Genomic DNA, 115,343 nt, shown 5'->3' with positions numbered 1-115,343 from the left:
TACAACATGAACGCTTACACACCACAGAAAGCTGTTTTTTTTGACTTAGATGACACTCTTTATGATCACTTGATTCCTTTTCGCCTCGCGCTGCAAAGCGTACTATCGACAGGGATAGACTTCCCTTATGAACCCGCATATCATCGTTTGCGCTATTTCAGTGATAAATTATCTGCAGAGCGCGGAGGGACTCCGACACAGGGTCATGATCTCGAAGAAATGCGTACCAGCCGATTCCAACTTGCTCTAGCCGAATTCGATATTATCCTAACTACGGAGCAAGCCGCTGCGGTACAGGCTCAGTATCTCAACAAACAATTTCAAATTGAAATGTTTGAGGGCGCGCGGGAACTGATACAGAAGTTACAAGCCCATGGTTACCTCGTTGGGGTTATTACGAACGGTCCGCCAGAACACCAAATGAACAAAATCCAGGCTCTAAATCTGGAAGAGTTCATTCCGAGCGAACTTTTCTTCATCTCGGGAGCTGTCGGCATCACTAAGCCTGATCGCAAGCTGTTCGAGCATGTAACCGATAAATTCGAACTCTTACCTGAGAATTGCTATTATATCGGGGATTCCTGGCGCAATGACGTAGTTGGTGCTTCATCTGCCGGCTGGAACGTGATCTGGTTCAATCACCGAGGTGTAGAGCCGGAATCAGCACATCGTCCCCATCAACTTGCAAAGAGTTATGCTGATTTGACAGCGTATCTGCTGGGCGACAACTAATTTAAAAAAACAGGGTAACTCAAAAGTAAATTTACTTTTGAGCTACCCCTTTTTCTATCCTTGCAATGCCTTTCGTACACTTAGAATATACTCCAGACATGATGTCCTCTAGTAGTACGGACTGATATCTAAACACTCTCCAGAGGCTTCAGGGTACTATGTAACCTGAAGCCTCTGGAGAGGGATATCATTTAACTGGAAAACTGGACCTCTGTCAAAAAAGTGGACACTACCTTAAGGGAATTAAGCAGATTTCTTCTGAAACTGTGCAGCAAAGCGAATCGGTGACAAGTATCCGAGCGCACCATGAATTCGCTTGCGATTGTAAAAAAACTCGATATATCGAAACAACTCGTCTTTGGCTTGTTGTTTGGTTCTAAACCTTCTGCAATAAACGAGTTCCTTCTTTAGGATGCTATGAAATGATTCAATACAAGCATTGTCGTAGCAATTTCCCTTGCGACTCATGCTAGAGATCATGTTGTAGCTCTTAAGCAGTTCACGGTATTCTGTGGATGCGTACTGTGCTCCACGATCAGAATGGTGAATGAGACCTTCCTTAGGCTTCTTGGCTGCGTAGGCGTCCTTTAACGCCTCAAGGACTAATTCAGTTGTCATACGATCAGCCAGTCGCCACCCCACAATCTCACGTGTGCACAAATCCAGAACGCTTGCAAGGTATAACCGGCCCTCTCTGCACGGAATGTAGGTAATATCTGTGACCCACACCTTGCTAGGCTCCGTACTTTGAAACTGTTGGGTTCAGGATGTTGGGTGCAATGGCCATATCATGATTAGAATCGGTAGTTTGTACTTTGTACTTTCGTGAAACACAAGAACGTAAACCAAGTTCTTGCATATATAGGCCTACCGTTCGTTCCGTCACGTTACACCCTTCTTTATTCAGCAAAAATGTGATCTTTGGTGCACCATAGCGCTCTTCTGAGTCACTGAAGTGGTAGTGGATCCGCTCTAGCACTTGGTTTTTCCGCAGCTCTTGTTGGCTAGTCTCATGGTTTCTCCATTTATAATAACCGCTCCGGGAAACGCTAAGTACATCGCACATCTTCTCCAATCGAAACTCGGAGCGACTATTCTCGATGAACTGAAATCTCAGTTCTTTGGTTTGCTGAAGATGTGCACTGCTTTTTTTACAATCGCTAGCTCTTCTTCTACATCCGCAATCCGACGTTCTCGTTCCTGTAACACTTGTTCCTTTTCTTTCAGTAACTGTTCAAGCTCCCGAACTCGCTCCATGTTTGCGATAGGTTCATTTTTAAATTCGCGGTACTTAGCCTTCCAGGCATGTAAGGTCTTCGCTGGGATATCTAATTCAAGAGCCATATCCTCCATCGACTTCGTCTGCTCCTGAAGGTACTTGACCGTTTCTTTCCTAAATTCTTCGTTATACCGTTTCCGTTGTTCACCCATGTGAGCACCTCCTGATAGATTCATTATCGAATTCTCTTATCGAGGTGTCCACTTTTTATTCTAGTTCTAAACCTCCAGTTAATTTGAATGTAAAACCTCCGCTCCCCTATCTAACTGGAATTTCTCCAGTTATTTCATCCGATATTCTATCATTACTCTTGAAATCGTCAAATTAGCTGGAGATATTCCTTTTAAGATATCCCATGTAAAAGTACACATCTTATTAGGTGGAGTATTTCCCGTTATTATATAATCTTTGGGCTCTATTAGCTTAATTACTCCGTATCTCTCAGGTACCAACTCATAAAAGCATCAGATATTGCTTTACCCGCCAAGCCATTTGGATGTGGATCATAAACTGAGCTCATATATTCCGGCTTAAGTAGATGGTCATTGGGCGCGGCCTGAGAGAGAACATGAGTAACATCAAATACTCGGCTCACTCCCACAGGAGGATGAGTAAGGATCGTGTGATTCACCTTGCGCCATACATTTTCCTGCTCACCGCCAAAATTAAACGTCGGCACAGTGAAAAGAATAACTTCAGTTGACGGAGAATTCTCTTTTATTTTGGATACAATCGTCGTCAGATCAGTTAATAGTTGTTCCGCACTTCGTTTGCCGATATCAATGTCATTTACACCAAGTGCAATAATGACCTTATTCCCTTGCTTGGCTTTATATAGCCATGATCCATCTGTTGCTGTATCGTAGGCTCTTCCCCAGCCAGAACCAATGTTCCACACTCCAACATTTGATCCCATTTCTGCTGCGATCCTTGCGACCCAATATTCATAAGCATCCTTGGTAGTTCGCACTCCCTGTGTAATGGAATCGCCCAAGAATACAATATGCTCCCCCACATCCTTCTTGTAACCTATGTAACTAGGAAATACCAACATATTCTCGGACTCCGTAAATGAAGTAGCCGACTCCTGATGTGCCAAATTCCCTGGAGCATCATAGGCCGTAACAAGCATCTGCTCTACGTTGTATGGATACGTTTTGCCGGGTGAACATGTCGTAATCGTCCAAGTAAAGGATAGATAATGCCCCTCAGGCAAATGAATACTCACTTCATCGCTGTAGAACTTCTCGCCTGGTGTTACTTTTTTTGAATCTTTGCCTGCAAAAGTGACCGGAATTTGAGATCCTTCTACAACTTTACCATCCGGAGTCTTCCCTCCATCAGCCACAAAAGCTGCCTCAATCAGCCACTCTCCGCCTAATTGACTTCCGACAGCAACCTGCCCCATATCCCAAGTGGAATCAATTGCGTTACTATGCCAAAATTTAAGATTCACTGATCCATTCTCTCTAAGTTGAATATAGGATCGATAGGTATGTGTGAATACGTTGCCCTTGTCCATAATATAATTTGTGGCCGTAGAAACAACTGTTGCCGAAGTATAGTCCCCCCGCATTATGCATTCATCGTTTTGTTGTATACTGTATGTATCCATAGCAAGCCCTCCATATATCGAGTGAAAAAATATAGACTTGATTCCATAATAGATATATAACACTTTTTCATATAGATGGTTACATAAAATAAATCAAAAAAGCGACGCCAATAGGCGCCACCATGTATCTTTTCTGACATTGATCACTTATCCAATAGTCCACCCGTTATATCTTTTCCACCGTACCATTTCTCCATAATATAATCCGTATTATGCTCAAACAAGTCCTTTAAAAACTCAACTTCTAGTTTCAAATCCTCGCCGATATTATAATCGAATGTATGCTTCGGCCATTCATACTCTGCTTTTGCTGCAATCGGAGCAGCCAATAGCAAGGCATCTACTAATCTCTTGCGATTTATTTTCTTAACTCTCATTATGAATTCCTCCCTACATTATTATATCGACAGAAAGGGAGATATCCTTTATAAGTTATAATATTCGGTTCAAAAATGCTTTCGTCCGTTCATGTCTAGGATTACCAAATAGCTCTTTAGGTGTGCCAGACTCAATAAATTGGCCATCCGCCATAAATACGACTCGGTCAGCAACCTCCTTGGCGAATCCCATCTCATGAGTCACAATGACCATTGTCATCCGCTCCTCAGCGAGTCGCTTCATAACCTCTAACACCTCACCCGTCAATTCGGGGTCGAGAGCCGATGTAGGTTCATCAAACAATAATATTTCTGGGTCCATCATCAATGCCCGAGCAATCGCCACGCGCTGTTTCTGTCCACCGGAAAGGTGCTGTGGATAAACATCCATTTTGTCTGTCAATCCGACTTTTTCCAATAAAGCAGTACTTTTGCTACGTATATCGGCGGTATGTTGTCCTTTCACCAGCTTGGGTGCTAGCTCCAAGTTACCTTGTACTGTTAAATGAGAGAACAGGTTGAAGTGTTGAAATACCATCCCCATGCGGGCAGTAATCTCCTTGATCTGGTGTCCCCCAGAATATCGACCCTCTTTGACAACGTAATCATTACCGATCTTAATACTACCACCGTTCACCTCTTCCAAATGGACCAGACTGCGCAGCATCGTACTTTTACCTGATCCAGACGGACCGATAACAGCCACAACCTCGCTTTGTTTGACTTCAAAAGAGACATTCTTCAATACTTCAAGACTCCCGAAGGATTTCTTGAGATTTGTTACTTCGATGATCGCCATATTTAGCCAGTCCTTTTATTGAAATTTGAACTTTCTCTCAAGCCATTTGAAGAATAAAGTTAATACAAGAGTCATTAGCAAATATATAATTCCGGCAATAAAAAACGGCATGATCGTAAAATCACGGTTCACCGCGGTCTGGGCAAAATGTAGCAACTCCGGTACCGCCACCGCGTAGAGTAAAGCTGTATCTTTGATCATCGTAATCGATTCGTTCGACACGGCAGGCAAGGCCACTCGGAACATTTGCGGTAGAACAATTCGAGTCAGTGTATGCCAGCGACCAAGCCCAAGCACCTGCGCTGCTTCATACTGTCCTTTATCCACCGCCAACAATCCACCGCGGAAAATTTCAGCAAAATAAGCTGCATAATTCAATGTAAAGGCCAAGCAGGCTGCAGCAAAGCGATCCATTACTAGATATTCGCCAATGACAGGAATCACGGGTAGACCGAAACAGAAGAATGCCATCTGCAACAGAAGTGGTGTTCCTCGCATGACGTAAATATACCCATGTGCAAGCCAAGCTAATGGCTTTATTGCACTCTTAACGATCAACGTAATAACAAAACCAAGTGGAATCGACAGTATGATAGTGATGAAGAACATAAGTACCGTCGTTCGTGCACCCTCCAGCATTGGCCCTGTAATTCTTATTAAATAATCCAAACTCATATCTTCGTCTCCCCAATAACAAAAACCGGATCCCTTTACTCATCCGGTTCCCATAAGATAATACAACAATCGTAATCTCTACCCTAGTACCAACGACTTTACTCTGGTTCTACTTCAATACTTTATCTTCGCCAAACCATTTCTGAGATATAGTGGATGCAGTTCCGTCCTGATTCAGTTCATCGAGTGCCTTTTGCAACTTATCCAGCAATTTCTCGTTCCCCTTCTTCACACCAACTCCATACTCTTCTGGGGCTAGCGATTCATCAAGCAATTTAAACGTTCCTTCTTCTTGGGACATGTAGTATCTTGCAACCACTTCATCAATAACGACTGCATCCAGTCGCCCCGTCTTCAAATCGCTTAATGCGAGTACGTTATCTGGAAATTCAGAAATTGTCTTGATCTCGGATTTGATTGGACTTGCATCCAGTGCATCCGCTGCCGAAGACAAAGATTGAAGTCCTACGACTTTACCAGCCAGATCAGATACCGAAACAATACTAGAATCGGCCAGTGTAGCGACGACTTGGCTATTAGCTAAATATGGCTTAGTGAATAACACTTTGCCTTTACGTTCATCAGTAATTGTATAACCGTTCCAAATGAGATCAATTCGTCCACTGTTCAACTCTGATTCTTTCGACTTCCAATCAATCGGTTGAAAGGTTACTTCCATCCCCATCTTCTCTGCAGCCGCTTTTGCATAATCGATGTCAAATCCGACAATTTCATTATTATCATCTCTAAATCCAAGTGGAGCGAACTTATCATCAATCCCGATCACTAGTTTGTTGTCGCTATTACCGGAGCCGGAACAACCAACTACCGCAAGTAACATCATACCTAGTACCAAACTTAATAGAGTTATTTTCTTCATATAGACTCTCTCCCTCTTATCTACAAACTATTAATATACTTTAGTCCGGTAATACGTTATCAGAGTCATATGATACCATATTACCTTAGAAGAGTCGAGAGTTATAAGGGAGTATAAGCGTGGTAAATCCTGCGTATCACACAAATTTAACAAATGTCTTTGGCCGTAAATTGGCTTAATTGTCTATAGATGTCTACAATCTCATCCATTTTCATTCGTACGAGTCCACTCGAAGAAGGAGCCACAAATTCGTGAACTCCTTCAATAATTGATTCCTGTTGAAATCCCCAATCAACACGGGGTTTACGACTAAACTGACTGTATACACCTTTGCCCACAAAACAAGCAACCTGTGGCCGGTACTCACTCAGCTTTGCATGTAAAATTTCTCTACCCTCTGCGTACTCCTCCCGGGTAATATCCTCAATCCCACGTGTGGGACGTGCGACGATATTCGTGAACCCATATCCTAGTTTCAGCAGTTCCCCATCCTCAGAGGCATCATATAACCGGGGTGTCAGTCCGGAGGAATAGAGTATTCGCCAGAAGTTATTACGTGGGTTAGCATAATGATGCCGGGTCTCGCCCGATCTTAGACTGGGGTTGAATCCAATGAATAAGATCGTTAATCCATAATCTAGATGATCCGGTATTCCTTCCACGGTGTCCTCTCCTTCCACTTCATCGATTTCAAAGGTTGATGAGATCGATTCTACAGAAAGAGGGACCGCTTTTCAAACAACGCCATAACGTAACAATAACTTTCGTCCAACTTCAACCCCATATAGCAGAGAGAGATCGTTCCCTTTTGTTACTCATGAACCCCTCGATCCGCTCCAGTGCTTCTGTCAGTTTCCGGGTTGAAGTTGCATAAGAGCAGCGGATGTAGCCTTCCCCACCTGTTCCGAAGATATGACCAGGCACAACGGCAACTCCCGCTTCCTTCAGCAGCTGCATGGCAAATTCCGCCGATGTCAGCCCCGTATGTTCAATGGATGGAAAAGCATATAAAGCTCCATTCGGCTCGTGGCACGATAATCCAATGCTTCTGAGTCCGGCAACAAGCAACTGTCTACGCTGGTCAAAACAGTCTTTCATCATATCCTTATCCCCAAGCGCATTCCGCAAAGACTCGATAGCGGCGATTTGTCCGAGCACAGGTGCACACATTGCGGTGTATTGGTGAATCTTCAGCATAGCTGCGATCAACTCAGGGTTGCCGCATGCATACCCTACTCTCCAGCCAGTCATGGCAAATGCCTTGGAGAAGCCGCTGATTACAATTGTCTTCTCCTTCATTCCGGGAAGAGCGGCAATGCTGGTATGTTGACCCGTATACGTCAATTCTGCATATACTTCATCCGATAGGACAATCAAGTTGTTCGCCTTGACGATCTGTGCAATTGGCAGCCAATCCTCGTAGGACATTACAGCTCCGGTAGGATTGTTAGGAAAATTAACCACCAATAGTTTAGAGCGCGGCGTGATAACCTTTTGCAAAGCTTCGGCTGTGAGCTTGAACCCCTGCTCTGCTGCTGCCGGAACCTCTACCAGCACGCCCCCGTTCAGATGGGCGATCGGAGAATAGGCAATATAGCCGGGGGACGGAATAATCACTTCATCCCCAGGAGCAATTAAAGCCCGCAGCGCCAAATCCACCGCCTCACTGCTTCCCACTGTAACCAGGATCTCATTGGCTGGATCATAGCGGAGCCCAAACCCATTATGCAGATATCCGGCGATTTCTTCCCTCAATTCCGGTAGCCCGGCGTTCGGAGTATACATTGTCTCTCCCCTGTTCAAGGCGCGGATGCAAGCGGCTCTGACATGCTCCGGTGTGACGAAATCCGGCTCTCCCACTCCAAGGGATATAATATCTTTGTTAGCTGCACTCAGATCAAAAAAAGCCCGGATGCCCGATGGTGCAATCTCCCTGACACGCGGGGCAATAAGTTCATTCAACATGAACAAGCCCCCCATTCCGACTGCTTCGTTCCACCAGTGAGACAGCAATAATCCGGTCTAGCAAGGCGCTGAAAGTCATCCCTGCCGCATGAGCGCTTTTGGGCAACAGACTGGTCTTCGTCATTCCCGGTAGCGTGTTCACTTCCAGCACATACGGAATACCATCCAGTAGCAGTATATCAATCCGTGCATACACACTGCATTTAAGTGCTTTATAACTAGCCCATGCCGCGGTGCGCACCTGCTCCTGAATCTCCAATGGCAAGGCTATCACCTGTTCATCCGCCCCACCTGCCTCGTATTTGGCACTATAGTCGAACCATTCTCCCTTCACCGCTTCAATCCCCAGGATGGGCAACAGTTCATCTTCTACAATGGAACAGGTTATTTCCTGTCCTTTAATGTAGCGTTCGATCATGACGGAAGAATCCTCGGCAAAAGCTTTCTGCACAGCATTCCACAGTTCCTGGCTCCCGTTCACCTTCTCCACCCCAATGCTAGATCCGCCAGAAACCGGCTTCACCATCACCGGATAACCCAGCCGCTCTACAGCCTCCGCTGAGAATTCTGCCATGCTGCTCCAGCACAGCCAATCGGGTGTCTGTACACCTTCGCTGCGCAGAATTACTTTGGACAAATCCTTATCCATGCACAGGCTGCTAGACAACACCCCGATTCCTGAATACGGAATACCTAGCGTCTCCAGTGTCCCTTGAACCGTACCATCCTCGCCGTATGACCCATGAAGAGCCAGTAGCGCAAAATCAAGCCCCTTCACCGCATCAACCAGTTCTTCCCGCTGCGTAATTACAATGGGGATGACTTCATATTTGTTCGAGTCGAGCTGCTTCACCATTTCTCTACCCGTCATCAACGACACCTCATATTCAGATGAAACTCCGCCCATAATGACGCCTACTTTCATCTTCCTCACCTCTTATCCCATTAGTTGTCGTGCCACATTGCCGATAATTGCGATACCTTTGCGAATATCCTCATCACTTACCCTGGAGAAACCTAGTCGCAACGTATTCTGTCCTGTGCCATCTGTGAAGAAGATATCCCCCGCTGTAAAAATAACACCACGCTCATGGCAAGCAGCCAGGAGCTCACGGGTATTAAAACCCTCCTCAAACGTTACAAATAGATGCAACCCACCATCCCCCGATACCGTTGCATAAGGAATCAGCTCTTTGCAGCACTCCAGGGTTAATTCGTATTTTCGTTTATATTCTGATTTTGCCCGCTTCAAATATTTCTCGAGATGGCCTCCCAGTAGATATTGATACAAGATGGACTGATCCAGCGTAGAGGTATGAATGCTACGTGCCCGTTTCGTGCTCTCTAGAACCGAGATTAACTCCCGATCGGCAAGAACCCAACCCACCCGCAGCCCTGGGAACAGCACCTTGGAGAAGCTTCCCAGATAGACCACACTGTTCCCACTGCCCGCCGTAGCGATAAGTGGCGCCACATGCGCCCCTGAATAACGCAATTCCTCGTTAAACCCATCTTCGATCACCGGGATTTCATACTGTGTCATCAGCTTCATCAAGCTCTGTCTTTTCTCAGGGGACATGACAATGCCTGTGGGATTATGATAAGAGGGCACAAAGTAGGCGCAGTCGTAGACCCCTTCCGCCAATGCCTTTTTCAGTTCTTCCAGGTGAATGCCGTCTCGCTCCATCGAAATCCCTTTTAGCTCAAAACCATGCAGCTTCAGATTCTTGATTGCCGTGTGATGTGTTGGATTCTCACAGATTACAGCCCCACCTTTCTTGCTTAGAGCCGACAATACAATATCGAATCCTTCCGTAAAGCCATTGGTAATCAAAATATCCTTTCCGTGCATGTCTACACCTTTGTGCTCCATATACTGCCGCAAATAATCTATTAATGGCTTATAGCCTTTGGCGTATCCATAATTAAGCAGTACGTTCCCCTCTACCGACATCCGCTCCATAAAGGCTCTTTTCACATGATTCAGATCGAACAGATTTTCATCCGGAGCTATGCTGGTAAAAGAAATCGTCCCTTTCTCCGCGCGTATTCCACGCTTCATAATATCTAGGTCCTCGGCCATTCGCGCATGCCCATTCAACCGAGTCTTCCAGTCCAGCGTCCATGTAGGGACACTAATACTGCCGGCTGCAGCAGGGGCTACATAGCTCCCTTGACCTTGCACCGCATAAGTAAACCCGTCATCCTCTAGACTCTCATAGGCGGAGATCACGGAGTTGCGGCTGACCTGAAGTAACAAGCTGAGCTCCCGAGTAGAGGGCAGCTTCTGGTTGCCCTGCAAGGCACCCTTTATAATCAAATGCTTCATATAATCCTTGACTTGGATATATACCGGACGTCCGGCAATGAGCTTGAAATCCTTAAACATTCTTCAATCGCCCCCATAGCTATCATGGCACAGACCGTACTTAATAAAAAGAACCACCGTCCTGGATTTTTCATCCGGCTGTGGTTCTTGAGTGGTTGCTATACGATCACTTTATTATTAATACACTCGATGGATAACATCCTCGAAATCCGGTTCTTCCATATCGATATCGTCAATTTCACCCCAACCCTCTAACTCGCGAAGAATGTCCATCGTACTCCATTCCTGACGGTTAGCTTCCACCGTAACAATATTGTCCTGTACCTTGGTAACGTGTATTGGCATGTTGATCAGGGAGGCGCTAGTTATAGGGTTATTGCTTTCAGACAAACTCGCCTGGAAATGCTCTGGGATGTGAAAAGCTCCCCTGAATGCAACCCGAAACAACGTAGGTAATCCAATACTATCACGGAGCCCCTGTGTTGTTCCATCATAGGACAGCTGACCTTCGTTGATGACCATAACCCGTTTGCATAATTGCTCAATATCATCCATATCATGTGTGGTTAGCAAGATGGTTTTGCCAAATTGCTCATTAAGTATTTTCAAAAACTGACGGATATTCCGTTTGGCGTTCACATCAAGACCAATGGTTGGCTCATCTAGAAATAGTAAGTCGGGATCATGTAGCATTGCCGCCGCCAAATCAGCGCGCATCCGTTGCCCCAGTGAAAGCTTACGTACCGGAGTAGCCCAAAATTCATGCAAGTCAAGCAACTCAGCGAACTGGTCCAGACGCCGTTTTTTGTCCGCTGGAGTAACGCCGTACATTTCGGTCAAAATATCATAGGAATCCTTAACAGGCAAATCCCACCAAAGTCCGCTACGTTGACCGAATACGACCCCAAGTCGCCTTACAGTTTGGCGTCGTTCCTTATGTGGGTCCATACCGCCTAGCAGCACCTTACCCGAAGTTGGGTGCAGTATGCCCGTGAGCATTTTGATCGTTGTTGATTTTCCTGCTCCATTTGGACCGATATAACCAATAAACTCCCCACTGTCTACTTGGAACGAAATGCCCCGTACCGCTTCCTTAACGATATAATCCCGCGAGAATAGTGTACGTAATCCGGCGAATCGCCCCTCACGAGTAACCGGAGTTTTAAACTGCTTTCGGATCTCAGTTACCTCAATGTTCATGTAAATCCCTCCCTTTTATCTGAAATTCACCTAGCTCCCTGTACTTTGATATTTAGTAATACCAAACTGCCAGAAACGTAGACTGCCGTACAGACAGATCCCTGCAGCCACCGCCACTACTCCTGGAACCCAAGGTCCAAGCTCACCACGCAAAATATATAAAGCCGGTACATAGTTTACTAATCCCACCGGAATCACTATTAACAATAAAGAAGACAACCATTTAGGATAGAGACTGAGTGGGTATTGAGCTGCGGTTCGAGCCGCGTCTTCCGTAATGTTCTGCAACTCAGTGATCCGCGTTGTCCAAAAACCAATCGTTGCGGTAGCTAATCCGATCGAGAACATAATAACGGCTCCGGTACAAATCGCCAGTAAAGTCAAAGGTACGGATACCCAGTTCACCTGCCCACGGCTCATCATCGCCCCAAGTGACCAACAAAGCAGAAAACCACCCTGCAGAACCTCACCTAACATAATTCTAAAGCTCTGTGGCATCAGCGTTAGCAGCACGGGAAGTGGTCGTGTCAGTAACTGATCTAGTTCACCACCTACCAAATACTTCTCTAGATGATGAACTTCATCAGCAAACGTGCGGTACAACGTCTTTGACAAGGTGATCACTGCGAAGAGGTAACCAATCTCATATAGTGACCACCCTTGAATAGCTCCAAACTTATACAACACAATGGCCACCATCAAAAATTCAGAGATTTGAATAACGGCAGCAAGCACAGAGGCCAGCACAAAATTAAACTTGTACTGCATCCGGCTTCGGATACTTGTTCGAATCAACAAACGATACAAAGAAAACCACGATTTTGCGTTCATCCTCCTTGCACCTCCACTTTTCGCCTAAGCCACTGTGTCGCTAGCAGACAACCACTTGTCATAAGAGCACACCAAAACAACGTTCCCCATAACAACGAAACGTCACCAAACCCAAGAAAAATACGCGTAGGTACATACAGAAGATACGGATACGGGGTCAGCCAAGCGAAGCGCTCCAGCCAATCCGGCAACCATTCCAGTGGAATAAAAAATCCAGCGAGCAAATTAATCATTGCATGATTCCCCCAATGCAGCCACGAAGATTCCGTAGTCCACATCGCACTTACACCAATTAAATAATTCATACAGATAGCTAAATATGCCGCTCCAAATAGCCCCACACCTACATATATCAGAGTGAGCCAACTACCGGAAAACTGTAAGCGAAAGACAACAACATACAACAAATAAATTGGGAGGGACTTATAAAGAAACTGGTAGGCGATCTGCCCCCATTCCCGGGCCATCAAATGCGTAAACAAATGGACGGGACGTAGCAAATCAAGTGAAATGAGACCGGTTCGCACCGCTTGCGGGATACCAAGACCATTCGTAATAAATCCGGAAATCCACAACGACGATTGAGTGAAGGCAATATAGCTTACCATCCCCTGCGTTCCGTAATCTCCAAGAACGTGGTCTTTGCCGAGCCCGATCCATATACAGGCATACATGTAGCCGAACATCGCACTTGCGATATTATGCACCATGTGTGCACCGCGATACTGAAGATTGCGGGCATAGGCTTTAGAAGCCAAAGTGAAATAAAGCATGCAGCACCTCCGATAAGTGTGTGTGACAGCCTCTGCTGTCTACTTCAGACAAGGTAAATTTTGAGAGAAGGTGTATATCATAGCAAACGTATACATATTAAGCAACACTTTATTTGCACAACCCCTGAATCAGTCTATAGCGTATTCAGACACCAATCTAACGGAACTGACAGCCCTTATTTTGAGTTTTGAGGGTCGAGAAAATTTCTAACGGAACTGAAAGACCTTATTCCTTCCAAATGATGCTCTATGCATGAACAATGCTGAAATAACGTCTCCTGGTTCCGTTACAATCCAGAACAGTGGGATAAACCGCAAATAAGGTCGCTGAGTTCCGTTACAGCCAGCGATTTGCACTCATGTCCTGCGACTGGCAATCATTTTACAGCCAGCGACTCGCAATCATCTTCGATTTATGGTCAAACGCTAGTGCTGGTTTTGTGCCCTTTTATGCTTAGAACGCATGGGTTCTCAAACCATTTGCTCTCTATAAAAAAAAAAGCCTCGGATTAATCGAGGCTTCGCTAAGTTATTCAATAGGTTTTCGCAACACATCTGTCTGCTATATCGATCTTATGAAAACACCTTATCAAATCCTATTTTTGACCGTTGCAGCAATTGGTCCGGACTTTCAGTTGCATCTAACGGTGTAATCACTTCTTGAGATACCACACCACGGTACCCAATATCACCTAGACTCTTCACAAAACCTTGTAAATCTATAACACCTTCACCCGGATATAGTCTATCATTATCTAGTAATTGCTCTACGGGAAGGTCATAAGCATCGTTTATATGAACGTGAACAATTTGCTCCGATCGCAACTGCTTGCGGAGGTCATCCGCCGTAAATCCTGTCGTGTAGCAATGGTAGGAGTCTACCAAGAGCCCCACATTAGGCAATCCAATGGCATCGATTAACGCGAGAGTATCATTCACAGTCCATATGAAGGGATTTTTCCAAGCGGTGCGGAGATGATGAGGACCCACAAACTCCAAACCAAGCTTAACACCATAAGCCCCTAGTACCTCTGCTATAATCCGCAAGCGGCGAACCGCCTGCGCCATAAACAAGGCTGGACTCTGATCGGTAGCTGGCAAAATGTATGTACAACAGCTTCTGCAGCCTAGTGCAGCAGCCGTTGCTGCTGATTGAGCTAATCCCTTCAACCCCTCGAGAAACTCATCCTCTGTACGGCGCCATTCCACGTTCAAACCGATAGAACCAATCAACATCTTATGTTGCCCTAGCAGTTCTATGGCTCCTTCTAACCCAACGCAAGCAATTAACGCCTCCGCTTCAAGATCTACTGCACCAAAGCCGTATTCCGCCGCTAAGAGGATAAACTCTTCATCACGGACCTGACCAATACCTGCCTTACTTAAGCCTTTAATCAATGTTGAACTCTCCCCATTTTTTAAAATATATTCCCCTAAACTTATCATCAGCAAATTTTCATTTTCAGATAGGTAATTCTATTTCTCGGTTAGATATTTTAGCTAAATACAATCTCCTTCACTATACCTCCATCAAAATCTTTAACAGCGAAAGTATTTCCTTCTAACACTCCATAAGAGGAAGCGTAGTTACCTTTGGGCAATGCAATAGATCCTGGATTAAGCACATAAATCTCTTCCCGCTTCTCGGCTACAGGAATATGGGTATGTCCTTGAATAAATACATCCCCTGCGGTCAGCGGAGGCAATTGCTCCATATGGAATCCATGCCCGTGTGTGACAAAGATCCGGCGCCCTTCGTGGAACAGGATAGAATAATCGCCCATCATTGGGAACTCAAGCAACATCTGATCTACTTCAGCATCACAATTGCCACGAATTGCGATAACACGCTCTTTCTGATCATTAAGTAGAGTGGCGGTCTTCTGAGGATCATAACCTTCAGGCAGTGGGTTCCGTGGACCGTGATACAAATAATCCCCGAGCAGGATTATGTAATCGGCCTGTTCTTCTTTTACCTTTTCCAAAGCTCGCTCTAGCCAATATGCAGACCCGTGAATATCCGAGATAAACATGAATTTCATTATGAATCGACTCCTTTTGAATTATATATTGACTCCGAAGCTAGCCTATTCTTACGCTTAGCTGGAAGTATAAAGAATAACGTATACATACCTACGAAAAAAAGCAGCGCTACACCTTCCTCGGCCAGTAGATAATATGGATAGGGTCCCAATAGATCCAGTGCAGACGCCGTATCCGGTTTATGATTAAGGAACATGTAATTCGAACCGAGGAGATAATTCACAGTACCAACCACTAATGCCAGAGCATTCAGAAACAACAGACTCCAACCGATTGATTTCCACGTCGGCCGATGTTGCTCAATCCACGTCATGTAGAGCGGAGATAGAACAATAGCACCATGGGCGATGAAGTACTCGAAGTAACGAAAATGTGGATAACCGTATGCTAAGGCAGGTGTAATTAAAGCTTGGAATGCCCCGGCTATTCCGGCAAAATACAGAATCTGATATAGCTTGTTACTTCGGGTTAGTAGCATAATGATCGAAAGAATAAGTGTCACACTACATAACTCAAGCGGCAGCGTATATCGAACATCCCATAAATCATTCGCGAAGTACCATGTGTTTAGTCCAATCTCCGTCAGAGCTAGAACAACAACCAGTCCATATCGAATCGCCGATGCGACAATTCGGTTCCTCCTGATCCTATGCCTTCCTACATACAAACCCAATACGAATAAAATGATTACCCCAATTACGATCCCATGTTGTACAGAGAACATAATGAATTCCGGCGAATTCTCTTGGGAGAAGAAGGATAATAACGTCATAAGCGCTTCCTTTCTATCGGGAGACTTGGACTTTGCTCAGTGACTGAATTTCACAAAAAAACGTGCTACCGCCGTATCCATAAATACAGGGTAACACGCTTCTGAATTGTTTAAAAGTATCCGTATACCAACCTGAAATCTAAGCAATAGATCCATTCGATTAAAAACTGGGTCTTTATTTCTGAATGGAAGCTGTACCTGCTCCTTCGTCTTTGCCTTGTCCCTGTCTAGATATAACGAACAACGCTCCCCAGATCAGAATAAAGCCAACAATTTGTGGACGAGTGATCACCTCTTGGAACACGATCCAGTTAATAAGCACCCCTACCATCGGGAAGCTGAGTTCAGCTAGTGTCGCGACCGAAGCCTTCGTCGTAGTCAGTCCTTTATAATACACTAACAAACTGAGTAATCCTGGCAACAATGCCTGCCCGAGTAAATTAAGCGAAACGCCGGCAATAGCGGATGTACCTGATGGTATATTCCATGCTGCTCCTTCACTCCAAGTGAAAGCGAGCAATATCGGCAAAGCGAGAATAAAACGTAACGATGTCACAGTCTCATATTTCATTTGGCCTACCATCATACGTCCCATAACCGTTGATCCACCCCAGAGAGCGGCTGCTCCTAGCGACAACAAGCTACCTACTTGTACAAAGTCCTTCCAATGACCTATAGGTAAAGTAAAACCGAAGGTTAACAAGTACGTACCACCCAATGCGATCAAGGCCAGTGGGAAGAAATAGCGAGGCAAAGATTCCTTCAGTAACAATCTAGCTAGAATAATTGCGAATAGTGGCTGTAGCTTTTGTAACAAAAGAACGGCATTGAGATTGCCGTTAGTCAGTCCCATGGTAAAGAGCACCGTCGCTATAGCTGATCCACCCCACGAAATGAAGAGCAACGCCCCAACCTGTTTCCATCCCAGACCACGTAATTCACTACGGTTCTTCCACATTAACGGAAACATCACTAAGGCAATAATGACATGTTCGAGTAGTACAATTTGCGCCGAGGTGAGCGTATCGAGCAGAAGGATCCTAAATAGAGGATCAACTCCCCATAGTGCTGCTCCTAATACGACTAACCAAAATCCACCTCTTGCTGAATCTCTTTTCATCAATGCTGGTTTAACATTTGCGCTTACGTTCTCCATTTGTCTGTCCCCTTCTTGAATATGGGGTCTACAGCAGAAAGCCCCTGTTATCGACAAATCATCGACAGTAACAGGGGCTGATCAAATAAGCTTGCACAGGAAATAAAGCTGCCGCATGCTATATCTTTGATCTTCTCCCATCCGGACTTTACCGTCGGCCTTGGAATTACACCAAGTCAGTCGTCATCGTTATCCAATGACGAGTCGCGGGCTATAGTTCATTCACCAGGAACGAACCTCACCGCCGGTCAGGAATTTCACCTTACCCCGAAGATCCATATTCAATTGAATTGTAGTTGTATTTAATGATATGAACTGTATTCATTGTACTGCGACAAATGTCCACTCTCTGTTAAGTAAGTCACATTGAATTGAAAAATGCTTTAGTTTCATGAAATACATATTCACTTACATTAATATAGCATCATTTTACCCATTTGTAATCCACCAATCTGTGGAGAGCGAAAAAAATCTACAGAAAACTTCAATTATTTAAACGCAGGTACGGCAATCTCGTCGTAATTTTCCTCTAAAAACTTTTTCACTTCTGGACCAGACATCACTTTAGCAAGCTTCTGAATGATCTCAGAATCCTGATTATCTGCACGAGCCACTAGCGTAATCACGAACTCCGAATCATCGGTTTCTGTAAGTAGTGCATCTTTCTTAGGCGTCAATCCAAGTGGGCTGGCATAAGCAGGTGTCATGAGAACCAAATCGGCATCATCCAGCATACGAGCAAGCATCAGTAGGTCGACCTCTTCGAATTTAAATTTTTTCTTATTTTCGATAATGTCGCCTTGTGTAGCCTGAATACCAACGCCTTCCTTCAGCTTAATTATTCCGGCTTTATCGAGCATGACGAGCGAACGGCCGATATTGGTAGGATCATTCGCAATCGCGATGGTTGCCCCCTCAGGTAACTCTTCCATTGATTTGTAACGTTTAGAATAAGCACCATAGATCGCATTATAAATCGGCTGAATCGGAACGAGTTCTGTATTTTTATTTTCATTGTATTGATTCATATAAGGGACATGCTGGAAGAAGTTTGCATCCACTTCTTTATTAGCAAGCGCATCGTTCGGCTGAACGTTATCGGATAGAACAACAACCTCAAGGTTAATCCCTTCTTCCTTAAGCAGTGGCTTCACCACATCTAGAATTTCCGTCATGGGTGGAATCAAGGTCGCAACTTTCAGGGTTGTTTCTGTTTGTGCAGGTGTATTGTTCTTGTCCTGCTCCGGTTGATTCTCTTTCGCTTGATTGTTACCACAACCAGCTATAACAACCATTAGCAGCACTAGCATCGACATCATTTTTTTGTTCATGATTAAATTTACCCCCTATGTGTATTAAATACCATTTTCTGTCGATAGGTGACTGCTCCTTGGACAAACGATCCATTCGGTCGCTGCTACCTAACGCTTACCTTCTATCCAACTTTCTAGCAATAAAACCTCCAATGAATTGGATGCTTTGGACCAAAATGATCATCAAGATGATCATAGCTGCCATGAGTTCCGTCTCAAAACGTTGGTACCCGTAGCGGATCGCAAAGTCGCCAACTCCCCCGCCCCCCACTACTCCCACTACAGTCGAGTAAGAAATAAAACTAATCGTGGAGGTTGTAAGGCCTAGTACTAAGCCAGAGCGTGACTCTACGTACAAAAACTTAATGATTATTTCCAGTTTGGATGCCCCCATGGATTGCGCCGCCTCGATAACTCCACGCGGAACCTCTAACAACGATTGCTCCACTAACCTGGAATAAACAGCAATCGCTACTATTGCCAAGGGAACGGAAGCCGCAAGTGTTCCAATCGCCGTTCCAATTAGAAGACGAGTTAGCGGAATCATAAAGACAACAAGTAATAAGAATGGAAATGAGCGAATGATATTAACTAGGTTATTCAGCACAAGAGATACAGAACGGTTCTCGTAAAGTTGTCCCTTCCGGCACAGATACAGCAAAGTACCTATAGGAAGCCCGAGCAGGATTGCCGCACCAATGGAAATCCCCACCATCACGAATGTTTCTCCGATCGCCTCGACAATCTCGGATCGATATTTGACCACTTGATCCAGCATGACAGACAAGTCAAACACTATGCATCCCCCGCTTCACCTAACAGTTGTTCCCGAAACGATGGCGGAAGAGGAAGCGCCGAATCCCTGCTACGCCCTTGCAAAGCAAAGGTATCGGTGATTGAACCATTCTCCATGACGGACACGGTGTGGCAGATCCTTTTGACCACATCCATCTCATGTGTGACAATGGCTATCGTAACGCCCAATGTCTCATTAATATGTCTCAGCACTTCCAATATTTCCACCGTGGTCTTGGGGTCAAGTGAAGACGTGGGTTCGTCGCATAGGAGCACCCGAGGATGATTAGCGAGTGCTCTAGCAATCGCCACCCTTTGCTTCTGCCCTCCACTTAACTGAGCAGGATACTGATCCGCCTTATCTAACAAACCAACAAATCGTAAGCACTCGGCAACACGCAGTGCCCGCTCTTTCTTGGGAATGCCCGCTAGCTCGAGTGGAGTGGCAACATTCCCACTCACTGTCCGATTATGTAGTAAATTAAATTGCTGAAAAATCATACCGATCGATCTGCGCGCCTCACGAAGCTGTATCTCTGACATTTGAGTCAAGTCAGCCCCATTAACCATAACCTTGCCTTCGTCTGGAGGTTCCAGAACGTTCATCATTCGTAGAAGTGTGGATTTGCCTGCACCACTTTCACCAATGATCCCGTGAATCTCTCTTTCTGCAATGTCGAGAGTGACAGATTTAACGGCTTCAAAGTCCCCCTCCCGCAGAGCATACCTTTTGCTTACCTGTTGCAGCGAAATGATAAGGAATTCCCCCTTATTTTCGACTTGAAAAACTGTACTAATTATTTGTGTTAGCTGTTTATACGGATAATTGGCTTAATTATAGACTATACGCATTGCTGTGTCACTAATAATATTACACTATTTAATTCTGGATCAATAGTACAATCAGTTCAAGAAAATATGTATAACGTAGATTAATGACCGCTACGCGGACGGATTATCCTTACGATCGCTGTTTCCTCCAAATTTGTTTGTATATATCGCAGCACTGATTGCTGTTTAGAGCCTGATGCAACATTCCTATAATATCCACGTCAGAATGAATATAACTATCCATCCAACTAGAAGAGGTGATTTCATGTCATTCCAACGCAAGCTATTAACCGCAACTATTTCCTCCGTTGCCGTACTGTCCCTGTCATTTGCAGGATCAAGCTTCGCTGCCACGAAATCTTTTGCTGATATAAGCAGTACTGCAGCCAAAGACAGCATTATATTGTTGCAAGAAAAGGGAATCCTACATGGGACAAGTAGCAATAAATTTTCACCGGAAGCTACGTTGACTGGTGCTCAATGCGTGCAGCTCATAGTCAATGCCCTTGACCTAAACTTGAATGCCATCTCATTTGTTAAAATGCCTGAGGTCACCGATTATTTTACAATAGCTAAGAACGATGCTTGGTATGCCCAAGCCTTGATCATTGCATCCGTTCATGGATTCGATTTGCCTGCTGACTTCGATCCAGTTCATAAAATGACCCGTGAGGAGTTCACACACCAATTAATTTTGGCAATGGAACATCAGGGTCAACTGCCTAAGATTAAGATAGTTCCTATGACATTCGGAGATGACACCGAACTGGAAGTCGCTTATCAAGGAACTGTTCAACGTTCACTTGTACTTGGCATTACCAAGCTTGATGCAGACGGTAAATTCCACCCTAAAGCTGAAATTTCTCGTGCAGATGCCGCTATACTTATTAATCAGGCACTAGAATACCTGGCAGCTCATCCGACTCCGTCAACAGAATAGGTTATACCTATAAAAAGGGATACAGACATTCAAATGAATGTACTGTATCCCCATTTTTTATATTATATAAATAGATTATGCCCGGATTGATCGGCTTGGCCTAGATAATAGCCAACTCCACCAATTTTGACGCCGTCGATCAGTTCTTCCTTTACAATTCCCATGACATCCATGGACATCTGGCAGGCAACCATCTCAACGCCTTGGTCTACCGCAGATTGAATGAGTTCTTCAAGTGAAGCAATATTACGGGACTGCATCACCTTACGAATCATGATGGAACCGGCACCCAGCATATTCATATTGGACAGGCCCAATTTGCGACTTCCCCGTGGCATCATAGCTCCAAACATGCGGCCGATGAAGCTTTTAGAGACGTTTACTTTGTCAGGTCTGCGCAAGACATTAAGTCCCCAGAAGGTGAAGAACATCGTAACTTTTTTACCACTAGCTGCAGCCCCGTTTGCAATAATAAATGAGGCAATCGCTTTATCCAACTCGCCACTAAAAACAACCATCGTACTTCCTTCGCGCGAAGTCGAACTTTGTACAGTTGCTGTTGCTGTATTCTCCGCTGGAACAGGGGCTGCTTTTTTTCGCAAATAAGCCTCGATCATACCTTCTGGCTTTCTCTCGATTTGCAGTACTTCAGCACCAGCCATTCTCGCCCAGGCCTTAATATCTTCATAGAATCCAGGGTCGGAGGCTGTGACCTTTAGAACGTTCCCATCCTGCATTTGGTCCATCTGCTTCTTGACGCCAATTAAGGGTCCAGGACAACTAAGTCCGCAGGCATCAAGCGTAACATTTGCTTCGAATGTCTCCACCTCTAGTGCTGTTGCCACTTCCTCTTCCGCTGTTTTATTAGGTAAAATACTCGGCTGAGCATTAGCAGCAGCTCCTGCTCCTGTATCTCCCGTAATGCTCGCCGGTTGATATTGGCTCATTAAATAGGTACTGTAACCTCCGGTCAAATTTCTGACCTTAAACCCATGTTGGCTTAGAATCCGCGAGGCTGTATAACCACGTAGACCCACTTGGCAATATACCCAGATTTCCTTATTCTTATCCAGTTCACCCAGACGGCTGCGCAACTCATCGACTGGAATTAACAGCGAGTCAGGAATATGACCGTTTGCATGCTCTATTGCCGACCGCACATCAACTAGCACCGTATTTGAAGTATCACGTGACTCCAGATCTTTTGGCAAATAGACCGCAGTCCTACCACTCACCACGTTCTCAGCTGTATACCCTGCCATATTAACGGGGTCCTTAGCGGAAGAGTATGGCGGAGCATAAGCCAGTTCCAGTTCAGCAAGATCACTCACATTACCTTTAAAATGGATAACTGTTGCAATATCATCAATTCGCTTATCCACTCCAATATAACCAACAGCTTGAGCGCCGAGTATCGTTCCACTCTCATTAAACAATAGCTTGATGGTCATAGGCATGGCACCCGGATAATAAGAAGCATGTGAATTGGGATGAACATAAGTGACATGATAAGGAATACCTAGCCGGGTTAAAGTCTTTTCGTTGTTACCTGTTGTAGCCCCGGTAAGCCCGAATACCTTGATGATCGAGGTGCCTTGAGTTCCGCGATACGCGGTAGGTAATCCTGCGACGTTATCTGCAGCAATCCGCCCCTGTTTATTAGCTGGACCAGCCAGTGGAACTGCGGTTTTGAACCCACTCACGTAATCAGTTACCTCAATAGCATCTCCCACCGCATACACATGTTCAAGATTGGTTTCCATACGTTCGTTGACGACAATATGCCCTCTAGGCCCAAGTTCCAGCCCACTTTCTGACAGGAATCCAGTATCCGGAGCAACCCCGATCGCTAGCACTACGATATCAGCTATAAGCGCTGTCCCACTTACCAAATTAACTAAGGTTTGTGTACCTTGCTCAGCAAAAGATGCAACACCGTCATTTAAAACAAGGTTAACTCCATGCTGTTCAAGTTCCTTAGACAACTTACCTGACATTTCATAATCAAAAGGTGCTAGTAATTGTGGACCCCCTTCGACCAATGTCACCTCTAGACCCAATTCCCGCAAATTCTCGGCCATCTCGACCCCAATGAATCCCCCGCCGATCACAACAGCTGTACGGCATGATTGTTCCGTGACCAGCTTCTTAATTCGATCCGTATCCGGAATATTGCGCAGTGTATGAATCCCTGACCCGTTTATGCCTGGTAGCGGCGGCTTAATCGGACGAGCACCAGGTGAGAGAATTACCGCATCGTAGGTTTCATCATATTCGCCACGTTCTTTACTTCTAACACGGACGGTCTTTGAGTTTGGATCAAGCGAGATCACTTCACTTTCAATCCGTACGTCAATGTTGAATCGTTTGTACATGGCTTCTGGAGTCTGAATCAACAGTTTGCTGCGTTCTTTAATCGAGTCTCCTATATAATATGGCAAGCCACAATTAGCAAATGAAATATAATGATCCCGCTCGAACATGACGATATGTGCATCCTCATCCAAACGGCGTAACCTTGCAGCTGCCGAAGCTCCTCCAGCAACTCCGCCGACAATTAATACTTTTTTACTCATTTATAGTTCCTCCCCAAAAATAGCCTCAATTAGTTTAATCACGGTGTCATTCTTGATCATATAGTTGATCTCCAAACCACTGCGCTCAGCCACAACAATCCCTGCATTCCGTAGCTTCTGCAGATGCTGCGACACGGTAGATTGCGGAATATCGAGACATTCCTGCATATGGGATACATTACAGCGTCCCTTCTCCAGCAAGCCTTTGACGATGCATAAACGCACCGGGTGAGCTAAAGCTTTGAGCAGTTCAGAGGCTTCATCATAAGCTTTGAAATTATTGTCCAAGTGATGCCAACTCCTCATACCTAATATTTATATATCACTATATTACGATATAACGATATATAAAGCAAATTTCATTGACTATTCCATTTCCAGTAATTTATTATTTAGGGATTAGAGAGGGAGTATGATCATGACAATAAAACCATTAGAAGATCAATTGATACAATTCCGTCACAACCTACATACTTATCCTGAATTATCAAATCAAGAGTTTGAAACGACACTTAAAATACGCACAGTACTCGAGCAATACGGGATTTCAATTTGTGATTTACCATTAACTACGGGCCTAGTTGCTGAAATCAAAGGAGATCTCCCCGGTCCAATCATAGCTTTACGTGGAGATATTGATGCACTCCCAATTCTGGAACAATCAGATGTGGATTTCCCCTCCCTACATAAAGGCGTTATGCATGCCTGCGGTCATGATTTTCATACCGCGGTGATGCTCGGTGCAGCGATCCTACTGAATGAACAGAAGATGATTTTACCTGGGACGGTACGTATTCTGTTCCAACCTGCTGAGGAAACTGGACATGGTGCCATAAACATTCTGAACACGGGGATTCTGGATCATGTATCGGCTATATTTGGTCTGCATAACGATCCTACCCTCAAGGTGGGGGAGTTCGGAACAAAGACTGGAGCTCTAACTGCTGGGGTAGATCGTTTTGAAATTCATGTGACAGGAATTGGTGCGCATGCTGCCAAGCCACATGAAGGTAATGATCCTATTCTTATTACCGGAGCGATTATTGGGGCACTTCAAAGTATTATCAGCCGGAATGTGTCCTCTTCTGATAATGCCGTGCTCAGTATTACACAAATTCACAGTGGGACAACATGGAATGTGATTCCAGAGAGTGCCTATTTGGAGGGAACCGTTCGCACGTTTAATAGCGAGACTCGTTCCTATATTCGCAAGCGTATGGAGCAAATACTGCGGGGAATCGGTGAATCGTTTGATGCAAAAGTCACGTTAAACTGGCATCCAGGGCCGCCTTCTGTTATGAACACGGCCGAATGGGCTGACTTATCGCTAGAGATTGCTACACAACATGGCTATGATGCGAAGACGATCCCGGTCACTTCAGTTGGTGAAGACTTTGCCTACTACCAAGAGAAGCTCCCGGGTGCTTTTGTAATGATTGGCTCTGGTGGTCCTTACGATCTACATCATCCGAAGTTTAAAGTCGCTGATGCTGCACTTTATCCCGCATCCACCTATTTTGTAAAATTGGCGTTTGCCGCATTGGAGAAATTACAGGATAGAGAATCATAATCTGCGAGAAAATAGATTCCGGCATAAAGCTGATGGGGCTCCTTGTGTTATCCCATCCCCATATGATTGTTGGCCTCACAAGATAGTTCCCAGGTTCGTAACTCGTAGGTTTCAACACCTGCCCGCACATACGGATCAGCTTCCGCAATTTGCTTGGCCTCTTCAAATGAGTCTGCCTTAATGATGACCATTCCACCACGGTAACCAATAAATGGTCCGCAGAGTTCAAGCTTGCCTTGACCGTCCAGCTGCTTCAGATGCTGGACGTGAGCGCGGATCAATTCCTCAGTCATCTCTTTGCCAGGTACCTTAGACAATAAAATCACATAACGTAAGTCCTCTTCATTTGTCACGTACATTAAGATCACTCCCTCTACTAAGTTACCCTACTCTCTCCTTAACCCAATCGACTACTTCATGTCCTGGAATCGGTCTACTGATGAAATATCCCTGGATTTTATCACATTTTGTACGTTCAAGGAAGGCCAATTGCTCTGCCGTTTCAACCCCTTCAGCAGTGACATACAACCCCATATCATGACCCATCGTTATAATCGAACTGGCAAGTGATCTATTGTCTGCTGCATCGATACCATCGATAAACGACTTATCAATTTTCAAAGTGGTAATTGGTAGCTGCGTCAAATAGCTTAAGGAAGAATATCCCGTTCCAAAGTCATCCAATGCAATCCCGATCCCTTTATGCTTCAAGAACTCTAGCTTCTTACTAATCTCCTCGAAAGACTCCATAAAGATAGACTCCGTAATTTCGAGTTCCAAATATTGTGGAGAAAGTCCCGTATCTCGCAGAATCTTAAGCACCATATCCGTGAAGTCATCCATCATTAATTGAACAACTGAAATATTGACTGAGATATGATAATTTTTGTAGCCTTGTTCCTGGAGCCCTTTAATAAACCCGCAAGACTCACGCAACACCCATTCTCCAATAGGTACAATTAATCGAGAATCCTCTGCTATTTTTATAAAAGATAACGGCGATACAAAACCAAGCACAGGGCTGTTCCAGCGTATTAAAGCCTCAAATCCCCAATTCTCACCTGTACCAAGATCTATCAATGGCTGGTAATGTAGAGAAAGCTCATCATTCGCTATTACATTTCGTAATTGGTTCTCAATGATCATCCGTTCATCGAAATGCTGCTGCAGGGCTTCCCCGAAAATAACAAAGGTTCCTTTCCCCGTCTCTTTCGCTTTATACATGGCGATATCCGCATTTTTCATCAACTCTTCCGCATTCAAGCCGTTCTTAGGATACCTAGCAATTCCTATACTTGCTGAAATATAAACAAGACTTTCATTTAACAGGAAAGGCTCCTTGAAGTATTCAACGATAGACTCTGCATAAGCCATAACCTCCGCAAACATGGTGGTTTCCTGTAGCAGAATAACAAATTCATCCCCACCGAGTCTGAAAATACTACTACTTCCATCCGCTAGACCCTGCAACCGCTCCCCAACTTTAACTAACAATTGGTCACCAAAGGGGTGCCCCTTCGTATCATTAATATATTTGAAATCATCGATATCCAAAAAGAACAATGCCGCCTGATCATCTGAACGTTGCTCAATGAACGTCCTTAATTCCTCCGTTAAAGACAGTCGGTTCGGTAGACCGCTTAACACATCGTTATAGGCTAGATGTCGGTATTTCTCCTCACTAGTCTGTAGCAGCACCTGATTGTTTACTAACTTGTTGTATTGTTCCTGCAGTTCATCTTGCAGAGCTGTAAGCTCTTCGTAAGTAATCTCCAATTCCTCGTAACTCACTTGTAGCTTCCGTCTCATCCGTTTATCTCGTATCACATAGAACACTAGAACAGCGATAAACGCTAGTAATACAACAAATACTCCAATGATACTAAGGACAAGACCTCGATAGGTTTCGTAGAAAGAGAACGGTTTGTTAATAATCTCGCTGTCACTCGGTAACTTATTTATTGAAATATGAAACCGCTGCAGCTCATTGAAGTCAAACACCCTGCGGTTCAAATTGTTCGAAGCTATCGGTATGTCTTCGGGAGCTGTTCCTTGCAAAATTTGCAGTGCCATATCCCCAGCAGTATGTCCTTGATTGATCCCGCTAACGAGATCCCCGCCAATCACTCCATGGTTCAATGCATACTCGTAAAGTCCATATACAGGAACACTGCTTGTCGAGCTTATTTCACTTGCAAAGCCATCAAATTCAATAATTTGTCCCGTGGAATCGCTATAATAGGTAGTCAATAAAATAATGCTGTCCGAGCCAAGCTGGGATACCTTCTGCATGATTTCTTCATTAGAGAGAGCATTCATAGGGATAAAATTCAACCCAGGATCTAACGACGAGATCTTTTCAGCAACTAATTTCCCTGTGGAAATACCGCTCTCTGTATTATCATAAACAACATATATATTCTTAATCGATGGATTTATTTCTAAACTCATCCGTATGGTTTCTGTTGGATCAATCTCTTCAATTACGCCAGTAATATCCTTCTGGTCTATTATACTTTCCAGGCCAACCCGATTAATCCCGCTAAATACAATGGGAGCTTCATTCAGAATCTCCTTGCGATACCTCATTGCAAAATTAAGCGCGCTATCGTCTGTGACTATAATTACATCAATATGTATTTTTGCATACTTTACTTTAATCATCTCATAAAAATTCTGAATGTTAGCGTCTGTCGGATATCGTTTCCAATCCATATACTCACTAAAAATAACTGGAGTTGTTTCCGCCCCTTTTAGCTTCGCTTCAATACTGTTATTCTGATCATCTGTCCAAGTATAGCCCTTATGGTAGGAATTCAGGATCAATACATTCTGAGTTGAGGTCTGCTTCGCATTAGCAGCTTCTGGAAGATATATTGTTAAGCTGAGACCTATCACAATCAACAATACAGCAATCCAAACCTTCGATATCCTGAGATAAATTCTCTCTTGACCCATCTGTGCACTCTCCCATTCATCTACGCTCTTAAGCTATACCTAAATTTTTAAAATGGGGAAATTCGACAAATTACTCACTTCTACCTTAATTCGTTGGGCTTATTACTTATTCCTTCTTTTAACAAAAATATGCTTTAATTTTAAAGCTATTGCAGAGGCTTTAAGCATATAAATCCGCGCCTGATGGGGCTTTCAGGAGGAAATTAGCATGGCTTGAAGATAGAGCTAAGAATTGGTTGAGGATGCGAGAGGAGTGTGTGGGGAGTTCGAAGATGGGTCGAGAATAGTTCGAGATGGAGTGCTAGAATAGTTCGACGGCGGATCGAGAATAGTTCGGATGGAGTGCTAGAATAGTTCGAGAAGTAGCTCTAGGACCGAATTTAGAAATGAACTAACTGGAATTTCTCCCGCTAATGTGACTAGTATCTGCCGAGAGAAAAACTAACTGGAATTTCTCCTTATAATTCGTGGATTTTACCAACAATGATGATCAATCGATTGAAATAACTGGAGAATTTCCAGTTACATAGTGGAATATTAGTTTTCCGAAGCATTTACCTGGAGGTTTTCCAGTTAATTTGGATCAGGCATCAGATACCTCCGACTTTTTCTCCATAATTAAAAATAGTACTACTGAAATCATGATTTCAGCAGTACTTCAGTAATGAGGTTACTTTACAAACGGAACTCTAACCGGGGCTTGCGGGGATAACAACAGCGGATGATCTCTATGTTTGATTTCTAATCCATCACCTTCTAATAGAGTATAAACAACTCCTTGCCCATCGACGAAGATGTCTACTAGTTGCCCACGATTCAGAATTTTGAAGCGATAGCTTTCCCATTGTCGTGGTAGCGCTGGACTGAAGCACAAGACACCATCATACAAGCGCATTCCGCCAAAGCCATTCACGATAGACATCCATGAACCTGCCATGGCAGCCATATGCAGTCCATCTTTAGCATTACGATTGATATCTTCAAGATCCATACGAACCGTACGATCAAAATAGGAGTAGGCTCCCTCCAAGTCTCCGATCTCCGCAGATATAATACTATGAATGCATGGAGAAAGTGAGGAATCATGCGTAGTAAGTGGTTCATAATAATTGTAATTTCTAACTTTATCCTCTAGCGTGAACCATTCTCCAAGTAAGAACAAGGCCATGACGAGATCAGCCTGCTTGAGTACTTGATGACGGTAAATGACCAGCGGATGGAAGTTTAATAGCAGCGGATATTTATCCGCTGGAGTGTTGTCGAAGTCCCACTTCTGCTTGCTGAGAAATGTATCGTCCTGCGCATAAATACCTAGCTTCTCATCAAAGGGAACAAACATTTTATTTGCAGCGTCTAACCAGACACTTATTTCCCTTTCCGTCAAACCAATCTCCTGTTGTAGGCGTTCATAATGATGCGGATATTGCTGCTGAAGTAGCCTCGCAGTCTCATACGAATAACATAGCTGATCCTGCACCATCAAATTGGTATAGGCATTATTGTTGACGATGGCTGTATATTCATCAGGACCCGTAACGGCATCAATGCAGAAGGACCCGCCTTTCGCAGGATTGAAATGTCCCATATCAGCCCAGAAGCGCGATGTCTCGAACAAAATTTCCGCACCCTTCGTCACGAGAAAATCATAATCACCAGTTGCTTGCACATATTGCTTAATTCCATAGGCAATATCGGCATTTATATGTGCCTGAGCCGTGCCTGCAGGGAAATAGGCAGAGTTCTCCTCCCCATCAATAGTACGCCATGGATAAAGCGCCCCCTTCTGTGACATCACCTGGGCCCTCTCCCGCGCTTTGCCAAGTGTGGCATAACGGAACTCTAGTAACGCCTTACTGACCTCCGGCTGTGTATACGTAAAGAAAGGCAGAATGTACATTTCGGTATCCCAAAAATAGTGGCCCTCATACCCTTCCCCAGTCAATCCTTTAGCACCAATATTTGTCACACCATCACGCCCTGCGGATTGCAGCAGTTGATAAGCATTGAAGCGAATCCCTTGCTGAAGCGCCGGATCTCCGCCAATTTCTATGTCCACACGATTCCAGAATTTATGCAGAAATGCCTGTTGCTCAGAGGCAAGCTCCTCGAATCCTCTTTGTTCCGCCATCCGCAGCACTTCTGCTGCTCCGCTTAGCAGTTCATCTTCTGCACAATCCTTGGAAGTATGATAAGAGATATATTTAGTAAATGATATCGTTTCCCCATTCCGCATCGAGAGAGTAAACCCTGCTGAAATGCGCTCTCCATCCAAAGTTTCCGAAATTTGCGCGTCAGATACCGACTGTATCGTATGACTCATAGCTGTCAGTAGCGTAAACTGAGTATGCCGGGTCCTTTGTTTCATCCAAATGAAGTGTTCCTCATGCCTAGCATCTTCCAGCAATAAGTTAGGCTCAGCATTTCCACCTCCTAACCGTGGATCATCTGTTGCCTCCTGCGTAGCAACTTCACCGTTCATTATGGATGTAAAAGTAATCTCTCCCTCAAAGTTCAGCGCCGTCAACTCATAATCGATAACCGCTAAGTGTTTGTGCTGTAAGGAAACCATACGCCGAATCCGTATCCGTACACGATGACCAGCCGGTGATTCCCATTCTACCAGTCGGTGCAGAATCCCCTTTCTCATATCCAGTTCCCGCTTATAATCATGAATTTGTCCGCTATTCAAATGAAAGGCATGACCTTCAACAGTTAGCTCGATTATTTTGGCATCGGTCACATTGAGCATGGCCTGATTACGTGTGGGATTTCCATATGAACCTTCTGGGTATACAATCGGCTCTGAGTCGTAAAATCCGTTCAAATAATTTCCGATAACCGAAGTACCCCTTGTACCGTGATAACCTTCCTCAAAGTTACCACGCATGCCAATATATCCATTACCTAATGCGAATACACTCTCACTTCTTTGGTTGTTCTCTTCATCATAACGATCCTCACTGAGGTTCCACTCATGGTACGGATATAACGCTGCTGGATGCTCGTATGGTTTCATCTTCATCTCTGTATAAATCCTCCTTATAGCAGACTTCATCTGCTGTAGCACTATGATTACTTCATAACTATCCTTTGATCGATCCACCCATAAGACCTCTGACGAAATACTTTTGCAATAAGAAGAAAATAGCTAATGGCATCAACATTGAAATAAATGCGGCTGAGGTAAGTAGATGCCAATCGTTCCCACGTGAGCCGACCAAATCGGCAATTTTCATCGACATGACCTGTACACCTGGTTGATTACCAATAAATATGAGTGAGACGAGATAGTCGTTCCATACCCATAAGAACTGGAAGATCCCAATGGACGCCAGAGCGGGTACAGACAACGGAAGAATAAGTTTGGCAAAGATCGTAAAGTGACTCGCTCCATCCATAAATGCGGATTCGAACAAATCCTTAGGTAATTGGCTTATAAAGTTATACATAAAATACGTGACAAGTGGGAGACCAAAGGCGGTATGTGCTAGCCAGATTCCCAAATAACTGCCGTTCAATCCAAGCGATGTGTAGTCTTTTAACACTGGTATCAGTGCGACCTGAAGTGGAATGACCAGCATGGCGATAATCATGACGAATAAGGTTTTGCGACCCGGGAATCGTAGCCAGGCGAAGGCATAAGCAGCAAAAGAAGCAATCAACACCGGAATTACCGTTGCCGGAACTGCGATCGTAAGTGTGTTCCAGAAAGCTTGGGATAACCCGGATCCTTTCTGCACAGTTTCGCTACCATCCGCTTCTTTGAGCTTATATTCCTTGCCGGACAACACATTTTTATAATTTTCTAATGTAAGAGTAGGCTTAAACGCCCAAGCTTGCTCTTGTACATTAATTGTTCGTGCTCTGCGGTTCTCCCATAACAGACGGTTGCCATCTACCGTAACGCCCGCTTTTAATTGATCGTCAGTATAGGTCGTGCCATTAACCTCAATCGGCTCTCGCAGATCCACTTCCTTATTAAGCTGAATGGTCTCACCCGCACTCCATTCTTGGTGAGGAAATACCTTCCACCACCCAGTATGCAGAATATCCGTTGCCGGACGGAAAGATGAAATGAATAGCCCAAGCGTCGGCAATAACCAAATGAGACATATGACTCCGAGTACAATATTTACTAGCGTCTTATTGCCTTTTCTCTTCTTCTTCAAGGCCATTAGAATCCCCCCTGCTTGCGGAACTGACGCAAATTAATAATGATGACAGGTAAGACCGCAATCAGCAGAACAATAGCTAGCGTCGAACCGTAACCGAAATTCCGGTACATGAAGAACTGCCGATAGAACTGTGTTGCTACTACTTCTGTATCGTATTGACCTCCCGTCATCACCATGACGACGTCAAATATTTTCAAGGTAAAGACGATGATCGTCGTTGTGACTGTCAGGATTGTCGCTGAAATGTAAGGAATAATAATGCGGAAAAATATTTTTATTTCGTTCGCGCCATCCACACGTGCTGCTTCCAAAATATCCTCAGGAACTCCCTTGATTGCTGCTGAGAAAATAACCATCGCAAACCCCGTCTGCATCCAGATCAAGATGATAATAAGGAAGAAATTGTTCCACGGCTGAATCATACTCGTCCATGCTTGCGGTTCGCCGCCAAAAAAAGTAACAATGGCGTTCAAAAGTCCAATTTGCTCATCGCCTGGTTGATAGTAATAAATGAACTTCCAGATCACCCCTGCTGCAACAAACGATATGGCCATCGGCATGAAAATAATCGATTTAGCGACTTTCTCATAACTGCTGCGGTCCGCAAGTATGGCGATTAACAACCCCATGGCTACACAAGCCAGCGTTCCTATGAACACCCACAGGAGATTGTTTCGCAGCGCAGTTGCCATCAGGCGGTCACTGAAGATCGCAGCATAGTTGCTAAGACCGACAAACTTTTCCGAACTCGCATTGAAAAAGCTCAAATACAGCGTTCGTAGTGCAGGCAACACCAACAGCCAACCTAGTAAAATAACCGCTGGCCCGATAAAAATATACGGGAGGAATCTTTTGACGATATCATCAGGGTACTGCTCAAGCGCCCATGTCAGGGTGTAGTAAATCAGGTATACGCCCAGCACTCCCCAAATGACGGCAAGTATCGCAGTGATCAGCGGATTAAGCGTTGAATCTCGAAAGAATAAGAAAATCAGGCCATTCACGACGATATTAGCTAACAATACACCGAGCGATAAGAGCACTGCCTTGGTACTGATCCTTTGCTTTGTCTGTGCACTCATAGTCTTTCCTCCTTAAAGTTTTGCGGAGCAAAACTCACTTCGAAAGCATCGAACCACCTACTACTAATACAAAAGGAGGGGCGGCAGATTTTGTTCCAATCATGCTGCCCCTCCTTTTGCGGTGTCGTGTTACTGGATTAGATCCAGTGAGACGGATATTCTCTTGTTGTGTGTGGACTCGTATTAGTTATCCCAACCGGATTGAATTTGTTTCAACGCGTCATCCAGATTAGCTGTTCCACTTACATAGTCGGTCATACCCTTCCAGAAGGTACCCGCACCTACTTTTCCAGGCATAAGGTCAGATCCATCAAAGCGAAGTGTGGAAGCTTCTTGAACTAATTTCGCCATCCGGCGGTCGGATTCTGAGCTGTACCAGTCAAGTGAAGCATCATTCATTGGCGCGATGACACCACCGGATTGAACCCAAGTCTTGATCGACTCACCTGTTGTGAAGAATTCCATCACAGCACGAACTTCAGGACGGTCATTAAACATCGAGTAGATGTCACCCGCTACAAGTACTGGTTTACCGTATTGCGGATCGATTGAAGGTAAGTAGAACCAATCATAATCTGCATCTATTTTGGCTGTTTCAGGGAAGAAGCTAGTAATAAAGTTAGCTTGACGGTGGAGCCAAGCTTTCGGTGGGTTATCGAACAACGGAAGCGCAGCATCACCAAATGCGGTTGTAACGATAGATTTAGTGCCGCCATATACATAGTCCTTGTTCATCCAAATATCAGACATAACTTCTACCGCATGTTTTACTTCTGGGGAAGTGAATGGCAGCTCTCCTTTTACCCATTTGTCATAATTCTCTGGAGTGGTAGTACGAAGCATGATATCCTCAACCCAGTCTGTTGCAGGCCAACCAGTTGCCGCGCCACTTTCAATGCCGATACTCCATGCGGGGTCACTATCTTTAGCAATTTGCTCAGTCAATTCCATCATTTCATCCCAAGTTTCAGGAATCTTATAGCCAGCTTCTTCAAATTGTTTCTTCGGATACCACACAAGACTTTTCACATTACTACGATTCCAAACCCCAGTCATAATCTTGCCGTCTTTGCCATCCATGGTAGCCATATCAAGCCAGCTTTGATTATAGTTAGCTTTCAATTTGGCCTGATCCAGAATATTAGTTAAGTCAATTACTTTACCTGTCTTGGCAATAGAAGCTAGCAATCCCGGTTGTGGGAAATCAGCGATATCCGGAGCGTTGCCGCCATCAACACGAATGTTGATTGTAGCTTCAAATTCCTTAGAGCCCTCATACTGGATATCAATCCCTGTCTTCTCCTCGAATTCTTTGATGCTGTTCTCAAATTTCACTTGATCGGCATCTACGAACGGTCCGAACATGGATACTTTAGTTCCTTTATATTCACCCTTCATCGCAAGTTCCAATGGTGTTCCAGTTGTCTCAACAGGAGCGACTGTGGTATTGTCCGTCGTTGCTTGGCTATTATTTGTAGCTGGAGTTGGAGGATCATTCTTAGCAGCGTTATTCCCTCCCCCACATGCACTAAGCAACATGGCAAACGATAGACAAAGCACCAAAGCCAAAGACATTTTCCGTCCTATAGGTCTTTTCATCTCTGCAACATCCCCTTTAATCAAATTTAAAGTAAAACATACTTTACTCATCTGAGGGTCTAGTTGATCGATTTTCATAGACTTTTTTGTCTGTTGAGCGCGGATCACCTCCTTCTTGCAAAGGTTTTCAAATAGGTCGGCGTTGCACCGGTAGAATGTAATTAAATTACATAACAGCGCTTACATTTGTACTTTATCATACTTTTTATGTGTTTCCAATATGATTTATTCATGTTTTTTCTTAAAAATCGTGATATTTTCACTATACGAAGCGATTTCAGTGCTACTTTCGGGCTTTACACATTATAGTTTGTGAAAAGCTTTTCAAACCTTGTTGAAAGAAATGAGCAACTCTCATTTTTCCCGAGATGATTCTCTTACAATCAGCTTATGCTCCATCTTCTCTCTGCGTAATTCAACAGATCCGGTAGTGATTAATTCATGCAACTTCTCTGCCCCGCGGTACCCGAGTTCATAAATCGGCTGTGCAATTGTAGTTAGCTTTGGAATGAACATACTCGCCATGCGAAGGTTATCAAAACCAACCACAGACACCTGACCTGGAACAAGGATATTCCGGTCTTTCAGATAAGAAATCGTACCCATAGCAAATTCGTCAGCAACACAGAACACCGCCGTCAAATCTGGAAAATCGGTAAACAGTTCATGGGTAGCTTGATATGCATGTTCATAACGATGGTTAGCGTATTTGATCTTCTCGATGTTACGTTCGAGTCCAAACTCCGTTAAGGCTCTTATGAATCCCTCATAACGCGGTGGACCCGCAATTGAGTTGTCGTGGTTGAAGCCAATCATCCCAATTTCTTTGTGACCCAGCTCGATCAGGAATTTTACCGCATCATAAGCGGCAGCCTCATCATCAATCTCCACAGATGGAATATCATATTCATCCGAATGTGAGGACACAAGCACAAATGGAATCCGACAGCCGACCAATTTGTCATAATACTCGGGATAAAGGATATCACTGGCTAATACGACCCCATCCACCTGTTTCTCATGAAAGGTATCGATGTAAGACAGCAAGCGGTCCTTGTCTCTGTCCGTATTACATATCATCAGACTGTAACCAAGCTTGATACACGCATCCTGAACTCCTCTAATTACCCCTGCGTAATATAAGTTCTCGATATCAGGAATGAGCAGGCCCAGAGTAAATGACTTCTTGTAGATCAGACCACGTGCAAACGCGTTGGGTTGATACTTCAGTTGCTCAACGGCTTCCAACACTCGCTCTCGCTTACTCTCGATCACCGAATTTGGTGAATTCATTACACGGGATACCGTACTAATGGATACCCCCGCCATCTTGGCAACATCTCGAATCGTTGATTTCATCGCATGACTTCCTTTTTTTAGAAAACCTTTTCAAAGCGATTATATCAAGGGTTTTACGAATTGACAATCATGTTTTTGAGGGGCTTGTATAGGGGGCTAGTAGCACTAGCCCCTTATCATTAGCCGACCGAATTATTCGCTTCCGTTTGCTCAAGAATCGTCAGTAAGAAGGACTCTGCCAAACTTTGTTTCTTAATAACCTTTCTAGCCTCATCAAAAGTAAACCACTCCGCCTGCTCAACTTCTTGATTAATTTGCAAGAGTGATTCATCACGTGTAACAGAAACAAAGTTCAGCATCAGCGTATTGGAACGTTCAAAATACATACTTCTCATATACTTGTATTCATCGACCTCTAGTCCTACTTCTTCCTTTACTTCGCGAATAAGCGTCTCTTCTGCTGTTTCCCCACGATTGATATATCCTGCCAGCAAGATGTAATCTTCCATATTATATTGACGGATCAGTAATACCTTATTCCGTTCTTTGTTTAACACTGCTGTGCTAATTGCCGTACTAAAGATGGGAAAACGAAATACCTGACATGTATCACAATAAGGGATCAGTCCCTCTCCGTCACATTCCTTGGCGTGCAATTCCGTTCCACAAGCATAACAAAACTTCATCATCACAAATCCTCCTACAACCTCTGAAATGAATTATTTATTTTTTATTATCCTACCATTGCTTCACAAGCTTTCGGCTACCGTATCCAAATGCTTGAAGACTAAAGAGATGAATTCATTAACAAATTCCTCTTGATGCTCCCTTTTCCTTGATCCTAGTAAAATAGAGTTCGCTGAAGAAATCCCCGGCACATCTACTCTAGCAAGTACACCCCGTTTGAATAAAGGTTTCGCTATTAGAGAGGATACAAAGCTTACGCCATAACCTGCCATTACAGCTTGAATCGTCTCATTAAGTCCATTAAATTGCAATTCAATTTTAGGAGGATTGATCTCTAGCTCCCGACATTGTTGAAATAACCTCTCTCTCGCCGCGCTCCCTTCTTCTCTCATAATAAACGGCTCAGATGCAATTTCTTCAAGTGTCACCTCTTGTGACGAATACTTATGCCCGGGGGCTACTACGAACAAATACTCATCTCTATACAACTCTCGACTTTCAAATAAATCCGCATCAATGAAAGGCACTCCAATATCGCTATAGATCGCTACATCCGCCTCAAAATTAATTAATTTTTCAATAGCATTGTGAGAGTTAACAGTTGAAATATGTACTTCAACTCCACTAAATTGTTGCTTAAATAAAGAGGCCCACTTAGGAATCAGTACACTCGTTGCAAGATAATTTCCCGCAATCCGTAATTTCCCTTCAGGATAGTTATGATAGTCTTCGATTAGATACCGGACCTGCTCCTCGATTGCAAATAACTTCTCCAGCGGCTTAATCAACTTGTTCCCGAGAGGAGTTAGAACCAGACCTCTACCCTGGATTTGCAATAATTTAATGTCGTTGTCTTTTTCAAACTTGCGAATTTGTGCCGATATGGCTGGCTGGCTAATATGCAGCTTCTCTGAAGCTTTCGTTACACTGCCAGTTAACGCAACATAATAAAATAATCTCAGCACATGAAGGTTCAAACTGCATCTCCACCTATAAATTTAGTTTATGTATATTAGATATTATATATTATTAGTTTATATATCTACACATTATACTAGTCTTACATTACGACTAGGAGGAATACAGAATGGAAACTACTTTATATTTGACTCGTCACGGACAAACCGAATGGAACCTATTGAAGAAAATGCAAGGTCATAAGGACTCTCCTCTCACCCCATCCGGTGTTCAGCAAGCCGAGTGGTTAGGAGAACGCTTATCCACCATTCCATTTGATGCTATATATTGCAGTTCCAGTCCCCGAGCGATCACTACTGCAGGTATTATTTCAGGTCATCGAACAACTGAGATCGTAAAATTGGATTCACTACGAGAAATAAACATGGGGCTATGGGAAGGCCAGCACATAGAACAAATCACACAAGATTTTCCTACTCAATTCAGTCAATTTTTCAATGAACCTCATCTATACCAACCAACGGGTCAAGGGGAGAGCTATAGTCAATTGCTAGAGAGAACCCTTCCTTCGATTCAAGATATCTTGATGAAACACAGGGGCCAACAGGTACTTATTGTTACTCACAGGATCACATTAAAAGCAGTTATGAGCTATTTCATGAAAAAACAGCTGAATGAAATCGGAACGATGCCCGACCTTCACCCAACTGCTCTGTGTAAAGTTACTATGAATCATGACGTCCTAAATGTTGATTTATATGGTGACACCAGTCATTACCGGGATTAAGCGCGCCTCACTTCGGGAATTGTTCTAACGGATGAATGAAAAAGTCTTGATGTAAATAAACGTAAAATCAAAATTATTGAACATATACTGGTTGATTCCGATTTTATGAAACAAGTTCTTCGAAATACTAGATCCCTATTGGCATAGAAATTCAAACCCACCATCTCGTTGACAAGATGGTGGGTTTGGAGTGCTTACAACTTATCATTCCCTACTAATTTAAATCTCCGAGTGCAACAGCATACATATACCATGATGCATGTGGTAGCCATTGTTCACCCCAGCGCCAGTTGTCATCGATCACACCAGGGATGGATTTAGTGAAAAATTCAATTCCCTCTTCGTTCGAAGGATCTCCAGTAATCCCGTTACAAATCCCGCCCGGGCAATTCATGTAATCGAAGCCATATACAAAATGGTACTCCGGATTATTCCGGCCTGATCCTTGGAGCATACAGCTGTCATAAGGATTGAGCCCCAGAATCCAATTGAGTTGATGATCTGCATAAACTTGCAGCTCCGCCTTTAAGTTGTCTTGTTCGTCGAGGTGTTTACTTAAAAGCCTCGCAGCAGCGGCAAGAGATGCCAATCTTGCATTTTCACCTTGCCACCATGGGGAAGCCTCCGTTTGATGAGGTAGGAAAAAAGCCGTATATCTACTTCCTTCACTACTTTGGACCAATTGACGTGCAAGACCAAAAGGATTGCTTACTTCTTTGGTAATGCCTAATTCAAACTGCATCGCTTTTTTTACCGTTTCTAGTACTTTAGCTCGCATATCCTTGTTCTTCTCAATCTCTAAATAGTTCAGCAGTGCGATCGCTGGCAGTCCTGCATCTGAAGGATGAAAGAACGGACGCCCTTCGTCATTGGCACTCCAATAGTCCTTCCAATCTCCACTGGAATGTAAATATTCGAGCAATCGATCCGCGCTTTCGCCAGCTTTTTTGAGATAATCTGGTTCCAGAGAAGCTTTATATAATTCAGTAAGTGCTGTCAACGTACAGTATTCATCAAGAATATTGGATCTTCCATCATTCAGATACCGATGATTGTTCTCCTCTAGATAAGAGTAAGCTTCCTTCGCCGCTTCTAGATATTGTTCGCGTGTATAGTCTCCTGGATAAGAATACCTACTCGCCGCCGCCAAGGCAGCAATGGCAAAACCCGCTCCCTGACGAAATCCAGTCTCATAGGATTCATCAGTAATGACCTCTTCACCCGCTGTTGCTGCATCTCCGAACTGTGTGGATGAACCTTTATATTGGAAGGAGATCACCCGATCCTCCGCTTTCATAAACTCACCTACCCGCTTTACCGAGCGAAAAAAGGTCCCTGAAGGCGCCATCATCCTATACATATAGTCCGCACCGTACATGGCTTCGTCCATGATTCTGCGCTTGAATTGGAAATAACGGGGATTCCCTGAATCCTCAAGTAGTTCATGCGCTTTAAACAACACCCAAGCTGTAAATGATCCTTGCTGCGGATTGAAGTAGGTTGTATGCGACTGATGAGATAAGTGTTTACCATAATCTCCAGTAGCATCATACCATCCTCCGTGCAAGTCGTGACGACCTTTTCTATCTCCGGCAAAAGGGATGTGATGATCTGCCCTGTCGAAATCACCGGTACAGCGCTGTGCTTTGAAATAAAATATAACATCTGAAAGACTTTGTATTCCCAGTAGATTATCCTTAATTAAAAACTCATAGGAACGAAGGTTTCCTGCCGAGGTGTCACATTCAATATAATAACTTCCTTCTTCTTGCACGCTATCAAAATCTAAAGTCCAGAAGTACCAGTCCTTCCAGCGGTTCACTGGACCACTGTTCACAGCTGTCCCGCTGTATACTACGGATCCTGTTGCTCCCTCAACAATTCGAAACTTGCCGGCCTCGTCGCCGTCTTGTCCAATGATAACTGCGTGTTTTGAAGCACAGCGGGCATAGCCTATATGATTCATCAGTATTTTCATTGTTACTTCATTCCCCTTCCGATGCATTATGTGTATGGATGAACTTAAATAACTTCAATTCATTGCTTCGTAATTCCACGCTAGACACGACGCTCCGAGCAATCCAACGACTTGTGGGCCAAGCTCGGTGAGCGTGATTTCTTTCAGTGCGTTACTGGGAACTTTCGCCGCGTGCTCAAACACAAAAGTACTCAATTCCTTCATTAACCACTCGTCTTGTAGGACTCCGCCCCCCATAATGATGGCTTCCGGGTTCAGTATATTCACTAGATTAACTAGAACGATGCCCATGGACCAGATGAATTCCTGGTGGATTTTGCCCGCTAATGGATCTCCAAGCAGCGCCGCACGAAAAATATCCACCGAGACGACAGTACCGGATTGTATCTTGGAGGCCAGTATAGAGTCAGGATAATCCATTAGCCAACGATTAGCCCGGTGGATCATTCCTCCTCCAGAGGCGGCTGTCTCCAAACACCAATTGCTCCCGCACATACAAGGTTCCATGTCTTTTCCGACAAAAATATGACCGATCTCCCCAGCATAGTTAGCTGCCCCACGCACCAATCTACCATCACTTACAATACCGGCTGCAATCCCCGTCCCGACATTTACATATAAGAAATTTCTGTATTGACGTCCCTTACCCAGATACATTTCAGCGAGGGTTGCCGCATGAACATCGTTGTCTACTGCAATATCAAAACCATATTTCGCTTGTAAGTCTTCTCTGAAACGGACTTTATCCATCCCAGGCAATCTCATGCTTCCCATCCATTCCCCGTGTTCAAAATCGACATGCCCGAAGACCCCAATGCCGATGGTCTTGGATACATTTCTTACTTGTTGCAAATCGATATAATTTGCAATCGAATCGTATATACTGCTTCTCAGTAACTGTTCTGATGAAAGATCGATGTCATACCGTTGTTGGTGGACAACCTTCCCTTCCTGTGTCACAGAACCGATAAGTACTTTTGTCGCACCAATGTCAATGCCTATGGTAAACGGTTCATCTGGATACACTCTGCATCTCTCCTACAAGTGAAGTTATTTAGTTCATATGACTTACTTACTTCTAGAGCATCTCGGCAGCTTCCTTATCTAGCATTACCGTTAGAAAAGGGTGTAATTGTAGAACAGATGCAGGGATCTCCGGTGTAATCTGACCATATATTGCCTTCTTAATGATCTCCGCCTTGCTTTTCCCTTTGGCCAGCAGCAGGATTTGTTTCGACATCATGATCCGCTTGATTCCCACGGTAAGCCCCTGCTTCGGAACCCTATCCGCAGACCCAAAAAATCCAGCCTTCATCTCGGCAGTCCTGCTCGCCAAATCTTTTACATGTGTATCTAAATGGAATTCAGTCCCCGGCTCATTAAATCCAATATGACCGTTGGTTCCTATACCCAGTATTTCAAGATCTACAGCATGCCTGTCCAGAAGAGCATTGTACTCACGGCAAGCTTTGTCCAGATCCTCCGCCATGCCATCAGGCATATGAATATTTCCACTTTTTATATTGAGATGATTCAATACCTGATTACGAATTCTGAAGCTAACGCTTTTGTGATCTTCCGGTGACAGTCCTACATATTCGTCTAGTGTAAACGCCTTCAATTCTGAGTAATCCACATTCCATTGTTTATACAAATTCACAATTTCCTGATGAAGCCCTATGGTGGTCTGCCCTCCAGCAAAAGTTAGAACGCTATCCGGTTTCACGATCACTTGCTTTGTTACTTCAAGCGCCGCTGCAATATCTAACTCTTGTTCCGTATCTTTTACAATAATCCGCATGAAAGCACCTCCGTGATAGTAAGGATACACTCTTTAATAGTAACTCTCCCCCGTACGTCACAGTGGTCCAAAATCCTCTAATCTAGGGGTAATATTCTATAGTGTGTAGATAAAAAAAGAGGGTAACCAGTTTTATCTGATTAACCTCTTTTACCTTAGTGAATTAATATTTTTATAATTTTATCTTTGAACTCTTCATCCAAAGCAATATATTTTTGGCACTCATTTAAGTATTTAAATATAGCCTTTAATTTTTCCGAGAAGTTATATACTACAAGAAAACAGTTTGGCGCTTCTCTATCTTTAACAAAATATATTTCCTCATTTTCTCCCGTTAAATAGTATATATTATACGTTTCTTTAACGTCGCTCCTTTCTAAGTTAATAGCGTATTTTTTCTTATTAAATATCGAAAAATATTCATCCCCAATAACTCCTAATAGAATTTCGTTTAATTTATCAAAGTCATTACTCTCCAGTTCTAACAACTTATTTTGTATCTCCTCATCTTTAGAAACTCCTCCAAGACGAATTCTGGCATACAATGCTAAAGCCACAGTTCCTACACCAATTTCTGAAAACGTGGCAACCGTACGCGGCTTTCCACGTTGGACTACTATCACTTCATAAGAAGATTTGCTTTTCTCTGATAACATCACAAATATTTCTGGGTCTATCATGTCCGTTCTGTTAGAAATTCTAGTGTAAACTTCTATATTATTATCTTTGTTAACTGTTACAACGAAGAAATCACCCAAAAACGACGTTAAAAATTTATTTTGATCCATATAATTTCACCCTCACTTTTTAACGGGAACTTTTATTAGGTAACCAAGATCAACCAGTTCCTCTAAAGAATATTTATCTCCATCAGGCTTATACTTAATGTACTGTAACCCTCCACCTGGTCTATCAAACCATGGTGCAATAATACCACCTTCGACTTCAAAATCCTGTACTATTTTATACACATAATAGTCTGCATAGTCGCTATGTGGAGCAAGCGCCCTTTGTTCATATGGGATACCTTCTGGTGAAAAGAAGTTCCCTACTGGAGAACCATATCTATCAATTAACATGCCCTTTTTTAGAGTCATATCCTCTGATATTCCCAGCAGAAAACCATTAATGTTAGGATCACCATTTTCTCCCGGCCAATTTATATTACCAGTTTTTTGATCATAATATTTGGGTTCAGTATAAACTGACTGATACTTATTATATAGTTTACCATCTGGAGGATAACTCCAGTCACTTATCCTTACTCTATCTTCTACACTTAATCCATTCTCTGCATAATCCCAAAATTGATTATAACGTTTGGTATCTGCCGGACTCATAAGATCTGCAAAAGTGTCTGAATTTACCGTCCCCCCAACACTGCTTTGCATTTTTTGAACCTGTCCAACTTTTCCAAATTTATTGTTACCATTATTAATTTCAGGTGTTCCGATCGATGTTAGTTCAGCTATCCTATCAGCACTTGCTGCACCACGCATAGCAGCCTGAAAATCGGCCGAAAGCTCAGTTAATTCCATTTGCATCTCCATTTGCATTGTAATTAATTGAGCTTCTAGCACTTGTTGGCCCTGAGTTTTTATACCGGGCTTTTCACCAGTGACAAATTCTATAAGTGGATCTACCAAATACTTGTCTATAAAATCTTTTTTTGCCGGTTGACTTTCCCAGTTGCTATTCCCCATCCCCTCAACCACTGCCGTCCAGTCCACCTTAGCAATTGCAATTTCGATTGCTATTGCATCGTAGTTCTCCATCGCCCATGCCCTATATTCCCTATCTCCCATGCTAAGTCGAATCATCGTGAGAAGTTGATCATCTGTTGGCATGATCGAATAATCCTGCTTTAATGGGTTGTACTGGCAGGCAGATAATGGCGTTCCGGTATATTCTGATGTTAATTTTACATTCGCATCATAGAAGGTTTTGCTGACTCCGAGCTCAGACAACAAGGCCCTTGCTTTCTCCGCCTCCGCATGTGCGACTTCCATATACGAGGTTTGTCCAAACTGCCTATATATCTCATAGGCGGCTTGACTTCGTCCCACTTCGATTAGCGTATCACTGATCTTGTCTAATTTCTGCCCGGCTTCCATCTGCGCTTGTATCGAACCATGCTGCATCATCTCCAGCAAGGCAGCAATCTCAGCATCCCCTTTATACTTTAGCATGCGATCGATTAATGTCGTTCTTTCCAGTTGCAACGTAAGACCGCGGAAGGTACCGAACAAAAAGGGCGGGATCGGCGTTGTTGTATACCATTTGGGTGAATCTTTTAATAGCTGATTAGAAAAGCTGCCCCATTGACTCCACCTATCCCGTTGTATCATGGGAAGCCCGTTCTCTTGTGGTGGGCTTCCCCAAGACTCTACCCTCGCGCTCCCTTTCATCAGCGCTATCGCATCCGCCACATTTTGTAGCTCTGCTCCTTGGATTTTGGTGATGGCGAGTCTGATGAAATTGCTCAATTGCTCCGAGTCATCCGCCAGGTGATTGATCTGAGATTGCGCAAGCTGAGCTTGACCTGACACGCGGGAATACAATTCCCCATCCATTTGGGCAAGGAAACCACTCATCTGTGTACGCAAATAATTCGTATCGTCAGATATTTCTTGCAAATCCTTCTGTAATTTCCCCATCCGGCCCTCTTGAAACATCGATTTCTGAGCCACCTGTTTACTCCCTTCTTGCTAAGATGAATCACTCTCGCCTGTGGCCAAAGAGCTCCGAATCTTTATTCGAAGCTCTTTGTCTTAGGTGGGATGGATTACATCTTTCGCGTTTATTGCAGTTCGGACGTCTGCCTTCGCCAATCCTTAAACGCGTCATTACTTTTATGTATTCTTTATCATCGATTTGATAAACTCTGCACGAATTACGGCTTGATTTGGTTAAAACGTATGATCTACATAACCGTGTACATTTTCTTTATTAAATGTTTCAAGTACCATAATATTACATATTATCTTGTTAATATATCACTTTTCCACATTTCCTGTTGTCGAAATTTGTATTATATAAAAATTTATTCCTACTATCTAAGAAACTATCTACTATACATTTCGCACTATATTAAAGGACAAAGCAGCTAGCTTAAAACGTTGCCTTAACTTTATATGTTAACTGGCACGTTACCAAATTTCTTTCCTGCACCGTAATCATCGTTGTAAGAGTCAGTTCGGTTGCAGATAAAGTACTATTTATAACACCTTTAATATAGTTGTCGTTCTATACATCTTGAAAGGTGCGATTTTTTTCTTTCTCAGTATCACTATCGTTATATGGTATTTTACAGGTGCGAGTAATTTTGAAAAAACCGCAGATAACAAAGGTAACAAAAAACAGGTCAATCATGGTGGTATCTGACCATAATTGACCTGCTAGATGTATCGGAATAGCGTCATTTAGGGTATAAAATTAAAGCATTTGATGTGCGTACAACCGTAATGACGAAATCTTTATACGGGTATTACATGGGTTATATGTGTTATTGGCTTAATGATGGGTTCATTCGGCACTGGGTAGCCCCATTGAGTCTCTATAAAGAGTTTACACAAAAATCTTATACAATGGCGTTAAAAGGGGCATGACCTGTTTCAGCATTCCTTAATAATGTTGGTTTTCTAAAACGTGAACTAGTTTCCAATTTAAATATGGCGGTATCTCCTTCCATCTCCATAAAAGATACATTAATCCATATGGGAGCTTTCGGAAAAAGCCCACCTAAAACCCCAACAACATCTTCTAACAATAGTTTTTTACCACCAATATTCTCTTTAGATAACACAAGACGTTTCATCATTTCATCGCCACCATCTAACATTTTCCCATGTTCCTCGACAGGCTCTATAACAAATTTAACTATATCGCTCGAAATGTTCCTAGCCTTCTTTATCTTATCAACTGCTTTATATAAATTTGTTGAAAAAATTTCTTCATTCATTTGAGTTGTCATAATATCTCCTCCCTTTATTTCAATTTAGTTGACTGTACTTTCTTTAATTTCCCTAAATCAACATAACCGTTGCTCGTTAGTTCTAATTGATATATTTCTAACCAAGCGTTTTCTGTCTTTATTCCAGCATTATTAAATATTTGCTCATAGTTTTTAGCTTGCTCAGCTGTTGGAGTATAGTGTCCTGATTCATTTGTTATCCTTCTAATATTTCCATTTGCATCGACTTTTAGTTTTCCAGCAGCTTGAACATCAGCTCCATTAGTTAAATAAGAATGTCCTCGTCCAACCTTTAAGTTATCATTTACATCTATGACGAAGTCAACCTCTTTAATTCCATCTCGAATCTTAACTTGACCATTCTCCAAAACATATTCAAAACTCTTTCCTTGCTGAATCTCATTTGGATATCTGTTTTCAATTATTTGGACAGGTCTAACATCTCCCGTCCCCTCAATATCCCCTTCTACCTTAGCAACACTCGGTCCATCATGTATAGTAGGCGGTTTCGAAGGGCCAAATTCCATCTTCCCCGTATTGGGTACTATCATCTTGAAGCCTTCAGGAGTCTTAACCATTTGTAAGGGTAATCTACTCGCAAAAGATTCTGGTAACCGCGACACTGAAGCTGGATATTTAAACTTCTTCACCTTTTCAGCTACCGAAGTCACTGCTTCGACTGCTTCAGCCACTTTTGCCACTTCCGCTACTTCAGCAGTTACTTTAACCGCTTTTGTTACTTTCATTACACCTAACATTTGTTTTAAACCTTTGGGGCCGTCTATAGCTGATACAACTTCAAATACTCCTCGCGAGAAAAATTTGAATCGGGACTTGGTGCCACCATTGGTTACATCTCGAATATAGGATTTTGCAATCTGTGCCGATGTATTGATTATTACTTGTCGTTGAAATTCCTTTACTTGGGGTGAATTTCCAGCCATAAGTCCTACAGAGATAACTGTATCAATAGGATGCTTTACAGCCTCAACAACTCCATCAACCAAACTTAGATGTTAGTTTTACATTCGCATCATAGAAGGTTTTGCTGACTCCGAGCTCTGACAACAAGGCATCTTGGATTGCTGTGCCTTACGTTCCCAGTATCTACGTTCATACTCTTTTTGCTTCTTCTTGTTTTCAGGTTTTTGCCGCCATTTCCGTCTGTACTCTCTTTCGTACTGACGGCGTGCTTCCAATGCTTCAGGACTTAGTTGTTCCATTCGTCTATTCCTCCATCACCAATTCAATAATGTCCTCGTCATCTACAATTTCAATGATTCCAATCTCGTTTGCCGACTCAATAATCTCTTCTAGTGATTCAAATCTTTTTATCAACTTCTTACTCAATTCTGTTCCCCACCAGTTCTGTCAGCTTTGTTCGTTGTGACTCCAATAGCTGTTCAATTTCCTGTATTTGATCCTTTTCTCGTTGTACCACTAGTACAGCTTCTCTTCCTGTTTCTTCCAGTTCTATCTGTTGACGGGCTAACACTTTTTCGTTGTACTGTACAGTCTCACGTAATCCAGATGCTTCTCTTTCCAAGCTATCTATGCGGCGTAGAATTTCCAGCCTTGGGTGTCCGTCCTTCTGATCTGGCCTGTTCCAGTAGCTTGCTTATTTCTGTGGCTATTTGAGGGTCGGTACTGCCAGATCGTCTTAACTCCTCTGCCTGTTGCCGTAACTCTCGTGCCTTCTGACAGTACCCCCTTACTTCCTCTACTATTTCCACGTAATCTGCTTGTGCCTGGTGCCTGTGCAATTAAGCCTACCTTTTCCTCTACTATCTGTACTTGTTTTGCCATGTCATTCAGCTCCTTCGTTTATTTTCTGCACGCAAAAAAGCTCATTCCTACTCATAAAACAAGTTGGAAAGAGCTTTGAAAGTTTATCAAGTGTTTAAATTATTTAGTGTTTGGTTTGTTGGTTGTATTGTACGATCTTGTTGTTGGAATTGTAAACCCGTCTCAAAGAATATGTTACGGAGTAATCTTTGTGAAATTTGGTATGTGTGCTATTTGTTCATCTGGTCCTTTAAATGGGATTACATTTGCTGTTTCAGGAATTTGAATCCTTGAAATGTTAATTCCTTCCAAACAATTATTGCACCATATTAAAAAATACCCCTGCCTCTTTTCACTATCTCCAATATATTCAAAACTAATATTTGAACTGGAGCAACTTGGACAGTTAATCTTGGGGACATCAGGAACGGTCTCTTGAACTACTGCTGATAACTTCAACCATTGTTTAAATTTAGGATTAACCATGTTCAGTTTCCTTTCTTCTTAAAATAATCCCAAAAAGTATCTTCAATGCCGTATGCTCCATCTTCGAATAAGCGTAACATCGAATCATCTGCAGCATGCCCATAGATCCTAACTTGAAAAATATGCGTCCTCTCGTGTGCTAAAGTTTTAATTAATTGTTCTTCATTAATAAACGCATTAGGATATAACTGAATTTCCTTACCGTTTGGATTAGCCCAGCCTGCGAAAGGAACATCTAGCATTTCAGGATCCCTAATTATTTTTATCTTCACACCATCTAATCCCACACCTGCCTGTTCAGCTAAGCGCTTAACTTCTCTTAATTGCATAGGAACTTCCAAATGACTAAACTCACCAACGTTGGCTGTTCGACGGTATAGTTCTAGACCTTGTCCCGTCCCCTCAATCTTCCCTTCTACCTTAGCAACACTCGGTCCATCATGTATAGTAGGCGGTTTCGAAGGGCCAAATTCCATCTTCCCCGTATTGGGTACTATCATCTTGAAACCCTCTGGAGTCTTAACCATCTGTAAGGGTAATTTACTCGCAAATGATTCTGGTAACCGCGACACTGAAGCTGGATATTTAAACTTCTTCACCTTTTCAGCTACCGAAGTCACTGTTTCGACTGCTTCGGCCACTTTAGCCACCTCCGCCACTTCAGCAGTTACTTTAACCGCTTTTGTTACTTTCATTACACCTAACATTTGTTTTAAACCTTTGGGGCCGCCTATAGCTGATACAACTTCAAATGTACCTCGCGAGAAAAATTTGAATCGGGATTTAGTGCCACCATTGGTTACATCTCGAATATAGGAATTTGCAATCTGTGCCGATGTATTGATTATTACTTGTCGTTGAAATTCCTTTGCTTGGGGTGAATTTCCAGCCATAAGTCCTACAGAGATAACGGTATCAATAGGATGCTTTACAGCCTCAACAACTCCATCAACCAAACTTATAACTCCTTCAGATATCCCAAGGCCAATCCCCTCTATTGCCTCAATAAGATCACTTTCGGTCTCGCCGTAAGTCTTATTCAACCAATCCTGATATTCCAGATCAGGATTGCGCAAGATATCCACGTTATCCGGATCTTTCATCACATGTTTGAGGAAATAGTCAAGCGTTGTTTCGTTGCGACTATTATTGGTGGTAATATCCGTTCCGTCAGGTAGCTTCTTAGGATGACTATTCTCTTTTTCTAATCTATCTTCTTCTCGAATTTCTATTACAAAATCATCGTAGTTCTCCTTCGCCCATTCCCTGTATTCCCTATCTCCCATGCTAAGTCGGATCATCGTGAGAAGTCGATCGTCTGTGGGTAGGATCGAATAATCATGCTTCAAGGGGTTGTACAGACAGGCAGATAACGACGTTCCGGTGTATTCAGATGTTAGTTTTACATTCTCATCATAGAAGGTTTTGCTGACTCCAAGCTCAGACAACAAGGCCCTTGCTTTCTCCGCCTCCGCATGTGCGAATTCCATATAGGAGGTTTGTCCAAACTGCCTATATATCTCATAGGCGGCTTGGTTTCGTCCCACTTCGATTAGTGTATCACTGATCTTGTCTAATTTCTGCTCGGCTTCCATCTGCTCTTGTATCGAACCATGCTGCATCATCTCCAGCAAGGCGGCAATCTCTGCATCCCCTTTATACTTTAGCATGCGATCGATTAATGTCGTTCTTTCCAGTTGCAACGTAAGACCGCGGAAGGTACCGAACAAAAAGGGCGGGATCGCCGTTGTTGTATACCATTTGGACGAACCCTTCAATAGCTGCGTAGAAAAGCTGCCCCAGCTGTTCCACGTATCCCGCCCGATCATGGGAAGAGCTTTCTCTTGGGGTGGGTTTCCCCATGACTCTACCCTCGCGCTCCCTTTCATCAGCGCTATCGCATCCGCCACATTTTGTAGCTCTGCTCCTTGGATTTTGGTGATAGCCAGTCGGACGAAATTTTTCAATTGCTCCGAATCATCCGCTAGGCGATTGATCTGAGATTGCGCAAGCTGAGCTTGTCCTGACACGCGGGAATACAATTCCCCATCCATTTCGTTAAGGAAGCCTTGCGTCTTTGTACGTAAATAATTCGTATCGTCAGATATTTCTTGCAAATCCTTCTGTAATTTCCCCATCCGGCCCTCTTGAAACATCGATTTCTGAGCCACCTATTTACTCCTTTCTTGCCCGGATGAATCACTCTCGTTGTAGTCAAAGAGCTTCGAAATCTATATTCGAAGCTCTTGTCTTAGATGGGATGGATTACATCTTTCGTGTTTATTCAATTAATGTCCTGCACCTTGATAATCATTACGTACGGAATAATCGGATTCGAATAGGATGTGGTCACCCCATTGGTATTTAAAAGAGTTACCATATATATCACTGGATGATTCCACTTGTCCCTCTATCTCCCACATATTCGCAATTTCGCCTTGATAGCCAAGTAATTCCGTGATCTTTCCGTTTTTCTCACGTAACGTATTGATTTTGAAATTCACGATAATATAGCCATTTTTCATAAACTCTTTTTCTTTTCCTGTTAATGCACCACCGTATTGTTTGGCCAAATCTAGAACTGACGTACCTGTAGGAAGAATATACGGGGCTACAGGCAAGTTATATTCTCCGTACCAATGTTGCACACTTCGTTCCGCACGTTCTTGAGTCACGTTCGAGCCAGTAGGAGGTTGCGGTCCGATAATGGTACGAGATCGATACCCTAACACTTCATTGTTATATCCTTGATCACTAATCTGAAGTTGACGGGTTAGATACTGTTGATAGAATTTTACCCAAGGTGTTTTCGCTCTTTCTAGTGGCGTCCAAATAAAGTTGTATTCATACTCCGCTGAGCGTTGTAGCTCTGCCGTATTGATATTTCGGAAGGGGTCCGCTAGCTTATAGACACGACTATACATCTTCTTATCAACATCAGATCCGACTTGGATCATCTTATTCGATGCGCCAGATGCATCGTAATATAAGTTAACTTGTTGCGCTGTACCGCCTTTTTGAGGAACGAACCAGAAGGTAGGGGTAATCCCGATCCCCTCTCCCACATTCCATACGTTTCCAATGGTCTTGAAATCGAATAAATACGTATAGCCATTATGAGGGACGTTCATCGCATAGGTCGGATGCGAGCCTGGTCTTACCGGTAACATCCTCTGTGGTTGATCCCAAAGATCGGTGTTCACACGATTCTCATTACGACCACCTGATACGTAATAAAATGAGGCATGAGCGGCTTGTCCTTTTTGCGTGCGGAACACATCTTCATAGCGAAAATCTCCAATATCCCATATACGGAAGCCAAAGAGTCGTCCGACAACGTCCACATCCATCGTTCGTTTGGCACAATGGTTGGCAAGATCTGAATTTTTCTCTGTCTGACAGCCATTCCCCTTATTAATCTCGGTCATTTCCGCATTAATGGCGATCACTTCCGTCTCAATCGTATACTTGTCTTCATCAATCCATGTTGGCATCTTAAATTTTTTTTCTGCGGTGCCTACATCAATATAGATCCATGTATTTTCCTCGATGTATTGAGCTCCATCAAACACACCAAAAGGAAACCTCACCCGTTTAGCTTCGGTGTATTTCGTAAAGGGGTGTTTGTACCCTGGTTTGTCAGAATGCTCCCCGTACTCGTCTAGTTTCACGGTAAACTCTCGGTCCAATATAACCACAGGGATACTCCTATTCGTTACCATTCGCTGATCAAAGGGACGATTATCGTCGTCAAGTACTTTCGCGTAATTTACGACAGGCGTGTGTACCGTTACCCTATTAATCCTTTCAATTGGGTATTCTTGATCCTCATCACCATCAAAGTCATAAACCAATTGGGAATAATAAATCGTTCCATTACTCTCTCCGACATGGTTCGCTTTATAGTACTCGATTTGCAAGTTGTCCTCTCGAAGAACTTGGATCAGGGTTGGTGGTGGAATCGTAGAAGGAGTAGCGCCCTTTTCTTCCTTTTCACTACCGTCCATAATAACTGATCCATTAAAAGTCAATGAATCGTTATTCACTTTAACCTTGCCAACGGCTTTTTCGGCGTATGACTGTAAATTTACGTTTGCTGCGGTCGGAGGTGAGGGTTTACTTCTACCGCCATCAACAACTTTTTTAATTGGCTTCTCTGCTTCCTTCAGTTCGGGTGGAGTATATTTCCATGTATTCATTGCATCAACGCTTGGAGATGAATAGTTCTGTGGAAAGAGCGTCACAGTACCACCCGGAAGGGCATAATTACTCATTTCAGCGTGATCAATCCCATAAACACCTAATTTTTCAATCATCCAGTACGAATACTCCCGTTTGACTTCCATTTCTGCGGTAAATGAACCGTCTTCGGTTTGAGGATTGGGCGGAAGCGGAGTGCCGTCTGAACCCGTACCTCCACCATCGTCCCACTTCAAGGTGTATTCCTGTGTGACTGGTACCTTGTAATTGCATTCACCGACCATCTCTACGAATGTGTTTTCAAACAAGTAGTTTTTCGTTTCGGTACTTGCAACTAGATATTCGGAAGATGGGATCCCTTGCACGGCATCAAAGTCTCTTGGATTGTGAGGTGTATCTTCAAGAATCGACCCTGTCGATGAAGGTAGCATGTCCTGCCCATTGACACGTCCACGAGGAGTAGGGTCGGTACATTCTCCAGAAGGGTCAGGAATATCAACATCTAATTTCTTTTTATACTCCGCTACAACATAGGTGTCCATAACATCTACCGTTGGGTTTCGATTGGTTGTTATGGGATTTGGCCAATTAATAATGGCTTCTTTTCTCCAATTTTTATTTTTGGATGTGACGTACGAGCTAACAATTTCATACTGCGTTCCATTGATTGTTAGATTGCCCTGAAAGGTCGCATTGAATGGCTTGCCGATTTTAAACAAGTCTGTCATAGGCACTTTTTGCGTCTCATTGGGTATTAACTTTGTCGGACCTTGTAAAATACCACTGGATAAATTTCCATTAAACTTTCTTCCTTTTTCAATCGCTACCGTATATGCCTCTGAACCTATTATCGGTAAATACTGATTATAGTATTCCTTCAAATCTTGTTGCACTTGATCTGGCCACCTAATACCGTTCGGTAAAGCACTCAAAATTTGAGAATAGTTATAGAAATATTTCGTATTACTATCTAAAAAATTCCCTGATGCATTTGAAATCTTAAAAATAGCACTCGCATAAATTTTATCACCAGACACATTTTCCCCGAGTAGCGCCTGGTCCAATGCATTCTCAACATCCGATGCCTTAAAGGTACACGTAAATTTAATTTGTGTTCCAGTACGATCATCATCACATTCTGTATCGTAATCACCAATCATTATTTTACCTTTTTTAGTTAATTCATTAGGTTTTAAAGTTAGAGAAGGTTCCTTATGGATGTAGAATCCTACGGTTCTGTATCTGTATCCTCCTCCTGAAGCTTTTACGATAGTTTCAAATTTGATAGAACGATCAGGATTCATGATTAATTCATTCGCTTTAGTAATATGAGGTGATTGTATCCATAGTAGTATGGAAAATAGTAGTATTAATAGCTTGCTTAATCGTACCATCACAAATACACCTACAATAACTTATAATGGTCTGAAATATCTACGCCATCACTCCATAGTCTATAGTAGCCGTCATTTCTAAGAGAAATATCCGTATACCCTTTAAACTTCACACCTACTTTATTTTTAATAAAACTCATATTCCATGTTTGGTCATAAAATATACTCCACTCCAGCAAATGATCATCCCAATTGAATGCAGCTTTTGGTGCTGATACTATAGTAAATTCAAAGCTGCTGCGCATGTATATATCCCCAAACTCATACAGCATGCTTGGCTCCGCTTTTACACTCCCTTTCGTAACAATTTTATTTTTTTTCACCCAATCCACATATTTTTTCATCTTATTCAATCTATTTTTTCTAGCGAGATCACTTGTGCCATCTTTAGAGAGCAAAGCTTGCACTTCATTAGCCCAAGAATAATCAATTGTCTGATAATCGATATTTAGAATTAAATCGAAATAATCTTCGATTTTCTTGACTGACTTATCAATAAATAGTTTGTCATACTTAATGTAATCATCTGTCAATCTTGTTTTACTTGTTTTAAGTGAATAAATTCCACTGAATGCTAAAGAATCATCGTATGGCATTTCATACATTTCATTAGGAATTTCTGCAAGAATGTATGAAAAATCTTGTGCGTTCTTTGGTAGATTCGTCGTACGAATTACACGTCCCCATGGATCCAGCTTCGCATTGGCTAAATCTTCAGCATTTTTGATCGCTTCTTCATCTACGGGTAATACCTCACCTGCACGGACTTTTAAGATTCGCTCAATGATCACCACCGACTGCGCACGCGTAGTCGTAGCCTGTATATCTAATTTCCCTTTACCTGTCCCATGGATCAAGCCATTTTTCGTTGCAATTAACATGTATTCCCCATCTGATGTCGCCGTCAGACCAGCAGCTCGAACGGCAGCCCTAGCCATCTCCAAGCGAGTCATTGCCACATTATAATCGCCATACTCACTCCCCTTAATAACGTCATTAATAAAAGCGGCTTCAATATAGGGCTTATACCAAGGTCCTGATCCTTGTTGTTGCTCTAATGCAAAACCGATTGCGCTCACAACCATTTTGATAAACTCTGCACGACTTACGTCTTGATTCGGTTTAAACGTCCCGTCTACATACCCGTTAACATACCCTTTCGTCGCCGCATTCACGATATCTGCTTTACCCCAATGATTCGTAATATCTTTAAAAGCTGTAAAAATGGAGGGAGCATTGACCTCCGTTACAGTTTCTTGCACACTTTCTGTACTTGAATTCTCACCTTCCGCAGCGAATATGCTTCCTGGGACGCTAGTCACGACCATTATTGCAGCAATGAATGTTATCATTTTTCGTTTACTCATTAAAACCCCTCCGTTATAAATTATATTTACTATTGCAAAAATCTAGCTACTCACATACCATAATATGACAATCTATCCTCTTAATATATCACTATTACACATCATTCGTTGTCGAATTTTGTAATATTTATAATTTTGTTCCTAACGATAAGAAAATAGCTCCTTTATAGCGTCTATGCCATAAAGGAGCTAGATCTTCCATCCTCGAATTTGGATAGTTTATTAGAAATTTAATAAGAAGAATATCAAATAATAGGTCTTCATTATCCCAAAAATCATCTACTATTATAGCTTCAAAAAAACTGTATCCTTTCCTAACCAATCAAAGGATTTCAACTTCAATACCTTTATTCGTTTTCGTTGTTACTGGCTCATGGGAATACTAAGTATAAACCTATTACGATGATGTCTTGCTTTCTACTAATACCACATGCATCTTAGACTTTCACAGAATAAGAGTAAACTATCATACACTCATCCTTTTATAATCCTTCATTTATTTGTTGAAGCAATATTTTTAATTCTTCTTCATCAAATAAATCTTGATTCTCGGGTACTTTTATCAATAGTTCGGGAAAACGTCTAATAAATGCTTTTCTTTTTTCCATCTGTTCGTCTTTTTCTAAAGGCCAATTTCCCGTCTCCGCATAAACCATTACTTTATAAGCATCCTGGTCTGACTTTAGTGCTTTCTCCATATTTTCTTTTGAAATATCGTAAAAAACAGGGTGCCCATATGGGCCTTGCGGCCACGTAATTTGATTTTTATCACCCTTCTTGATAATGGCAAAACCATTCCCCTGGTGTATTCTCTCCATATATAATTCCTTCCTTCAAATTTACTGTTTAAGATAAACATCAGATATTGTATATCCTCCTGATGGAATCTGATCGACCACAGCCTCTGGAACACCACCACTCGTGTATCCACCTGGAATCCAGTATTCAGGCCATGCACCTGCTTCATTTCCTGATGGAATCCTAATAATAGATGGATTATTTATCTCCAATATGATTGGATGTTTTCCTAAATAACCCGGATCTAAACCTAAAAGATCCTCCAAAATTCGTGGATTACCATTGTTTTATCATCATCAATACATTGTTTACTATAATCTTTTAACCAGAGTATTGCTTTTTTATCCAATAGATAAGGTTTCATATCAACCGATTCATTCTTATGAATATAAAACCCTACGGTTCGATATTTATGAAGAGGCTTTAACCGTTGTTTAAATACGAGTGTACCATCCCCAGGTGTTCTAGCCCTGAGTCTGCATTTATTGAATTAGAAAAAGTAAATAAAGAAACAAGCAAACTCACTACCACTAATATTGTATTCATAACCAAATTTTTCCTACTTGATAAGCTGATAATCATATGTTAGATCATCTCCATATCCTGACAACCTGCCATCAGCTGTATAGGATATATTTGTATAACCTTGAAATCTAACTCCAACACTTTTAGAGGTAAATGGCGGCCAAAAAACTTGATTCCAGAAGACACTATAATCAATCCAATCTTTTACATTGAAAACTTCTTTTGGGGCTGAGACAATAGTAAAGTCAAACTTACAACGCATTTTACTATACCCTTGTCTGAACGCCATACTTGGTTCGGCCTTCATACTTCCTTTGGTAATAATTTTATGTTTCTTCACAAAATCTACATATTCTTTTAGCTTTCTCAATCTTTCATTAATGCTGTATGCATTTTTTCCTTCCAGACTTAAGGTTTTATGCATTTCTTCTGCCCACTTATAATCGATAGTACGATAATCAATATTAAACACACGATCAAAATAATCTTCAATATTTTTAGCAGGTTCATCTGCTTGTTCTTTACTATATCCATCTAGTGCATTTTGGGCGCTTGATACAACATCAAAAATTTTCATTTTTTTATATGGCATTTCATACATTTCATTTGGTAAATCCGCTAGAATGTATGAGAAATCTTGTGCGTTCTTTGGTAGATTCGTTGTACGGATCACACGTCCCCATGGATCCAGCTTCGCATTGGCTAAGTCTTCGGCGCTTTTGATTGCTTCTTCATCTACGGGGAGTATCTCACCTGCACGAACTTTTAAAATTCGTTCAATGATCACAACTGACTGCGCACGTGTAGTCGTTGCTAGCGTATCCAAATTTCCTTTACCTGTTCCATGGATCAAGCCATTTTTCGTGGCAATTAGCATGTATTCTCCGTCAGTTGCCGCCGTCAGACCAGCAGCACGAACAGCTGCTATTGCCATCTCCAAACGCGTCATTGCGGTATTGTAGTCACCTTTTATGTATTCTTTGTCACCAATTACGTTATTGCTTTGAGCCGCTTGAATATACGGTGTATACCAAGGACCTTCCTTTTGCTCTAATGTAAAACCGATTGCACTCACAGCCATTTTGATAAACTCTGCACGACTTACGGCTTGATTCGGTTTAAACGTCTGATCTACATAACCGTTGACATACCCTTTCGTCGCCGCATTCACGATATCTGCTTTCCCCCAATGATTCGTAATATCTGTAAAAGCAGTAAAAATGGAAGGTGCCTTTACCTCCGTTACAGTTTCCTGCACACTTTCTGTACTTGAATTCTCCCCTTCCGCAGCGAATATGCTGCCTGGGATGCTTGTCACGACCATCATCGCAGCAAGGAATGCAATCATTTTTCGTTTGCTCATTAAGAAACCTCCGTTATACATTTTATTTACTAATTATAGAAATCCAGCCACTTCCATATTCCACAATATTACACTCCATCCTCGCAATATATCACTTTTCCGCATTTTCCGTTGTCGAAATTTGTAATATATAAAAGTTTATTCCTAACGACAAAAAACTAGCCCCTTTAGACGTGTCCGCCATAAAAGAGTTAGTTTAATATAAATAGGTATAAAATTTTCTTCTAAGTCTATTATCCAAAATAAGTATTTTAAATCTGTCCTTAATATTTTGGGCTTAGATACTTTAATTTTACATCAAATCTACTTTCCTTACTTATATTAACATTTCGATAATAATGAATCTGACCTTCTCAAACTCAGTACTATATGGAAATATAGACTCACTTTTCCACCAGCCAACTATATTTGATCCTTCATCCGGCACTGGGTAGCTCCCAAATGAGGACTAATTAATCAACAATTCACACTTTGCTTGTAAATCAACAGTCTCTGCTCTTTTCCCATGTTCATAACGGTAGACTTGCAATGCAATATTTACATCGTACTTACCGGGTAATAGGTCGCTATCTTCATAATTACAAATATCGTACATTTTATGATGAGGTTTATCAGGGGATATAGTTATTGTATCCTTTTCCCAACCTAAACCACTTCTAATATATCCTCCAAATACTGGATCGTCTCCTTGTAATAAAACAATTTCTCTTAAATCTATCTTTTCTGCGATTTCAATAATTTCGATTGAAGATAATCTTACTACAACAGGAATAGATTTTACACTTCCCTGATAAATGTAACCCTCTAATGGAAATACATCCAATTTCATTTATTCCAACCCCCTATAGTATTTATAATAATTTTCAAATATTTTCAATTCTTCCGTTGTTAATCCTAGTTTCTTCCCCTGCCAGATATTAGTGCCAGTAGCATATCTTTCTACGAACCCCTCGGGTAAACCGTGCCATTCTCTAATTGATAGATTAAGTTTATTAAACTGTCGGTAGTGCCTTACTTCATGTAGTATTGTATTTGCCAGAATATTTGAATTCCCAAATTTTTTATTTAAATCGATAATCGGATTACCTTTCATATCAAATCTGAATTCTCCCATATGTGAAGTGTTAAATGATCGAGATGTTGAGTCAAATAACTTTTTAACTTCATCGGCATATTTCTTACCAAAGGCTGATTCAATTCTATTAAATGCCGCATCTATTTGCTTCGTGGTACTTAAGTTCGCAAAATTCTCATCAAGTTTCCCAATAAAATCCTCAGCATTCAAAGGTTTCTTGGCATACCAACTACCATCACCCACCCCATCAATTACGATTGGGTCAGGAACATTCCCTTTGCCCAGTACTTTACTTACCCCTGCGCCAATACCCTTACCTAATGCATATCCACCCATACCTAATGCAAATCCGGCCCCAAAACCTATCGCAGAGTCCATAAGTAATTCCTTTGCACTACGATCAGAATTGTTGACAAGCATGGATGCAGGATTCTGAACGCCCCCTGCCATACCTTCAGCCAGTCCAACCCTGGCTATTCCCTGAGCAAAATTTGAAGTTACAAATGGGATTTTCTCGATTCCAGTACCTAGCTTACTGACTACTTGTTGTCCTGCACCCGTGTTTAATAGTTTATTTGCAGCTTCATAGGGTGCCCCATCGATCCTGATTTAAAAAGCGCTCCCGTAGGCACAAAATATCGGGCTACATTACTACCGATAAAGCTACTTACTTTGTCGGCCGTTTCATTTCCGGTAGATTCTTGAACACCCACTGACACGCCTGGGATATAGGTTGATCTTGATAAGAACTCACCCATTGGGTTCGATAAAAGAGATTCTAACGTATTTGCAACCGGCTCTATAACGTTTTTAAATATTGTTGCTCTATAACCCCATTTCCTTACAACGGTCTGAGAACTTCTTAAGATAATCTTCTAACTGCTCTGGTTCATTTGATAAGTCAACTACCGTGCCTACATCTCCTTTTTTACTTACTGAATAAGCACAATCCCAAGAGCGGAAACCATCTTCTGGTCCTTCAACTTCTTTATTCCTGAAGAAAAACCAACAACACTCTGCTTCAAGGTAATCTTCACTTAGTAACGGCATAGTTTCATTTAATCTATATTTACTTAACTTTATTAATGCTAGTTGTTCTGCTAACTCTTTTGCTTCTGCCAAAGTAATTTCTTGAATATACTTTTTCAAAAAAAAACTTCCCTTCACTTTAGTCTGGTTTTCCTAATTCAAGTATAAGTTTTGGGTCTAACTCAACAATTTTCCCTATCTGCGAGTCAATAAAAAAAACTTCTCCATTCTTATTAACAACATTAATTACATGAAAAATATTCCCTTGATGGATAACAACCGGTCCTGTATATCCGTCACCTTTTTTAGAAACCATTTCAATAACTTCAGAAACTGTAGCTGGTTTCTCAAATCCCCATGGTGAGGAAGGTAATAAATCACTATGATACCCATAACCATTCATTTTTTGTGCGATTGCTTCCGAATCCACTCCGGATAATCGGCTATGTGTAGCATTTGCACAAGATGTACAGTTAATATTTACCCCAGGTCCTGCACCCTCTACATAATGAGGATTAATATCTTTAAGTTCAGGAAACACTGTTTCAACTGGACGAGTAGATGTATATACATGGTCGTATGCACTACCCACACCATCATCCATCCCTCCAGGTACCTGGTCGATTACATTGTTTAATATTGAGTCAGGAACATTCCCTTTGCCCAGTACTTTACTGACCCCTGCGCCAATACCCTCTCTTATTGCATATCCACCCATACCTAATGCAAATCCGGCCCCAAAACCTATCGCAGAGTCCATAAGTAATTCCTTTGCACTACGATCAGAATTGTTGACAAGCATGGATGCAGGATTCTGAACGCCCCCTGCCATACCTTCAGCCAGTCCAACCCTGGCTATTCCCTGAGCAAAATTTGAAGTTACAAATGGGATTTTCTCGATTCCAGTACCTAGCTTACTGACTACTTGTTGTCCTGCACCCGTGTTTAATAGTTTATTTGCAGCATCATAGGGTGCCCCCATCGGTCCTGATCTAAAAGGCGCTCCCGTTGGCACAAAGAATGGGGCTGCATTACTACCGATAAAGCTACTTACTTTGTCGGCCGTTTCATTTCCTGTAGATTCTTGAACACCCACTGACACGCCTGGAATATAGGTTGATCTTGATAAGAAGTCACCCATTGGGTTCGATATAACCGAATCCAACATATTCCCAAATGGCTCTATTACTTTTTTAAATAATGTTGCTCGGATGGGACCTCCACTTATAAACCAATTCGCTTGTCTTGCTTGTCTAAGATCACTTTGGCTTTCTGGGCTAAGTTTGTTCCACATCATTCGAAGTTGTTCTCGTGTATATCTGTTGGATTTACCTGTTATTAGTTCTTCTTCACTTACCGTCTTGCTTGGATCATAAGCCCCAAGTACTGGACCTTCTGCACTTACCTCGGTTGCTTTAATTTCTTCATAAAAATCATCGTAGTTCTCCTTCGCCCATTCCCTGTACTCCCTATCTCCCATGCTAAGTCGGATCATCGTGAGAAGTCGATTGTCTGTGGGTAAGATCGAATAATCATGCTTCAATGGGTTGTACAGACAGGCAGATAACGGCGTTCCGGTGTATTCAGATGTTAGTTGTACATTCTCATCATAGAAGGTTTTGCTGACTCCGAGCTCTGACAACAAGGTCCTTGCTTTTTCCGCTTCCCCATGTGCGAATTCCATATAAGAGGTTCGTCCAAACTGCTTATATATCTCATAGGCTGCTTGGCATCGTCCCACTTCGATTAGTGTATCACTGATCTTGTCTAATTTCTGCTCGGCTTCCATCTGCTCTTGTATCGAACCATGCTGCATCATCTCCAGCAAGGCAGCAATCTCTGCATCCCCTTTATACTTTAGCATGCGATCGATTAATGTCGTTCTTTCCAGTTGCAACATAAGACCGCGGAAGGTACCGAACAAAAAGGGCGGGATCGTCGTTGTTGTATACCATTTGGGCGAATCCTTCAATAGCTGATTAGAAAAGCTGCCCCAGCTTTTCCACGTATCCCGTTCGATCATAGGAAGAGCTTTCCCTTGAGGTGGTTTTCCCCATGACTCTACCCTCGCGCTCCCTTTCATCAGAGCTATCGCATCCGCCACATTTTGTAGCTCTGCTCCTTGGATTTTGGTGATAGCCAGTCGGATGAAATTGCTCAATTGCTCCGAGTCATCCGCCAGGCGATTGATCTGAGATTGCGCAAGCTGAGCTTCTCCTGACACGCGGTTATACAATTCCCTATCCATTTCATTAAGGAAGCCTTGCGTCTTTGTACGCAAATAATTCGTATCGTCAGATATTTCTTGCAAATCCTTCTGTAATTTCCCCATCCGGCCCGCTCTTGTCTTAGATGGGATGGATTACATCTTTCGTGTTTATTCAATTAATGTCCTGCACCTTGATAATCATTACGTACGGAATAATCGGATTCGAATAAGATATGGTCACCCCAGTTGTAATCAAAAAGGTTACCATATATATCACTGGATGATTTCACTTGTCCTTCTATCTCCCACATATTCGCAATCTCGCCTTGATAACCAAGTAATTGCGTGATATTTCCATTCTTCTCGCGTAACGTATTGATTTTAAAATTGACAATAATATAGCCATTTTTCATAAACTCTTTTTCTTTTCCTGTTAATGCACCACCGTATTGTTTGGCCAAATCTAGAACTGACGTACCTGTAGGAAGAATATACGGGGCTACAGGCAAGTTATATTCTCCGTACCAATGTTGCACACTTCGTTCCGCACGTTCTTGAGTCACGTTCGAGCCAGTAGGAGGTTGCGGCCCGATGATCGTGCGAGATCGATACCCTAACACTTCATTGTTATATCCTTGATCACTAATCTGAAGTTGACGGGTTAGATACTGTTGATAGAATTTTACCCAAGGTGTTTTCGCTCTTTCTAGTGGCGTCCAAATAAAGTTGTATTCATACTCCGCTGAGCGTTGCAGCTCTGCCGTATTGATATTTCGGAATGGGTCCGCTAGCTTATAGACACGACTATACATCTTCTTATCGACAGTAGATCCGACTTGGATCATCTTATTCGATACGCCAGATGCATCGTAATATAAGTTAACTTGTTGCGCTGTACCACCTTTTTGAGGAACGAACCAGAAGGTAGGGGTAATCCCGATCCCCTCTCCCACATTCCATACGTTTCCAATGGTCTTGAAATCGAATAAATACGTATAGCCATTATGAGGGACGTTCATCGCATAGGTCGGATGCGATCCTGGTCTTACCGGTAACATCCTCTGTGGTTGATCCCAAAGCTTGGTGTTCACACGATTCTCATCACGACCACCTGATACGTAATAAAATGAGGCATGAGCTGCTTGTCCTTTTTGCGTGCGGAATACATCTTCATAGCGAAAATCTCCAATATCCCATATACGGAAGCCAAAGAGTCGTCCGACAACGTCCACATTCATCGTTCGTTTGGCACAATGGTTGGTAAGATCCGAATTTTTCTCGGTTTGACAGCCGTCTCCCGCATTAATCGCGATCACTTCCGTCTCAATCGTATACTTGTTTTCATCAATCCATGTCGGCATCTTAAATGTTTTTTCTGCTGTACCCACATCAATATAGATCCATGTATTTTCCTCGATGTATTGATTTCCATCAAAGACACCAAAAGGAAATCTCACTCGTTTAGCTTTGGTGTATTTCGTAAAGGGCTGTGTATACCCTAGTTTGTCAGAATGGTATCCATTCTCGTCTAGTTTCACGGTAAACTCTCGGTCCAATATAATCACAGGGATACTCCTATTCGTTACCATCCGCTGATCAAAGGGACGATTATCGTCGTCAAGCACTTCCGCGTAATTTACGACAGGCGTATGTACCGTTACAGAATTGATCCCATTGATCGAATACTCCAATGCGGCAGAGCCATTCACCTGATCATAATAAATGGTACCTGTGCTTGGCTGGTTCGCCTTGTTTGTCTTACTGTTCGGAATTACATGACCAGGACTATAAAGCACATTATTATCAATCGGTTGTGCGTTAGAAATCGGCAAAGGCGTTGATCCTGTATTAGAGCTAGAGGAACCACTCATTAAAGTTTGGCTATAAAATGTAAATGTATCATTTCTGACCGTGACACTCACTGCATTTTCCGCTGCTTCTTGTGGATCTTGATCAAAAGGAATTTGCAAGTCTTCTGGGAGAGGATCTGGCTCATAGCCACTTGTTAACTCCGTATAATAATACGGCTCGTCATATCCAGTAGGCTGTATTCGTATTCCCCCGCCGTCAAACGCGTAGTTCCATAACTTAGCTTCATTGATCTTATAGACTTTCACATCTTTAATCGTCCAAAAAGAATATTCTTTCTCGACTTCAACAGAGACATTATTCCCTTCAGGTTCTGTTTCCCCTTCTCCTCCGGGTTCTGGTGTCGGCGTAGGAGTCGGCAAAGGAGCGTTCGGATCTGGAGGTGGAGGTTGGACCAAAACATTTACCTTATATGTACATTTCCCGGTCATCTCTTGATACTCGTAATTGTGTAAATAGGTCTTTGAACTCACATTTCCGTATAAACTTTCGGATGTAGGAATTCTATCTCCTACGTCAAAGCGTTCACCTCCACGGCTGTCCGCTCTAATTTCTGCGCTCACTACTGGGTTAAAATCCTCCCCAGCCATAGTGCGGTTTGGCGAAGGCTCTGTACATTCGACGCTTCCGGGGTCTGGAGGATCAGTATTTCCACCACCAGGCTCATCACCAACGGTAATGACAGCAGTAGCTTTTAACCAGTAGGGTCCTTTTTTCCACTCCGCGCTAATTGTAGTACTTCCGTTAGCAATGGCTGTGACTCTACCTGTACTATTTACCGTTGCAACGGATGTATTACTTGAAGACCACGTAGTTTCTGAATTAGAGGATACATTATACCAATTGTCATTCCAATTTGACATGTTATATTCTAATGTCCGCACTTCGGCTGTCATATCTTTAGTGTCGCCTATTGCTAATGTTGCGTTGGACTGAACTCGTATTTGTTTTTTCTCGATGACATAGCCCTTGAAGGAAACCGAGATAGGAATGTAATATTCAGCCATATACTTTGGAGCCCCATCATACCGATCGGCAAATTGCCATTTATTCGTTGCTGTTAAAGGGTATCCCGTACTTACCTTGATGTTAGCTATTGTAGTTCCTAACTGATACACAGGTTTAGTTCCTACACCTATATAACTTGCTGCATCTTTCCAATCCATATCTGTAATCATTAATTCCTTTACATAATTTCTATTAAACCGATTATTAAGGGAGTCCTTCAAAGAATCTGGAGCATAGGGAGTCATGTCCAAGTTAAAATCTGTACGTTTCTCTCTGGGGAGTGCACCAGTGCCACTACTATATGTACCGGTCTGCGCTGTACCCCCATCAAAACTAGCATTCCATATATCTGTATCACTTTGTACCCATACTACCTTAGGTCTTGCGTCGTCCTGACCTATGACCTCAACCTTCACTGTCTGCATATATACAGGCCCTTGTGGGCTTATTTCAATATCTCCTGTCGGATATCCATTATCAAAAGCCGCATACGTCAAGCTTGAATAGATAGAGGATAACAAAGTGAAAATCAGAAATCCCAATTGAACTTTTTTCACCTTCAATCCACTCCAGTTATTCTTTATTATCAATCGCAACAAATGAATTATCGTCAGTTGTTAATTGTGCACCTACAGTATTTGATGTTAAATAACTCATTACCCAAAGAGTTACACCACTTCCATTTTTATAGTTTTTGAAAAATTCTTTAGTTTCTAGCCATGGCATGGTCATGTAACCAAATTTATCAGGTAGATTATTCAACAACCTACTCCCACCAACAATACCCGATCTTGCCCCACTCATATAATGATCCACGTTAAATCCATCCGTTTTTGGATAAATCGTAATTTGAATAAAAGCTATATAAGACCCTGGTTTATCAAGTCTACTATTATAATCATTCTTTTCATCCACAAACAACGACGCATAAATACTATCGATACTCTTAAAATCTTCCGTATCTACTACTATATAATTGTGCAGTTTCAAGCTGCCGGCATAGTTTTTGAAAGTATAGGTTTTCTCCACCACATCATTGAAAGACGTATTTCTCGTCGTAAAAGGACTGATCGTTTCCACATTCGTCCGCTCCGTCCCAACCTCGCGTAACTCCTTCAGACCAAGAAAGCTATCTGCTGGTTGATTCCAAACGGTTTGTAAATTCAGCAATATGATAGCCGCTTCTGCACGGCTTAGTGGCTTGTCCAAGCCAAACGATCCATCCGGGTAACCGTTCATCAGTTTAGTACCAAGAGCAACAGCAATATAAGAGGACTTTGTTTCAGGTATTCCCGGAACGAAATATTCCTTCACCGGAATTACGGTAGTCTTTGTATCTTCCAATGCTTGCTTATATTCTGCATCCGTAGCAGACAACCCGGAGGTCATCCATTTAGCAATTTCAAAGCGTGTAACAGCTGTGTTTGGTTTAAAGCCATTGGGATAATCTATTGGATCAATAAACCCCAAGGATATTGCCTGATTCACCTCCGCTTCACTCCAATGATTTGTAAGATCCGCGAAACGGCTTATTTCATCCGTAGCTTCTGCCTTGCCTGAAAAACGTGCCAGCAGTACAGCAAATTCTGCACGTGTTACTGATGCATTCGGCTTGAAGGTTCCATCAGAGTATCCCTTAAAATAGCCTTTATCTACAGCATTAGTAATACTTGTCTTGGCCCAATGATTGTCTTTTACATCTAAAAAAACAGGAGTAGGACTACTAGTAATATTTCCCTCTATTTGTTCTGCTTCAACCGACGAACTAATCTGAAAAGCACCAAGTACGAAACCTACAATCAATAAAGTCGAGACTAACTTTTTCATAAATATCACTCCTAGTTCATTTTTTCTATCAATAGATTGGCATTTGAACACTTTTTCATGAAAGAGTAGTTAAGTCATCCGCATGGGATGAATTCCCTAAAAGGAAGATTTTTTCTCTCTTGATTGGAGCCTGAAAACAGATTCATAGTACCGGAGGACTAGCCGTCTTGGCTCGTGGAGAGGGGCAAAACTGGAGGCTCGAAGGCCCAAACCTAGTTGGATAGATTGCTGTACCATGCGGAGGGATTTCTCTCCTTCCGCAGCGAATATGCTTCCTGGGATGCTTGTCACGACCATCATCGTAGCAAGGTATGTACTTATTTCTACGTTTACTTATTGAAACCTCTCGTTTTCACTTTTTAACACCAAATAAGGATAATACAACCATTTTCACTACAAAATATGGCATGTTAACCCATAATATATCACTTCTCCAAATTTAAATATGTCGAAATTTGTCTTATCAAAAATTTTATTCCTATCGATAAAGAAACTAGCTGCTTTAATAGACGTGTACGTCAAGAAAGCGAACATAACAAAAAACAGGTCAATCATGGCGGTATCTGACCATAATCGACCTTCTTTTTTGTGACGCTTTAGCGTTATTTAGTTTATAAATTGTCAAACATTACTGTGTGTACAAATGGCTAACTCTTTATAAGGGTATTACATGTGTTATTGTTTGAATGATAGATTCGTTCGGCACTGGATGGGCTCTTTTTGCAATGCCTCTACTCCAAAGTAAAGTTCTTCTAAACCTTAGTTAAATATTGGGGACATGGTTGCCATTTTTGGATAGCCCATCACAATAAAAACAGTCACAAACAAATCAAGATCTCAACAGTCACGCTAACAATCTTTCTAATTAACGTAAAATCCTAGGTGCAACAGCAAATGGTGATTGTTCATAAACGTCGATCCATTTTTTGTAACCCTTTAAGATATTCTCAAAATGATTTAACAATCCACTTGCAGTCACCTTTAATTCAGCAATGATAATTTCTTCAATAGTTTGCGGGTTGCCTATCTCTTTCCTATCTTCTAAAGTAAATTGACTGCTAATATACGAATCAATATCATATTGTAATAATTCACCATATGAGTTGTTTGTCTGATAGTATAAACTTACTCCGTCCCTACTAACAATAACTTCCAATGCATAGCCTGAACCCCTCAGCATGATAGTATTTATATCTCTCTGTTCAACCAACAAGCCATACTTGGTGATTATTGTATTAAAAATATTATTGAAGATATTTAGATAGTTATCCATAAATCCTCCTAATCTTTTATCATCATTTTTGTAGTTACATCATAATGATACCCTTGGTCAATTAGATATTGGTATTCTTTTCCGAAACCTGTTAACTCTTTTTCCCCGGTTAATTTGCTAATTTTGAACAAATTATTATCAACAGGATCAGTTGCAAGATAAATTTTATCATTTCTTGTTATTACATTATCTAACCATGGCTGATTATACTCTTTCCAAAATTGATTCGGAGTTTTATACAGGTCATCAGGTGTGTTGAGTAAGTTAAAGCCGCCATCCCTTGCTCCCAAATCTATAGATTTAACATTTCCTAATTCTTCTATAATGTATTTCGTATCTTTTGCATATGTTCCTAGAACCGTCGTTGTTAGTCCAGGTGATGGCGAAAGTTCAATACCAGAAGATGTTATATACTTTAATGCTTCAGCATTACTAACAGATAAAGCTACTTACTTTGTCAGCCGTTTCATTTCCTGTAGATTCTTGACCCACTGAGACGCCTGGGATATAGGTTGATCTTGAATGCAAAAAAAGCTCATCCCTACTCATACTCCAAGTGTGAAAGAGCTTTGAAAGTTTATTAAGTGTTTGAATTGTTAAGTGTTTGGTTTGTTGGTTGTATTGTACGACCTTGTCGTCATATACGCTATACTTTACTCCGTGGAATTTACGTCTAAAAAATTCGCGTATAAATGAACTATTGAGCCCTTCTTTATTTTTTCAATATTCACTCGTTCTTGAATATTTATTCCTATAAGAGGGTTGTTTGAAATTGAAAATGACACACTAATATCTTTTATTACAAATTCGAAATCAGTTCCATTCACACTGCTTACAGCTATCTTTGAACCAACTAGTTTCTTTAATTTTGTAATATGGTGTGTGTCTGATTCAACAAAGCTAACGACTAATACCAAGCCCCGGCCGGGTATATCAACTACATCATCTAACCTCATTAACTCCACAAGATCTTCTCCCTTCTATCGACGATCAATGAAAAGTAAATCCCGTACATCCCCGATTCTAATTCCTGCGTTTCGTAGCCTAGATATCGCATCTCGTAAAAGCATCATTCTATCCGCTTGTGTTAATTCAGGTGCAAACCTTGCAGCACGTATGCTGGCTTGTGCTTCATCCAACGCAAAATTTCTAGTAATTACATTAAATTCTTCATCTATAACTTGAAATGACCTTCTAGCTAAACCTGATTCATAATGCCCTACTACTTCGTGTGCTATAGTACCATTTCCCGTAATTTTGCTGTTAGCAGACAATTTCCCTGCAATATTTGAAGGAAGAACATCATTATTAATGTTGAGAACCGTATCAAATAATAATCCTGTCGGAGAGGTATCATCAGGACCTGCCACACGAATGTTTTCCTTCGGCATCCCCAAATTTTGGGCATAGTCTGTAAGTTCTTTGATTTGGCTCTCAGTTAAAGGTAACTCATTACGTAGACCATTAGTATCTTTGATCTTCCTTAAATCATTTAGACCTTCACCGATCTCTTCCACTTTAGCAACACTCAGCCCATCATGTATAGTAGGAGGTTTCGAAGGACCAAATTCCATCTTCCCCGGATTGGGTACTATCATCTTGAAAGGTGCGATTTTTTTCTTTCTCAGTATCACTATCGTTATATGGTATTTTACAGTTGCGAGTAATTTTGAAAAAACCGCAGATAACAAAGGTAACAAAGTAACAAAAAACAGGTCAATCATGGTGGTATCTGACCATAATCGACCTGTTCTAACAACTAAATCTTTAATACTTAATTTTTTATATTCCATGACTGCTTTTAACTCTAAATCATCGAGATTCTTAATGCATATTTAATGTAATGCAGAATGGAATTGATGAATTACCTTTTCAAAGGTCTTTAATCTTACAATATCAGAATCCCTTGGTTCAATCCTGACGTTATACTTGAAGAAAAACCTATCGTTTATTTCTTTTTCAAGTGACTGCAATTCTTCAACGTCAGTATGTTCTTTCAAGTATGATACCCAATCAATAATTTCGTTTTTTTGCCAAATTAACATTCCATCATTAGAAATTTCATTCATCTTATCGACAATTTCTCTGAGTTCTTCTAAGGAACTAATCAATTCCTGATGCTTCTCTTTTATTAAGTCCATAGCTTTTCCACCTTTCATGTCACTTTAATGGGGTTATTTTAATCCAACTTTCTGGAATTGAGTTGAAGTCAATATAAGTTTGGTGTCCCCCACCATACAAACCAATTCCTTGCGAACCAACTCTACCATCCAAACCGGTAATACTAGAGCCATTTGGTATTGTTATTTCGTACAAATTACTCGCATTGTTAACCCATTCTTGTTTAATAGCGGTGTTTATTCTCCATTCAAACTCTGTTGCAGGAGGAGGATCTAACGACCAAAAACCACCATTCTTATCTCCTACTCTGTATAGCGTCGTTCCTTCTCCATATATTTTTATTTCCGACTTTCCAGCTGCAAAGGAGTTCAGAACATTTCTTTCCCATTGGCTTCCCTCTGGTAGATTAGGAGTTGAAATATGAGTAACTTCACCGATTCCATCGATTACGATTGAGTCAGGAACATTCCCTTTGCCCAGTACTTTACTAACCCCTGCGCCAGTCCCCTTGCCTATTGCATATCCACCCATACCTAATGCAAACAATCCGGCCCCAAAACCTATCGCAGAGTCCATAAGTAATTCCTTTGCACTACGATCAGAATTGTTGACAAGCATGGATGCAGGATTCTGAACGGCCCCTGCCATACCTTCAGCCAATCCAACCCTGGCTATTCCCTGAGCAAAATTTGAAGTTACAAATGGGATTTTCTCGATTCCAGTACCCAGCTTCCTGACTACTTGTTGTCCTGCACCCGTGTTTAATAGTTTATTTGCAGCTTCATAGGGTGCCCCATCGGTCCTGATCTAAAAGGCGCTCCCGTAGGCACAAAATATCGGGCTACATTACTACCGATAAAGCTACTTACTTTGTCGGCCGTTTCATTTCCGGTAGATTCTTGAACACCCACTGACATGCCTGGGATATAGGTTGATCTTGATAAGAACTCACCCATTGTGTTCGATATAACCGAACTAACATATTCCCAAATGGCTCTATTACTTTTAAAATATCTTATAAAATTATAAAACTTGAGCCAGCGAATTTTATTCACTGGCTCTCTTAAGACTTTTATTTTTTTGGTTATTCTTTCTATAACTATCATTCCAGTCTTGTTAGATATTGCTTGGAACTTCATTTTCTCTATCTAACACCCAAATTCCTGTACTTTCTTGATGACAAGATGTATAACCATACCGGTCTCTCAAATACATCCATTCTTTCGAATAATTCCCTTCATCATCTATTGGTAAATCTGGGCGAAATGGGAATCTAAATATTTTTGCATTTCGAACGGCTTCATCTAATGCAGGAGCTATGAACATTCTAAATGTTTCTTCATCTGTTAATCCGTACTGTTCTTTCGCATTGCGAATAACTTCCATATTAATAAATGATGTATCTTCTTTCCACTTTTTATCATTTCTCATATTATAACCACCCATAATGTTTCAAATATTTATCAGGAATTCTTAAACGTATCTCTTCATCTAATTCCCTGACAGAGATATCTAAATCATCTTTATCATACCATTGTTGACTATTTGGTAATCCAACCCCTTTGCTTTCGCAATATAGAATCGCACAACCAAAACGTCCTCTGTCATAATTTAAAATTATATTATAAAAATTATACAACTTAAACTCTAAACTAAATTCTGGATAAGGAATATTTCTTTGATTAGACAGTATAAAGGTTCCAATTTTATTATCAAAGTATTCTTTCAATTTTCCTTTTAACTCATATACTATTATTTCATAGTTATCATTTAGCAATCCAAACATTCCCTTCTTGTATCAATTCAGTGAATCCGCGATTTTGCAAATATTTCCACTCAGCTTCGAGTGAGCTCCCAAAATATTTCACTAATTCCGGATTATGAGAGAAGCAAATAATTTTACCTCCGCTAATAGCATCATCTAATGCTGGTTTATTAAATACTTCAAACATATCTGCATCATTTATTCCAAACTTAATTTTAGTAACTCCCCAATCATCTCCTAAATCAAAAAACATTGAACCGTTATCTTTTGCACTAGTTAGATAGGATATACCTTCATCATTCCATTTCCCTAATGTCATAGAATCACTATAAGCATTGTGTACAGAGGCATCTCGAATTTTATAATAATCTTCAATTGGTATTTTTCCATTAACCTTTCCATTAACTACTTTTAATCCATCAATTTCATCTGGGTTTCGAAGGGCCAAATTCCATCTTCGCCATATTGGGTACTATCATCTTGAAGCCCTCTGGAGATATCATTGACCTTATCTATATTAAAAATTTGCTTACCCTCAAAGGAAAGATAAATAATTTGATCTTGAGAGTAGTTTTGCCCCGCCTCAACAACTACATATTGTTTTTCATTATTTAAAGAAGCAAAATATGCATCATCATACCTTTTAGTTATGTGTTTTCCATTAAATAGCCAGGAAACACTTCGTTTCTCATCATCCCATTTAAAATTGTCAGTATTCATTTATTGTCACCTCTTATTATTTGATTGACCTCACTGAAACAACCTCTAAGTAGTCCATCTTGTTTATACTTCTATCAAGTAACATCTCTATTTGAATGCTACCGCCAGATTATCCATATGGTGCTGAAGGCAATAGTGCATTTCGATTTCCATATCCATTTGAAGGATCTACAATAGCAAAAGGATCTCGTCCGTTATTCTTGCATGTGAAGAATTGGTACAGGAAACACAGTTAGTATTTATTCCCGGACCTGCACCCTCTACATAGTGAGGGTTTACTCCTTTTAGTTCTGGGAACACGTCATCGAGAGGTTTGATAGAAGTGTAAACATGGTCATATGCACTACCAACACCTTCACCCGTCCCCTCAGGAGAAAATGATTTTAGTAAGTAGCCCGTCTACGTATACCTGCCTACATATTGAAAAAGCCTACTCCTCATTATGACTCTTTTAGGAATAAGCTTCTCAGTGTTAGTTATGTTTATTCGTTATTTTCTATACTCTTAACATCTATCATTTTTTGTTCAATCCAATTCAAAACCATTTCTGCCTCCTCTTGAGAAATCCTCCCCCTCTCGCTTTTATATTTATAAGTTTCATAAGCCCATACTAATATAATTTTCACAAATTCAACTGTTTCTAATTTACAGATCGGTTCAATTTCATCTTCTTCCTCGTCATAAAATGGATCTTCAATTATTGTATAGTCTCTATAGGATATAACGCTTGATGCATTTCCTCCATGTCTATATTCGGGTATATTTCCCCTTAATAAATCAATATAATTATCAATATCAATTTTCAAATCTTTAAATCTCCAAGGTATATCAGATCCTAAGGGATCACTTATCATATTGGCGAATTTCAGTGATTTTTCTTCGTCAAAATCCAATACAACTATATTAAATCTCTCCATATATTTCAATTTATATTTATACTTAATCATTATTCAAATCTCCTCCAATTCAATATACTGGATAGGCTGAAATTATCTTATCATTTCTTAAAATAAACTCTATTTCCATTCCCGTGCCTGTTTCACCTATATATTTATTATTTTTTATAATCACTTTATTATTAAAAGCTTCATTCACTGCATCTATCACCTGTTGTGGTGTCCATTCCTTTGGAAAAAATGTGGATTTAGGTCCCTTTACTACTCCATTAATTTCTATATTGGCTTGATAGACACCAAACTCATTAGGCGGGTCAATATTTCCGACAATTTTACCGCTACTATTCGGCATTCCTTCATAATGAAATCCATTGGCATTTCCATTTTTGAGTATTTCACCATCAAAAATATGGTTTAATCCATTTTCTTTAGTCCCTTGTTTGAAGTTTTCTGTGTTTTGTAGACTCTCAAGCCATTTCTTTTCCTCTATAACAGACTTAGAAACATCACCCATCCCATCGATTACGATTGAGTCAGGAACATTCCCTTTGCCCAGTACTTTACTAACCCCTGCGCCAATCCCCTTGCCTATTGCATATCCACCCATACCTAATGCAAATCCGGCCCCAAAACCTATCGCAGAGTCCATAAGTAATTCATTTGTACCACGATCGGAATTGTTGACAAGCATGGATGCAGGATTCTGAACGCCCCCTGCCATACCTTCAGCCAGTCCAACCCTGGCTATTCCCTGAGCAAAATTTGAAGTTACAAATGGGATTTTCCCGATTCCAGTACCCAGCTTACTGACTGCTTGTTGTCCTACACCCGTGTTTAATAGTTTATTTGCAGCTTCATAAGGTGCCGCTATCGGTCCTGATCCAAAAGGTGCTCCCGTTGGCACAAAATATGGGGCTACATTACTACCGATAAAGCTACTTACTTTGTCAGCCGTTTCATTTCCAGTAGATTCTTGAACACCTACTGAAACACCTGGGATATAGGTTGATCTTGATAAGAACTCACCGATTGGGTTCGATAAAACCGAATCTAACATATTCCCAAATGGCTCTATTACTTTTTTAAATAATGTTGCTCGGATGGGACCTCCATTTATAAACCAATTCGCTTGTCTTGCTTTTGTAAGCTCACTTTGGCTTTCTGGACTAAGTTTACTCCACATCGTTCGAAGTTGTTCCGGTGTATACCTGTTGGATTTACCTGTTATTAGTTCTTCTTCACTTACCGTCTTGCTTGGATCATAAGCCCCAAGTACTGGACCTTCTGCACTTACCTCGGCTGCTTTAATTTCTTCATAAACATCATCGTAATTCTCCTTCGCCCATTCCCTGTATTCCCTATCTCCCATGCTAAGTCGGATCATCGTGAGAAGTCGATTGTCTGTGGGTAGGATCGAATAATCATGCTTCAATGGGTTGTACAGACAGGCAGATAACGGCGTTCCGGTGTATTCAGATGTTAATTTTACATTCGCATCATAGAAGGTTTTACTGACTCCGAGCTCAGACAACAAGGCCCTTGCTTTCTCCGCCTCCCCATGTGCGACTTCCATATACGAGGTTCGTCCAAACTGCCTATAGATCTCATAGGCGGCTTGGCATCGTCCCACTTCGATTAGTGTATCACTGATCTTATCTAATTTCTGCTCGGCCTCCATCTGCTCTTGTATCGAACCATGCTGCATCATCTCCAGCAAGGCTGCAATTTCTGCATCCCCTTTATACTTTAGCATGCGATCGATTAATGTCGTTCTTTCCAGTTGCAATGTAAGACCGCGAAAGGTACCGAACAAAAAGGGCGGGATCGGCGTTGTTGTATACCATTTGGGCGAATCCTTCAATAACTGATTAGAAAAGCTGCCCCAGCTATTCCACGTATCCCGTTCGATCATAGGAAGAGCTTTCTCTTGGGGTGGTTTTCCCCATGACTCTACCCTCGCGCTCCCTTTCATGAGCGCTATCGCATCGGCCACATTTTGTAGCTCTGCTCCTTGGATTTTGGTGATGGCGAGTCGGATGAAATTGCTCAATTGCTCCGAATCATCAGCTAGGCGATTGATCTGAGATTGCGCAAGCTGAGCTTGTCCTGACACGCGGGAATACAATTCCCCATCCATTTGGGCAAGGAAACCACTCATCTTTGTACGCAAATAATTCGTATCGTCAGATATTTCTTGCAAATCCTTCTGTAATTTCCCCATCCGGCCCTCTTGAAACATCGATTTCTGAGCCACCTATTTGCTCCTTTCTTGCTCAGATGAATCACTCTCGTTGTGGCATAGAGCTCCGAATCTATTCGAAGCTCTTGTCTTAGGTGGAATGGATTACATCTCTCGTGTCTATTCAATTCATGTCCTGTACCTTGATAATCATTACGTACGGAATCATCGGATTCATTCTGTGAAAAGTACCACAATATAACAATCTGTTCTCACAATATCACTTTTTCAATTTTACTGTTGTCGAAATTTGTAATATATAAAAGTTTATCCCTAATGCTAGATAAACTAGCTCCTTTATAGACGTGTACGAGCTACCTGAAAATCTGTGTAAACGTAACAAAACCCCATCTTATGAAAAGATGGGGACTCATGTAGTAATGCCTAATTGTCATACTGAGATTTCTTACTGCATATCCGTAAGTTTTATTGCCTGTCCGCCGTGCAATCTGGAATGTTCGGCTGCAAATGCCATCAGATGACTCTGGAGAGAAGCGGTTGCAGAAGTCAAACCGCACGAAGGATTGTTGTCGAATCGGTTGACATCCCGTAGAAATGAACCCACCATCCGCTCATCGCCGCCTCCATGGCCATCAGCACCTCCATGACCATCGCCACCGATAGAGCACTGAATATCAAGCTTCTCCCCTGTAGCATACCTGTATAACGTAAAGGTTCCGTCATCCATATTCCCTAATATTTCACCTTGAGTGCCCATAATTTGTACCCTGCGTCCACTGGTTTGCGTAAGTCCAGACATGATGAACGATGCGTTCGCTCCATTGGTAAATTCCATATTGACGACCTGATGATCGACAACATTGTTATCGCACCGATAAACGCAACGCCCAAACGGGCTCTCCTTGATCGCCTTCATAATCCCTTCCGGCGACAAATCATTTGACATATAACGCGCCCAAGGGTGGTGTGGGGGCTGGATGTACATTTTCAGTGCTGAGAAAGGACATTCCTTCTCCACCTCGCAGCCATCGATGCAGCGATCGGTAGAGCCATCCGGGGCATTCTCCGCTCTGAAATGAAGCAGCGATCCGTATGAGCTCACACTTGTACAGGACTGTCCCATGAGCCAAGATATAATATCCAGGTCATGACATGATTTCGCTAAAATCATCGGGCTTGTTTCTTCCGACTTACGCCAATTGCCACGCACAAAGCTATGTGCCATGTGTAGAAAACCAACGTTTTCGGTTAATTGGATCGTTGCAACCGTTCCAAGTTCTCCCTGGACGATACATTTTTTAATCCCTACCCAAAAAGGGGAATATCGCAGGACATGGCTGACAACAAGCAGACGCTTATATGTTTGCGAAGCTTGCTCCAAACGGATACATTCATCCTTGGAAGGTGACATCGGCTTTTCTAACAGGACATGATAACCTAGCTCCATCGCTTTCATCGCCGGTACGTAATGCATCTGGTCGAGCGTGCTGATGATCATCACATCCGCAATACGTCCTTGATCAAATGCTTGCTCCCACGAATCATAGACATACTCCGAAGCAATCTGGTGAATATCCGCAAACCGCTTTCTTCGTTCATCGTCAGGTTCCGCTACCGCTATGATTTTCAATTCATTTGGAAACTTTTCTGCATAAGGCCCATAAATATATCGTCCTCTACTGCCAGCGCCTAATAAAACCGCCGTTATCGTCTTCAAAACTTCTCCTCCTCATCATGTTCGGCTCCTGATTCAATTTTAAGGGGAATGAAGTAGTACATTAAAGAGATTGTTACTGACATTCATATACATTTATTGACCTTCATTTTATGAACGCACCATTCTATATTCTTGAGGCGTCATTTCGTTTTGCTTTTTGAAAAAGCGGATAAAAGCAAGTGCCGAATTGTAACCCAAGGCAGCCGCAATTTCATTGACTTTCATCGATGTATTCAACAGCATTTCCTTAGCCATCAGGTTACGGTAATCGTTTACATATTTAGATAACCCAACCCCGGTAATTTGCTTATACAATCTGGAAAAATAAGACGGATTTAAACCTACATAATCCGCCAATGCATTTAAGGAAATATCGGTGGATATATGTTCTTCGATATACCGATGAACCTTTGTAATAACTTCATCTGGCGACTGTATGCCATGTGAAGCATTCCAATCGAACAGAACCTCTGCCATTTGCCAAAAATATTGGGTTAAATCCGACCACGAAGTCGTATCACTATGCTGAAACAATTTATCCAAATCAAGCAGTGTATTCATGTAATCGCGAACTTCCCGATTTTTATTAATGTGCGAAAGAAACACGGCAGAAAGAGAATGATACAATTCTGTTTTACGCTCATAAGGAGTCAGGGAATCACCCCATATGGCTGTCAACTCGACATATAGCTTGGAGAACTGTTCCCGGTGATTATTTTCCAGACAAGTCATAAGCAATTGTACCCGGGTATGATAGAAAAAATCATGATGACTCCCCATCTCGTGGCCTTCGCGCTCATGAATATCCCTATCCGTCATAATGACCTCACTGGACAAGCCGTGACCATAAACAAAACAATATTTAATAGAATGAAATCGGTCAGAAATGCCGTTCCATGCCGTCTGCTCGCTGCCAAGAATAAAAGAAACGGGCAAGTTCAACAATTTCTTGCACGTTTCCTGGACCGTTTCTAGAATACCACTTGCATACCGATAAGCTTTGACCCAGTCCAAGGGGTCTGAAGCTGTGAACGATTGCTCGTTAATTGAGGGTTGAATTAACCAGACGATTTTCGACAAATCGTACACAACGGAAAAGCAGTGCACATGCTCTGATAAATACTCGTCGCAAATATTTTGGAACGCATAGGTTAACAGTGCTTTGTCCGGTGTCGTGAACATCTCTTTCCAAGCATCCACCCTGCCAAGCAGCAAATAAACCGGCATCCCCGCATCCAGTGAAATATCAATTTCCTTAAATGCTTGTTTCAATTGATATTCCGTTTCCTGCTTACCTTGGAACAGTCCCCACATGTAGTCTTTTTGCAGCGAAGGCAGCGCCAACCTCATTTTGGTTTGCGCCCTTGCGATAATCTGCTGCTGATCGTGTTCCTCCTCGATTTTTTCAATCGCACGTTCCACAGACTCGATAATTTTCTCATCGCTTTCTACCTTCAGAATGTATTCGAAGCCACCGTATGTAATCGCACTCCTTGCATAATGAAACTCATTATATCCCGTTAAAAAGATGACTTTGCAGGAAGGCCACTGTGATTTGATTTCCCGCAGCAATTCAATACCTTCAAGTCCAGGCATCTTGATGTCTGAAATCACGATATCAATCCTGTGATTCTGCAGCACCTCCAAAGCCTCTTCTCCTGAATAAGCTTTCATGACATCGAGCTCTAAATGAGCGGTTTGCTCGAAAAGCTCAAGAAGACCATCAACAATAATCGGAAGATCATCAACGATAAGCAGTCTGTACATGCTGTTTCCTCCTCTAGCTCTAGCTTATGCTCAGGTTGATCCTTACCTTCAGCCCGCCTAGAATGGAACGTGACAACGTAATGCCATGATCTACACCGTAACGCAATTGTATTCTGCGATGAACATTAATTAGACCGGTCGTTTCTTCGATACGATTGGAAGACAGTTTAAGCCGCAGCTTGAGCTGTTCAATTTCCTCATCACTTATGCTGTTACCATTATCTTCAACATACAAAGAGAAGTCGTTTCCCTTTCGCTCTGTATGAACCCAAAGCTCGCCTTTGGGGAGCATACTGCCTAACGCATACTTATACGCATTCTCGATAATCGGCTGCAAAATAAGCCTTGGTACAACCATGTCCGGGACCTCTCCGTCAAATCTGACTTGAATCCGGTCACCATAACAGATAGACTGCATATCAACATAGGTACGTGAATGCTCCACCTCAAGCTCAAGTGGAATTTCATCTTCATCGTTCCGGGTAATAAATTGAAAATATTGGCCGATATGCATGCAAAATTGATATGCTTTTTCTTTTTGATGCTCAGACTTGATCAAACGGCATAATACAAAAAAGCAATTATATAAAAAATGAGGATTAATCTGTGATTGCAGTCGTTTCAGCTCTGAACGCTGGTTGCGGATTTGCTGCTCATAATTTTCCTCGATTAATGTCTTCAAAGATCGTACGGTATCGTTAAAAGCTTGATACAAGTACCCAAACTCGTCATGACCACGATCGATCGGGATCAGATCCAACCTGTTCTGCTGGACGCGCCTGAACGAATGAACCAGTTTCATTAGCGGGCGATATATAAACCGTAATAGAAAATAAGAGAAGAAGAACACGATGAACACGGCAAGAACGCACGCCCCCAAAAACCAGAACCGATACATTTGCAACGGGCCTAAGACATTCGCTTCGGGGATACAAGTAATGGAATACGAATTCCAAACATCGGAGTATTTATAAACAGTAAGGTAACGATGCCCTGCATAATGCAGTGTTTCATAACCCTCCTCAGATTTGGAGCCTCGCTTTTCCGCGGCAAACTCCTTCATTCGTTCCATTAAAGCTGAATCGGTGCCACTCTCAATTTCCCAGCCCCGATCCATGTTCAGCAATACGCTCTGTCCGCCTCGTGATTCTCCGATCTGTGCCAGCGTTTCTCTGATCTTACTTGCAGACAACTCGACCCCCACAATGTAGATAGGTCTCCTTATCGTATTAGCTGGATATTGCATGCTAATAAACAAGCGATCATTCCAGTACGTAAACGGTTCTGCATACAGCTTGTCAGTTTGTTGCATCGCAGCGTATTCCGACTCATCAATCGACGTTTCATACTTCAGACTTAGAATGGTGCGATCAATTAAGGGAACGTAGGCCCTTGCCTCCTGAATAAACGGACTCGAATTTTTCATCAGATCCAGCCGTTTCTGAATCTCCAATATTTTTTGTGTAAGCTCATAATACGTGATGTCATGGCCAGTTATGGCAATTTCCATCAAATCCTTGTCCATGACATAGTTCGGCAAATAGCGGTCAATCCTATCTGCCTCCTTATCCAACGAGTCCAGATAGAACCTTGTCGTATTCAGAATCGACTCCGATATTTCCTTACGAATATTGTCAGAACCTCGCTCATTAATCATCCAGGTAATCATCATCAGCGGTAGCAGCGCTGTCAAGAAGGCAACCATCACCTTCTTGAAAATGGAGGAGTCGCGCAAAAAGAATAAGAACTTCATCGTTTGTTCTCCCATCTAGTTCATGATCAGAGTAACCCCGATATTATTCTTTGACACTCCCCATCACAATTCCTTTAATAAAGAATCGTTGCAAGAACGGATACACGATGAGAATCGGGAATGCTGCGACGAAAATTTGCGCTGCTCGGCTTGTGCGGTCCGACAATTTAAGCATCAATTCGACATTCTCCGTCTTAATGAAACGGAAGTCTAGTTTAACAATGACCGTTTGCAAGAAGGTCTGCAGTGGATAATTCTCGGTATGATTCATATAGAGCATCCCGTCGAACCAGCTGTTCCAATGCCCTACCATCGTGAACAAGCCTGTCGTTGCCAATGCAGGTAATGACAACGGTACATATATTTTCCATAACGTCTTGAAATGTCCTGCTCCGTCAATTCGCGAAGATTCCTCAAGTTCCTTCGGCAGACTACGGTAGAAATTGAGGAGCAAAATGACGTTGAATACTGCGACACCTCCCGGTAGAACCAACGCCCAAATCGTATCGATCATTCCGAGGGACTTAATCGTAGTATACGTTGGAATGAGTCCTCCGCTGAATAAAATCGTAAATACGAATACCCATGCGTAGAATGTACGCAGCCGGAACTGCCTGGAATCTTTGGACAATGGATACGCTGTAATAATCGTCAACGTCATACTGATCATTGTCCCTATAATGACCCGTTGGATCGAGATCCAGAATGCGCGTAGATACTCCGGCTTTCCGAATACGTTTTGGTAAGCAGCGGTTGTAAATTCAACCGGCCAGAGTAGAACTTTACCGGCTGCTGCCGCCTGTCCGGAGCTGAATGAGATCGCTAGAATATGAATAATAGGCATAAGACATAAAAAGGATATGAATGCTAAAAAGATAAAGTTGCATACCAGGAATAACTTTCTGGACCATGATCTGTTATTATGCACGATGTGTGTCTCTCCCTTCTGAATTACCGACGCCTGCCTTAGAAGATGCGGTAATTCGCTATCCGATAGGCTAAGACATAAGAAACCGAAATGAAGATAAAGGATACGATGGATTTAAGCAGCCCCACCGCTGTCGCGAATCCAAACTGTGCTTGTTGGACCCCCAAACGGTATACGAAGGTGTCGATAATATCCGCACTTTCATAGACCGGTGGACTATACAGGTTGAATATTTGCTCAAAGCCAGCATTCAATACATTACCGATATTGAGTGTGAGCATCAGGATAATGATTGGCATCATCCCTGGCAGTGTGATGTTCAATATCTGCTTGAATCGCCCAGCCCCATCGATCTCAGCTGCTTCATACAGCGATGGATTAATGCCAGTTAGTGCAGCCAGGTAGACGATCGTCCCGAACCCGAACTCCTTCCATACATCCGATATGACCATCACATAAGGAAACCAGGCATTTTCACCTAAGAAGAATATAGGCTTGATCCCAAATATGCTGAGCACTTGATTAAGGATACCGGAGGATGGGGATAGAATATCAACCAAAATACCGCTTAATAGAACCCAAGATAGAAAGTGTGGCAAGTATACGAGCGTCTGGAACGTCCGCTTGACCCATTCTTTCCGCAGCTCATTGAGCAGAATCGCTATCGTGATAGGCACAATCAATCCGGCAATAATTTTCATAACCGCAATATAAATCGTGTTCAGAAAGACCCGTCCGATGTCGGGATATTCCATTAACAATTGAAAGTTCTTCATCCCAATAAAGGGTGATCCTATCAAACCTTTGTTCGGGATATACTTTTGAAAAGCCATGATAATGCCAGCCATCGGGTAATAGCTGAAGATCAATACCAAGATTAATCCTGGAAGCACCATCATATGAAGAGGCCACTCCCGCTTCCACATTCGTGTCAATACATTCATGCATCTCACCTCGCTGTATTAAAAGAGGGGTTGTTGTTAGTCAACCCCTCAATTCATCTCTCATGCAATTATTTGTGACTTGCGTACCACTCGTTCACTTCTTTGGTAATGTCATCGCCGCCAAGCTTCTTCCACTCTGTAACGAATTTATCGAATTCATCGACGGACACTTGGTTCATAATGATTTTGAAATAGATTTCGTCGCGCTTCTTCTTCAGAAGTTCTAGACGATCCACCATCGTAGGCGTAGCTGCGCCATAGAATTTGTCTTGCAGATACTCTTTGTTTTGCATCATTTTCGGATTATGAGAGCTTGCGCCATTCGGACCCGAAATTAAATATTCCCACCACATGTTGATATCGCTGCCGTCAACATATTTCATCGCGCGCTCATAACGTGTTTCTTGATCGTTCGTTTGAAGAATACTAGGATCTTTCGTTTCAATCGCTTTCGGCAGAATTTCACCGTTGTTATCTAGCTGTTTACCAACGCGTAGTGGGCTAAGCAGCCAGTAGTTGTTACCTTTTTCTATCTTGTCTTTACCGTACTTATATACTTTTTGATCTTCCGTTGGATGGTTATCCACTGCGATCCATTGGTTCACCAAGCGGATAACGCCCTCTGGGTGCTTCGCTTGCTTGGAAATAACATAATACTGATCCACGCCTAAGCCAATTTGATTCAGTGTCGGATTACCATCCGCGGATGGAATTGAGTATGCGCCCCACTCTTGCACGACTTTACCGTCTTTGATAGCGCCCTTCGCCAGCTGTGCAGGCGTCCAGGATGCGCCGAATACGAGACCTACATTGTTGTTATAGAGAAGTTCTGCTTCTTTCTCTGTATCTTTCACGGCGAACTCAGGATCGATTAATCCCTTCTTAAACATATCCTGCAACGCCTTGAGCGCGTCTTTCACTTGCGGTTGAATGTCGCTGTTCACGAGATTACCGCTGTCATCTTCCATCCACATATTCTCATACGCATGGTAGGCGTTGAGGAATGCGCGGAGACCCGTTACACCTGTATCGATTTTGAATGGTTCCTTGCTGACTGCGAGACCGTAAGGTTTACCTGTGCCCCCTGGGTCTTTCGTCTTGAAGGCTTCAGCGATCGTGAGTACGTCTTGCATCGTCTTCGGTTCAGGCAGGTTCAATTTCTTCAGCCAGTCCGTACGTACGAACAAGTATTGGAATTGGTAAGGATTGTAGGAGCTCGGAATCCCCATCAGTTTCCCATCGATCGTCGCCGTCTTCATCTGCATGCCGCCGTCCATCGTCAGGAACTTCTTCGTCTCATCCGTTGCGTTCTCGTCGTATACATCCGTGATATCCATGATCATGTCTGCATCAGCCAGATCTTTGAGCTGTGTCGCTTCCACAAGCATTAAATCCGGAATATCGTTAGATGCGATCGTCATTTTCAATTTTTCTTTGAACTGAGTGACGTCTGCCACCCATTTATTCGTAATCTTCACGCCAATGTCTTTCTCATACGCATCATAGACGGAGTTCTTGTCGAAGCTCTCACCTTCATCAAATATAAGATATGGATCACTTTGTGAAACCGTCGACACTTCCACAACTTCCTGCACATCCTGTGCGCTCTCTTGTATCGGTGCCGTTGTCGCGTTGCTTGGCTTCTCAGCCTGATTCGCCTTATTCGTCGCATTATTGCCGCCGCACGCAGTTAAGGCAAAGCTGAGGACCAATGCACCGATCAGAAGACTTTTCTGCTTTCTTTTCATGTAACCCCTCCCAATTATCAAAATATAACACCAAACTCTACCAGTATGTTACAGCCTCTTTGCTTGATTTTAGTATAATAATGTAACCGCATTCATTCCATACACTACTCTTTACTTTCATATACACCTCTTGACTACGGTGTTTTTGATCTTGCTGGATGGGGCGTTTTTACCAAGCGGACGGAGTCTGGATAACAGCCAAGCAAAAACTATTTATTCTGTTTCTAAAATTTCTGAAGTTGGGATCATAATAATCTTCAACCTAAAAAAAACCACGGTGATCATTGGTCAAGACCCCAATTAGTAGACACTGTAAAAACACCTAGGACACAAGCTGGTTCCTGTACTCAACAGGAGTCAGCTTGTTTAATTTTCGTTGTGCTCTATCTTCGTTATAAAAACGAATAAATTCTTCAATTCTTCTTTGTGCCTCATCGGTACTTCGTATATCATAAGGGTAGAGTGCTTCGACTTTAAGATGAGAGAAGAAGCTCTCGATTGAGGCGTTGTCATAACAATTCCCTCGACGTGACATGCTGATTTGGGCTCCAACCTGTGGCAGCATGTCATGGTAAGCATGAGACGTGTACTGGCTTCCTTGATCGCTGTGAACGATCAGCCCGGTCACGTCTTTATGCTTTTCAAACGCCTTTCGAAACGTCTCTAAGACAAGCGGATTGTCATTATTCCTACTAATGTGGTATCCGACGATTTCGTTATTCCACAGATCTTTAATGGCAGATAAGTAAATCTTGTCATCAAAAACACGATATTGCGTAACGTCTGTTGCCCATTTCAGATTAGGTTTATCGGCTTTAAAGTCTCGGTTCAACAAGTTCTCTGCGATCCTTCCATCCGAAACAGCCGCCTCATGACTTGTTCTATGGACGTACTTACGGCGTATAATCGCTTGAATACCTAGTTCCTGCATGAGTCGTAGAACCTTCTTATGATTCACTACAAGACGATATTGGCGATACAATTCATCCTGTATACGACGGTATCCTACAGTCTTGTTACGTTGCTCATAAATGATACGGATCTTAAGCTTCAAATCCTCGTCAATATGCTTATTCTTGCGCTTTAAATAAGCATAGTAACCGCTTCTGCTAATCCCCAAATATACACAGAGCTCCTTTACGGTTTGTTTATGCTTAAGTTCGTCGATGACGACATATCTATCCTGCAACCCTCCCGATTCAAGATTTGTAACCACTTTTTTAGGACATCTACCTCCAACTGCAAACGACGCAACTCACGCTCTTGCTCTGTTTCAGCCTTGTGTGGATCTCCACGTCTATCTTCAAATGCAGCTTGTCCTTCTGTCCGATACTTCCTCACCCAAACCTTAACACGGTTTTTATCGTTTATTTCTAAGTGTTCTGCAATCTTTCTGTAGCACCATCCATCCTCAATAAACAGTCCTACCGCTTCTACTTTAAGAGACTCAGGATAATGCTTAAACTTCTGACCCTTCTTTGCTGGCATAAAAAATGCACCCCCTAGAATTTCATCGGCTAAACCCGGGGGTTTTTCCAATGTCTATTCTAAGGGGTGCACTTCACATAAGATCCGTGGCTTTTTTAGGTTGAGCTATTTTGCAACAATGACCGTTTGCCCTACCTTAATTCATTTCTTATTACTTTACAACACGAACCGTAATGATCTCGCTTGAAGACATACCCGAAGCGTTGATTAATTCGGCACGGTATTCATATGTGCCTACGGCTCTATCTTTCAGACCAGTTACAGCACGCTGTGCATTGGGGGTAATTTCTGCAAGATTCTGGGTATCTACTAACTGTCCATTCTCGTAAAGTCGATACTCGGAACCATTGGTTCCCCACCACATATTCATAGAGATGTTGTAATTCCCATCACCATCCCAGTTATCTTGGGATAATACGGGTTTACCTGGACCTGCATTCGTTACCACGACAATAAGTGGATTCGACACAGTCGCTCCTTGTGAATTGATCAATTCACTAGTATAAATATAGGTTCCATTCGCTTTGCCAGTAATATCTATTGTTAATGCCTGTGCAGTCGGCGAAGAATCAGTTAACTGTCTTGTAGCGATTAATACACCGTCCTCGTACAACTTGAATTCAGAACCGTTATTTCCCCACCACATATTCATGGAAATTGTGTAATTCCCATCTCTAATCCCTGTATCGTAGCCATTATTGTCAGACAATACAGGCTTGCCAGGGGCACCTTGCGCAAGTAGCTGGCCTACACGAAATGGAGTACTATTCTTGGATACATTACCGGCAACATCCACTACTGTATATTGCACGTTGTGATCACCTACACCAAAGTCTTTGGCATTGATCGGTTGGCCAATTGCAATTTCTTTCCCATCGACCGATAGATTTTGCGTAGCTATACCAGACCCTGTATCCGTACTAACAAGTTCAAACTTTAAGACATCCTGTTCTAGTACATCTCCAACTGCTTTGCCTGATTGGGTCAATGTGACGATTGGCGCAGTTTTGTCCAATTTCACTTCGATAGACTTTGTCGCTTCGATATTACCAGCAGCACTCACTGAGAAGTAGCGAACGACATTAACTCCTTCAGAATCAATTGTTACAGGCCCGGCATAAGTAACTTCAGGTCCATCATTTATCGCGTATTTCGTCGTAACTTTACCCGAGCCTTGATCTGTAGCAGTTAAAGTAAGGTTCACAGCTTGATTAAACCAACCGCTATTGTTAGCTGCAGCTGACAGAGTAGCTGTAGTAACAGGTGGAACTGTGACAGGGATAAGCGAAATATCACTTAATCCACGTACCTTTAATTGATAAATTCCTTTAAAGATCGAGGAAACTCCACTCAAGTTCACTACCTGACCTTCCTGATAAGGAAAACCTTCAAGCTGTAATCCTGTTCTCACATCTACACGGACATGATTACTGACGTTACCACTTACCGCATCGAATTCAAAAGAACCGGTAGGAACAGCCTCTATAATATTACGAATCGTAACATCACGGAGTTCAATAATTTGCCCTTGATTCCCGTCATTTACAGTAGTAGCCTGCTTTGCAGTTGGTAATTGCGCTACCCCCGTTTTCTCTATAGATACAGGATTAGTTAACTCAAGCTCCGCATTATAAAGGGCAAGTGGTGCTGTAATTTTCACAACATCGCCTTGATGAAATCCACTTGTACTCTGGAATACATAAATACCACCTGTCGCATCTTGCAGATAGAATGATTGTCCGCCAAATGCACCGGGTTCTGTCGTTATCGTCCCTTGGAAAGTGACTACAGTCCCTTCTGCTTTGCTCCGTCCTTCGGCGATCGTGATTAAAGTAGGAGTAGGATTTCCTTCAGCCGGGAGTGGTTCTGCAGGCACATTCGCTAGCGTTACTGAATTAGTTATAAGGTTATTCCCATTCAGTCTTAATCTAAGATTAGCAGCGCCCGTTGTACTTGGTTTGACTCTAACGGTTAAATCTTTATAGGCACGACCTTGGCTATTCGAAGTTACACTGAAATTTCCGTATCCATAAGCTGCCGGCCAAGTACCATCCTGATTCTGAATCTTCGCTATTTGTGTACCACCGGATGTCAGATAGATTCCCGTACTAAAACCTGATACGGTCGAATTGGCCGGTAGATTATCCACTACGACACGGATTTGGAAATCCTGTGCATTAGGAAGTGTGGCTTGATGTACGAAACTATAGGATGCATTAGCACTCGCTGTAGCACCACCATACGAACCAGCTTTAAAAGTTGACTGATCCCACCATTTGTAACCCGCAGCAGGAGTAGACCATGGTTCAGATTGTGGTTCAGTAGAAGCTTCTGGTGCCTCAAAAGGAAGTAACGTTGTCTTCTCATCCAATTGTAAATTAGGTACTTGATCTAGACTTGTATAATTTTCTTGCTTCGATAACCAATTCACCATATTCACGAGCAGAGTTGCATCATCTTGCTCTTTAAAGCCATCATATGTGGTCTTCGAAGTTCCTGTTTCCTCACGTACATATTTAGGGGAAGCATCCTCTACAGGCGAGGAATCTCCAATGAATGCAGCTTTACCTAATCCAACTTTGGATACAGCTGCGTAAGGACCTTCCGCAATGCCCCCGCCATTATAAACGCCTTGATCTACCGCATTCCCCCAAGCTGCAGTAGTCTTAGGTAGATATACGATTCCTTTGGCTTTAGTAGGGTCAGTAATAGCTAGAGTAGAACCAGCATGCATGGCTACTTTTGATACCCCATCTGTTATGCCAAAAGCTTGATTCGACGCAACAATCCCATTTGCAGTAATATCACCTAGAGCATTATAACGGAATCGAATCCCAAAATTACTACCAAGCCAGTCTGAGCTAACGACATCTTGCATCGCAGCGGAATTTCTCTCCTCCGTGCTCATTCCTTTCGCGGGATCCACCCATGCCCCCCGCCGATAACCATTTATAGATTCGGAACCATCCCAGCGGTTCTTATTACGATCTGCATTATAGTGATCCCCGATAAAGAAGATGCTTCCACCTTCCTTCACGTACCGTTCCATAGCGGCTTGTTCACTTTGTTTAAAAGGAATGTTCGGCTCCGCTACAATAAATACAGAATAGCTACTGAGGTCACTATAAGTAAATGATGAAGCCTTGCGAAGCTCTTTCACATCATATCCATTGTTTGCTAGTGCATTGCCAAAATCCGAAAATCCACCGTCAATGACCCAATCAGCAGCTCCAGCTGTCTGTCCATGCGTGTTATCGAACAGAACTTTTTTACCTGCATTTTCATTGACTACTTTTGCCGCAATGTACGGTGCAGGATCACTTGGTCCTTCAGCATAAGTTGATGGAAGTGCGCCACCAAACCCCAACTGAATTGATAACGCTAAAGACAACGCAACTCCCGACCTCAACCATTTAGCTCCGATTCTAGCAAACTTATTCATTATTTCCCTCCAATTTATAATAGATAGTACAACATCCTCATTCTGCCATTGGAGTATTATTGGAAAACCATGGTTATGTAAAAAAATATGTAAATAGCGGAAGTTGTTTTAAATAAAATCGCGGATATTGTTACCTAGATTACAAACACCTAACCCTAAAGTTCTTATCAAGTATTTATCTTGACATATGCAGAAATTTAACTAGAATAAAGTTTATTAATCCAATGAGTTTAGTCAAGATTAAGCTTGAATCGTCTGTAGATGTTTGGCTAACCCTCTGTTATACACAGTTGCAAACATCTCGTTAAGTACAAAGGAGGAGTCCGATTCATTCATGATTTTAGAATATGTGATTTACAACCGTGGTTTGCTAATTTTTATAATCTAGCTTAAGGAGAAGATCATATGAACAAAAAAACTCAAATCATTACTATAAGTGCATTGGCTGTAGCTATTAACGTTATAGCCGGTACCATTGTGGGAAGTCTAAAAATTCCTTTTCTGTTTCTCGATACCGTCGGAACTATTTTCACCGCTGCTATATTCGGACCTCTTTGGGGAATTCTAGTTGGGATTGTTACAAATTTGGTTCTAGGCGTAACATCCGGATATACCGCCATTCCTTTTGGACTTGTCAATGCCGTTGTTGGTCTTGTTGTTGGTCTATTGGCTAGAAAAAAAGGGTATCGCTTATCAACAGCACTCACATCAGGTGCGATTTTAGCCATCCTTTGCCCGTCTATAGGTACTATTATTGCCATTGGCCTATTTGGTGGATTAACAGGTGGAGCGCATGATGTAGCCATCCTTTGGCTCAAACAGGCTGGAAGTAGCTTGTTCACTGCTGCCTTTCTTCCTCGACTCGCTGAAAATTTAGTAGATAAAGTTCTATCTGCCGTTCTCATATACTTTGTCGTTAAAAACCTGCCGCAATCTCTGATCAAGACGTCTAATAGAAAGAAGAAATCATCCATTGAAGCGTAGTAAACAACTCCTTGTCGTCTCACACTGTGTCATTAATCAGAACGCAGTCGTGGACGGCGAAGCTCGTAGTCCAGGCATCATGAAAGCGGCAGTTGACTGGTCCTACAAACAAGGTTATGGAATTTTCCAACTCCCATGCCCCGAATTTACCTTCCTTGGTCCTGACCGCCCGCCTATGACGGTTGAGGAATACGATACACCAGAATTTCATAATCATAATCGCAAAATATTACTACCGTATATTGAGCAACTAAAGGTTTATCAGGATCACGGCTACGAGATCGTAGGAGGACTCGGTATATCCGACAGCCCTTCGTGTGATCCAGGAAAAGGCGTATTTATGCAAGACTTTATTCAGATCGCAACTGAATATGAAGTGAACATTGATTTCTTCTGGAAAATTCCAAATACCCCAAGCGGTAAGTTCGATCCGAATCATCCGAAGAGCATATTTGGGCCTGTATCATCATCCATCAAGGTCAATGAGGCGGTGAAGGAATAATGATTGAAATTCAGAACGCTTCATTCTCCTACACGGAGTGGGAGGACGAAGAGGATACTCAGTACGCTTCTCGTGTGCTTCATCAAATCACTTCTAGCATTAAACCTAACGAATTTGTAGCGTTGCTTGGACGTAATGGGTCTGGAAAATCTTCCCTAACCCGTCTGCTTAACGGAATTGAACTTCCATCTGAAGGCTCTGTTCAGGTGGAAGGAAGATTCACACATGTTTCTCAGAGCATCCCGCTGATCCGCAGAGCTGTACAGATCGTGTTCCAGAATCCAGAGAATCAACAGGTTGGGATGACTGTTGGTGAAGACATAGCCTTTGGTCTGTCAAATATCGGCTATCCCCAGCATCAAATTCAGGAACGTATTGCCTGGGCTATTGACCTCGTAGGCTTGGATGCCGATGAGGATCGTCCTGTTACTCATCTCTCAGGTGGAGAACAGCAAAAACTCGCCCTGGCCTCTGTGTTAGCCTTATCTCCAATGTATCTGATTCTAGACGAAGCCACCTCCATGCTAGACCCCGTGGCCAGAAAACAATTTGTTCGTACATTACATGAAGCGCGTAAGCGGCAGCCTTTCGCCCTCATTTACATTACACATCATCTAGAAGAAGTTCTGGAAGCAGATCGTTGGATTTTGTTCCGTAATGGGCATCTGTATCTTGATGGCTCCCCAGATCAATTTTTGACCAACGAAGCTCTCCTGTCAGAATGTGGCTTGGAATTACCATATTATCATGCTCTGGCTCTTTCATTACAGGGCAAAGGGATTCCAGTCTCAACCTCTCTAGGGATAGAAGAATTGAGGGAATTGTTATGCAGATTCAATTGAACAACGTCTCCTTCACTTACGAGAAGAAGAAAAGGAAGACAACTTCTTTCCTTGCCCCTCCCGTTCTAAATCAACTTCATATCACGATTAAGAGCGGCGAAATGCTGGCTATTGCTGGAAAATCAGGTTCCGGTAAATCCACTTTTCTACAGCTACTCAAAGGATTTCTTGCTCCAACAACAGGAAACGTGTTACTGGACGACATCGATCCTAACTCTTCGCGAAAACCTGAGTTGTTTGATCAAGTCGGCTATATTTTTCAGTACCCCGAACATCAATTATTCTCAACAACAGTATTTGATGATATTGCATTTGGACTGCAAAGTGCCAAACTACCTAAAGAAATTAAAGAACAGAAAGTTCGCAAAGCAATGGAAGCCGTTCAATTGGACTATGAGGAGTTCAAAGATCGCAGTCCATTTGAGCTAAGTGGTGGTGAGAAGAGACGGGTTGCAATCGCTGGAGTTGTAGTGCTTGAGCCTAAGCTGCTTATTCTTGATGAACCAACTGCCGGCCTGGATCTACCATCCAGAACTGCATTATTCCAGCTTCTGCATCAAATGAATGAGGAACAGGGACTCACGATTATCTGGGTTAGCCATCAGCTTGACGAAATTGTAAACCATGCATCTAGACTGCTGGCCTTGAAGAACGGCATCTTCATTGCAGACGGTTCACCCGTCACAACCCTTTCTGATCCTGAATTATTGGAGTCCTTCGGGTGGGAAGAACCTTCTGCACTTGTCGTATCGCGCATGCTTAGACAGTTTGGAATCACTTCTAGCAACGGTAAGTTATCACCGGAAGAGGCTGCTGATGCCATTTCTTTAATACTTAACCAACAACAAATTCTAGTTAAATGAGGAACTATCATGGGAAATAACAGCTTTCTTTTGTATCGAAAACAAAATACGTGGCTGGAACAATGGGACCCTCGAATGAAGATTACTGTAAGCCTCATATTCGCTGCAAGCTTACTGCTGAACCATAACTTGCTACTAAAGACCGCTCAAATTGTGCTACTGATCATTCTTTGGTGGATTGCCAAATTGTCATGGCGGGCTCTCGTATTCACATTGCTCTCCTTAACGATCTTCTTCATTTCGACGATGATTTACCAGTCGATACTGATTACAAATCCCGGAGATTCCATGATTCAACTTGGAGTTCTGACGTACTCCTTACAAGGAGCTATTAATGGGATCTTGATGTGTGAACAAATTGCCGGAATTGTTCTACTCTTATCTTTGCTCGTTCGTACCACATCACCCATCATTCTGGCAGAAGGATTGGAGATGATTCTTAAACCGTTCAAGAAGCTTCGCTTCCCCGTCCATGAAGCAGTCATGATGTTCACAATCGCCCTTCGATTTCTACCAATTCTAATCGAAGAAATCGACAAGATCCGAAAGGCACAAATGGCGCGCGGCGGTGGCTTTCATCGTAAGGGAATATCCTCTCGCTTTCGTGGCATATTCCCTATGCTCATGCCACTATTTGTTCTATCGATATTACGAGCTAAGGAACTCGCCGTTGCTATGGAATCCCGCTGCTATCAAGGAGATGAAGGGCGTACTCCGATCCGATTATATCGACTTCATCCCCGAGATTATTCCATACTGGCCTTCTCAGTCTTCAATCTATTACTCATTTTTATTGTATGAGGACGGACAAATATCACTAGCACATAAGCAAATTACCAAGAAGAGCAGGCACAATGCCTGCTCTTCTTGGTAATCATTACGTTTCTATTCGACCTCAATACGAAATTATAGGAATACAATCATGGATAATACGAACATAAACACTACACCAGCAATCATTGGAACCGATGTTCTTTTTACAAGCTCAATTGGATTCTTCTTAACTGTTCCAGCAACAATGAGGATAACCGCAGCTACAGGAGATACAGCTCTGAAGAGGTTACCTGCTAGACCAAGTGGTACTGAGATAGCAATTGGACTAATTCCAGCTGCCACAGCTAATGGAACGATTAGAGGTACCATGGCAAAGAATAGGGCCGTACCACTTCCACTCAATATTACGATCAGAGCCGTTAAGGCTACCATGATGAGAGGTAGAATAAAGTCTAATCCATTACCTTGAATACTTTGCATAGCTGATTGAAGTTCGTCAACCAAGCCAATCGATTTCAAACCGGTTACAAATACGGATGCTGCAACCAACAGAGCCACAATAGGAACTGCTCCGCCCATTCCTTTAAAGAATGCTTCCGTCTTTTCCAAGACACTCTTATTACCTTTATGTCTAATTAATTCACACACAATAGCAAGAACAAAGGATACTAATGTAGCAATCTCAACGCTAATTTCGATGGTGCTACCCGTAATAATCTGTGCAGCATAAGCGCCTAACAAAAGAATAATTGGGAAGATTGGGAGAATCGCATATACCGTTTTGTATAATTTACCTCCAGTAATTGCAGCGACACTATCCACTTCCACATGCTCATCTTTGCCAGCTTGTCCAGTTAAGCCTGCTTTTTTATCCAATCTCTTCTGCCAGAAGTAATGAACGAAAGCTATAAAGATCAATGTTGGTATTGAAATTAAAGCATGATAGTTGAACACATAGTCAGTAACTGTTAAACCTGCAAATGAAGAATGTTTCGCTAATTCTTCCGCAATCGCCACGTTGTCGCTTCCTAGAGGAGTCGGAACAATGGTGGCTGACGTAGCTATTACCGCACCCGCAGTTAATGCAGACATACCCGTTTTTCTTAAAATCGGATATAGAGTAGCAAGTAATATAATAGCTAAGTTTGAGGCACTTGGAATAACAAGTGAAAGTGCGTTTCCTAATAAGAATACCAAGGGAACTAACACATATACTGATTTAATCTTCGAGATAGGTTTCGTTAGCGCGTTGACAGTAACTTCATTGGCACCAATCGATGACATGTAAGCTGTATATCCTCCCAATAGGAGAATAATAAAACCTGCCGCAGTAAACGTTTGTTTAAACTGAGTGACAATCACTTGGAGCGGATCTAACCATACGACTCCCGTTGAGACAAAGTCTTTGACGGCGATTTCTTTACCCATAGCAGTACTAACCAAGATCAACAGGATCCCGATAAGGAATAGTGAGATCTTAATGTCCATTTTTTTAATTAACATGTAGATTACTACTGCTACACCAATAATAGCCGAGGCATACATTACTAAATTAGAACTCATGATTGAACCCCCTTCTCCTCACTGTTAGTTACATTTCTTCAAGCTATCCATGAACCATTGCTTAAACATTTGAGGATCTATATCCACACATACTTTTGCGTTATTAGGCTTCCCTAAATATCCCTTTAAATCCACTACCGTACATCCTGTTGTCATGGAACCGTTCAATTCTACATCCACGAATGTATCTACTACTTGGAACATTTCCGGCTTGAGTAGATAAGCAATTGCAGTAGCGTCATACATTTTCAAACCTGTTTTCATGCTACCGCCTCTGTATTTCTGGAATAGCTGATAGATCATATTTCCTGTTTGATTCATGACTTTAAGTTGCTCACTATCTTCAGGATACACTAGGGCTTTCAAACCAACATCGAGTCCCACCATAACAAGTGGTAGATTGCTCTGGAACACGATCTTTGCTGCTTCAGGATCGGCATAAATATTAAACTCCGCCATAACACCGGCATTTCCCCGACCTGTTGAACCGCCCATTAAGACAATTTCAGCAATGTTTTCTTTGACTTCTGGATACATTTTTAATAAAAGAGCAATATTCGTTAATGGACCAATCGGAACTAAAGTAATAGGCTCTTTACTGTCCATAATGACGCGATACATCGCATTCACGGCATTTTCTTTGAGAACAAGATCTTCCGTTGGCTCTTCAAAATCAAAACCATCCATTCCTGTAGATCCATGTATATCACTGGCATCGATCGGCTCTTTGATCAGTGGTCTATCCGCTCCAAGAGCAACCGGTACATTTTTATTGAAAAACTTCAGCAATCTCAAGGCGTTAATTGTCACCTTATCAAGTCCAACATTTCCGCCAACGGTAGTTATTAAGCGAACATCTAATTTCTCACTGAATAGTGCTATTGCAAGTGCTACTGCATCGTCGATCCCTGGATCTGTGTCAATAATAATTGGTCTAGTCGTTGTCATTGTTTTGTTCCTCCTTGAATGTATGAAGTAAGCGATTTCAATAATGTTACAGACTTTGTAGTCTGATCACCCCCGACTCTTAATAAACAATTCAACCTCTTCACCCGTAGGCATACCGGTTTGTGCTCCTAGCTTTGTCGTTGATAAGGCAGCAACCGCATTACCGTATTTACAAGCATCTTTTAAACTAAATCCTTTGCTCAGTGCATGGGCTAATCCTCCATTAAAAGAGTCACCGGCTCCGGTAGTATCAACAACAGCTATCTTATAAGCAGGAATTTCTACTTCTTGATCCTGTTCATAAATACAAACTCCCTGACTGCCCTTAGTGACGATAAGTTTCCCATTCAACTCTTCAGCACTTCTTCCTTGTCTGAGCAATGTCTGTTCATGTTCATTTGGGGTAAGATAATCAATATCTTTAATTAAATCAGAAGGCAATTCTTGAATAGGTGCCGGATTAAGAATGACCTTAACTCCATTTTCCTTGGCAATCTGCACTGCTTTTCGTATACCTTCAAGTGGTGTTTCCAACTGAACAATCAGAATATCACTATCCGCGATAACATCCCGTTTCGATTCAACGAATGAAGCCGTTACATAATTATTTGCCCCAGGTACAACAATAATACTGTTATCTTGATCAGAGACAATGATTGTAGCCGTGGCAGTTACATCTGTAACCGGTTCCACATTACTCACATCTACACCTTGTTCTTGAAGGTGCTCTAGAATATCCTTGCCAAATCTGTCATTCCCCACGCAACCAATCAGTTGAACATGCGCTCCAAGTCTAGCCGCAGCTACTGCTTGATTGGCACCTTTTCCGCCTGGATTCATTTGAAAATGTTCGCCGAATAGCGTCTCCCCCCTCTTCGGTACTTGAGAAGTAATCGTAACTAAATCCATATTTATACTTCCGACAACAGTAATTTTGGGTCTCTGCTCCATTTCTATCTACTCCTTACGTTGAATTTCTCTCTATAAGTTCAACATCTAATCTATAATAAGTTTGCCCAACTTCTTCCCGATTCATTAAACTAACTAACATCGTTGTAGCTTTTTCGCCCAATTCGTAGATCGGCTGTACGATGGTTGTTAGTTCCGGAATCGTTACGGAGGACAATTTGATTCCATCAAATCCGATAATTGAAAGTTCCTCTGGTATTCTTTTGCCAAGCTGATAAGCGGCTTTCATTGCTCCAATTGCCATAATATCATTTGCTGCAAAAATACCGTCAATTTCAGGATGTATCGTTAAAAGTTCAAGTGTTGCTTCAATCGAAGATTCCATATCATAATCTCCGTTAATAATGTAGCTCTCATTAAACCACGGTTCCTGATGAACTACTTCTCTATACCCTTCACAACGCTCGTCCGCATTGACAACCCCTTGGGGACCTCTGATATGTGCAATTCTTCTACAGCCTTTATTTATCAGAAAGTCAGTAGCAACACCAGCCCCTTTCGAATTCTCTACAACAATCGTTGGAAGGCCTTTGCTGATTTCTCGGTCAATACTTACTACAGGAATATTAAGTTCTTCAATCTGTGTAGCGGTCATCGTATTAGAAGAAACAATGATACCGGTTACATAGTTCTGCTGTAACATGTCTAGATATGTCTGTTCTTTCACTTTATCTTCATCTGAGTTGCATAGAATAACGTTGTATCCAAACTTAGAAGCCGTATCTTCGACAGCTCTAGCTAGCTCGGGAAAGAAAGGATTCATGATATCCGGCACGATTAAGCCAATCGTATTCGATTGTTTCTTGAACAAACTTCTTGCTACTTCGTTAGGCTTGTAGTTCAATTCTTTAATCGCTTGTTCTACCAATTCCCTTGTACGCTGTCCCACATATCCTTTGTCGTTCAACACTCTAGATACTGTGGCCACAGATACGCCAGCAAGCTTTGCAACATCTTTAATCGAAGCCATATCTTCACTCCACCCTAATAGGTAACCGGTTACACATAGAATATACTACTTATTTATTCGCAAGTCAACTCTACTTGTTTGTCCTTATTTGCCCATTATACCAAATGGGGTTTGCAGGGGAATGGAGGCTTAGTGGAGGCTTGCAAAATGAGGGCTCGATGCTGAATTAGTGGCGGCTCAACCAAAATAAGGATCAACCAAGTGAGGGCTCAGCGCAATATTCGGCTGTTTGGACGTGCTCAGACATCAGTCACATCAATCTAACGGAACTGAGAAACCTTATTTCTTCTAAATGATGCTCTAATACACCATAATGATGAAATAACGTCTCCTGGTTCCGTTAGAATGCTGAACAGTAGAATATATCGCAAATAAGGTCGCTGAGTTCCGTTACAGTGGTTGGAGAAAGCGGCTTTGAGTTAGATAGCTGATTTTTGTTTAAGATAACAAAAAGAACTATACTGAGTTAAACGATTCTTCAGGAGGTAATCCGTGATGAAGAAAGACGATCGGCATTTAGGTGCAGAACTGACAGCAGATAATATGCCTTATAGCAAAAAGAATGAGGACATCGTAACGAAGAACTTTTGGGCCAAGACCAAGAAATTTGCTGGAAAAATACCATTCACCAAAGATGCGATTGCGATGTATTATTGTGCGGTAGACGCGAAAACCCCGTTATGGGCAAAAGGTATCGCCTTCGGTGCACTCGCTTATTTCATCTCTCCCCTCGACGTGATTCCGGATGCGTTGATCGGACTTGGTATAACAGATGATGCAGCCGTGATTGCGGCAGGGATCAAGGCAATTGCCGGTCAAGTTACGGACGAACACCGGGATAAAGCGGATACATTCTTTAATGGAGACAACGAACAGGCGCAGCCCTAAGGCTACGCCATAAGAATCATCTGGACAGCTCTCTGTGGAGAGCTGTTTTGCTGTACATACCTCTCCCCATTTCTTAGAACACAAATAAGCTGTCCAAACCGTCATCCACATGACTACTTGGACAGCTTATTTTAACAGGGTAACCCCCATTAATTATTCAAGACTTTACGCAGCAGTGTCTCCACGTTCTGCGGACGTCTGCGTTTCATAGGCTCAACGACAACGACTTTTGCACGTTTTTGTGCTTCTTCATTTAGAACTTCTGCGGTATCATTCGATTCGATTAATCCAATGAGATTCATGATACGATCCATATCTATATTCGGAAATAGCAAACCTTTTTTGTTTCTGCTAATGACGCCCACTCCAATGTTTGATATTCCGCTCACAAAAAAAACGAGACAATAAACACTGTAATACATTTTCCGGAAATATTCCACAAAAAACCGCCCATTTCTGTCTTTTCACTGAAATTTAGATATCTCCCTTAAGGCTTGTCTCCCTATGTAGCGAAATCATCCTCACTCCATGAGATACACCTGATGATGCTTGCGATACTCTCCAGGCGTGAGTGAGGTCTGACGTTTGAACAAACGTATGAAATAATTATTGTCATGCAGTCCGCACAACTCACCGATCCGTTTCAATGGTAGCTCGGAATGGGCCAGCAACCGCTTGGCCTTCTCGATCTGCTGGTGATGACGGTATTGTAGCGGACTCATCCCTGTATACTGCTTCAGGCAGCGAGCTAAGTGATCGAAATGATAGAGTAGATCACGCTCCATCTGCCCGGAGTCAAACGGTTGATCCAGGTGCTGGTTCAAATACGCAGCAACCTTCTCACTAAGAAAATAGGAACGGGCTTGTGGACTGCTGCGTCTCATTCCGTTCTGCACTTGCAGGAGGAATTGACCAAACAGAACTTGCAACTCGAAGGAACGCTGCCGGGTAAGCATATGGTGCAGATCAAGCATCTCTGCCAGTATGGGCTGGATCGTACGCAAATCCACAGCAGCGAATTTAGGGACTTCAATGAGTCCAGATGGAGGCTCAATATCCTGATCTGTCTGTTGAAGCAATGGCTGCTTCCAGTCGGTCTTCTCCTTCAATATCGGCGCTACTGAAGACGGATACTTGAAATGAATCCAGTATACCTCAGTCTCCACCTCAGTTGGCTGGTAGCCGCGATGTATTTGTCCGGGTTCAAGAATCAGCATCATTCCTTCCACAACCTCGTAGTTGTATCCGTCTTCCTCCATATACAGCGCCCCTTTGGCGCAAATAATGAGATCAAATACTTCAAAGCAGCGCTGGGCATGTTGCACTCCAGGTTGCCATACGGCATGGCCGATTGCCGCTAGCAGCGGGTACGGTGGAACTTGAAGTTCAAGAACTTTCATAATATGACCTCCATTAAAAAATGCAGAAAATGTACTATAGAAAGTCGTAATCGTCGGCTGTATTCAAGCAGCCTCTCTATTAGAGTGGTAGATATAATACGATTCTAACATTTAATGACCAGGGGGACGCAAGCATGAAATTTCGTCAGGTTCATCTCGATTTCCATACATCTGAAGCCATTGAAGGTATTGGCAGTGGTTTTTCGAAGCAGCAATTTCAGGAAATGCTCAAGATTGGGCATGTTGATTCTATCACCATATTCTCTAAGTGCCATCATGGCTGGGCTTATCATCCAACAAGTGCTAATGAAATGCATCCACATCTATCCTTTGATCTCCTCGGTGCACAAATCGAGGCTGCACATGAAATCGGTGTAAAGACGCCTGTCTATCTCTCCGCTGGACTGGATGAGAAGCTAGCACGTAGGTATCCGCAGTGGCTCATCCGTAATGAGCAGGAACAACTCAATTGGGTGAGCAATTTCATGACGCCAGGATATCATCAATTCTGCATGAACACCCCTTATCTTGATATTCTGGCTCAGCAAGTGGAGGAAGTTGTGAAGAACTATGATGCAGACGGAATCTTCCTCGATATCGTCGGCGTCCGGGAATGTTACTGCCAATATTGCGTTACCGACATCCGCAAGCAAGGTTCCGATCCACGTAACATACAAGACATGCGTAAGATGTGGGAAGAGACCTATACAAGGTATGCCACAAGGATGAACGAGACAGTCCACGCGATCAAGCCTGGCCTACCCGTGTTCCATAACAGCAGCCACGTCGACCGCGGACGGCGCGATCTGGCACATCTCAACACCCACTTGGAGCTAGAATCGCTACCGACAGGGGGCTGGGGTTATGACCACTTCCCGCTCTCCGCGCGTTATGCGCAGACCCTCGGCATGGATTTCCTCGGGATGACCGGGAAGTTCCATACCTCCTGGGGTGAGTTCGGCGGATATAAGCATCCGAACGCTTTGCGCTATGAAGCGGCACTGAGTCTAGCCAATGGGGCTCGCTGCTCCATCGGAGATCAATTGCATCCTGGCGGCATGATGGACATCGCCACGTATTCATTGATCGGTGAAGCTTACCGCGAGGTGGAAGAGAAAGAAGACTGGTGCCGGGATACCACGTCCATAGCCGATATTGCGCTGCTGTCGCTGGAGGCGACTACATGGGAAGCTGGATATGAGGATATCGAGCTTCGCAACAGATATGATCATGATACCGGAGCAGTAAGAATTTTGCTGGAAGGCAACTATCTATTCGATGTGGTGGATATGCAAGTTGATCTGGCTAAATACAAAGTCGTTATTCTGCCAGACGCCATTCTAATCACAGAGACCATGAAGGCCAAACTAGCGGATTTCCTTGCAACTGGCGGTAAGGTTCTGGCTACTGGACGTTCGGGACTATCTTCCGACGGAACCCGATTTGAACTTGATTTGGGTGTAGAATGGCAGGGAGTTTCCACATTCAATCCTTCTTACTTCAGACCAGATTTCGAACTTCCTTCTCTCCGCACTGCTTCCTTCGTCATCTATACCGAAGGACAGAATGCAGTGTCAACACCGGAAGGTATCGTGCTAGGCCACAAGGAGAATTCATACTTCAACCGCGACTTGTTCACCTTCTGCTCACACCAGCATACCCCTTCCGATCTGCAAGAGGCCGGAGTTGGCATGGCCGAAGGATCAGACGGAATTTATATAGCGTGGAATGTGTTTGAGGATTACGCCGTGAAAGGAAGCCTTCCAGTCAAGGAAATCGTCTGTTATGCATTAGATCGCTTGCTAGAGAACAAAACTCTAGTCACCAATTTGCCTGCGCAAGGGGTTACTACATTGCAAGTGCAGACGGCATCCAACCGCTGGGTGAACCATTTGTTATATGCTTCTCCAGTCCGCAGAGGGAAAGGTGTCGAGGTTATCGAGGATCTGCCTACGCTCATGAATACGGAGGTCACCATTGCGGCGACAGAGCAGGTAAAAGACGTATATCTAGCGCCTCAGAACGTGAAACTACCATTTAGCCAGGTGGACGGTCACGTTACTTATACGGTACCGCTATGGTCATGTCATCAGATGGTTGTACTACAATTCTAGTAAGTAGCTGAATAGTGATATCGATTAGTCTAGGGGTGTTCCCACAACCGTTGAAATGGTTGCGGGAACGCTTTTTTTATGCGGAGTCATGCTGGATGTAATGCAAGGGAGATATGCATTCCTAATTCCACACTTATGCACCCAACGCCACAACGATCAACCTCGATTCTATCCTCAAATTGAGGTGCGAGGTGGTGGCGGAGGCAGAGACAGAGTGAACTCGCGGACATAGAATCCGTTATTTATTACATTCCACTATGTATTGCGATCCTCGCGGACTTAGGTTCCGTTATTCGCACATATCAGCCCTGAATTCATTCTATTCATAGGCAATAACGGATCTCCTGTCCGCATAAGCACTCAAAAGTGGCAAATACGAAGGAATAACGGAACGTAAGTCCTCATAGCACAAGATAATATTTTTAAATCACTACAACTCCCCCCTACGCTCACTTAGACAAAACTGCAGACTCCACTCCTCCCTAACTCCCCAACAGTAGTAAATACATATGTAACATCTACAAGTATTGTTATTGACTTTCGGTTTAAAATAGCAGACGCTAATGGGAATAAAGGAGGGAGATTTATGACGACGCTGTATCAGGAACGACTAGCCTTATTTGCAGACAACAGTCGGCAGACAAATAAAATATTTAAATGGCGAAGTGTGCAGGTTAACCGTCTTGCTGCTCTGCTGTTTGCGCTAGAAGACAGAGCTGTTGAAGGGGATGAGCTACATAACAGTTATGCCCTGATTAAGGACTCCACGGGGCCTTTCTCGATGTTCAGGGGAAACTCGGCAATCAGCATTTCAGCTTTACTCTCTTTAACACAGGATCCGAAACACATACTAACGCAAACAATGGAAGTCTATGACCTAATGAAAGCAAGTAAATTCAGAACCTCCGATTACCTTGTTGTCGCCGCCTATCAGATCGCTGCTCACACGCAGCCTGATCAATATAAATATACGGTAGAAAGAGCAAAGGCCTTCTATGACCGGATGAAACAATCCCGCCGTTTCCAAACCTCGCAGGACGATTATATTTTTGCCAGTATGCTAGCCCTGTCTGGGGTTGATGTAGAAAGCTGTGGCGACCGGATGGATCGGCTCTATGAAGCACTAAAGCCACAGCTCCCCTTCCGATCCGGGAACAGCATACAGGCACTGACACAGGTATTAGCCCTTGGTGAATCCGACGAGTCTACCTCGGTATCCCGTGTGCTCGAACTTAGGGATATCTTCCGTGAGCAAGGACTGCGTATGGATAAAGAGTATACACTGCCATCACTAGGCATATTATCCTTACTTCCATCTGAGATAGAGAGTATCACCACAGATATCGTAGAATCCTATAACTATCTTCGGACGGAGAAAGGCTTTAGCGGCTGGTCCATTACCCAGCCTGAGCTGCTACTACTCTGCGCTGCACTGGTAGCTTCCGAGCATTTGAAAAATGCCCGTGGCGGTACACTACTTACAACAGCTACCGCCACCAGCATAACGAACATAGTCATTGCCCAGCAGACTGCCCTAGCCATGGCTGCAGCAATTGCCGCATCTTCAGCGGCTTCTTCTAGCTCGCATTGAAGAAGCCAGGCAATACCTGTGCTAATCGAAGGTAAGGTGGGACATATAAAAAAAGGTAATCCTCTTCACTTTCGAGGATTACCTTTTTGTTCATTCACAATGTTAGATTAAATCTAATTTTTGCAACAGCCTTTGAATAAGCGTAGCAACCTCTGCCCTTGTAATGAAAGCTTTTGGAGCAAGCTGCGTTCCGTTCCTACCTGAGACAATGCCAGCCTGCAAGGAGTCTGCAAAGCTTTCCTTCGCCCAAGCCGAAGTGTTGTTTGCATCTGTGAATTGGCTCAATAGTTGCTCCGCACTATTAGATGAGAGCTTCTCCTTCAAATTGGTGATGGTCATTGCTCTTGCCATAATCACCATCGCTTGTTCACGGGTAATTTTGTCATTTGGACGGAATGTACCGTCATTATAACCATCGATTAGTCGGTACGAGAGTGCCGTATGAATTGCACTGTTGTACCACGATGATGACTTAACATCCGAGAATGAAGGCGCTCCCTCTTCCAGCTTAAGTCCTAATCCACGAACGATAATCGCTGCAAATTCAGCACGGGTTATCTCTGTATCAGGGCTGAACATACCATTACCCGTACCATTGATGACCATTCGCGATCCCATGTTATTGACCGCATTTTTTGACCAGTGGCTCGCCACATCACTGAATTCTAGGGGATTCCATATGATAGCGTACGTACTGTTAGTCAAACTGCTCACTTTAGCATAATGCTTTCCATCGATGACAATAATCTTGGTTGGAACATGGCGAACCGTTCCGTTCGGATCGACCACAATACCCGTCGTTATCTTGTTCGGATCAACTCCATCCGGAATGGCAATGGTACGTTCTATATACGCAGCGAATTTCGATAATTCAACTGTTGTACCAACGTATGTTGCTTTGACTGTGAATTCAATCGCCGGTACGACAAGCGTGAACTTTCCTTGCTCTGCCGCATCTTCAACAACTTTCACCATTTCCGATGTCGGTGCAGCCATTTCGATCTGAATTGTGATGTCTTGCAAAGCTACCGATTGTCCAAATAGATCGGATAGACCGCTGATATTGATTTGCTCTGCAGGCAGGGTATACGTTGCTCGATCGGTTATGATTTCTAATACCGCTTGATAGTCTTGTAGAATTTGGAGAATTTGACCGGACAATTCTGCAATGACAACATCGTCCTCGGTATTCACTGGAATCGAAACGACTGCATGCTGACCTTTAGACGCAAGTATATCCTCCAATTTCTTACGGTCGAGAACAACAGTTACCTCTGTCTGGTCATCTCTTGAAGATGTCGTTACCTTGCCCATATTCACAACTTCACCATTGACCAAAATATCAATGCCCGTATTAGTTACCTCAGGAACGGTTGGCACGGTCGGAACGCTTGGCGTGCTTGGTCCACTTGGAGTCGATGGTTGTGTTGGCGTTGTGGTTCCGGCAGCATTTACAGTAATTTTAGCTGCATTGCTCGTTAAAGTTGCTACTTTTACACCTGTTACACTGTTATTCGTGTTCGTCACGATGACATAATAGTATGTCGTTCCCTCTGTTGTCGTAGGTGCATTATATGTGGACGTTGTGGCAGTATCGATCAGGGTTCCACCACTGTTGCTATTCACACTATTGCTATACCACTGGTAGCTCAGCGTTCCTCCATCACTCACCGTTGCTGCTATGCTCAGCGATACGCTACCACCTATATTCACCGCTTGGTCCACTAGCTGGTTGCTAATAGTCGGCGCAGCAGCATTCGTCAGACCATTCACCGTTACCGTCGCTGGATTGCTCGTTGCCGAAGCTATTTTTACACCTGTTACACTGTTGTTCGTATTCGTCACGACGACGTAGTAGTATGTCGTTCCCTCTATTGTCGTAGGTGCATCATATGTGGAAGTCGTAGCACCATCAATCAAGGTTCCGCCGCTATTGCTATTCACGCTATTGCTATACCACTGGTAGCTCAGCGTTCCCCCATCACTCACCGTTGCTGAAGTGGTCAAATTCGCTGGGTCGCTTAAGCTTACTAACTTATTAGTAGGCTGCGTGTCGATGCTTGGCGGTGCTGCGTTCGTTAGAGTATTCACGATCACTTCCGCCACTGCGCTCGTTACCGAAGCTACTTTCATACCTGTTACACTGTTGTTCACATTCGTCACGACGACGTAGTAGTATGTCGTTCCCTCTATCGTCGTAGGTGCATTATATGTGGAAGTTGTGGCAGTATCGATCAAGGTTCCACCACTGTTGCTATTCACGCTATTGCTATACCACTGGTAGCTCAGCGTTCCTCCATCACTCGCTGTTGCTGCAACGGTCAGATTCGCTGGGTCGCCTATGTTTACTGTCTTATTAGCAGGCTGCGTGTCGATGTTTGGCTCTACTGCGTTCGTTAGTGCGGCAGTTATAAATGTCTGACTAACTCCATAGGATGTTCCTACAATGTTTACTGCCTTCACACGATAATAATAAGTCGTATTTGGCGTCAAACCAGTCAAAGTTACGGCAACGGTAGTATTCCCTGTTCCTGCAGTAATCGATCCCCCTGTTGTTGCCGCAACATTAGTTCCATAATTTGTATCAATCCCATATTCAAACGTAACCGTCGTTTCCGCCCCTCTATCATTAACGATGCCACTTAAGATGGCAGAAGTGGGTGATATGGAACTACCAGCTTCAATTACTACTAATGGAGTAAAGGCTGCATTTACCGTTTTGAAATTGAGAAAGCTCTTGCTGTCAATTCCTGCACGAATAAATCCATTTAAATAACCAAATCCTTTGGAATCTGAATCTACAAAAGCATCTAAGCTAAACGTTATATAATAATCTGTATTTGCATTCAATGAAGTGTCTGGATTGATAGTTACAGTTGAACCTGTAATCGTAACTTTTGCAGAATTGGCTGCAATGGTTTCTACCACACTATCATCAGATGACTTCCTGATATATAAATTTCCAGCACCTGCGGTTACATTCTTTGAAAAATTCAGAACGATATTACTATTAACACCTACTTCAGTAGCATTATCAGCAGGAGTCGAGCTTAGCAAAATAGGTGGTGAACCCGCTGACTTTAACAGAAAGTTCTCTCCAGAAGTTAATGATGTAGAACGACTAATGACATCTAAATCGCCATCGCTATCGTAATCGATAGTATGCATGTTGGTGCCATTCAAACCTGTTAAACTAACAGCTGAAAATGGGCTATCCGGAATGGAATCCCCACTCTGATTTTTCCTTGTATAACTTCCATCAGACTCCCTTTGCATATAAAAATATCCAAAACCGACCGTATTACCATCTTGTTGAAGAGCGTCCAGATCACCATCGTTGTCAAAATCTCCAAATGAAATCCGAAGACCAGCAGCTGTGCTGGCAAATACATCCGCGATTTTTGTAAAAATGCCATTGTCATTTCTTAAAATGAAATTAGTTCCGGATCTATTAATTATATCCTTGTCACCATCGCCGTCAAAATCAACTGCAATAAACATTGTTCCGCTCAATCCCGTCAAATCTGCAGATGCGAATGGACTCCCTGGAATAGACGTTCCTAATTGTTCAAGGCGCGTATACGTTCCATCGGCATTTCGTTGAACATAAATGTAACCTTGGCCGACTTCAGTACCCTCTTGAACCAAAGCATCTATGTCTCCATCCAGATCCATGTCGGCAAACTTTATACGAGTGTCAACTTGTACATCTGGAAAAGGGTCAGTAATGCGAACCATAGTGCCGCTATCATTTCTTAAAATGAAATTGGCCCCTCCTGCCATATGTCCAGAACGACTAATAATGTCTGTGTCCCCGTCGCTATCATAATCCAAAGAAATAATATTAGGAACGAAGTATCCGCCCGTACCATTTAATCCCGTCAAATCTGAAGAAGCAAAGGGCGAATTAGGAATATATGTGCCAACTTGATCAATGGTAGTGTATGTCCCATCTCCATTAGCTCTTACAAATTTATACCCTTCACCCATTACATTTGACTCCTGAACCAAAGCATCAATATCTCCGTCGTCATCATAATCACCAAATGTAATACGTTGAGCCGCTGCTACATCAGGAAAAGGGTCCACTTCACGAGTAAAAGTGGTTGATCCAGCTGCTGCAACTTGTCCAACATTCCAACTAGTAAACGACCAAACAAAGCTAGATAGAACAAACACAGCTAAGACAGCTGAACCCCATCGCTTTATTTGTCGATTTTGACTAGTAAACTTCCTTGTTACCATTCTATCAATCCCTTCCGATTCTTCTCGTTTGCAATATATCGATCAATATCCTTACTAATATCTGCTATCTATTTTGAAAACAAGAAGATTATAACACGAATATCAGACAAAAAGTTCCATCTTCCGACATATGTCTATGAAAAATATCACTCAAACCTTCTTGGACTAAGAATAATAGTTTAATAAATGCCGATTTCCTACAAACAGAGCACCGCGATAAAGGAAGACGTACTTAATGGAGACAACAAAAAGGCGCAACCATGAGGCTACGCCATAAATCATCAATAGAACATAAAATTCGTTTACTTCTTCATTCGCCTCCCGCTCCTATGTATCTAATTCAGTAACCCAACTATTCGGTAGCTCTTTATCATGAATCCATGCATCAACAATCATATTAAATAACTCAGGCTGAGCCAAAGATACACCGTGACCCACACCTGGTATAATAACACCCTTACAATTCGGATTATTCTTGACGATGTCTACTAAAGACTTCCTCATTATTTTTTTCTCTTTAGCTCCAACAGTCACTAATATGGTAGATTGAGATTTAGCGAAACCCTCTGGTATACTGAACGCCATATTTTCCTCTAAAACTTGAATGAGCAGGTCCCGCTCGATCTGGCAGGTTTCTTTATAATAGGTCTCGAACATTTCTTGGTCTATGTATAACTGTTTGGATTGAAGCTTCGAGAAGCTTCTATTCTTGGTTAGTCTATAAGTCAGCTTGATTGAAGGACCGATGATCTTGTTCGCAAATGGAATAGGCCTTACAAGTGCACTATTAATGATTGCGTAATCTACCAGATCCGGACTCATACTTAATATTTGAAGAGCTATTTGTGCCCCTAGAGAAAATCCGATCACAATAACTTGTTTACCTTGTTCCTTAGCCTGAATCAAATCTATGATTTGTTCCGCGCTGTTACGAATAGTGAAATTCGTGCTTGAACTAGAACCATGCCCAGGTAAGTCAGGAACTAAGCAATGGTAATCACTGAAATGTTCGATTTGCTTATCCCACATCCAACCACTTACCCCACCTCCATGCAACAGAACGATAAGCGGAGCCCCTAAATTCCCTGTTTCTCTATAAAATAGTGCCAATAGCATAGCCCCCTTTACTTGTTCGATTATTGAGTTACCTACAGAATTAATTCATGAATGCATTCTTCTACTTATAGAAATTCTGTTTGTACATCTCTAAGATTCGGGTGAACTCCTCGTCCATTTCATCAATGCTCTTATTATGTAACGTGCTTCTCATGAAACCATCTGAACACCATTGTATGGATTGAAAAAGAAGTGGGATATCTACGCCATCTTTAAATTTACTTGTATCCACCTTATCGAGAAACTGTCTGAAATTACTTGCTATCCACGGCCTTGAATATTGGGCTATCTCTTCTACCATTTCTAAGTCATTTTCCGTATATACTTTTACAAGAAAATCATACATGTATCTATGTTCCTTCATCAATTTGCACTTAGATCGCTGAGAATGCATTAGTATTTGAAAAAAATCCGTTTCCTCTTTATCTCTGTTCCCCTCTATTTCGTTGATCGCTAAATTTATACAATATTCATATAAGTAAAGATAGAGCTCTTTTTTATTCTTAAAATAATGAAACAACAGCCCCTTAGATATCCCTGCTTCTTCGGCAATATCTATAGTAGATGCCTGACGGTAGCTTGAAGCCGCAAAAACTTTCAGCGCTCCATTAATAATCTGTTTCTGCCTGTCTAGTGGCAAATTATAAAATTTATTATTCAACGTACTCCCTCCTTGCCTGTTGACCTAAACGGTCAATGTATGTTGCCGTTATCCTACATCTATTGACCATTTCAAACAAGGGGGGCATTATAAATAATCTGCCGCGACAAAATTACTTATTTATTAATGACGTGTACGGAGCATTCGTCCGACAATAAAAAGCATTTGTTTTCTTGTAAAGAAGCGAGACATTTGCGCAGAGATATAGTTCTTAAACCCCGGGATAGCATATACCTTTTTAGCTTGAAGCGAGCGAAGAGCAACTTGGACCACATTTTCTGGAGTGTCTCGTTTCCCGACAGACGCTTCATCGGCCCCCACAACGTTGAAAAATTCTGTTTCCGTTGATCCAGGACATAAGGCAAGAAATTGTACACCGCGTTCTCGATTTTCCTCCCATAAAGCCTGTGTAAATGATAATACGAAAGCTTTAGTGGCGCCATATACGGCCATATTAGGAAGAGGTTGAAATCCTGCTGTTGAAGCTACATTAATGACCACCCCGCTTTTCCTTTTCAACATTTCTGGTAAAAATAGATGGGTAAGGTCTACAACCGCCAACACATTGAGCATCACTTCTTCATGCTGCCTTGGGCCAGACAGTTGTTCAAAAAGCCCATACGTAGCGAATCCTGCATTATTAATTAGAATATCAACGATCAGACCACGTTCCACACATTGTTGATAGAGCTTGATTGGGGAACCTTCTTGAGATAAGTCAGAAACAATAACCTGCGTTTGAATGCCATGTTCTTTTTGCAGTTTCTTTGCTAAAGCACTTAGTTTGGCTTCCGAGCGAGCGACTAAGATCAAGTGGCTCCCTTTTGCTGCAAATTCATGCGCGAACGCTTCACCTATACCCGAAGAAGCACCTGTAATCAGCGTCCATTTGTTTTGTGTCGGTATCACTCTATCATCTCTCCTCTTAATTACTCTCCAGAAACACTGTTTCTATAAGAATCATTGTATCCAGATAGCATTATGATGTCAAATAGAGGTGCAAACCATTTATAAATTGGCATTTTGCTATCCAAAACAGTAAAATAAGCTTTAGATAAGAAGACTATTTTAGAAAATTAAAGTTCTAAGGGTGTGAAATCACATGCATAATTCCTCAAAAATGCCTTCTATAGATGATCGTACAGTTACAACCTACCCCGAAGCCAAACTTCAGCATACCGAACTATTAAAACTTAACATTATAGAAACTGCTGCATCGATTATGCAGGAATATGGTCCCGAAGCCGTAACCATTCGCAGGGTTGCTGAAAAAATGGAATGTTCTACAAAAATTATTTATAACTTGTTTGGAAGCAAGGAAGGTTTGGCTAAACAACTGTTTCTGGAAGGCTGCAAATTGTTAGCTGTTGCCTTTCAAGCAGTTCCAGAACAAGACGATCTTAAACTATATCTTAGCGACGTTGCACAAGCTTATTGGGATTTCTCAAGAGATTATACCAGTTACTATATGGTGATGTTTGGTGGAGCCTTTAGTGAATTCAAACCTGAAGAGGAAAGTTTACAGGCTATCGGAACAGCTTTACAACAAGTGATCACGATAATTACAAAGGCCATTGAGCAAGGGTTTATTTCCGAGAAAGACCCCCTACTTGTTGTTAATCTTGTTTGGGCATCGCTGCATGGTACCATTCACCTATATTTAGGGGGACACATCCTAAATGAAGAAACAGCTAAAACATTGTATGATAGATCTGTATCGAATTTAATTCATACGTTCTTTCGTAGCGATAATTAAATCCAAAAAGCTTCTATATAAAAAGAAGTGACACCATTGATATTCCTCCGGTGTCACTTCTTCTGTGTTAGTCTAGTGCAATCTCTCCAATAAGCCTTATCTTTTTTATTTGGTAATGGTCTTAAATAATACGGTTTGTTCCTTAATACCTTTCTCCGCAGCAAATCTTTCGATACTGGATGCCCCAAAGAATCCATCGATGCCTTCTGTTCTTTCAATTACATATGCAGCATCTTCCGGTTCGGCGATAGGTCCACCGTGGCAAATGACCATAATATCTGGATTCACTGCTTTACCTGCTTTAATAATCGCTTCAATCTTCTCTACACAATCATCTAATGTAAGTGCGGTCTTCGCTCCAATTGTGCCTTTCGTAGTCAATCCCATATGGGCTACCAAAATATCGGCTCCTGCTTCGGCCATGGCTTTGGCTTGCTCAGGGTCAAATACATAAGGTGTTGTTAGCATGTCTAATTCATGTGCTGTTCTAATCATGTCAACTTCTAGATCATAGCCCATACCGGTCTCTTCTAGGTTTTGTCTGAATACCCCATCAATCAGACCTACGGTTGGGAAGTTCTGAACGCCGCTAAATCCTTGCTCCTTGAGGCCTTTCAAATAGACTTCCATCACTCGGAAAGGATCTGTTCCGCATACACCTGCTAATACCGGAGTATCTTTGACAACGGGTAATACTTCCGAACCCATTTCAACCACAATTTGATTGGCATCTCCATAAGATAATAGCCCTGCCAGTGATCCACGTCCCGCCATTCTATATCTTCCCGAGTTATAGACGATGAGCATATCCGCTCCGCCAGCTTCACTGCTCTTAGCCGTAATACCTGTACCGGCCCCTACTCCCAAAAGAATCTTTCCATTCTTAACTTCTTCTCTGAACTTCGCCATAATTTCTGTTCTTGTATTTTTGTTCATTTGTAACGCCTCCATCATCATTTGAGTTTGTATGTCGTTGTACTATTCTTGTGTTTTACTTACTCATGAGATCGATTAGTTTCTGCGCCGCTGCTTCGGCAAACTCAACATCATTAATGGCACAATCCATTTCGATGACCTCTACAACATTGCGGTTTATACCATTTCTTAATGTATCAAATAACATCTTATCTTCCTCGACACCATAGAAAGCTTCACCTTCAACATCAATACCGGATATGCCTTTGAGAGGTAACATAAGCACGGTTTTCTCTCTGGCCATATTCAGTTTTTCAACAAGCTTGTTGCCGATGGCTTCATTCTCTTCTACCGTTGTTCTCATGAGTGTTACCGTAGGATTGTGTTTATAGAACTTATGTCCAGCAAATTTCTCGGGTACCGTATCGTAAGGTCCAAAGTTACACATATCAAGTGCACCTACAGATACAACCTGTGGAATATGATGTTTGCTAGCTGCCTCCAAACGATGAGGGCCTGCATTCAGCACGCCGCCAATAATTTCATCCGCCCACTCTGTGGTGGTCAGATCTAATACCCCTTCAATAAATCCAGCCTCAATCAATGCTTCCATGGACTGTCCACCTACACCTGTTGCATGGAACACCAGCACTTCATATCCTCTAGCCTCAAGATAGTTACGGGCTGCCGTCACACAAGGAGTTGTTACCCCAAACATCGTTGTAGCAATCAATGGTTTTTTCTCAATTACTTGTTTATTTTCAAACTTCACCATACCTGCGATGGCAAATGCGGCATTCGTAAAAATCTTAGTTGAAATCGAGTTAAGCCCTGCAACATCCACTACAGACGGCATCATGACAATATCACTAGTGCCTACGTATGGAGCTGTGTTCCCTGATGCTACGGTCGAGACCATCACTTTGGGTACACCAATGGGTAATGCCCTCATCCCCGGTGTCACCAGTGAAGTTCCTCCAGTTCCACCAAAGGAGATAATACCATCAAATTTACCCTGCTTATATAACTCAGGTACTAGTTTCTCCATCCCTTTGGATAATACTTCGGTTGCTAAAGCTCTGTCTTTCTTAGCAGCTAGTTCCTTCATATCTACGCCTGCAGCCTCTGCTACTTCATGATTCGATACATCAGGTGTAAATGTAGGCTCAAACACACCGGTGTGGATGGTAAAAGTATTCAGTCCCAAATCTTCAAGCAATTTTTGTATATATAGATACTCGTCACCCTTGGTGTCAAACGTTCCTGCAATGGCAATCGTCTTCATTTCGCTAACCTCCTCTTTCATTTTGATGACCTAGCCTGTACAGTGCTAGACCATGATTACGAGAACGCTCTCCACAAAAAAAAGTATGATTAACTATATATTAATCATACTGTCTCGGCTGATTTATGAAAACGCTTTTATGTCTTATGTTTTTGTGTTTATGTTAGATTTATATTGTTTAGGCGAACAACCCTTGTACTTTTTAAACATTTTGCTAAACTGTGCGTAGTCTTGGTACCCAACTAAGGGTGCTAACTCAGATAATTGGATATGTTCTCTATCTAAAATCTCGGCTGCTTTATCCATGCGATATTGCACGATATACGTCTGGAAGCTGCAACCTACTTGCTTTGTAAACAAACTACTTAAGTAACTTCTGGATACATGTGCCACCTTGGCTAAATCTATAAATGAAATCTCATTCATGTAATTCTGGGCAACGTATTCTTTTACAAATTCAACATAGTCATAGTGCTTGGTAACTCCGTCTAACATTTTGACCATGAGATCATCTTCATCAAGCTTCCCCGATACCTTAAAGGCTTTCGTTAT

General features: G+C 42.3%; 105 protein-coding genes, 1 pseudogene and 1 riboswitch (1 of these 107 cut by a window edge). Of the genes and pseudogenes, 13 read left to right on the top strand and 93 right to left on the bottom strand.

What is annotated here, in order from left to right:
* The first annotated feature begins 6 nt into the window (after window positions 1-6).
* Window positions 7-732, top strand: a complete 726-nt coding sequence (locus NST85_RS06710) for an HAD family hydrolase (protein ID WP_341188906.1) — start codon at window positions 7-9, stop codon at window positions 730-732.
* Between the two features lie 243 nt (window positions 733-975).
* Here NST85_RS06710 and NST85_RS06705 read toward each other — a convergent pair whose 3' ends face one another.
* The 22 genes from NST85_RS06705 to NST85_RS06600 form a co-directional block, all read right to left on the bottom strand.
* Window positions 976-1,461: an IS3 family transposase gene (locus NST85_RS06705; RefSeq protein WP_341188905.1), complete on the bottom strand. Its 486-nt coding sequence runs from the start codon at window positions 1,459-1,461 to the stop codon at window positions 976-978.
* A 4-nt stretch (window positions 1,462-1,465) separates the two neighbouring features.
* Window positions 1,466-1,798, bottom strand: coding sequence for an IS3 family transposase (locus tag NST85_RS06700; RefSeq protein WP_341191083.1), 333 nt, complete (start codon window positions 1,796-1,798; stop codon window positions 1,466-1,468).
* A gap of 47 nt (window positions 1,799-1,845) precedes the next feature.
* Window positions 1,846-2,163 carry a transposase gene (locus NST85_RS06695; protein WP_341188904.1) on the bottom strand — a complete coding sequence of 106 codons (318 nt, stop codon included), beginning with the start codon at window positions 2,161-2,163 and terminating at the stop codon, window positions 1,846-1,848.
* A 275-nt stretch (window positions 2,164-2,438) separates the two neighbouring features.
* Entirely contained in the window at window positions 2,439-3,626 is a 1,188-nt protein-coding gene (locus NST85_RS06690) for an SGNH/GDSL hydrolase family protein (RefSeq protein ID WP_341188903.1), read from the bottom strand.
* Between the two features lie 143 nt (window positions 3,627-3,769).
* On the bottom strand, window positions 3,770-4,003 hold the full coding sequence (locus tag NST85_RS06685) for a hypothetical protein (RefSeq protein WP_127192080.1): 234 nt from the start codon (window positions 4,001-4,003) through the stop codon (window positions 3,770-3,772).
* A gap of 55 nt (window positions 4,004-4,058) precedes the next feature.
* Window positions 4,059-4,802 carry an amino acid ABC transporter ATP-binding protein gene (locus NST85_RS06680; RefSeq protein WP_341188902.1) on the bottom strand — a complete coding sequence of 248 codons (744 nt, stop codon included), beginning with the start codon at window positions 4,800-4,802 and terminating at the stop codon, window positions 4,059-4,061.
* Window positions 4,803-4,817: 15 nt separating this feature from the next.
* Window positions 4,818-5,477, bottom strand: a complete 660-nt coding sequence (locus NST85_RS06675) for an amino acid ABC transporter permease (protein WP_127192082.1) — start codon at window positions 5,475-5,477, stop codon at window positions 4,818-4,820.
* A 109-nt stretch (window positions 5,478-5,586) separates the two neighbouring features.
* Window positions 5,587-6,357, bottom strand: coding sequence for an amino acid ABC transporter substrate-binding protein (locus NST85_RS06670; protein ID WP_341188901.1), 771 nt, complete (start codon window positions 6,355-6,357; stop codon window positions 5,587-5,589).
* 146 nt (window positions 6,358-6,503) lie between these two features.
* Complete coding sequence (locus tag NST85_RS06665; RefSeq protein ID WP_341188900.1) at window positions 6,504-7,019, bottom strand: mismatch-specific DNA-glycosylase; 516 nt, start codon at window positions 7,017-7,019, stop codon at window positions 6,504-6,506.
* Between the two features lie 112 nt (window positions 7,020-7,131).
* Window positions 7,132-8,322, bottom strand: a complete 1,191-nt coding sequence (locus NST85_RS06660; protein ID WP_341188899.1) for an aminotransferase class I/II-fold pyridoxal phosphate-dependent enzyme — start codon at window positions 8,320-8,322, stop codon at window positions 7,132-7,134.
* Window positions 8,312-9,247 (bottom strand): D-alanine--D-alanine ligase, encoded by a 936-nt coding sequence (locus NST85_RS06655; protein WP_341188898.1) that lies wholly within the window; start codon window positions 9,245-9,247, stop codon window positions 8,312-8,314. The genes NST85_RS06660 and NST85_RS06655 overlap by 11 nt, the downstream gene beginning before the upstream one ends.
* Before the next feature lie 12 nt (window positions 9,248-9,259).
* Window positions 9,260-10,711 (bottom strand): aminotransferase-like domain-containing protein, encoded by a 1,452-nt coding sequence (locus tag NST85_RS06650; RefSeq protein ID WP_341188897.1) that lies wholly within the window; start codon window positions 10,709-10,711, stop codon window positions 9,260-9,262.
* A 117-nt stretch (window positions 10,712-10,828) separates the two neighbouring features.
* Window positions 10,829-11,851, bottom strand: coding sequence for an ABC transporter ATP-binding protein (locus tag NST85_RS06645; RefSeq protein WP_341188896.1), 1,023 nt, complete (start codon window positions 11,849-11,851; stop codon window positions 10,829-10,831).
* A gap of 30 nt (window positions 11,852-11,881) precedes the next feature.
* Complete coding sequence (locus NST85_RS06640; RefSeq protein WP_341188895.1) at window positions 11,882-12,682, bottom strand: ABC transporter permease; 801 nt, start codon at window positions 12,680-12,682, stop codon at window positions 11,882-11,884.
* Window positions 12,679-13,455: an ABC transporter permease gene (locus tag NST85_RS06635; RefSeq protein WP_127192090.1), complete on the bottom strand. Its 777-nt coding sequence runs from the start codon at window positions 13,453-13,455 to the stop codon at window positions 12,679-12,681. Before NST85_RS06635 ends, NST85_RS06640 begins: the two co-directional genes overlap by 4 nt.
* A gap of 573 nt (window positions 13,456-14,028) precedes the next feature.
* The gene (locus NST85_RS06630) at window positions 14,029-14,853 is read right to left on the bottom strand and encodes a sugar phosphate isomerase/epimerase family protein (protein WP_341188894.1); all 825 of its coding nucleotides are present in this window, start codon (window positions 14,851-14,853) and stop codon (window positions 14,029-14,031) included.
* Between the two features lie 98 nt (window positions 14,854-14,951).
* The gene (yfcE, locus tag NST85_RS06625; protein WP_341188893.1) at window positions 14,952-15,497 is read right to left on the bottom strand and encodes a phosphodiesterase; all 546 of its coding nucleotides are present in this window, start codon (window positions 15,495-15,497) and stop codon (window positions 14,952-14,954) included.
* Window positions 15,497-16,270, bottom strand: coding sequence for a YwaF family protein (locus NST85_RS06620; protein ID WP_341188892.1), 774 nt, complete (start codon window positions 16,268-16,270; stop codon window positions 15,497-15,499). Before NST85_RS06620 ends, yfcE begins: the two co-directional genes overlap by 1 nt.
* Window positions 16,271-16,445: 175 nt before the next feature.
* Window positions 16,446-17,426 (bottom strand): DMT family transporter, encoded by a 981-nt coding sequence (locus NST85_RS06615; protein ID WP_341188891.1) that lies wholly within the window; start codon window positions 17,424-17,426, stop codon window positions 16,446-16,448.
* 125 nt (window positions 17,427-17,551) lie between these two features.
* Window positions 17,552-17,705: riboswitch (FMN riboswitch) on the bottom strand.
* A 209-nt stretch (window positions 17,706-17,914) separates the two neighbouring features.
* Entirely contained in the window at window positions 17,915-18,757 is an 843-nt protein-coding gene (locus NST85_RS06610) for a MetQ/NlpA family ABC transporter substrate-binding protein (RefSeq protein ID WP_341188890.1), read from the bottom strand.
* A 97-nt stretch (window positions 18,758-18,854) separates the two neighbouring features.
* Window positions 18,855-19,517, bottom strand: coding sequence for a methionine ABC transporter permease (locus NST85_RS06605; protein WP_370877650.1), 663 nt, complete (start codon window positions 19,515-19,517; stop codon window positions 18,855-18,857).
* Window positions 19,518-19,534: 17 nt separating this feature from the next.
* Window positions 19,535-20,290, bottom strand: a complete 756-nt coding sequence (locus tag NST85_RS06600; RefSeq protein ID WP_127192096.1) for a methionine ABC transporter ATP-binding protein — start codon at window positions 20,288-20,290, stop codon at window positions 19,535-19,537.
* A 340-nt stretch (window positions 20,291-20,630) separates the two neighbouring features.
* On the opposite strand from NST85_RS06600, the gene NST85_RS06595 reads away from it, so the two are divergent.
* Entirely contained in the window at window positions 20,631-21,305 is a 675-nt protein-coding gene (locus tag NST85_RS06595; RefSeq protein WP_341188889.1) for an S-layer homology domain-containing protein, read from the top strand.
* 62 nt (window positions 21,306-21,367) lie between these two features.
* Here the strand turns inward: NST85_RS06595 and NST85_RS06590 are convergent, their stop codons facing one another.
* Complete coding sequence (locus tag NST85_RS06590; RefSeq protein ID WP_341188888.1) at window positions 21,368-23,881, bottom strand: FAD-dependent oxidoreductase; 2,514 nt, start codon at window positions 23,879-23,881, stop codon at window positions 21,368-21,370.
* Window positions 23,882-24,169 carry an ArsR/SmtB family transcription factor gene (locus tag NST85_RS06585; RefSeq protein ID WP_127192099.1) on the bottom strand — a complete coding sequence of 96 codons (288 nt, stop codon included), beginning with the start codon at window positions 24,167-24,169 and terminating at the stop codon, window positions 23,882-23,884. It lies immediately after the preceding gene.
* A 130-nt stretch (window positions 24,170-24,299) separates the two neighbouring features.
* On the opposite strand from NST85_RS06585, the gene NST85_RS06580 reads away from it, so the two are divergent.
* Window positions 24,300-25,451, top strand: a complete 1,152-nt coding sequence (locus tag NST85_RS06580; RefSeq protein ID WP_341188887.1) for an amidohydrolase — start codon at window positions 24,300-24,302, stop codon at window positions 25,449-25,451.
* Between the two features lie 47 nt (window positions 25,452-25,498).
* On the opposite strand, the gene NST85_RS06575 is transcribed toward NST85_RS06580, so the two are convergent.
* The 9 genes from NST85_RS06575 to NST85_RS06535 all read right to left on the bottom strand — a co-directional run bounded on the left by NST85_RS06575 (window position 25,499) and on the right by NST85_RS06535 (window position 38,228).
* A complete protein-coding gene (locus NST85_RS06575) occupies window positions 25,499-25,810 on the bottom strand; it encodes a YciI family protein (RefSeq protein ID WP_341188886.1) in 312 nt (103 codons plus the stop codon).
* 22 nt (window positions 25,811-25,832) lie between these two features.
* A complete protein-coding gene (locus tag NST85_RS06570; protein WP_341188885.1) occupies window positions 25,833-28,409 on the bottom strand; it encodes an ABC transporter substrate binding protein in 2,577 nt (858 codons plus the stop codon).
* Window positions 28,410-29,079: 670 nt separating this feature from the next.
* Window positions 29,080-31,431, bottom strand: a complete 2,352-nt coding sequence (locus tag NST85_RS06565; RefSeq protein ID WP_341188884.1) for a glycoside hydrolase family 65 protein — start codon at window positions 31,429-31,431, stop codon at window positions 29,080-29,082.
* 61 nt (window positions 31,432-31,492) lie between these two features.
* Window positions 31,493-32,584, bottom strand: a complete 1,092-nt coding sequence (locus tag NST85_RS06560; RefSeq protein ID WP_127192103.1) for a carbohydrate ABC transporter permease — start codon at window positions 32,582-32,584, stop codon at window positions 31,493-31,495.
* Entirely contained in the window at window positions 32,584-33,666 is a 1,083-nt protein-coding gene (locus tag NST85_RS06555; protein WP_341188883.1) for a carbohydrate ABC transporter permease, read from the bottom strand. The genes NST85_RS06560 and NST85_RS06555 overlap by 1 nt, the downstream gene beginning before the upstream one ends.
* Window positions 33,667-33,849: 183 nt before the next feature.
* Window positions 33,850-35,265, bottom strand: coding sequence for an ABC transporter substrate-binding protein (locus NST85_RS06550; RefSeq protein WP_341191082.1), 1,416 nt, complete (start codon window positions 35,263-35,265; stop codon window positions 33,850-33,852).
* A 354-nt stretch (window positions 35,266-35,619) separates the two neighbouring features.
* Window positions 35,620-36,624, bottom strand: a complete 1,005-nt coding sequence (locus NST85_RS06545) for a LacI family DNA-binding transcriptional regulator (RefSeq protein ID WP_127192106.1) — start codon at window positions 36,622-36,624, stop codon at window positions 35,620-35,622.
* A gap of 119 nt (window positions 36,625-36,743) precedes the next feature.
* Window positions 36,744-37,253 (bottom strand): NAD(+) diphosphatase, encoded by a 510-nt coding sequence (locus tag NST85_RS06540; protein ID WP_246054046.1) that lies wholly within the window; start codon window positions 37,251-37,253, stop codon window positions 36,744-36,746.
* Window positions 37,254-37,313: 60 nt separating this feature from the next.
* The gene (locus tag NST85_RS06535; RefSeq protein WP_127192107.1) at window positions 37,314-38,228 is read right to left on the bottom strand and encodes a LysR family transcriptional regulator; all 915 of its coding nucleotides are present in this window, start codon (window positions 38,226-38,228) and stop codon (window positions 37,314-37,316) included.
* 110 nt (window positions 38,229-38,338) lie between these two features.
* Here NST85_RS06535 and NST85_RS06530 point away from each other — a divergent pair, with 110 nt between their 5' ends.
* On the top strand, window positions 38,339-38,956 hold the full coding sequence (locus NST85_RS06530; RefSeq protein WP_127192108.1) for a histidine phosphatase family protein: 618 nt from the start codon (window positions 38,339-38,341) through the stop codon (window positions 38,954-38,956).
* Between the two features lie 214 nt (window positions 38,957-39,170).
* On the opposite strand, the gene NST85_RS06525 is transcribed toward NST85_RS06530, so the two are convergent.
* The 47 genes and pseudogenes from NST85_RS06525 to NST85_RS06295 form a co-directional block, all read right to left on the bottom strand.
* Entirely contained in the window at window positions 39,171-40,934 is a 1,764-nt protein-coding gene (locus NST85_RS06525; protein ID WP_170220172.1) for a glycoside hydrolase family 9 protein, read from the bottom strand.
* 54 nt (window positions 40,935-40,988) lie between these two features.
* A complete protein-coding gene (locus tag NST85_RS06520) occupies window positions 40,989-41,960 on the bottom strand; it encodes an ROK family protein (RefSeq protein ID WP_127192110.1) in 972 nt (323 codons plus the stop codon).
* Between the two features lie 52 nt (window positions 41,961-42,012).
* Entirely contained in the window at window positions 42,013-42,735 is a 723-nt protein-coding gene (locus tag NST85_RS06515) for a glucosamine-6-phosphate deaminase (RefSeq protein ID WP_127192111.1), read from the bottom strand.
* 155 nt (window positions 42,736-42,890) lie between these two features.
* Window positions 42,891-43,523 carry a hypothetical protein gene (locus tag NST85_RS06510; RefSeq protein ID WP_127192112.1) on the bottom strand — a complete coding sequence of 211 codons (633 nt, stop codon included), beginning with the start codon at window positions 43,521-43,523 and terminating at the stop codon, window positions 42,891-42,893.
* Window positions 43,524-43,535: 12 nt separating this feature from the next.
* A complete protein-coding gene (locus NST85_RS06505; protein ID WP_341188882.1) occupies window positions 43,536-45,425 on the bottom strand; it encodes a TNT domain-containing protein in 1,890 nt (629 codons plus the stop codon).
* A gap of 890 nt (window positions 45,426-46,315) precedes the next feature.
* The gene (locus NST85_RS06500; protein ID WP_127192114.1) at window positions 46,316-46,708 is read right to left on the bottom strand and encodes a hypothetical protein; all 393 of its coding nucleotides are present in this window, start codon (window positions 46,706-46,708) and stop codon (window positions 46,316-46,318) included.
* 14 nt (window positions 46,709-46,722) lie between these two features.
* Window positions 46,723-47,136: pseudogene (locus NST85_RS06495) on the bottom strand (hypothetical protein); the annotation flags it as partial.
* 594 nt (window positions 47,137-47,730) lie between these two features.
* A complete protein-coding gene (locus tag NST85_RS06490) occupies window positions 47,731-47,931 on the bottom strand; it encodes a hypothetical protein (protein WP_127192115.1) in 201 nt (66 codons plus the stop codon).
* Between the two features lie 4 nt (window positions 47,932-47,935).
* Window positions 47,936-48,058, bottom strand: a complete 123-nt coding sequence (locus NST85_RS06485; protein ID WP_281278190.1) for a hypothetical protein — start codon at window positions 48,056-48,058, stop codon at window positions 47,936-47,938.
* A complete protein-coding gene (locus NST85_RS06480; RefSeq protein WP_246054047.1) occupies window positions 48,051-48,254 on the bottom strand; it encodes a hypothetical protein in 204 nt (67 codons plus the stop codon). Before NST85_RS06480 ends, NST85_RS06485 begins: the two co-directional genes overlap by 8 nt.
* Before the next feature lie 5 nt (window positions 48,255-48,259).
* Window positions 48,260-48,514, bottom strand: coding sequence for a hypothetical protein (locus NST85_RS06475; RefSeq protein ID WP_246054048.1), 255 nt, complete (start codon window positions 48,512-48,514; stop codon window positions 48,260-48,262).
* A 174-nt stretch (window positions 48,515-48,688) separates the two neighbouring features.
* On the bottom strand, window positions 48,689-48,979 hold the full coding sequence (locus tag NST85_RS06470; RefSeq protein WP_127192116.1) for a hypothetical protein: 291 nt from the start codon (window positions 48,977-48,979) through the stop codon (window positions 48,689-48,691).
* A gap of 2 nt (window positions 48,980-48,981) precedes the next feature.
* Window positions 48,982-51,150: a hypothetical protein gene (locus tag NST85_RS06465; RefSeq protein WP_341188881.1), complete on the bottom strand. Its 2,169-nt coding sequence runs from the start codon at window positions 51,148-51,150 to the stop codon at window positions 48,982-48,984.
* A gap of 117 nt (window positions 51,151-51,267) precedes the next feature.
* Window positions 51,268-54,573 carry a DUF5704 domain-containing protein gene (locus NST85_RS06460; protein ID WP_341188880.1) on the bottom strand — a complete coding sequence of 1,102 codons (3,306 nt, stop codon included), beginning with the start codon at window positions 54,571-54,573 and terminating at the stop codon, window positions 51,268-51,270.
* Window positions 54,574-54,584: 11 nt separating this feature from the next.
* Window positions 54,585-55,940 (bottom strand): S-layer homology domain-containing protein, encoded by a 1,356-nt coding sequence (locus tag NST85_RS06455; protein WP_127192118.1) that lies wholly within the window; start codon window positions 55,938-55,940, stop codon window positions 54,585-54,587.
* Between the two features lie 482 nt (window positions 55,941-56,422).
* Window positions 56,423-56,758, bottom strand: coding sequence for a hypothetical protein (locus tag NST85_RS06450; protein ID WP_127195305.1), 336 nt, complete (start codon window positions 56,756-56,758; stop codon window positions 56,423-56,425).
* Window positions 56,759-56,779: 21 nt separating this feature from the next.
* Window positions 56,780-57,004, bottom strand: coding sequence for a hypothetical protein (locus NST85_RS06445; protein ID WP_341188879.1), 225 nt, complete (start codon window positions 57,002-57,004; stop codon window positions 56,780-56,782).
* A 293-nt stretch (window positions 57,005-57,297) separates the two neighbouring features.
* Window positions 57,298-58,626 carry an S-layer homology domain-containing protein gene (locus NST85_RS06440; RefSeq protein ID WP_341188878.1) on the bottom strand — a complete coding sequence of 443 codons (1,329 nt, stop codon included), beginning with the start codon at window positions 58,624-58,626 and terminating at the stop codon, window positions 57,298-57,300.
* Between the two features lie 448 nt (window positions 58,627-59,074).
* Window positions 59,075-59,455, bottom strand: a complete 381-nt coding sequence (locus NST85_RS06435; protein ID WP_127195302.1) for a hypothetical protein — start codon at window positions 59,453-59,455, stop codon at window positions 59,075-59,077.
* The gene (locus tag NST85_RS06430) at window positions 59,456-60,121 is read right to left on the bottom strand and encodes a hypothetical protein (RefSeq protein ID WP_341188877.1); all 666 of its coding nucleotides are present in this window, start codon (window positions 60,119-60,121) and stop codon (window positions 59,456-59,458) included.
* 143 nt (window positions 60,122-60,264) lie between these two features.
* Window positions 60,265-60,459 carry a hypothetical protein gene (locus NST85_RS06425; protein ID WP_341188876.1) on the bottom strand — a complete coding sequence of 65 codons (195 nt, stop codon included), beginning with the start codon at window positions 60,457-60,459 and terminating at the stop codon, window positions 60,265-60,267.
* A gap of 67 nt (window positions 60,460-60,526) precedes the next feature.
* Window positions 60,527-60,850 (bottom strand): hypothetical protein, encoded by a 324-nt coding sequence (locus NST85_RS06420; protein WP_341188875.1) that lies wholly within the window; start codon window positions 60,848-60,850, stop codon window positions 60,527-60,529.
* Window positions 60,851-60,869: 19 nt separating this feature from the next.
* Complete coding sequence (locus tag NST85_RS06415) at window positions 60,870-63,062, bottom strand: toxin glutamine deamidase domain-containing protein (RefSeq protein WP_341188874.1); 2,193 nt, start codon at window positions 63,060-63,062, stop codon at window positions 60,870-60,872.
* Between the two features lie 53 nt (window positions 63,063-63,115).
* Window positions 63,116-66,373 carry a DUF5704 domain-containing protein gene (locus NST85_RS06410; protein ID WP_341188873.1) on the bottom strand — a complete coding sequence of 1,086 codons (3,258 nt, stop codon included), beginning with the start codon at window positions 66,371-66,373 and terminating at the stop codon, window positions 63,116-63,118.
* 16 nt (window positions 66,374-66,389) lie between these two features.
* Window positions 66,390-67,643, bottom strand: coding sequence for an S-layer homology domain-containing protein (locus tag NST85_RS06405; protein WP_341188872.1), 1,254 nt, complete (start codon window positions 67,641-67,643; stop codon window positions 66,390-66,392).
* An 865-nt stretch (window positions 67,644-68,508) separates the two neighbouring features.
* Complete coding sequence (locus tag NST85_RS06400) at window positions 68,509-68,916, bottom strand: hypothetical protein (protein ID WP_341188871.1); 408 nt, start codon at window positions 68,914-68,916, stop codon at window positions 68,509-68,511.
* 8 nt (window positions 68,917-68,924) lie between these two features.
* Entirely contained in the window at window positions 68,925-69,206 is a 282-nt protein-coding gene (locus NST85_RS06395; protein ID WP_341188870.1) for a hypothetical protein, read from the bottom strand.
* Between the two features lie 363 nt (window positions 69,207-69,569).
* A complete protein-coding gene (locus NST85_RS06390) occupies window positions 69,570-69,881 on the bottom strand; it encodes a hypothetical protein (protein ID WP_445671148.1) in 312 nt (103 codons plus the stop codon).
* 15 nt (window positions 69,882-69,896) lie between these two features.
* Window positions 69,897-70,709 (bottom strand): hypothetical protein, encoded by an 813-nt coding sequence (locus tag NST85_RS06385; protein WP_341188869.1) that lies wholly within the window; start codon window positions 70,707-70,709, stop codon window positions 69,897-69,899.
* Between the two features lie 42 nt (window positions 70,710-70,751).
* Window positions 70,752-71,057, bottom strand: coding sequence for a hypothetical protein (locus NST85_RS06380; RefSeq protein ID WP_341188868.1), 306 nt, complete (start codon window positions 71,055-71,057; stop codon window positions 70,752-70,754).
* A 19-nt stretch (window positions 71,058-71,076) separates the two neighbouring features.
* Entirely contained in the window at window positions 71,077-71,697 is a 621-nt protein-coding gene (locus NST85_RS06375; RefSeq protein ID WP_341188867.1) for a hypothetical protein, read from the bottom strand.
* A gap of 101 nt (window positions 71,698-71,798) precedes the next feature.
* The gene (locus NST85_RS06370) at window positions 71,799-71,993 is read right to left on the bottom strand and encodes a hypothetical protein (protein ID WP_341188866.1); all 195 of its coding nucleotides are present in this window, start codon (window positions 71,991-71,993) and stop codon (window positions 71,799-71,801) included.
* A gap of 160 nt (window positions 71,994-72,153) precedes the next feature.
* Window positions 72,154-72,468, bottom strand: a complete 315-nt coding sequence (locus tag NST85_RS06365; protein ID WP_341188865.1) for a hypothetical protein — start codon at window positions 72,466-72,468, stop codon at window positions 72,154-72,156.
* A 1-nt stretch (window position 72,469) separates the two neighbouring features.
* A complete protein-coding gene (locus NST85_RS06360; RefSeq protein WP_341188864.1) occupies window positions 72,470-72,814 on the bottom strand; it encodes a hypothetical protein in 345 nt (114 codons plus the stop codon).
* Window positions 72,804-73,250: a hypothetical protein gene (locus tag NST85_RS06355; protein ID WP_341188863.1), complete on the bottom strand. Its 447-nt coding sequence runs from the start codon at window positions 73,248-73,250 to the stop codon at window positions 72,804-72,806. Before NST85_RS06355 ends, NST85_RS06360 begins: the two co-directional genes overlap by 11 nt.
* Window positions 73,214-73,522, bottom strand: a complete 309-nt coding sequence (locus NST85_RS06350; RefSeq protein ID WP_341188862.1) for a hypothetical protein — start codon at window positions 73,520-73,522, stop codon at window positions 73,214-73,216. The genes NST85_RS06355 and NST85_RS06350 overlap by 37 nt, the downstream gene beginning before the upstream one ends.
* A 482-nt stretch (window positions 73,523-74,004) precedes the next feature.
* Window positions 74,005-74,469 carry a hypothetical protein gene (locus NST85_RS06345; protein ID WP_127195304.1) on the bottom strand — a complete coding sequence of 155 codons (465 nt, stop codon included), beginning with the start codon at window positions 74,467-74,469 and terminating at the stop codon, window positions 74,005-74,007.
* Window positions 74,470-74,488: 19 nt separating this feature from the next.
* Window positions 74,489-76,672 carry an EndoU domain-containing protein gene (locus tag NST85_RS06340; protein ID WP_341188861.1) on the bottom strand — a complete coding sequence of 728 codons (2,184 nt, stop codon included), beginning with the start codon at window positions 76,670-76,672 and terminating at the stop codon, window positions 74,489-74,491.
* Between the two features lie 391 nt (window positions 76,673-77,063).
* Complete coding sequence (locus tag NST85_RS06335) at window positions 77,064-78,335, bottom strand: Gfo/Idh/MocA family protein (RefSeq protein WP_341188860.1); 1,272 nt, start codon at window positions 78,333-78,335, stop codon at window positions 77,064-77,066.
* A gap of 108 nt (window positions 78,336-78,443) precedes the next feature.
* Window positions 78,444-80,102 (bottom strand): response regulator, encoded by a 1,659-nt coding sequence (locus NST85_RS06330; RefSeq protein ID WP_127192132.1) that lies wholly within the window; start codon window positions 80,100-80,102, stop codon window positions 78,444-78,446.
* Window positions 80,103-80,121: 19 nt separating this feature from the next.
* A complete protein-coding gene (locus tag NST85_RS06325) occupies window positions 80,122-81,855 on the bottom strand; it encodes a histidine kinase (protein ID WP_127192133.1) in 1,734 nt (577 codons plus the stop codon).
* A 43-nt stretch (window positions 81,856-81,898) separates the two neighbouring features.
* The gene (locus NST85_RS06320; protein WP_445671147.1) at window positions 81,899-82,699 is read right to left on the bottom strand and encodes a carbohydrate ABC transporter permease; all 801 of its coding nucleotides are present in this window, start codon (window positions 82,697-82,699) and stop codon (window positions 81,899-81,901) included.
* A 122-nt stretch (window positions 82,700-82,821) separates the two neighbouring features.
* A complete protein-coding gene (locus tag NST85_RS06315) occupies window positions 82,822-83,727 on the bottom strand; it encodes an ABC transporter permease (protein ID WP_211350081.1) in 906 nt (301 codons plus the stop codon).
* Window positions 83,728-83,795: 68 nt separating this feature from the next.
* Complete coding sequence (locus tag NST85_RS06310) at window positions 83,796-85,475, bottom strand: extracellular solute-binding protein (RefSeq protein WP_127192135.1); 1,680 nt, start codon at window positions 85,473-85,475, stop codon at window positions 83,796-83,798.
* 322 nt (window positions 85,476-85,797) lie between these two features.
* On the bottom strand, window positions 85,798-86,664 hold the full coding sequence (locus tag NST85_RS06305) for an IS3 family transposase (protein WP_170220213.1): 867 nt from the start codon (window positions 86,662-86,664) through the stop codon (window positions 85,798-85,800).
* On the bottom strand, window positions 86,613-86,963 hold the full coding sequence (locus NST85_RS06300; RefSeq protein ID WP_127193234.1) for a helix-turn-helix domain-containing protein: 351 nt from the start codon (window positions 86,961-86,963) through the stop codon (window positions 86,613-86,615). The genes NST85_RS06305 and NST85_RS06300 overlap by 52 nt, the downstream gene beginning before the upstream one ends.
* A gap of 151 nt (window positions 86,964-87,114) precedes the next feature.
* Window positions 87,115-90,405: an OmpL47-type beta-barrel domain-containing protein gene (locus NST85_RS06295; protein ID WP_341188859.1), complete on the bottom strand. Its 3,291-nt coding sequence runs from the start codon at window positions 90,403-90,405 to the stop codon at window positions 87,115-87,117.
* A 405-nt stretch (window positions 90,406-90,810) separates the two neighbouring features.
* Here NST85_RS06295 and NST85_RS06290 point away from each other — a divergent pair, with 405 nt between their 5' ends.
* The 5 genes from NST85_RS06290 to NST85_RS06270 are packed head-to-tail and all read left to right on the top strand — an operon-like array spanning window position 90,811 to window position 94,397.
* Entirely contained in the window at window positions 90,811-91,389 is a 579-nt protein-coding gene (locus NST85_RS06290; protein ID WP_127194925.1) for a CD3073 family putative ECF transporter S component, read from the top strand.
* Window positions 91,379-91,891 (top strand): CD3072 family TudS-related putative desulfidase, encoded by a 513-nt coding sequence (locus NST85_RS06285; RefSeq protein ID WP_341188858.1) that lies wholly within the window; start codon window positions 91,379-91,381, stop codon window positions 91,889-91,891. Before NST85_RS06290 ends, NST85_RS06285 begins: the two co-directional genes overlap by 11 nt.
* On the top strand, window positions 91,891-92,733 hold the full coding sequence (locus tag NST85_RS06280) for an ATP-binding cassette domain-containing protein (protein WP_341188857.1): 843 nt from the start codon (window positions 91,891-91,893) through the stop codon (window positions 92,731-92,733). The genes NST85_RS06285 and NST85_RS06280 overlap by 1 nt, the downstream gene beginning before the upstream one ends.
* Window positions 92,718-93,596, top strand: coding sequence for an ATP-binding cassette domain-containing protein (locus NST85_RS06275; RefSeq protein ID WP_341188856.1), 879 nt, complete (start codon window positions 92,718-92,720; stop codon window positions 93,594-93,596). The genes NST85_RS06280 and NST85_RS06275 overlap by 16 nt, the downstream gene beginning before the upstream one ends.
* Before the next feature lie 9 nt (window positions 93,597-93,605).
* Complete coding sequence (locus tag NST85_RS06270; RefSeq protein ID WP_341188855.1) at window positions 93,606-94,397, top strand: energy-coupling factor transporter transmembrane component T family protein; 792 nt, start codon at window positions 93,606-93,608, stop codon at window positions 94,395-94,397.
* 105 nt (window positions 94,398-94,502) lie between these two features.
* Here NST85_RS06270 and dcuC read toward each other — a convergent pair whose 3' ends face one another.
* The 4 genes from dcuC to NST85_RS06250 all read right to left on the bottom strand — a co-directional run bounded on the left by dcuC (window position 94,503) and on the right by NST85_RS06250 (window position 98,820).
* Window positions 94,503-95,933 (bottom strand): C4-dicarboxylate transporter DcuC, encoded by a 1,431-nt coding sequence (dcuC, locus tag NST85_RS06265; protein WP_127194920.1) that lies wholly within the window; start codon window positions 95,931-95,933, stop codon window positions 94,503-94,505.
* Window positions 95,934-95,957: 24 nt separating this feature from the next.
* Complete coding sequence (gene rihC / locus NST85_RS06260) at window positions 95,958-96,881, bottom strand: ribonucleoside hydrolase RihC (protein WP_127194919.1); 924 nt, start codon at window positions 96,879-96,881, stop codon at window positions 95,958-95,960.
* A gap of 66 nt (window positions 96,882-96,947) precedes the next feature.
* A complete protein-coding gene (gene rbsK / locus NST85_RS06255) occupies window positions 96,948-97,832 on the bottom strand; it encodes a ribokinase (protein ID WP_341188854.1) in 885 nt (294 codons plus the stop codon).
* A 13-nt stretch (window positions 97,833-97,845) separates the two neighbouring features.
* Window positions 97,846-98,820 carry a LacI family DNA-binding transcriptional regulator gene (locus NST85_RS06250; protein WP_127194917.1) on the bottom strand — a complete coding sequence of 325 codons (975 nt, stop codon included), beginning with the start codon at window positions 98,818-98,820 and terminating at the stop codon, window positions 97,846-97,848.
* A 495-nt stretch (window positions 98,821-99,315) separates the two neighbouring features.
* Between NST85_RS06250 and NST85_RS06245 the strand changes: the two genes are divergently transcribed.
* The gene (locus NST85_RS06245) at window positions 99,316-99,708 is read left to right on the top strand and encodes a YkvA family protein (RefSeq protein WP_127194916.1); all 393 of its coding nucleotides are present in this window, start codon (window positions 99,316-99,318) and stop codon (window positions 99,706-99,708) included.
* A 149-nt stretch (window positions 99,709-99,857) separates the two neighbouring features.
* Here NST85_RS06245 and NST85_RS06240 read toward each other — a convergent pair whose 3' ends face one another.
* On the bottom strand, window positions 99,858-100,097 hold the full coding sequence (locus NST85_RS06240; RefSeq protein ID WP_341188853.1) for a hypothetical protein: 240 nt from the start codon (window positions 100,095-100,097) through the stop codon (window positions 99,858-99,860).
* Between the two features lie 132 nt (window positions 100,098-100,229).
* Window positions 100,230-101,108: an AraC family transcriptional regulator gene (locus tag NST85_RS06235; protein ID WP_341188852.1), complete on the bottom strand. Its 879-nt coding sequence runs from the start codon at window positions 101,106-101,108 to the stop codon at window positions 100,230-100,232.
* Between the two features lie 134 nt (window positions 101,109-101,242).
* Here NST85_RS06235 and NST85_RS06230 point away from each other — a divergent pair, with 134 nt between their 5' ends.
* Together NST85_RS06230 and NST85_RS06225 are read left to right on the top strand one after the other, a co-directional pair.
* Window positions 101,243-103,222, top strand: a complete 1,980-nt coding sequence (locus NST85_RS06230) for a beta-galactosidase trimerization domain-containing protein (RefSeq protein WP_341188851.1) — start codon at window positions 101,243-101,245, stop codon at window positions 103,220-103,222.
* Window positions 103,223-103,808: 586 nt separating this feature from the next.
* Window positions 103,809-104,813 (top strand): DUF4003 family protein, encoded by a 1,005-nt coding sequence (locus tag NST85_RS06225; protein WP_341188850.1) that lies wholly within the window; start codon window positions 103,809-103,811, stop codon window positions 104,811-104,813.
* Window positions 104,814-104,915: 102 nt separating this feature from the next.
* On the opposite strand, the gene NST85_RS06220 is transcribed toward NST85_RS06225, so the two are convergent.
* From NST85_RS06220 to NST85_RS06205, 4 genes are all read right to left on the bottom strand, one after another.
* Complete coding sequence (locus NST85_RS06220; protein ID WP_341188849.1) at window positions 104,916-109,058, bottom strand: S-layer homology domain-containing protein; 4,143 nt, start codon at window positions 109,056-109,058, stop codon at window positions 104,916-104,918.
* Window positions 109,059-109,385: 327 nt separating this feature from the next.
* Window positions 109,386-110,168 (bottom strand): alpha/beta fold hydrolase, encoded by a 783-nt coding sequence (locus NST85_RS06215; RefSeq protein ID WP_341188848.1) that lies wholly within the window; start codon window positions 110,166-110,168, stop codon window positions 109,386-109,388.
* Between the two features lie 67 nt (window positions 110,169-110,235).
* Window positions 110,236-110,835, bottom strand: a complete 600-nt coding sequence (locus tag NST85_RS06210; RefSeq protein WP_341188847.1) for a TetR/AcrR family transcriptional regulator — start codon at window positions 110,833-110,835, stop codon at window positions 110,236-110,238.
* A gap of 123 nt (window positions 110,836-110,958) precedes the next feature.
* A complete protein-coding gene (locus tag NST85_RS06205; protein WP_341191080.1) occupies window positions 110,959-111,741 on the bottom strand; it encodes an SDR family NAD(P)-dependent oxidoreductase in 783 nt (260 codons plus the stop codon).
* Between the two features lie 196 nt (window positions 111,742-111,937).
* Here NST85_RS06205 and NST85_RS06200 point away from each other — a divergent pair, with 196 nt between their 5' ends.
* Entirely contained in the window at window positions 111,938-112,591 is a 654-nt protein-coding gene (locus NST85_RS06200) for a TetR/AcrR family transcriptional regulator (RefSeq protein ID WP_127194908.1), read from the top strand.
* 105 nt (window positions 112,592-112,696) lie between these two features.
* Here the strand turns inward: NST85_RS06200 and NST85_RS06195 are convergent, their stop codons facing one another.
* The 3 genes from NST85_RS06195 to NST85_RS06185 form a co-directional block, all read right to left on the bottom strand.
* Complete coding sequence (locus tag NST85_RS06195) at window positions 112,697-113,527, bottom strand: phosphoenolpyruvate hydrolase family protein (protein WP_127194907.1); 831 nt, start codon at window positions 113,525-113,527, stop codon at window positions 112,697-112,699.
* A gap of 55 nt (window positions 113,528-113,582) precedes the next feature.
* Window positions 113,583-114,791, bottom strand: a complete 1,209-nt coding sequence (locus NST85_RS06190; protein ID WP_341188846.1) for a Tm-1-like ATP-binding domain-containing protein — start codon at window positions 114,789-114,791, stop codon at window positions 113,583-113,585.
* Between the two features lie 144 nt (window positions 114,792-114,935).
* Window positions 114,936-115,343, bottom strand: partial view of a phosphoenolpyruvate hydrolase family protein gene (locus NST85_RS06185; RefSeq protein ID WP_127194905.1) — the end only. Its footprint extends 792 nt past the window's final position; 408 of the gene's 1,200 nt are visible here — the last part of the coding sequence; its start codon lies off the right edge, out of view; the stop codon is at window positions 114,936-114,938.

Source organism: Paenibacillus sp. FSL K6-2524 (assembly GCF_038005525.1).
GTDB classification, from domain to species: domain Bacteria; phylum Bacillota; class Bacilli; order Paenibacillales; family Paenibacillaceae; genus Fontibacillus; species Fontibacillus anaericanus.
Note: the sequence above shows the minus strand (reverse complement) of the source record. Positions and strands in the feature narration are given on the sequence as shown.

Bases quoted from the DNA above. Each gene is read 5' to 3' on its own strand.
- NST85_RS06555 (WP_341188883.1), bottom strand. From the start codon at position 33,666: ATGAGTGCACAGACAAAGCAAAGGATCAGTACCAAGGCAGTGCTCTTA.
- NST85_RS06450 (WP_127195305.1), bottom strand. From the start codon at position 56,758: ATGGAGAGAATACACCAGGGGAATGGTTTTGCCATTATCAAGAAGGGT.
- NST85_RS06660 (WP_341188899.1), bottom strand. From the start codon at position 8,322: ATGTTGAATGAACTTATTGCCCCGCGTGTCAGGGAGATTGCACCATCG.
- NST85_RS06290 (WP_127194925.1), top strand. From the start codon at position 90,811: ATGAACAAAAAAACTCAAATCATTACTATAAGTGCATTGGCTGTAGCT.
- NST85_RS06380 (WP_341188868.1), bottom strand. From the start codon at position 71,057: ATGGACTTAATAAAAGAGAAGCATCAGGAATTGATTAGTTCCTTAGAA.
- rihC (WP_127194919.1), bottom strand. From the start codon at position 96,881: ATGACAACGACTAGACCAATTATTATTGACACAGATCCAGGGATCGAC.
- NST85_RS06615 (WP_341188891.1), bottom strand. From the start codon at position 17,426: ATGGAGAACGTAAGCGCAAATGTTAAACCAGCATTGATGAAAAGAGAT.
- NST85_RS06370 (WP_341188866.1), bottom strand. From the start codon at position 71,993: ATGGGTGAGTTCTTATCAAGATCAACCTATATCCCAGGCATGTCAGTG.
- NST85_RS06460 (WP_341188880.1), bottom strand. From the start codon at position 54,573: ATGGTACGATTAAGCAAGCTATTAATACTACTATTTTCCATACTACTA.
- NST85_RS06365 (WP_341188865.1), bottom strand. From the start codon at position 72,468: ATGAGAAATGATAAAAAGTGGAAAGAAGATACATCATTTATTAATATG.
- NST85_RS06270 (WP_341188855.1), top strand. From the start codon at position 93,606: ATGGGAAATAACAGCTTTCTTTTGTATCGAAAACAAAATACGTGGCTG.
- NST85_RS06490 (WP_127192115.1), bottom strand. From the start codon at position 47,931: ATGGAACAACTAAGTCCTGAAGCATTGGAAGCACGCCGTCAGTACGAA.
- NST85_RS06310 (WP_127192135.1), bottom strand. From the start codon at position 85,475: ATGAAAAGAAAGCAGAAAAGTCTTCTGATCGGTGCATTGGTCCTCAGC.
- NST85_RS06710 (WP_341188906.1), top strand. From the start codon at position 7: ATGAACGCTTACACACCACAGAAAGCTGTTTTTTTTGACTTAGATGAC.
- NST85_RS06550 (WP_341191082.1), bottom strand. From the start codon at position 35,265: ATGAAAAGACCTATAGGACGGAAAATGTCTTTGGCTTTGGTGCTTTGT.
- NST85_RS06275 (WP_341188856.1), top strand. From the start codon at position 92,718: ATGCAGATTCAATTGAACAACGTCTCCTTCACTTACGAGAAGAAGAAA.
- NST85_RS06575 (WP_341188886.1), bottom strand. From the start codon at position 25,810: ATGTACGTGACAAATGAAGAGGACTTACGTTATGTGATTTTATTGTCT.
- NST85_RS06680 (WP_341188902.1), bottom strand. From the start codon at position 4,802: ATGGCGATCATCGAAGTAACAAATCTCAAGAAATCCTTCGGGAGTCTT.
- NST85_RS06235 (WP_341188852.1), bottom strand. From the start codon at position 101,108: ATGAAAGTTCTTGAACTTCAAGTTCCACCGTACCCGCTGCTAGCGGCA.
- NST85_RS06350 (WP_341188862.1), bottom strand. From the start codon at position 73,522: ATGAATACTGACAATTTTAAATGGGATGATGAGAAACGAAGTGTTTCC.
- NST85_RS06280 (WP_341188857.1), top strand. From the start codon at position 91,891: ATGATTGAAATTCAGAACGCTTCATTCTCCTACACGGAGTGGGAGGAC.
- NST85_RS06690 (WP_341188903.1), bottom strand. From the start codon at position 3,626: ATGGATACATACAGTATACAACAAAACGATGAATGCATAATGCGGGGG.
- NST85_RS06570 (WP_341188885.1), bottom strand. From the start codon at position 28,409: ATGGGTCAAGAGAGAATTTATCTCAGGATATCGAAGGTTTGGATTGCT.
- NST85_RS06405 (WP_341188872.1), bottom strand. From the start codon at position 67,643: ATGAAAAAGTTAGTCTCGACTTTATTGATTGTAGGTTTCGTACTTGGT.
- NST85_RS06620 (WP_341188892.1), bottom strand. From the start codon at position 16,270: ATGACGTTATTATCCTTCTTCTCCCAAGAGAATTCGCCGGAATTCATT.
- NST85_RS06685 (WP_127192080.1), bottom strand. From the start codon at position 4,003: ATGAGAGTTAAGAAAATAAATCGCAAGAGATTAGTAGATGCCTTGCTA.
- NST85_RS06430 (WP_341188877.1), bottom strand. From the start codon at position 60,121: ATGCTTGTCAACAATTCTGATCGTAGTGCAAAGGAATTACTTATGGAC.
- NST85_RS06385 (WP_341188869.1), bottom strand. From the start codon at position 70,709: ATGGAATATAAAAAATTAAGTATTAAAGATTTAGTTGTTAGAACAGGT.
- NST85_RS06190 (WP_341188846.1), bottom strand. From the start codon at position 114,791: ATGAAGACGATTGCCATTGCAGGAACGTTTGACACCAAGGGTGACGAG.
- NST85_RS06300 (WP_127193234.1), bottom strand. From the start codon at position 86,963: ATGCCAGCAAAGAAGGGTCAGAAGTTTAAGCATTATCCTGAGTCTCTT.
- NST85_RS06525 (WP_170220172.1), bottom strand. From the start codon at position 40,934: ATGAAAATACTGATGAATCATATAGGCTATGCCCGCTGTGCTTCAAAA.
- NST85_RS06640 (WP_341188895.1), bottom strand. From the start codon at position 12,682: ATGAACGCAAAATCGTGGTTTTCTTTGTATCGTTTGTTGATTCGAACA.
- NST85_RS06245 (WP_127194916.1), top strand. From the start codon at position 99,316: ATGAAGAAAGACGATCGGCATTTAGGTGCAGAACTGACAGCAGATAAT.
- dcuC (WP_127194920.1), bottom strand. From the start codon at position 95,933: ATGAGTTCTAATTTAGTAATGTATGCCTCGGCTATTATTGGTGTAGCA.
- NST85_RS06220 (WP_341188849.1), bottom strand. From the start codon at position 109,058: ATGGTAACAAGGAAGTTTACTAGTCAAAATCGACAAATAAAGCGATGG.
- NST85_RS06515 (WP_127192111.1), bottom strand. From the start codon at position 42,735: ATGCGGATTATTGTAAAAGATACGGAACAAGAGTTAGATATTGCAGCG.
- NST85_RS06325 (WP_127192133.1), bottom strand. From the start codon at position 81,855: ATGAAGTTCTTATTCTTTTTGCGCGACTCCTCCATTTTCAAGAAGGTG.
- rbsK (WP_341188854.1), bottom strand. From the start codon at position 97,832: ATGGAGCAGAGACCCAAAATTACTGTTGTCGGAAGTATAAATATGGAT.
- yfcE (WP_341188893.1), bottom strand. From the start codon at position 15,497: ATGAAATTCATGTTTATCTCGGATATTCACGGGTCTGCATATTGGCTA.
- NST85_RS06230 (WP_341188851.1), top strand. From the start codon at position 101,243: ATGAAATTTCGTCAGGTTCATCTCGATTTCCATACATCTGAAGCCATT.
- NST85_RS06330 (WP_127192132.1), bottom strand. From the start codon at position 80,102: ATGTACAGACTGCTTATCGTTGATGATCTTCCGATTATTGTTGATGGT.
- NST85_RS06440 (WP_341188878.1), bottom strand. From the start codon at position 58,626: ATGAGCAAACGAAAAATGATTGCATTCCTTGCTGCGATGATGGTCGTG.
- NST85_RS06540 (WP_246054046.1), bottom strand. From the start codon at position 37,253: ATGATGAAGTTTTGTTATGCTTGTGGAACGGAATTGCACGCCAAGGAA.
- NST85_RS06675 (WP_127192082.1), bottom strand. From the start codon at position 5,477: ATGAGTTTGGATTATTTAATAAGAATTACAGGGCCAATGCTGGAGGGT.
- NST85_RS06655 (WP_341188898.1), bottom strand. From the start codon at position 9,247: ATGAAAGTAGGCGTCATTATGGGCGGAGTTTCATCTGAATATGAGGTG.
- NST85_RS06560 (WP_127192103.1), bottom strand. From the start codon at position 32,584: ATGGCCTTGAAGAAGAAGAGAAAAGGCAATAAGACGCTAGTAAATATT.
- NST85_RS06590 (WP_341188888.1), bottom strand. From the start codon at position 23,881: ATGAGTAAAAAAGTATTAATTGTCGGCGGAGTTGCTGGAGGAGCTTCG.
- NST85_RS06400 (WP_341188871.1), bottom strand. From the start codon at position 68,916: ATGGATAACTATCTAAATATCTTCAATAATATTTTTAATACAATAATC.
- NST85_RS06530 (WP_127192108.1), top strand. From the start codon at position 38,339: ATGGAAACTACTTTATATTTGACTCGTCACGGACAAACCGAATGGAAC.
- NST85_RS06610 (WP_341188890.1), bottom strand. From the start codon at position 18,757: ATGAACAAAAAAATGATGTCGATGCTAGTGCTGCTAATGGTTGTTATA.
- NST85_RS06320 (WP_445671147.1), bottom strand. From the start codon at position 82,699: ATGCCTATTATTCATATTCTAGCGATCTCATTCAGCTCCGGACAGGCG.
- NST85_RS06425 (WP_341188876.1), bottom strand. From the start codon at position 60,459: ATGGGTGAGTTCTTATCAAGATCAACCTATATCCCAGGCGTGTCAGTG.
- NST85_RS06315 (WP_211350081.1), bottom strand. From the start codon at position 83,727: ATGAATGTATTGACACGAATGTGGAAGCGGGAGTGGCCTCTTCATATG.
- NST85_RS06650 (WP_341188897.1), bottom strand. From the start codon at position 10,711: ATGTTTAAGGATTTCAAGCTCATTGCCGGACGTCCGGTATATATCCAA.
- NST85_RS06565 (WP_341188884.1), bottom strand. From the start codon at position 31,431: ATGAAGATGAAACCATACGAGCATCCAGCAGCGTTATATCCGTACCAT.
- NST85_RS06545 (WP_127192106.1), bottom strand. From the start codon at position 36,624: ATGAAATCAACGATTCGAGATGTTGCCAAGATGGCGGGGGTATCCATT.
- NST85_RS06295 (WP_341188859.1), bottom strand. From the start codon at position 90,405: ATGAATAAGTTTGCTAGAATCGGAGCTAAATGGTTGAGGTCGGGAGTT.
- NST85_RS06345 (WP_127195304.1), bottom strand. From the start codon at position 74,469: ATGATTAAGTATAAATATAAATTGAAATATATGGAGAGATTTAATATA.
- NST85_RS06435 (WP_127195302.1), bottom strand. From the start codon at position 59,455: ATGAAATTGGATGTATTTCCATTAGAGGGTTACATTTATCAGGGAAGT.
- NST85_RS06250 (WP_127194917.1), bottom strand. From the start codon at position 98,820: ATGGCTTCGATTAAAGATGTTGCAAAGCTTGCTGGCGTATCTGTGGCC.
- NST85_RS06510 (WP_127192112.1), bottom strand. From the start codon at position 43,523: ATGGATCAAAATAAATTTTTAACGTCGTTTTTGGGTGATTTCTTCGTT.
- NST85_RS06670 (WP_341188901.1), bottom strand. From the start codon at position 6,357: ATGAAGAAAATAACTCTATTAAGTTTGGTACTAGGTATGATGTTACTT.
- NST85_RS06605 (WP_370877650.1), bottom strand. From the start codon at position 19,517: ATGCTGGATCAAGTGGTCAAATATCGATCCGAGATTGTCGAGGCGATC.
- NST85_RS06225 (WP_341188850.1), top strand. From the start codon at position 103,809: ATGACGACGCTGTATCAGGAACGACTAGCCTTATTTGCAGACAACAGT.
- NST85_RS06415 (WP_341188874.1), bottom strand. From the start codon at position 63,062: ATGGGGAAATTACAGAAGGATTTGCAAGAAATATCTGACGATACGAAT.
- NST85_RS06500 (WP_127192114.1), bottom strand. From the start codon at position 46,708: ATGACAACTCAAATGAATGAAGAAATTTTTTCAACAAATTTATATAAA.
- NST85_RS06200 (WP_127194908.1), top strand. From the start codon at position 111,938: ATGCATAATTCCTCAAAAATGCCTTCTATAGATGATCGTACAGTTACA.
- NST85_RS06470 (WP_127192116.1), bottom strand. From the start codon at position 48,979: ATGGTTAATCCTAAATTTAAACAATGGTTGAAGTTATCAGCAGTAGTT.
- NST85_RS06475 (WP_246054048.1), bottom strand. From the start codon at position 48,514: ATGGCAAAACAAGTACAGATAGTAGAGGAAAAGGTAGGCTTAATTGCA.
- NST85_RS06580 (WP_341188887.1), top strand. From the start codon at position 24,300: ATGACAATAAAACCATTAGAAGATCAATTGATACAATTCCGTCACAAC.
- NST85_RS06635 (WP_127192090.1), bottom strand. From the start codon at position 13,455: ATGCTTTATTTCACTTTGGCTTCTAAAGCCTATGCCCGCAATCTTCAG.
- NST85_RS06455 (WP_127192118.1), bottom strand. From the start codon at position 55,940: ATGAGTAAACGAAAAATGATAACATTCATTGCTGCAATAATGGTCGTG.
- NST85_RS06700 (WP_341191083.1), bottom strand. From the start codon at position 1,798: ATGTGCGATGTACTTAGCGTTTCCCGGAGCGGTTATTATAAATGGAGA.
- NST85_RS06645 (WP_341188896.1), bottom strand. From the start codon at position 11,851: ATGAACATTGAGGTAACTGAGATCCGAAAGCAGTTTAAAACTCCGGTT.
- NST85_RS06195 (WP_127194907.1), bottom strand. From the start codon at position 113,527: ATGAACAAAAATACAAGAACAGAAATTATGGCGAAGTTCAGAGAAGAA.
- NST85_RS06695 (WP_341188904.1), bottom strand. From the start codon at position 2,163: ATGGGTGAACAACGGAAACGGTATAACGAAGAATTTAGGAAAGAAACG.
- NST85_RS06595 (WP_341188889.1), top strand. From the start codon at position 20,631: ATGTCATTCCAACGCAAGCTATTAACCGCAACTATTTCCTCCGTTGCC.